The 90,620-nt window shown below is 50.5% G+C and carries 69 protein-coding genes, 11 pseudogenes and 1 riboswitch (1 of these 81 only partly in view); of the genes and pseudogenes, 56 read left to right on the top strand and 24 right to left on the bottom strand.

What is annotated here, in order from left to right; all coding sequences use genetic code 11:
- Together A3OW_RS0100550 and A3OW_RS0100555 are read right to left on the bottom strand one after the other, a co-directional pair.
- Nucleotides 1-1,040, bottom strand: partial view of an EAL domain-containing protein gene (locus A3OW_RS0100550; RefSeq protein ID WP_051091838.1) — the beginning only. Its footprint begins 1,495 nt before the window's first position; only the first 1,040 of its 2,535 coding nucleotides appear in the window; its start codon is at nt 1,038-1,040; its stop codon lies beyond the left edge, outside the window.
- 28 nt (nt 1,041-1,068) lie between these two features.
- Nucleotides 1,069-3,195, bottom strand: a complete 2,127-nt coding sequence (locus A3OW_RS0100555) for an HDOD domain-containing protein (protein WP_020561493.1) — start codon at nt 3,193-3,195, stop codon at nt 1,069-1,071.
- Between the two features lie 596 nt (nt 3,196-3,791).
- Here A3OW_RS0100555 and A3OW_RS0100560 point away from each other — a divergent pair.
- Nucleotides 3,792-5,696 carry a DCC1-like thiol-disulfide oxidoreductase family protein gene (locus A3OW_RS0100560; RefSeq protein ID WP_020561494.1) on the top strand — a complete coding sequence of 635 codons (1,905 nt, stop codon included), beginning with the start codon at nt 3,792-3,794 and terminating at the stop codon, nt 5,694-5,696.
- 407 nt (nt 5,697-6,103) lie between these two features.
- On the opposite strand, the gene A3OW_RS0100570 is transcribed toward A3OW_RS0100560, so the two are convergent.
- Complete coding sequence (locus A3OW_RS0100570) at nt 6,104-7,399, bottom strand: flavohemoglobin expression-modulating QEGLA motif protein (protein ID WP_020561496.1); 1,296 nt, start codon at nt 7,397-7,399, stop codon at nt 6,104-6,106.
- A 53-nt stretch (nt 7,400-7,452) separates the two neighbouring features.
- On the bottom strand, nt 7,453-8,694 hold the full coding sequence (locus tag A3OW_RS0100575; RefSeq protein ID WP_026223222.1) for an SLC13 family permease: 1,242 nt from the start codon (nt 8,692-8,694) through the stop codon (nt 7,453-7,455).
- A 198-nt stretch (nt 8,695-8,892) separates the two neighbouring features.
- Here A3OW_RS0100575 and A3OW_RS0100580 point away from each other — a divergent pair, with 198 nt between their 5' ends.
- Nucleotides 8,893-9,489 carry a YcbK family protein gene (locus A3OW_RS0100580; RefSeq protein WP_020561498.1) on the top strand — a complete coding sequence of 199 codons (597 nt, stop codon included), beginning with the start codon at nt 8,893-8,895 and terminating at the stop codon, nt 9,487-9,489.
- A gap of 52 nt (nt 9,490-9,541) precedes the next feature.
- On the opposite strand, the gene A3OW_RS0100585 is transcribed toward A3OW_RS0100580, so the two are convergent.
- Nucleotides 9,542-11,296, bottom strand: coding sequence for a L,D-transpeptidase family protein (locus tag A3OW_RS0100585; RefSeq protein ID WP_020561499.1), 1,755 nt, complete (start codon nt 11,294-11,296; stop codon nt 9,542-9,544).
- A 743-nt stretch (nt 11,297-12,039) separates the two neighbouring features.
- On the opposite strand from A3OW_RS0100585, the gene A3OW_RS0100590 reads away from it, so the two are divergent.
- Nucleotides 12,040-13,533 (top strand): MBL fold metallo-hydrolase RNA specificity domain-containing protein, encoded by a 1,494-nt coding sequence (locus A3OW_RS0100590; protein WP_232422302.1) that lies wholly within the window; start codon nt 12,040-12,042, stop codon nt 13,531-13,533.
- Nucleotides 13,534-13,614: 81 nt separating this feature from the next.
- Nucleotides 13,615-17,109 (top strand): mechanosensitive ion channel domain-containing protein, encoded by a 3,495-nt coding sequence (locus A3OW_RS0100595; protein WP_020561502.1) that lies wholly within the window; start codon nt 13,615-13,617, stop codon nt 17,107-17,109.
- A gap of 74 nt (nt 17,110-17,183) precedes the next feature.
- Here the strand turns inward: A3OW_RS0100595 and A3OW_RS0100600 are convergent, their stop codons facing one another.
- A complete protein-coding gene (locus A3OW_RS0100600) occupies nt 17,184-17,669 on the bottom strand; it encodes a flavin reductase family protein (protein ID WP_020561503.1) in 486 nt (161 codons plus the stop codon).
- Between the two features lie 455 nt (nt 17,670-18,124).
- Between A3OW_RS0100600 and A3OW_RS0100610 the strand changes: the two genes are divergently transcribed.
- The 15 genes from A3OW_RS0100610 to waaA all read left to right on the top strand — a co-directional run bounded on the left by A3OW_RS0100610 (nt 18,125) and on the right by waaA (nt 33,223).
- A complete protein-coding gene (locus A3OW_RS0100610; RefSeq protein ID WP_020561505.1) occupies nt 18,125-19,477 on the top strand; it encodes a Na(+)-translocating NADH-quinone reductase subunit A in 1,353 nt (450 codons plus the stop codon).
- Entirely contained in the window at nt 19,477-20,679 is a 1,203-nt protein-coding gene (locus A3OW_RS0100615) for an NADH:ubiquinone reductase (Na(+)-transporting) subunit B (protein ID WP_020561506.1), read from the top strand. The genes A3OW_RS0100610 and A3OW_RS0100615 overlap by 1 nt, the downstream gene beginning before the upstream one ends.
- Entirely contained in the window at nt 20,672-21,607 is a 936-nt protein-coding gene (locus A3OW_RS0100620) for a Na(+)-translocating NADH-quinone reductase subunit C (RefSeq protein ID WP_020561507.1), read from the top strand. The genes A3OW_RS0100615 and A3OW_RS0100620 overlap by 8 nt, the downstream gene beginning before the upstream one ends.
- Nucleotides 21,604-22,299: an NADH:ubiquinone reductase (Na(+)-transporting) subunit D gene (locus tag A3OW_RS0100625; RefSeq protein ID WP_020561508.1), complete on the top strand. Its 696-nt coding sequence runs from the start codon at nt 21,604-21,606 to the stop codon at nt 22,297-22,299. The genes A3OW_RS0100620 and A3OW_RS0100625 overlap by 4 nt, the downstream gene beginning before the upstream one ends.
- On the top strand, nt 22,299-22,907 hold the full coding sequence (gene nqrE, locus A3OW_RS0100630) for an NADH:ubiquinone reductase (Na(+)-transporting) subunit E (RefSeq protein WP_020561509.1): 609 nt from the start codon (nt 22,299-22,301) through the stop codon (nt 22,905-22,907). The genes A3OW_RS0100625 and nqrE overlap by 1 nt, the downstream gene beginning before the upstream one ends.
- A 10-nt stretch (nt 22,908-22,917) precedes the next feature.
- Nucleotides 22,918-24,138: an NADH:ubiquinone reductase (Na(+)-transporting) subunit F gene (gene nqrF / locus A3OW_RS0100635; RefSeq protein ID WP_020561510.1), complete on the top strand. Its 1,221-nt coding sequence runs from the start codon at nt 22,918-22,920 to the stop codon at nt 24,136-24,138.
- Nucleotides 24,139-24,322: 184 nt separating this feature from the next.
- Nucleotides 24,323-24,742 (top strand): DUF2845 domain-containing protein, encoded by a 420-nt coding sequence (locus A3OW_RS28385; protein WP_020561511.1) that lies wholly within the window; start codon nt 24,323-24,325, stop codon nt 24,740-24,742.
- A gap of 222 nt (nt 24,743-24,964) precedes the next feature.
- On the top strand, nt 24,965-25,144 hold the full coding sequence (nqrM, locus tag A3OW_RS0100650) for a (Na+)-NQR maturation NqrM (RefSeq protein WP_020561513.1): 180 nt from the start codon (nt 24,965-24,967) through the stop codon (nt 25,142-25,144).
- 86 nt (nt 25,145-25,230) lie between these two features.
- Nucleotides 25,231-25,626: a CBS domain-containing protein gene (locus A3OW_RS0100655; RefSeq protein WP_020561514.1), complete on the top strand. Its 396-nt coding sequence runs from the start codon at nt 25,231-25,233 to the stop codon at nt 25,624-25,626.
- 24 nt (nt 25,627-25,650) lie between these two features.
- On the top strand, nt 25,651-27,132 hold the full coding sequence (gene sbcB, locus A3OW_RS0100660) for an exodeoxyribonuclease I (protein WP_020561515.1): 1,482 nt from the start codon (nt 25,651-25,653) through the stop codon (nt 27,130-27,132).
- Between the two features lie 217 nt (nt 27,133-27,349).
- The gene (locus A3OW_RS26155; RefSeq protein WP_157385755.1) at nt 27,350-29,023 is read left to right on the top strand and encodes a DUF6600 domain-containing protein; all 1,674 of its coding nucleotides are present in this window, start codon (nt 27,350-27,352) and stop codon (nt 29,021-29,023) included.
- Between the two features lie 179 nt (nt 29,024-29,202).
- Nucleotides 29,203-30,510 carry an NAD(P)/FAD-dependent oxidoreductase gene (locus tag A3OW_RS0100670; protein WP_020561517.1) on the top strand — a complete coding sequence of 436 codons (1,308 nt, stop codon included), beginning with the start codon at nt 29,203-29,205 and terminating at the stop codon, nt 30,508-30,510.
- Nucleotides 30,511-30,581: 71 nt separating this feature from the next.
- Nucleotides 30,582-31,112, top strand: a complete 531-nt coding sequence (locus A3OW_RS0100675) for a YcxB family protein (protein ID WP_026223227.1) — start codon at nt 30,582-30,584, stop codon at nt 31,110-31,112.
- 56 nt (nt 31,113-31,168) lie between these two features.
- Nucleotides 31,169-31,894 carry a DNA polymerase III subunit epsilon gene (gene dnaQ / locus A3OW_RS0100680; protein ID WP_020561519.1) on the top strand — a complete coding sequence of 242 codons (726 nt, stop codon included), beginning with the start codon at nt 31,169-31,171 and terminating at the stop codon, nt 31,892-31,894.
- Nucleotides 31,895-31,960: 66 nt separating this feature from the next.
- Entirely contained in the window at nt 31,961-33,223 is a 1,263-nt protein-coding gene (waaA, locus tag A3OW_RS0100685; RefSeq protein ID WP_020561520.1) for a lipid IV(A) 3-deoxy-D-manno-octulosonic acid transferase, read from the top strand.
- A 333-nt stretch (nt 33,224-33,556) separates the two neighbouring features.
- On the opposite strand, the gene A3OW_RS0100695 is transcribed toward waaA, so the two are convergent.
- Nucleotides 33,557-33,958, bottom strand: coding sequence for a YybH family protein (locus A3OW_RS0100695; RefSeq protein ID WP_020561522.1), 402 nt, complete (start codon nt 33,956-33,958; stop codon nt 33,557-33,559).
- Here A3OW_RS0100695 and A3OW_RS0100700 point away from each other — a divergent pair.
- The 5 genes from A3OW_RS0100700 (at nt 33,914) to A3OW_RS23680 (ending at nt 39,456) form a co-directional block, all read left to right on the top strand.
- Nucleotides 33,914-34,471 (top strand): MarR family winged helix-turn-helix transcriptional regulator, encoded by a 558-nt coding sequence (locus A3OW_RS0100700; RefSeq protein ID WP_020561523.1) that lies wholly within the window; start codon nt 33,914-33,916, stop codon nt 34,469-34,471. The genes A3OW_RS0100695 and A3OW_RS0100700 overlap by 45 nt on opposite strands.
- A 251-nt stretch (nt 34,472-34,722) precedes the next feature.
- The gene (locus A3OW_RS0100705; protein ID WP_020561524.1) at nt 34,723-35,079 is read left to right on the top strand and encodes a hypothetical protein; all 357 of its coding nucleotides are present in this window, start codon (nt 34,723-34,725) and stop codon (nt 35,077-35,079) included.
- The gene (locus tag A3OW_RS0100710; RefSeq protein WP_026223229.1) at nt 35,060-37,336 is read left to right on the top strand and encodes a putative bifunctional diguanylate cyclase/phosphodiesterase; all 2,277 of its coding nucleotides are present in this window, start codon (nt 35,060-35,062) and stop codon (nt 37,334-37,336) included. Before A3OW_RS0100705 ends, A3OW_RS0100710 begins: the two co-directional genes overlap by 20 nt.
- Nucleotides 37,337-37,567: 231 nt before the next feature.
- Nucleotides 37,568-38,953 (top strand): cytochrome b6, encoded by a 1,386-nt coding sequence (locus A3OW_RS0100715; protein WP_026223230.1) that lies wholly within the window; start codon nt 37,568-37,570, stop codon nt 38,951-38,953.
- A gap of 62 nt (nt 38,954-39,015) precedes the next feature.
- On the top strand, nt 39,016-39,456 hold the full coding sequence (locus A3OW_RS23680) for a hypothetical protein (protein ID WP_020561526.1): 441 nt from the start codon (nt 39,016-39,018) through the stop codon (nt 39,454-39,456).
- A 33-nt stretch (nt 39,457-39,489) separates the two neighbouring features.
- On the opposite strand, the gene A3OW_RS0100725 is transcribed toward A3OW_RS23680, so the two are convergent.
- Genes A3OW_RS0100725 through hflD form a run of 4 tightly spaced genes read right to left on the bottom strand, consistent with a single transcriptional unit; the run spans nt 39,490 to nt 43,155 of the window.
- A complete protein-coding gene (locus tag A3OW_RS0100725) occupies nt 39,490-40,836 on the bottom strand; it encodes a GldG family protein (protein ID WP_020561527.1) in 1,347 nt (448 codons plus the stop codon).
- A complete protein-coding gene (locus A3OW_RS0100730) occupies nt 40,833-41,585 on the bottom strand; it encodes an ABC transporter permease subunit (RefSeq protein WP_026223231.1) in 753 nt (250 codons plus the stop codon). The genes A3OW_RS0100725 and A3OW_RS0100730 overlap by 4 nt, the downstream gene beginning before the upstream one ends.
- 2 nt (nt 41,586-41,587) lie before the next feature.
- Nucleotides 41,588-42,523 (bottom strand): ABC transporter ATP-binding protein, encoded by a 936-nt coding sequence (locus A3OW_RS0100735; RefSeq protein WP_020561529.1) that lies wholly within the window; start codon nt 42,521-42,523, stop codon nt 41,588-41,590.
- Complete coding sequence (hflD, locus tag A3OW_RS0100740) at nt 42,520-43,155, bottom strand: high frequency lysogenization protein HflD (protein WP_020561530.1); 636 nt, start codon at nt 43,153-43,155, stop codon at nt 42,520-42,522. Before hflD ends, A3OW_RS0100735 begins: the two co-directional genes overlap by 4 nt.
- 197 nt (nt 43,156-43,352) lie before the next feature.
- On the opposite strand from hflD, the gene A3OW_RS0100745 reads away from it, so the two are divergent.
- From A3OW_RS0100745 to A3OW_RS0100765, 5 genes are all read left to right on the top strand, one after another.
- The gene (locus A3OW_RS0100745) at nt 43,353-43,562 is read left to right on the top strand and encodes a heavy-metal-associated domain-containing protein (protein ID WP_020561531.1); all 210 of its coding nucleotides are present in this window, start codon (nt 43,353-43,355) and stop codon (nt 43,560-43,562) included.
- 29 nt (nt 43,563-43,591) lie between these two features.
- Complete coding sequence (locus A3OW_RS0100750; protein ID WP_020561532.1) at nt 43,592-45,835, top strand: heavy metal translocating P-type ATPase; 2,244 nt, start codon at nt 43,592-43,594, stop codon at nt 45,833-45,835.
- 248 nt (nt 45,836-46,083) lie between these two features.
- A protein-coding gene (locus A3OW_RS26735; RefSeq protein WP_085984322.1) for an IS630 family transposase occupies nt 46,084-47,197 on the top strand; the annotation gives its coding sequence in 2 pieces (ribosomal slippage) (nt 46,084-46,511 and nt 46,510-47,197; 1,116 coding nt in all).
- A gap of 369 nt (nt 47,198-47,566) precedes the next feature.
- On the top strand, nt 47,567-47,782 hold the full coding sequence (locus tag A3OW_RS27530; protein ID WP_157385756.1) for a hypothetical protein: 216 nt from the start codon (nt 47,567-47,569) through the stop codon (nt 47,780-47,782).
- Nucleotides 47,775-50,588, top strand: a complete 2,814-nt coding sequence (locus A3OW_RS0100765) for a bifunctional diguanylate cyclase/phosphodiesterase (RefSeq protein ID WP_020561533.1) — start codon at nt 47,775-47,777, stop codon at nt 50,586-50,588. The genes A3OW_RS27530 and A3OW_RS0100765 overlap by 8 nt, the downstream gene beginning before the upstream one ends.
- A gap of 30 nt (nt 50,589-50,618) precedes the next feature.
- Here the strand turns inward: A3OW_RS0100765 and A3OW_RS0100770 are convergent, their stop codons facing one another.
- Complete coding sequence (locus A3OW_RS0100770; protein ID WP_020561534.1) at nt 50,619-51,071, bottom strand: DUF302 domain-containing protein; 453 nt, start codon at nt 51,069-51,071, stop codon at nt 50,619-50,621.
- 36 nt (nt 51,072-51,107) lie between these two features.
- Between A3OW_RS0100770 and mobA the strand changes: the two genes are divergently transcribed.
- Nucleotides 51,108-51,719 (top strand): molybdenum cofactor guanylyltransferase MobA, encoded by a 612-nt coding sequence (mobA, locus tag A3OW_RS0100775; RefSeq protein ID WP_020561535.1) that lies wholly within the window; start codon nt 51,108-51,110, stop codon nt 51,717-51,719.
- Nucleotides 51,709-52,869, top strand: coding sequence for a pyridoxal phosphate-dependent aminotransferase (locus A3OW_RS0100780; protein ID WP_020561536.1), 1,161 nt, complete (start codon nt 51,709-51,711; stop codon nt 52,867-52,869). The genes mobA and A3OW_RS0100780 overlap by 11 nt, the downstream gene beginning before the upstream one ends.
- Before the next feature lie 22 nt (nt 52,870-52,891).
- Here the strand turns inward: A3OW_RS0100780 and A3OW_RS0100785 are convergent, their stop codons facing one another.
- Together A3OW_RS0100785 and A3OW_RS0100790 are read right to left on the bottom strand one after the other, a co-directional pair.
- Nucleotides 52,892-53,395, bottom strand: coding sequence for a DUF2380 domain-containing protein (locus A3OW_RS0100785; RefSeq protein WP_020561537.1), 504 nt, complete (start codon nt 53,393-53,395; stop codon nt 52,892-52,894).
- 155 nt (nt 53,396-53,550) lie between these two features.
- Nucleotides 53,551-54,063 (bottom strand): lipocalin family protein, encoded by a 513-nt coding sequence (locus A3OW_RS0100790; RefSeq protein WP_026223232.1) that lies wholly within the window; start codon nt 54,061-54,063, stop codon nt 53,551-53,553.
- A 318-nt stretch (nt 54,064-54,381) separates the two neighbouring features.
- Here A3OW_RS0100790 and A3OW_RS25795 point away from each other — a divergent pair, with 318 nt between their 5' ends.
- The 7 genes and pseudogenes from A3OW_RS25795 (at nt 54,382) to A3OW_RS25810 (ending at nt 62,501) form a co-directional block, all read left to right on the top strand.
- The gene (locus A3OW_RS25795; protein ID WP_083918107.1) at nt 54,382-54,798 is read left to right on the top strand and encodes a transposase; all 417 of its coding nucleotides are present in this window, start codon (nt 54,382-54,384) and stop codon (nt 54,796-54,798) included.
- A gap of 63 nt (nt 54,799-54,861) precedes the next feature.
- A pseudogene (locus tag A3OW_RS26740) lies at nt 54,862-55,053 on the top strand (transposase); the annotation flags it as partial.
- A 193-nt stretch (nt 55,054-55,246) separates the two neighbouring features.
- Nucleotides 55,247-56,152 (top strand): transposase, encoded by a 906-nt coding sequence (locus tag A3OW_RS23690; protein WP_232422303.1) that lies wholly within the window; start codon nt 55,247-55,249, stop codon nt 56,150-56,152.
- A 176-nt stretch (nt 56,153-56,328) separates the two neighbouring features.
- On the top strand, nt 56,329-57,525 hold the full coding sequence (gene lhgO / locus A3OW_RS0100810) for an L-2-hydroxyglutarate oxidase (RefSeq protein ID WP_020561541.1): 1,197 nt from the start codon (nt 56,329-56,331) through the stop codon (nt 57,523-57,525).
- 1,177 nt (nt 57,526-58,702) lie between these two features.
- Nucleotides 58,703-58,993 (top strand): annotated as a pseudogene (locus A3OW_RS28980) (IS4 family transposase).
- 5 nt (nt 58,994-58,998) lie between these two features.
- Nucleotides 58,999-59,812, top strand: a pseudogene (locus tag A3OW_RS25805) (transposase); the annotation flags it as partial.
- Nucleotides 59,813-61,152: 1,340 nt separating this feature from the next.
- Nucleotides 61,153-62,501 (top strand): annotated as a pseudogene (locus tag A3OW_RS25810) (IS5 family transposase).
- A gap of 167 nt (nt 62,502-62,668) precedes the next feature.
- Here the strand turns inward: A3OW_RS25810 and A3OW_RS26755 are convergent.
- Nucleotides 62,669-62,872, bottom strand: a complete 204-nt coding sequence (locus A3OW_RS26755; protein ID WP_083918110.1) for an IS3 family transposase — start codon at nt 62,870-62,872, stop codon at nt 62,669-62,671.
- A 95-nt stretch (nt 62,873-62,967) separates the two neighbouring features.
- On the opposite strand from A3OW_RS26755, the pseudogene A3OW_RS23710 reads away from it, so the two are divergent.
- Nucleotides 62,968-63,123, top strand: a pseudogene (locus tag A3OW_RS23710) (transposase); the annotation flags it as partial.
- Nucleotides 63,124-63,186: 63 nt separating this feature from the next.
- Here A3OW_RS23710 and A3OW_RS0100845 read toward each other — a convergent pair.
- A pseudogene (locus tag A3OW_RS0100845) lies at nt 63,187-64,336 on the bottom strand (IS3 family transposase).
- Between the two features lie 222 nt (nt 64,337-64,558).
- On the opposite strand from A3OW_RS0100845, the gene A3OW_RS28100 reads away from it, so the two are divergent.
- The 15 genes and pseudogenes from A3OW_RS28100 (at nt 64,559) to A3OW_RS28985 (ending at nt 80,990) form a co-directional block, all read left to right on the top strand.
- On the top strand, nt 64,559-65,059 hold the full coding sequence (locus A3OW_RS28100) for a hypothetical protein (protein ID WP_198291270.1): 501 nt from the start codon (nt 64,559-64,561) through the stop codon (nt 65,057-65,059).
- 58 nt (nt 65,060-65,117) lie between these two features.
- Nucleotides 65,118-66,074, top strand: coding sequence for a sigma-54 interaction domain-containing protein (locus tag A3OW_RS28105; protein ID WP_269746790.1), 957 nt, complete (start codon nt 65,118-65,120; stop codon nt 66,072-66,074).
- 28 nt (nt 66,075-66,102) lie between these two features.
- The gene (locus A3OW_RS0100860) at nt 66,103-69,489 is read left to right on the top strand and encodes a type I restriction endonuclease subunit R (RefSeq protein WP_020561549.1); all 3,387 of its coding nucleotides are present in this window, start codon (nt 66,103-66,105) and stop codon (nt 69,487-69,489) included.
- A gap of 2 nt (nt 69,490-69,491) precedes the next feature.
- Nucleotides 69,492-69,722 carry a hypothetical protein gene (locus A3OW_RS0100865; protein WP_020561550.1) on the top strand — a complete coding sequence of 77 codons (231 nt, stop codon included), beginning with the start codon at nt 69,492-69,494 and terminating at the stop codon, nt 69,720-69,722.
- A complete protein-coding gene (locus A3OW_RS0100870; RefSeq protein WP_020561551.1) occupies nt 69,719-70,105 on the top strand; it encodes a type II toxin-antitoxin system VapC family toxin in 387 nt (128 codons plus the stop codon). Before A3OW_RS0100865 ends, A3OW_RS0100870 begins: the two co-directional genes overlap by 4 nt.
- Before the next feature lie 24 nt (nt 70,106-70,129).
- A complete protein-coding gene (locus tag A3OW_RS0100875) occupies nt 70,130-71,674 on the top strand; it encodes a type I restriction-modification system subunit M (protein WP_020561552.1) in 1,545 nt (514 codons plus the stop codon).
- A gap of 279 nt (nt 71,675-71,953) precedes the next feature.
- A pseudogene (locus A3OW_RS28790) lies at nt 71,954-72,118 on the top strand (restriction endonuclease subunit S); the annotation flags it as partial.
- Between the two features lie 51 nt (nt 72,119-72,169).
- Nucleotides 72,170-72,784, top strand: coding sequence for a restriction endonuclease subunit S (locus tag A3OW_RS23725; protein ID WP_269746791.1), 615 nt, complete (start codon nt 72,170-72,172; stop codon nt 72,782-72,784).
- Nucleotides 72,785-72,895: 111 nt separating this feature from the next.
- Nucleotides 72,896-73,144 (top strand): hypothetical protein, encoded by a 249-nt coding sequence (locus A3OW_RS0100885; protein WP_020561555.1) that lies wholly within the window; start codon nt 72,896-72,898, stop codon nt 73,142-73,144.
- The gene (locus A3OW_RS0100890; RefSeq protein ID WP_157385757.1) at nt 73,095-73,550 is read left to right on the top strand and encodes a type II toxin-antitoxin system VapC family toxin; all 456 of its coding nucleotides are present in this window, start codon (nt 73,095-73,097) and stop codon (nt 73,548-73,550) included. The genes A3OW_RS0100885 and A3OW_RS0100890 overlap by 50 nt, the downstream gene beginning before the upstream one ends.
- A 136-nt stretch (nt 73,551-73,686) precedes the next feature.
- Complete coding sequence (locus A3OW_RS0100900; RefSeq protein ID WP_020561558.1) at nt 73,687-73,866, top strand: hypothetical protein; 180 nt, start codon at nt 73,687-73,689, stop codon at nt 73,864-73,866.
- A gap of 186 nt (nt 73,867-74,052) precedes the next feature.
- A complete protein-coding gene (locus tag A3OW_RS0100905) occupies nt 74,053-75,669 on the top strand; it encodes an AAA family ATPase (RefSeq protein WP_020561559.1) in 1,617 nt (538 codons plus the stop codon).
- Complete coding sequence (locus tag A3OW_RS0100910; protein ID WP_020561560.1) at nt 75,669-76,598, top strand: hypothetical protein; 930 nt, start codon at nt 75,669-75,671, stop codon at nt 76,596-76,598. The genes A3OW_RS0100905 and A3OW_RS0100910 overlap by 1 nt, the downstream gene beginning before the upstream one ends.
- Nucleotides 76,591-79,125, top strand: a complete 2,535-nt coding sequence (locus A3OW_RS0100915; protein ID WP_020561561.1) for a UvrD-helicase domain-containing protein — start codon at nt 76,591-76,593, stop codon at nt 79,123-79,125. Before A3OW_RS0100910 ends, A3OW_RS0100915 begins: the two co-directional genes overlap by 8 nt.
- Before the next feature lie 513 nt (nt 79,126-79,638).
- A pseudogene (locus tag A3OW_RS28985) lies at nt 79,639-80,990 on the top strand (IS5 family transposase).
- A gap of 70 nt (nt 80,991-81,060) precedes the next feature.
- Here the strand turns inward: A3OW_RS28985 and A3OW_RS0100930 are convergent.
- The 3 genes from A3OW_RS0100930 to A3OW_RS0100940 form a co-directional block, all read right to left on the bottom strand.
- Nucleotides 81,061-81,294 carry a MoaD/ThiS family protein gene (locus A3OW_RS0100930; protein ID WP_020561562.1) on the bottom strand — a complete coding sequence of 78 codons (234 nt, stop codon included), beginning with the start codon at nt 81,292-81,294 and terminating at the stop codon, nt 81,061-81,063.
- Nucleotides 81,295-81,518: 224 nt separating this feature from the next.
- Complete coding sequence (gene moaA, locus A3OW_RS0100935; RefSeq protein ID WP_083918274.1) at nt 81,519-82,553, bottom strand: GTP 3',8-cyclase MoaA; 1,035 nt, start codon at nt 82,551-82,553, stop codon at nt 81,519-81,521.
- Nucleotides 82,549-82,667: riboswitch (molybdenum cofactor riboswitch) on the bottom strand. It overlaps the preceding gene by 5 nt.
- Before the next feature lie 382 nt (nt 82,668-83,049).
- Complete coding sequence (locus A3OW_RS0100940; protein WP_269746757.1) at nt 83,050-83,967, bottom strand: molybdopterin dinucleotide binding domain-containing protein; 918 nt, start codon at nt 83,965-83,967, stop codon at nt 83,050-83,052.
- A 98-nt stretch (nt 83,968-84,065) separates the two neighbouring features.
- Here A3OW_RS0100940 and A3OW_RS28390 point away from each other — a divergent pair.
- Nucleotides 84,066-85,181, top strand: a pseudogene (locus A3OW_RS28390) (IS630 family transposase).
- A gap of 356 nt (nt 85,182-85,537) precedes the next feature.
- Here the strand turns inward: A3OW_RS28390 and A3OW_RS28395 are convergent.
- Nucleotides 85,538-86,491, bottom strand: a pseudogene (locus A3OW_RS28395) (molybdopterin-dependent oxidoreductase); the annotation flags it as partial.
- Between the two features lie 1,523 nt (nt 86,492-88,014).
- Between A3OW_RS28395 and A3OW_RS0100960 the strand changes: the two are divergent.
- Entirely contained in the window at nt 88,015-88,371 is a 357-nt protein-coding gene (locus tag A3OW_RS0100960) for a hypothetical protein (protein WP_026223236.1), read from the top strand.
- Here A3OW_RS0100960 and A3OW_RS0100965 read toward each other — a convergent pair.
- From A3OW_RS0100965 to A3OW_RS0100980, 4 genes and pseudogenes are all read right to left on the bottom strand, one after another.
- Nucleotides 88,303-89,118, bottom strand: a complete 816-nt coding sequence (locus A3OW_RS0100965) for an IS481 family transposase (protein WP_020561564.1) — start codon at nt 89,116-89,118, stop codon at nt 88,303-88,305. The genes A3OW_RS0100960 and A3OW_RS0100965 overlap by 69 nt on opposite strands.
- A 180-nt stretch (nt 89,119-89,298) precedes the next feature.
- Entirely contained in the window at nt 89,299-89,736 is a 438-nt protein-coding gene (locus A3OW_RS23745) for a hypothetical protein (RefSeq protein WP_157385758.1), read from the bottom strand.
- Nucleotides 89,720-89,944, bottom strand: a complete 225-nt coding sequence (locus tag A3OW_RS27535; RefSeq protein ID WP_157385759.1) for a hypothetical protein — start codon at nt 89,942-89,944, stop codon at nt 89,720-89,722. The genes A3OW_RS23745 and A3OW_RS27535 overlap by 17 nt, the downstream gene beginning before the upstream one ends.
- A gap of 310 nt (nt 89,945-90,254) precedes the next feature.
- Nucleotides 90,255-90,620, bottom strand: a pseudogene (locus A3OW_RS0100980) (alpha/beta hydrolase family esterase); the annotation flags it as partial.

Consider the following 90,620-nt stretch of genomic DNA (forward strand, 5'->3'; position numbering starts at 1 on the left):
CTGAAAATTCTGGGGTTTTTGCCGATCACTTCGCCGTAGGAATATCCGGTGGTTTCGGTGACTTTCCGGTTGGCGTATTCAATGGTTCCGGTCTTGTCGGTGATGAAGATAAAATTCGGGCTGTTGTCCAGAGCCAGATGCATTTTGCACAGGTCGTTTTGAGCCAGCTTCCGGTCATTGATGTTTCGGATGATGCCGAAAATTTTCGGCAGTTCGTTGGCGCCGGCCTTTTCCTGCCTGAGAAAAGTAAAGGCATCCGGAGCAATGGCGATCGCGGTGATTTCAACGTATTTCGGCTCGCCGTCGATTTTGCTGCAAAGTCTAAGCTCGATGGGGGTGTTGAGTTTGATATTCGGGCTGCAAACATTAAATACCGATTCCGCTTTTTGCCAGTCGTCCTTGAATACCAGGGAAGAATAATGTGTTCCCGACATTTCCTCGGGACCGTAGCCTAAAATCTTGTGAATCGCTTCGTTTAGGAAGGTAAATATTCCGTTTTGATCAATCAGATAAAAAATGTCCGGAGAATTTTCAACAAAAAAACGATGCATCTGCTCGGACTGGTTCAATTGCAACTGGATTTCCCTGTTTTTTTCCTCCAGCCTGATCATCTTTTGTAGATTTTCAATCGAATGCACCAGATGGCTGATCACGTAGGGCTTTTGAATGAAGTCATAGACGAAGTTGTAACGCAGGGCGCGCCGGGCGGCATTAAAGGTGGCTTCGCCGCTGAGAATGATGACCTGTGTCGCGAGATGATTCGATTCGATAAATTTGAGGACTTCATGCCCATTGAGGTCCGGCATGTTGAGGTCCAGAAGGATAATCCGGACCGGATGCTGTTTCAATAAGTTGATGGCGCCGGCTCCGCTGTCTACGGTCACAATGTCATGGCCCGCCAGTTTAAGGATCTCGCACAAACTCTCCCTGGCCGACGCTTCATCATCCACTATCAATAATTTGATCGGCGACTCCGGTTTTACGGACTCGGAGCTCGTTTGATCGGCATTTTCGGGGAGTTTGAGCGGATCTATAAACATGGAGGGTTTATCCTTTTGCATTTCTCTTTTACCAGGTTTCCTTAGGAAGAAGAATCCGAAATGTTGTACCGTGATTTAAAGAAGAATCGCACTGTATAGTTCCTCCAAGTTCATCAATCAGACTTTTACAAATCGTTAATCCCAGTCCGGAATGGCCTTTACCTTTGGTGCTGGTGAGAGGGGCGAACAAGTTCTCCTTGACCGTTTGAGGAAGTCCGGGGCCGTCATCGTGTACCAGAATTTCGATGTAATGTTTTTTTCTGAATTTTACGTGATCTTTAGTCGAAATAGTAATTGTACCGCCAGACGGCATTGCTTCTGCAGAGTTTTTAATAAGATTGGTAAGTATCTGCTTGATCTTGTAGCGGCTGCTGGGGATTTCCGGCATGGCGGGATCCAGCTTTAAAACCGTCTGGATGCCGTGAAGGGTAAAAATGCCGGCCCGAAATAGATTGATGAGGTCAAGAATGACGGTATTGACATCCACCGATCTTTTTTCTTCTGCTGGCGTTTCCATGACGTCGGGCAATCTAAGGATAAGGTTGCCCACCCGGTCAATTTCTTCCTGGATGAGGTTTATTTCGGTGGAGTGATTCCCGCCCAGTTTCTGTTTCAATAAATGCAGATAATTGTTAATGATGCTGAGGGGATTGTTGGCTTCATGGACCAGTTTTCGGGCATGCAAATGATAATTTTCCCGAATAGTGTTCAATAGCGCCTGCTGATCGAGTTCGGAACGCTCTTCCGCATGCAGCAAGGCGAGAGCCGCTTCTTTGGCAAATAAGGAAATAAAATCGAGCTTTAAATCGTCTGTCGCTTGTTCGGATTGATTCAAGCCGGTCACGATCACGCCCATCGCCTGCCCGTTCGCCCATAATGGAATCGCCAACAGGCGGTCGGTACCGAGCCATCGGCCGATCTGACGATCGGCAAAGTCAGCGGGATTGACATTATTTGCCTCGACGGCGTGCAGAATTTGTCGGTTCGACAGGGCTTTTACCAGTAAACTCCGACTCTGCTTGATGTTTATCGTAATTGAAGAATTCTTCGCAGTCTGCTCGCCCGGGCCCAACGTGCTCACCAGGCTCTCGGTCTCCTGCCGGAATAAGAAAACGGCTGTATTTCTGAACCCGAAGAGCACATTCATATCCCGCTGAATGAGGGCAACCGGGTGAGTGTGGGGGAGGGCATGGTCGAAATCCTGCTTCAAGGCCGAGGTCAGCGCCAGTTTTCTTATATACTCTGCCGTATTCTTGCGGACTTTATTCCGCTGAGCTTGTGAAGTCAGAGACCGGATTCGGGAGCCTTCGGGATGGGCAATCGAGATTTCAAGGCTGAGCGCCAATTGTTCAGTGACGGATTTTGCTTCTTTCAGCATTTCTTCCGTGAGCGGCTGATTAAGGCCGAACCATCGATCCGCCAAAGCAAAGACTTGAACTTCGTTTTCGGCAGCCATAATGCACAGTTGACTGGCCAGATTGATAATTTTTACCAGAGGTGTGCCCTCCGCTATCGCTTCGAGAGGATGCGATTGATAGAGCACCGCGTCCGAGAGAGCCGCCTGTATTTTCCAGGATTCAATCAGATGACCTCCGATTTCCTGGTGCGTGACGCCGAACAATGTCTTTTCCGGAGCGCTGTGCTGGCCGTCGAAATGTTTGGCTAAAAAATCGGGGTATTCCTTGGGGAAGCATTTCAACAAAACAATCTGGCCGAGTCGGTGAATCAAACCGGCCAGATAGGCTTCGTCGGGAAACTCATAGGCGGTCAGTTTCGCAATATGGCTGGCAAGATGGGCGCAAGTCAGGGACCGATACCAAATCATGTCCAGATAATTACAATGATTCGGCGGAATTTGGGAAAAGAATTGCTGGACGGTCCGGGTCACGGCGATGGTTCTGACCGTGTTGAGACCGAGGACGGTGACGACGCGGTTAAGATCGGTAATTTCTCCCCATTGCCGATAAAACGGAGAATTGGCCGTAATTAATACTTTTGAGCTAAGGCTGGCGTCCTGTCCGATAATTCTAGTGAGATCTTTAAAATTGACTTCGTTACAGTGCGTGGCGCGAATCAAATCCAACAATACCTGAGGCACTACCGGCAGCGAACCGATATCTATCCTGGATAAAATTTGTAAAACGGAATTTTCCATTGTCGTTCGTAAACGGTATCCGATTGCAACAGATAGTGTTGGAAGTATAGTGGATATAAAACTTATAAATCAAATAATTAATTAATTTATCAAAAATTGTGAAACGGATTCTCGACGATTGCATCCGAGGTTTGCTCTGCCTTGCAGAAGGCAGGCAAATGAAGGTAATTGGTTCAGAAAGAGTAAAATTCATCGGGAATAATTGCATGATTCGCTCTTCGCTGAAAAGTGTATTTACCGACTTTCGCCCTTCGGACTAATTCAGTATTTTAGTGTAGACGAATTTTTGATTTTATAAGATGCTTATTTAAGCATTTCGTAAGAATTCACGCCATTAAAAAAGAATCCCGGTTTTGAGTAAAGCCGGGAGTGAGTCGATGGCCGGCCGATTTAGAAAGATTCGGCAAGATCAGGGAAGAATTTGCAAGATGACCTATGAGCTGCCATTACCATACAAATTGTAATACAATTGGCGGAAAACATTGCAGCTCACTGTCCGCCGCGGGCGTTCTCCCGGCTCAATGATTCCCCGGTTCAAAGCTTCTACCCCCGGTAGACCGGTTGTCCATTTATCTTAAAATTATTTGCACAGTTCGATGATTCAATCCCTTAGCGCCTATCTAGTCAATAATCTTAATAAGAAAGTCCCGGTTACCGGTATCGGCTTATTCCGTATTTTTTACGGACTGGTCACTCTGCAGGAAATTGTATTTCTATTTTATTTTAATCATTTAATCTTCGATCCCATCCCTTACATCGATGTGGAGTTTCCTTCAATACCCTTTTTTTTAGGGCTGTGGGGGCTGGTTGCGGTCATGGTCGTTGTCGGCTACCGTTATCAATTCGCCGCCTTCAGTAATTATCTGTTTTGGATCATCTTTGTAAATTTCACGCCCATGCAGCGGGATTTCGACGGCGGTTTTGACATGTTCATGACCGGCGCCGGATTTTTTCTGCTGTTCATGCCCGCTGACCGGGCTTTCTCGATCGATAAACTTCGGTATCGGCTGAGCACTCCTTTCATTCATTACAACAGTTACAGTCAGCCTGCGGTCTCGGTCCTGGCCTATACCGTACCTGTTGCAATCTGCCTCGGTTTTCTTTATTTCGACTCGGCCATCCACAAACTCTTTGCCGAGCACTGGCGTAACGGACTGGGGCCCTGGCTGCCTTCCACGCAGCCTTACTATGTATCGGCTATCGATATGTCGCCGTGGCTGAACATCGAGTGGCTGCAAAAAACGGTAGGTTACACTATCCTTGTCTTCCAGTTTACTTTCCTGTTTTTCTTCAACCACCGCAAACTGCGCTTAATTTATTTATTCATCGGCATGGGCCTGCATCTGGGCATTACCCTGTCCTTGAATATTTATCCGTTCGGGCTCGGAATGCTGTCGTTTTATACTCTGCTGATCCCGTTCAAATGCTGGCGCGCCGCAGGAAGAGCGCTCACCGCCAGGAAACCCGCGCTGACCGTGTTCTATGACCGTTTGTGCCCTTTGTGTAACCGGACCGTTCTGATCCTCAATCATTTCGACGTCTTTCACTGCATAGACTTTAAATCCGCGCAGGATCATGCGGCAGAGTATCCGGCCTTGGCGGCCCTCGGCCAGGACGAACTGTTGACCGATCTGTATGCGCTGGACGATAAGAATCGGATGTATAGCGGACTGGACACTTACATTCAGGTTTTCTTCAAAATGCGCTATTTGTTCTTGCTGGGCGCGATTATGAAATTACCGGGCATCTACCCATTGGCCGGAAAACGCTACCGGTTGATCGCAGATTCCCGGCAACGAGTGGTTTGCACCTCCGATTGCCTGGTTTCCGAAAAACTGGAAGACAATACTCTTTATCACCGGCTTTTCGAGCAAGCGGCCGGAGAAAAACCGAAAGCCTTCTCCCGGAAGCTGGCCAAGATTCTGGTTGGCGTTCTGATACTACAGCTCAACAGCTCCATCCATTACGGAATTGTTTACCGGCTCAAGGTCGACACCTATCAGAATCCTCTGGCGGCTGCGGTGACCAAAGGCAGCAATGCGCTGATCTCGGTTTCGCAATTGTTTTTGGGCATTGCGCCGCACGCGCTGTACCTGCACGATCATTTTGCCGGGTATGACCGGATTGTGGCGATTACTTATATCGACTCGGCCGGAAAGGAGCAGTGGCTTCCGTTCGTAAACGAGCAGGGCCGGCTGCTGGCCCCGAATTGGGGGAGAGTGCATTCGATGTGGGCCAATATTGCAGTGACGCCTACGATAAATGATACGCGGCTCAAGAAATTCATTATGAAAGTCACCGCTTTCTGGGGGCATAAAATCGGATTGAATCTTGATAATACATTGTTTTATATCAAATTAAAAAAAATTGATGCGCCAACTCACTGGGTTTACGATCAATTGCACAGAAATTTTTCTTCCGAATGGACGAATGTCGGCAGCGCCAAATGGAACGACGGGGTGATTTCGGTTCAATTGCCCGGCAATATCAATTCCCTGTAACGGAGCGCTGCGTTAAAACTTATTTTTTATTGCATCGCTTATTCAGGCATGGTATAAATTGCCCGTGCTTTTTTGGGCGCAAATATAACAATAATTTAAACCCCCCTTTGGAGGATATTATTATGAAAAAAGTTTTAGCACTTTTGGCTGTGTCATTAATGGTTGTTGGCCTGACTGGTTGCCTGGACAGTCCAGACGATTCAAAACAAAGAGTTGTTAGCTCAGCCGAAATGATGAAATAACATCCGGTTACTGCGTAACCCCCAAAAAACCCAGCAATTTTTGCTGGGTTTTTTGTTTGCGAAACCGCCTGACCGGCTGCGGAACCCGGAATGAGCGTTCTTTTTCATTGCGCCGGGGGGGGGGGCAAAATGATCTTCTACTGCGTGTGCGCGGGCCTGTTTTAATCACAGAACATTCGCATAGTCCTGTTCCAATTGCTTGAAATTCATCGACGACATGAAGCGGCTAAAACTCATCCAGGCCGAAAGCCCCATCAAGTCCTTGAATTGAGGCGGTAAAAAACGCGGCGGTACGACGGTGCCTTCTTCAACCAGCTCCGCCAGCACCTTCATGTCTTCCAGCATGGTTTTGCCGCAGAACAGCAAGGGAATGCGATCGGGTTTACCCTTGCTGACAGCAAGGCGTATGAAATTGTAAGTCAGCACAAATCCCTTGATGTAAGTCAAGTCTTTGGTAAACGGCAGGCCGTCGGGACTGCTGCCTCTGAACACCCGGCTGGTGAGCGTGTAACTTTCCTCCCGATCCAGTCCTTTATCCAGAAAAAACCGGAAAATTTCCAGAAAATTGGCGCCTTCTTCGGCGAGCGTGATGGCTCTGACCCGATCGATCAATTTCATCAGACGATTGGGCGTGGAGCTTAGGGTCAATATTTCCATCAGTACGGCCAGACCTTCCTGAGTGACTGCGGCGGAAGGCGGGCCTTTACCCAGAAAAGAACAATAAGGCTGCGCCAGACCGTTGAGGGTCGTGCCCAGATGCACCCAGACTTCATGAACTTCAAGCACGCGCAGATCGCGCATGTTAAAGTAAGCGTCCGCCCGCAGTTTTACGTAATCGGTGCCGGCCGCCGCATCGGCCAGAATGCCGTCGCTGATCATCGCCCGGAGGCCGTCGCCGGGGAAAAGAGCCTGAATTTTTTCATTGAGCAGAACGACCGCTTCCTTGGCCGGAATGGTTTTGGGCTCTTCGTTGAGGAAGTCCAGTTTCAGGAGTTGCAAAAGCGTGTCTTCCATCATGCTGCCCAGCATGGCGATCGGGGGGTCGCCGACGTGGAAGACGTCCTGGGAACAGCCGTAGAGTTCTTGCGAAATATTGGAAAAAGTGGCCGTGCCTCGAGCTTGCAGCATGTCCACGACGTCCTGGTATTCCCTGCATATCCTGCGCATGATGACGCTGAGCGGATTCAGTTGGCCGAGAGTGCGCACGAGGTCGCGTTCAATCCGGTAGAATTCGAGTTTTTTTTCTTCAGGATCGAATCCCAACGGGCGATTTTTATAATAATCCGGCGTGACTTCGGGGAGCATTTTGCAATTTTTGTTGAAAAAGGCTTGTTTAATGCTCTCGTCCCATTTGATGGCATCGAGAATGCGGATGGGTTGCTGTGCCTTGACGATCCGGTCGGAAAGCGCTTTGACCTGAGTCAGGTAGGTTGAAGGAGGCTTAACGTTTTTTTCGGGCATGGAAAAATATCTTGTTTATGATCGATAAGGTTCGGAAAAACGGCCTGTAAAAATCAACGGATCCCATAACGGAACCAGATTCCGTAAATCAACAAATTAAGCAAGCCCAGCGGAATTCCGAGACGGGCGAATTCGAAAAAGCCGAGGCTAGCCTTATGTTTTTCGGCGTGCTGAACAATGATTACATTGCTCGCTGCGCCCAGAATCAGAAAATTGCCGGCGATCGTGCTGCCAGCGGCCAGCGCCATGGAGATTTCGGCGTGCGCGTGCGGAAGCAAGGGCAAATACAATGCGACCAGCGGCACGTTGGAAATCAATTGGCTGAGTGCCGCGCTGAGCAGCAAGACGGCGGGAAGCGACGACACGTCGACGTGCAGGTCGGCGACCCAATCTTGCAATACCCCTGTCTGCCAGACGCTGGCCGTGAGCACGAACATCGAAGCAAAAAATACCAGGGTCGGCCAGTCCAGGCTCTTTAACAATTGTATCCGATTGGAATTGTATAATAACGGAGGCAACGCCGAGAGAACAGCAATATGGCTCAGTTCCATCCGGATCGAACTGCCCAGCTCCGGCAAGACAAGGTTCGCGGTAATCGACCCGATCAGAAGAATTAACGAAAGACGGGCCGCTTTGGCCAATTTTTTATCGATCAATTCGACCGGACCATGACAAAGAGGCGTTTCTTTGGTGAATTGCTTCCGGTAGACCCTGCGTAAAATGAGATAGGTAAGACCGAGGTTGAATAAGGACGGTAGGGCGAGTGAAGTGAAAAAGGCCGAAAACGGAGACGCAAACCCTGCGTGCCGGACAATCAGCAGATTTTGCGGGTTGCCGATGGGCGTCATGACGCTGCCGATGGTAATCGCATAAGCGAGCGTCAGCAATAAAAGAGAATTGTTGATTTTGTGCTCTCGGGCCAGTCTCAATACCAACGGAGTGCCGATAATGGCGAGAGTGTCGTTCATCAATAGAGCCGAGCCAAAGGCCGAACCGAACAAGACGGCAAGAATCAACTGGGATACGGATTGAATCCGGCTAAACAAACGGTAGGAGATAAAATAGAGATATCCGCTCGCTACCAGGGTCTGGCCGACGATGAACATTCCTGCCAGAAACACCATGACGTCTAGATCGATGGCTTTAAGGGCGTCGTGAACGCTGATGTCTCCGGTCAGCAGGACGATGAGCGCTCCGGCCGTCATCGAGTGCCAGATCCGGACCGTAACGCGGCCGATTTTTCTTACCGCAATTAACACAAATACGGCTATCATTACTGTCAAGGGTACATTCATTTCCATTCACCTATGGGGATTGAATTCCACAAATTGCATTGAACGCTATCGGCGATTTCGGACGGATTTTAAAAGTTCAGAAATTTAAGACTCTTCCGGAATGTTTTAATTGAAGGCTTTACGCGGTCTTTATTTAGAGGAAAGGCGGTTCCGATAAAGAAACTGCACCGATCTGCATTAAATAAACGCAGCCAGAGAATGAATATGAATAAACATAAATTATTGAGTTTCTCCGACGAGAAGGGGGAGATCGTCCTCTCCAAGAGAAAATTCTTGAAAAATATTGTCTACGGTTCCTTGCTGGCTATCGGCGGTTCTACGGTCGCCGAGGCAAGAATAGGGCATTTCCCGTCGCATAAGACACTTTCTTTCGAACATATCCATACCGGCGACCGGTTAAGGCTCACTTATTTTGAACAGGGCCGGTATTTGAGAGACGCTCTGGCGGAGATCAATTATCTGCTCCGTGATTTTCGGACCGGCTCGGTTCATCCGATCGATACGGACCTGCTGGATCAATTATACGATCTGAAATTGCTGCTGGGGATCCGGCGGCCTTTTCACATCGTTTCGGGCTATCGCTCTCCCTCCACCAATGCCAAGCTGCGCAGAGCCAGTCGCGGCGTTTCCAAGCATAGTTTACACATGCAGGGCAGGGCCATCGATATTCGCGTGGAAAGGATGGACGTTCGCTTGATCAGAAACGCTGCGATTCACATGGCGCGCGGCGGCGTCGGTTATTATCCCGGTTCCGATTTCGTTCATCTGGATACGGGCCGATTCAGGACTTGGTGAGGCGGATTTCCTGCCCACTCAATTGCCCGGTTCCCTTCCGGGTCGTCTCGATTTATTTGATGATTTGAGGCGGCACCGTGTTTTTACTGATAAACAGCGATTGGTCGGACAGATCCTGAGGTTTTTTAAGAACTTCGAGCAGGATTTCATCGTGTCCGTAAATATCCGGATAAAATGTCAGACTGTCGTTCTCGTCAATAAAGGACGTTGTATAAAAGAACAGCACCGGGATGGGGTGTTTCAAAATGACTCTTTGAGTTTTGGCGGTTTTCATTGTCATATGTACGTTTTCCTGGCTCCATCCCGCCTGGTCTTTTAAGGCAAAACCGGCCAAGGCTTCCGGATTTTCGACCCGTACGCAGCCATGGCTGAAATCCCGCCGGGATTTGCTGAACAAGGCATTGGCGGGCGTATCGTGCAAATAGACGTCTTCCTTGTTCGGAAACATGAACTTTACCCGGCCCAAGGCATTCTTGCGCCCCGGACGCTGGCGGATCTTGAGCACTCCCTGCTTCAAAAGAGCGATGGCATCGGGAGTAAACGCGACGGCCCTGGCATCGCTCGTGAAGCCTGTGACCATTTCCATGTTCTCCTTTTCAAGATACTGGGGATTGGCACTCAACTTGGGCAGGATTTCATCCTTGACAATGCTGTAGGGCACGTTCCAGTAGGGCATGAAATCGATGAAACGCATCTCCGCCATCAACACCGGAGTTTGATTTTTCAAAGCCTTGCCGACGACCACTTTCATATTGAGAATGCCGGGATGGGGCTTGCCGATGTCGTCAAAAGCCCACAACTGGAAAGCCGGAATATTGACGATAATGTAAGTTCCGGCGTTTATTTCCGGCAGCCAGCGCAGCCGTTCCATCGCCAATTCGATTTGAGTGATCCTCTGTTTGAAAGGAATGTTGATGGCGGCGGCGGTGCTTTTGCCGATGACGCCGTCGGGGTTCAGGCCATGGCGTTTCTGGAATTTCATCACGCCGTCGCGAATCGGGTTGGCGTATATATCGGCGTTTTTGGGATCGGGTTGATCCTTGTTGTCGAACAGATCGCCGACGGAGACCAGAAAGTTCTTCAGACTCTGCATTTGAGGATGCCGGTCGCCGGGACGAAGCGATTTGGCAATCAATAACTGGAAGGGAACATATTGAGCATCCAATTGTCTGTACAACGCCAGCGACTGCTTCAGCTTCTGGTACTGCAAAAGTTTGGGTTCCACTGTATCCGGTAACTTGGCAAGCGTACCCTGGGCCAGCGCGGCTTTAATCAATACTGGCAGATCGGCCAGTTTTTTTTCCCTCGGTTTCAAATTGAAGTGGATTCCCTGCGGATTGACCCGGCCATAATGCAGATCGTGCAGAAAGCGCAATAACGACAGGCTCAACGCCGTATCGTACAATGCCAATTTTTTCAAGTTTTCGGGCGGCAATGCAAGCGTTGCGGGCAGAGTCCTCTGCAATAATTCGGCATCGTAATCGGCCGGATTCAAGCCGTGCAGCGAAGCGTTTGCCAGCAGATTGAGCGCTTCGGCAAGATTCTTTTTGGAATCGTCGCGCCCCAGCCAGAGCAGCCGGTAGTTTTCCATTTTATATAAGGCATCGAGGTCATCGAAACGATTGGCGAAAGAGGGCTGCAAAAGATCGGGATGCTGTTTTGCCGAAATGATCGCGAAAATCTCTTTGGCTACTCCGGTTTTCTGTTCGGTCATTTCTTCGGCTCCCGCCGGAGTCACCACCAGACTGGTTAAAATGAGCGACATCAGCGTGGAAAAATAAATGCCGTGCCGGATTTTTAGATTCATTTTATTCTGCGCACAAGGTCTTATGGCGGTAAGCATGGCAATTCCCACAATGAATGGATGGAACAAAAACCTCAAGGCGGCCGGAAAAAGCAGGGAAGGGCATCCAGGGAGCGGAAGTAATGAGGCTTTTACTCCGAACGGCTTATTTAACTTCAAATTCATTATCGGAAGCTTAATTGCATAAGTAAGGAGCTTTCGTGGATTCTATTTTTTCCTGAACGGAAAAGACTCGGATGGAAGGGCGTTGGCGGAGAGAAGGTCTGTAGCGGCGGCATTTAAGTATCTGTTAATTACTTTAATGGATGATGTCATAATACTACCATTATCGCCGTCTTTATAAAGAGATAAATTGCGGGTGAAACCATTCCTGTCCGTTCAGCCAAAGAAAGCGGCGATCGATGCGGAGGATGTCACATCATGTAGGGGGGGGTACTCGAACTTGACGAGTGTCCGCACAGTAGATCTTGCCTTCTTGTCTTTTATCCCCGGAACTGATCGGAACGGCGAGGGAATGCCGAACAGCCGTGCTTGCATTGAGGTCATGGATGGAGAGCGCGGATACTTCAATGACCGATTTCGGTTGGTTGGCAAGGCAAAATCTAAAAAAAGACTTTGCCGGAGAGAAATAGTTCGCCTGTTTATTCTAAATTATAAGGATGTTTTTCGGGTACCGGCTCGACCAAGGCGTCGGCGCAGAGCGATAAATTCGACAAGCGGTATTGATCGCGCTTGCAGAGGGCGGAGTGACCGGACTCTTTCCGCTGCTATTGCCCGGAGTCCTCCGCGGCAGGGAAAAACAGAACAATGAGCGCGTCCAACACAACCTCGACAATGCCATGACTCATCTTACTTTTTTAGGCGCCACCGGACAAGTGACCGGTTCCTGTTATCTTCTGGATACGGGAGCTTTTCGCCTCCTGCTGGACTGCGGGCAATTTCAGGGCTCGAAAGAAACCGAAAAACAAAATTTTGCCGATTTCGGCTTCAACCCGGCCGATATCGACGCCGTCATCCTGTCCCACGCTCATCTCGATCATTGCGGGCGCCTTCCCAAGCTGGTCAAGGAGGGCTTTAAGGGGCCGGTCTATTTGACGCAGGCCAGTTTCGCGCTGGTGGAATTGATGCTCAGGGATGCGGCCAACCTGCAATTGCGGGATACCGAATGGGAAAACAAACGCAGGGAAAGAGCCGGTAAAAAATTGCTTGAGCCTCTTTTTACGCTCGACGACGTGGAAAAACTGATGGTTCTGCGATCGCCTCTGGCCTACGACGAGGAAACCGAAATACTGCCGGGAATCGGTTTGTCCTTTCACGAAGCCGGACACATCCTGGGTTCGGCGATTGTTCGGTTGCGCATCAACAAAGACGGCCGGACCAGGACCTTGGTATTTTCCGGCGATTTGGGCAATCCCGAATCTCCTTTGCTGCGCGATCCGGCGGTATTGACCGAGGCCGACGTGCTATTGCTGGAGTCTACGTACGGCGACAGGGATCATAAACCTCTGAGCAATACTCTGGACGAGTTGCGCGATACGCTCCGGGAAGCCGACCGCAGCGGAGGAAACGTCATTATCCCGGCGTTCGCCGTGGGGCGGACGCAGGATCTCATTTACTGGCTGGGCAAAATCAAGCGCCAGGGCGGGCTGCCGCAGCAGCAAATCTACCTGGACAGCCCGATGGCGATCAGCGCCAGTAAAATCTATGCCGAGCACGTGCATCTGTTCAACATCGACGATCCGGAATTTACCCGAATCGCCTCGACCGGCTGGGAGGCGTGGCTGCCGGGTTTGATTTTTTCCGAAACTCCCGAAGAGTCCATGGCAATCAACCGCATCGCCGGCGGAGTCATTATCATTGCCGGCAGCGGCATGTGTACCGGAGGGCGTATTCGCCACCATCTCAAATACAATTTATGGCGGCGCAATGCCCATATCATTTTTTCGGGATATCAGGCCGAAGGCACCCTGGGCAGAATCATCGTCGACGGCAAACGGACGTATGTCAAAATTCTGGGCGCCGAGATCAATATGGCGGCCCAGGTTCATACGCTGGGGGCCTTAAGCGCTCATGCCGATCAGAGCCAATTGTTGAAGTGGGCGAACCACTTCAAGTCGTCAAGGCCCCGAGTCTATCTGATTCATGGAGAAAAGTCGGCCGCTCTGTCGTTACAGACCTGCTTTCGCCGAATGGGCTGGAATGTCGACGTTCCGAAAGAAGGCGATCGGATAACACTCTAATTTATTTAAGATTTTGTGGCTGTTTGCAACTTCAGTCATTCTTTTCAAGATTCCATTTCCTCGTATTTAACGCTTCAGTGAATGAAAGCCTTTGTTTTTACTCCCATGCAGACACGAAACTTTTTATTTTTTCCTCTGATTTTTTTACTGATGCATTCGATTGCCTTGCCGGCCGTATCGGCCGACCGCGAGCACAAGCTAAAAAACGGCGCCGTGCTCGACACCAGCAAGGAATCGTTAACGTCGAAAATCGAAGCGATAAAGACCCGGCAAGGGCTGGACGAAGCGCAAAAAACCAAACTGCTGGCCGTTTATCAAACGGCGGAAGACAATTTGAGCAATGTCGACAAATTGAATGCCCAGACGACCGAGTATACCGGAGCCATCAAGGCGGCTCCCGAGCAAACCCGAAAGCTTCTGAAAGAAATCGAGATCGGCCAGCAAAAGCAGCCCAAACAGAAATTCGAGGATTTAAATCGCATACCGACCGAAGAACTCGAACAGCGCCTTGTTCTGGAAAAAGGAAAAATCAGTAATCTGGACGAACAAACGCAAATGAAGGAAGCCGACCTGGTGTTGCAAAACAGTCGGCCCCGATTGATCCGCGAAGAAATCGTCGCGGCCCAGCAGGATATCGACGAAGCTCAAAAAAAGCTCGATTTCATCGATGCCGGTCCGGAATCGAAACTGGAGATGGAAGCCAATCAGTTTCAGTTGAAAACGCTCATCGATTCGCGCACCGCCGAACTGAAAATGCTCGAAGCCGAGGCCGCAAGCAATCCAGCCAGAATCGAACTGCTCAAGGTTGAGTTGCGCTTGCTGGAAGTGCGAAAGAACGAGTTGGCTCCGCTGGTGGCCGCGATAGAGAATCTATTGGCCGACCGCAGGCAACAGGAAGCGAAGGAAATCCAGGATGCCCTGAGCCAGGCGGAAAAAGAACTGTCGGGCAAACATCCGGTCATTCAGAATATTACCCGCGAAAATATCCAATACAGCCGGGATTTGCAGGCAATTACCGGTAAAATCGAGAAATACGCCGAACAGAAGAACAAGTTCGACGCGGAAGCCGCTGAAATTGAAAGCGACTTCAAAAGTGCGGAAAAAAAGATCAGTCTGGCCGGACTGAGCCCCGCTCTCGGCAGAATTCTACGCGAACAGCGGCGCAATCTGGTCAGCCAGGATAATTTTGCGCTCCAAACCGAAAACATCCAGGAAGAAACGGCCGCCACCAGTCTTGAGCAACTGGCCGTCGAAGAAAGGCTCAAGGAGTTTACCGATGTCGATACCCGATTAAAACAGTTGATGCGGAGCCGGGTCGATGATGCCATGCCTTTGGATCAAAGGATGATGATCCAGGCCGAATTGAGGGTGTTGCTCAGCAGCCAGAAAGAGGTGCTGAATAAGTTATCCATTGCCTATACCACGTATTTGAGAACGTTGGGCGACGTCGATTTTGCGCGCCGGCAATTATTGAATCAGACCGGAAAGTTTTCCGTTTTTCTTGACGAGCGCCTGTTGTGGGTGCCCAGTTCGGAACCCATCAATGCCGCTTATCCGATCGATCTTTATCACTCGCTGCAATGGCTGTTGTCGCCGGGCAATTGGAAGCTGTTGATACGCGACGCGGTCCGTATCGGCATCGATAATTTATTTTTGAGTCTGCTTGCGGTGGCCGGCTTGGTGTTGCTGCGTTCAGGCAGAAATTGGGCCAAGCAGCAGTTGATTGCGATTTCCGGTAAAGTCGAAAAAATTTATACCGATAATTTTTATTACACCTGGAAGGCTTTGGCGTGCACGCTGGTGCTGGTTTCGCCGTTGCCCTTTTTCATTTATTTGCTGGGCTGGTTCTTAAGCGTCGATTGGTCTGCGGCCGATTTCAGCAGAGCCGTCGGAGAAGGCTTGCAAAGTGCGGCGATTCCGATGTTTATATTGCGGTTCTTTTATCGGTTGTTCGCGCCGTCGGGCATCGCCAATCATCATTTTCAATGGCAAAAAAACAATACCCAGTTGCTGCGGAGGCAACTGGCCTGGCTGCGTTTCATCGCCGTGCCCGGGATTTTCGTCATTTACAGTACCGGCGCCTCGAAAAATTCCGTGTATGGCGACAGTCTGGGGCGTCTGGCTCTGATTGTAATCATGAGTGCGATGGCTTTCTTTTTTAGCCGCCTGCTCAAGCCCGACAACGGACTTCTGCAAACCCACATCAAATCGTATCCGGAGGGCTGGGTTAATCGGACCCGGTATGTCTGGTATCCGGCCACTGTCCTGATTCCCCTGATCGTGATCGGTTTCGCCACGGCGGGTTATTATCTAAGCGCACTGGAATTGCAGCAGAAAATCATCATCACGTTAAGATGGTGCTTTTTGTTGATCATGGTTTATGAGCTGGTCATTCGCTGGTTGACCCTGGTCAACCGGCAACTGGCCTTGAAAAATGCGCGGCAGAAAAGAAAAGCCGCCACCCAGGCGGCTGCAACGCAGGCCGACAAAGCATCGGCGGTAGGCGCCGAAGACCCTGTCGTTTGTGTTGAGGAACAGCTTATCGACATCCCCAGGATCAATGCGCAAACCATCAAATTACTGAATGTTTTTACCGCATTCAGTGTGATTGCCGGTTTTTGGCTCATCTGGAAAAACATTCTGCCGGCGTTTTCGTTTCTGGAACGGATCGAGCTTTGGCGGCATCTGGTCAAGATCGACAATCAGGAACTCCATCAGCCGATTACGCTGGCCAATTTGATGCTGGCCGGCTTGTATGTGTTCGTTACCGTGGTCTCGGTCCGAAATTTTTCCGGAGTGATGGAAATATTGGTTTTCAGGCGCTGGTCGATAGAAGCCGGAGAGCGCTATGCGGTCAATCAACTGGCCAAATATTTCCTGATCGCGGTCGGTTTTGTCAGCGTGGCCAACGAGTTGGGAGGGAGCTGGTCGGAAGTGCAATGGCTGGTGGCCGCGCTCGGCGTCGGTCTGGGCTTCGGTTTGCAGGAAATATTCGCCAACCTCGTATCCGGCATCATCCTGTTGTTCGAACGACCGATCCGGATCGGAGACACCGTCACCATCGGCGACGTCACCGGCAAGGTGAGCCGGATTCAGATGCGCGCCACCACGCTGATCGACTGGGACCAGAAAGAGCTGATCGTGCCCAACAAAACTTTCATTACCAACCAACTGGTCAACTGGTCTTTAAGCGACGCCATTACCCGGATCGTCATTCCGGTAGGCATCGCTTACGATTCGGACGTCGAGTTTGCTCATAAGATCATGATGGACACCGTCAAAACCACGCCCAAGGTGCTTGCCGAGCCGGCTCCCAGCGTGGTGCTGATCGGTTTCGGCGAAAATTCGCTGCAGTTCTCGATTCGTGTGTTTGTCAATGAGCTGGCGGACCGGCTGCCGGTGACGCATGATCTGCATGTCCGGCTGGAGAAGGCCTTGAGGGAGAATCACATATCAATTCCTTTTCCGCATCGCGATGTGTATGTACACCAGGTCGGAGCGGCGGAGGATGCGTTCGCGCCTGCCGTTAAAATGGAGAAAAGCCGGGAGGCGGGCTCCAAACGCATCGCCTTCTGAGAACGAGGCGGCTTGACCGGCATCACCCAGAGTCATGCCGCGATGGCCCAATTACCAAGAGGCGGTTCGGGCGGCTAGTCGGTCAGCAGTTTTCGGTACCCGCTCCGATAATACAACAGCGGATCGCCGGAGCGGCGTAGAGTGCTCTGGACTTCTCCGATAATGATGAAATGAGTGCCTGCGTGAATTTTATTCACTACTGTGCAGGTCAACGACATGATGCTGTCGTCGAGGACGGGCACGCCCGGGCTTTCAAGGTGCCAGGCAGTGTTTGCAAACCGTTGCTGTTGACTGCTTCCGCCCGCGAATTGGTTGGAAATTTCTTGTTGATCCGAATTTAACACATTCACTGCAAAATGGCCGCTTTCCTGAATGCCGTCGCCCGTGTCGGCGGATTCGTTGATGCAGACCAGGATCAGCGGCGGATTGATCGAAACGCTGGAAAACGCCGTGACCGTCATGCCTTGAACTCCATATTTTTCAGATTGGGCGGTTACGACGGCGACGCCGCTCGCCCAGTGTTGCAGGGCCTGTTTAAATTCATCTCCGCTTACAGCCATTAAGTTCTCCTGTATTGATCCGGCTTGCAATGCGCCGTCGGTTTTGCCGGAAATAAGACGACAGCCAGATGGATTCTTTATGATACAACAATTAAATCGAGATTGATTCGGCATTGTGCCCGAGCCGTACGGCGATCCGGCCGCCGGCGCTCCGGAAGAAACCGGGCGGACGGCTCGCCCGGAGGTCGGCGTTATCCGGACGGGGGAAAGCGGCAAAAGGCCGGCCGAGCCGGTAACGGCGCAGTTCCTGCGGATATAAAGTGACCTGCGGCCGGAAACCGAAACGCAACGGTTTATTGCTTGTTTCGCCGCCAATTTCAGGCCTGTTTCAGTTGAGAAATTGACGGTTTTATGATGTAATGAACCGGTTTTACCAACGCGTCTCTCGCTTGGAATGGTCTTTCCGATGGAGAGGATGGTTTCGCTGCAATTTGCTTGGAGAGTAGGCTTCAACTATGCAATTTACAATTAAAAAAGGTTTGGATCTGCCTATAACCGGAGGACCCAAACAGGTTATAGAGAATGGTAATCCGGTAAAAACCGTTGCCGTTCTGGGAACGGATTATGTAGGCATGAAGCCTACGATGATGGTCGCTGAAGGTGATGCGGTCAAACTGGGGCAAATACTCTTCACCGACAAGAAAAATCCGGGTGTCAATTTCACCTCGCCCGGCGCGGGAATGGTGGTGGCCATCCACCGCGGCGCCAAACGGGCTTTACAGTCCGTCGTCATCGAACTGAAAGGCGACGATCAGCAAACGTTCACCCAGTACAAAGAATCCGAGTTGGGCAATCTGACGGCGGAGCAGGTGCGACAGAATTTATTGGAGTCGGGACTGTGGACCTTGTTGCGCACCCGTCCTTACGGCAAGATTCCCGCTATTGACGGCAAGCCGAGTTCGATTTTCGTCACGGCGATCGATACCGCTCCGCTGGCGGCCGATCCTTCCGTTATTGTCAAGGCCAGAGCCAACGATTTTGTCAACGGCCTGACGGTTATCGCCAAATTGACCGAAGGCAAAACCTATGTCTGCAAGGCGGCCGGCGCGGATATCCCCGTCGGCGGCGCGACGGTCGCCGTTGCCGAATTTTCCGGCCCTCATCCTGTCGGGTTGCCGAGTACCCATATTCATTTCATCGATCCCGTCAGCGCGGACAAGTTTGTCTGGTATCTCAACTATCAGGCCGTGATGGCGATAGGCGCCCTGTTCACCACAGGCAAACTGAATATGGAAAGAGTGGTGTCATTGGCCGGACCGACCGTAAAAAATCCCAGATTGATCCGCACCCGCGTCGGGGCCAATACGGACGACCTGGTCAAGGGCGAACTTGAAGACGTGGAAAACCGCGTCATTTCGGGTTCGGTGCTGTACGGCCATCATGCGGCCGACTGGGCGGCCTATCTGGGCGCTTACAGTACTCAGATTTCGGTTTTGCAGGAAGGACGCGCGCGCGAATTGTTCGGCTGGATCGTGCTGGGCAAGGACAAATATTCCGCGCTCGATGTATATATCTCCAGCCGTCAGGATCGTAAATCCGGGCGTAAATTCCCGTTGACTACCAATAGAAACGGCAGTAACCGGGCGATCGTTCCGGTCGGCATCTTTGAAACCGTAATGCCGCTGGACATTCTGCCGACGCCGCTGGTTAAATCGATGATCGTAGGCGATACCGATCAGGCGCAACTCCTGGGTTGCCTGGAACTGGACGAAGAAGATGTCTCCCTGCTGACCTTTGTGGATCCAGGCAAGCATGATTTCGGCCCGGTATTGAGAGCGAATTTAAATAAAATTGAGAAGGAAGGATAATGTCGGCAAGAGATTTTTTAGATAAATTGGAGCCGCATTTTACAAGAGGCGGCAAGTTTGAAAAGTATTACGGTCTCTACGAGATGGTCGATACTTTTATCTATACTCCCTCTACTGTAACGCGCGGCGCAACCCATGTTCGTGACGGCAACGACCTGAAGCGGACCATGACCTTTGTGGTCATCGCAACCTTTTTCTGCATCCTGATGGCGCTGTACAACACGGGTTATCAGGCGAACCTGGCGATCAACGCCATGGGGCTGGAAAAGGCTAGCGGCTGGCGCAGCATTCCGATGGCCTTGTTCGGCTACAACGCGATGAATCCTTTTTCCAACCTGGTTCATGGCGCGCTGTACTTCTTTCCGATCTATATCGTCACGTTGGCGGTGGGCGGCGTTTGGGAAGTCTTGTTCGCCACGGTGCGTGGCCATGAAGTCAACGAAGGCTTCCTGGTTTCGTCGATGCTGTACGCTCTGATATTGCCGCCCAACATGCCTTTGTGGCAGGTGGCCCTGGGCATTTCTTTCGGCATCGTCATCGGTAAGGAAGTCTTCGGCGGCACCGGTAAAAACTTTTTAAATCCCGCTTTGACCGGCCGGGCATTCCTGTATTTCGCTTACCCCGCTTCGATATCCGGCGATGCGGTCTGGGTTGCGGTCGACGGCTATACCGCGGCGACGCCGCTGGGTCTGGCCGCGAACGGCGGTATGGACGCAGTGCATGCGGCAGGCTATACCTGGATGCAATCGTTCTTCGGTTTCGAACCGGGCTGTCTCGGCGAAACTTCGACGCTGGCGATCCTGATCGGCGCGGTTTTTCTGCTGTGGACGCGCGTTGCCTCCTACCGGATCATGGCCGGCGTATTTTTGGGTATGGTTGCAACAACCTTGTTGTTCAACATCATCGGCAGCGACACCAACCCGATGTTCGCCTTTCCCTGGTACTGGCATTTGACCGCCGGCGGCTTCGCATTCGGCATGGTCTATATGGCCACCGATCCTGTAACCGCTGCGATGACCGATGCCGGCCGCTGGATTTTCGGGGTCCTGGTCGGCGCGATGACCGTTTTGATACGTGTAGTCAATCCGGCCTTTCCGGAAGGCATCATGCTGGCGATTCTGTTTGCGAACATGTTTGCGCCGACGATCGATTATTTCGTAATTCAGGCCAATATCAGAAGAAGGATCAAACGTCATGCCTAATCCACAAAAGCAATGCAAACATCTGGAACAGGTTTGCAACAAGCTGAATGAATACGAGTCCTATCGTAAATTCATCGTCTATAAAGACAAAGTCCTGGCGATGGGCAACGATAGTCTGGAAAAGACGATCGCGATCGCGCTGTCGTTGTGTTTTATCTGCGCGATTTTGGTGTCGTTCTCGGCGGTTGCCCTGAAGCCGATGCAGATCTACAACAAAGATCTGGACATGAAGAAAAATATTCTCGATGTGGCCGGCCTGCTCGAAGAAGGTATGGATATCGACAAGGCGTTTGCGGACAAGATCGAAGCGAAAGTCGTTGATCTGGAAACCGGCGATTACGTTGAAAATATCGACGCCAATGCCTACGATCAACGTAAAGCCGCCAAGGATCCTGCGCAAAGCGTTGCGATTCCGAAGGAAAAGGACATTGCCCATATCCGGGTCAAGGCGAAATTGGCCAAAGTCTTTCTGGTCAAGGAAGGCGGCACGCTGAAATCGATCATTCTGCCGGTCAGCGGTTACGGCTTATGGTCCACTTTGTATGGTTTTCTTTCGCTGGATCCGGACGGTCAAACCGTGCAAAGCATCAACTTCTACGATCAAGCCGAAACTCCGGGCCTCGGCGGTGAAGTCGTGAATCCGAACTGGCGCGCTTTATGGAAAGGTAAAAAGGTCTATGCAATGACCGATCAGCCGTCCCTGGAAAAAGGGCTGATTGCCGAGGCCGACGTCGGCGAGCCGGCGTTGAGCTTGGTCAAAGGCACCGTCGATCCCGGCAAGCCGGGCTCCGAATATCAGGTCGACGGCCTGGCCGGAGCGACACTGACCAGTACCGGCGTGACCAATCTGATCAGATATTGGATGAGCAAGGAAGGATTTGCCAAGTATCTGAGCAAAATTAGAGTGAATCAAGGGGTTAAATCATGAGTGCAATATTGGATAAAGCAGGACTAAATACCGAAACCAAAAAGGTTTTGACTAGCCCGCTGGTCGAAAACAATCCGATCACTTTACAGGTTCTGGGAATTTGTTCGGCGCTGGCGGTCACCTCGAAAATGTCGACCTCGCTGATCATGGCGCTGGCGCTGACTCTGGTGACCGCGTTCTCGAGCGCCGCGATCAGCGCCATCCGCAATCATATCCCGAGCAGCATCCGCATCATCGTGCAGATGACGATCATTGCGTCGCTCGTGATCGTGGTCGATCAGATCCTGAAAGCGTTCGCTTTCGAAGTCAGCAAACAGTTGTCGGTTTTCGTCGGTCTGATCATCACCAACTGTATCGTGATGGGCCGCGCGGAAGGCTACGCGATGAAGAATCCGCCGCTGGAGAGTTTCTGGGACGGTATCGGCAACGGTTTGGGTTACAGTCTGATTCTGGTGACCGTGGCGTTTTTCCGCGAAATTCTGGGTTCCGGCAAACTGCTGGGCTACGAAATTTTGAAGCTGAGCAAAGACGGCGGCTGGTACGATCCGAACGGCCTGATGCTGCTGCCGCCCAGCGCGTTTTTCATCATCGGCCTGATCATCTGGGGCGTGCGCCAATGGAAGCCGAACCAGCGGGAAACGGTCGATTACAAAATTATGTCGATAGCTCACGGCGAAGGAGGGCACCACTAATGGAAGCGTATATCAGTTTGTTCGTCAAATCGGTTTTCATCGAAAACCTGGCACTGTCCTTCTTTCTGGGCATGTGCACTTTCATTGCGGTATCGAAAAAGATTTCGACCGCAATGGGGCTCGGCATTGCGGTGATGATTGTGCAGGCGATTACCGTTCCCGCCAATAATATCGTCTATCATGCGGTATTGAAGGAAAACGCGCTGGCCGCTATCGGCATCCAGGGCGTCGACTTGAGCTTTCTGGCCTTATTGAGTTGTATCGGCATGATTGCGGCTCTGGTGCAGATTCTGGAAATGATTCTGGATAAATTTTTCCCCGCTCTTTACCATGCGCTCGGCGTGTTTTTGCCGTTGATCACGGTCAACTGCGCAATTCTCGGCGGCAGTCTGTTCATGATCGAGCGCGACTACAATCTCGGCGAAAGCGTCACCTACGGAGTCGGCAGCGGCCTCGGTTGGGCTCTGGCTATCACCGTCATGGCCGGCGTGCGTGAAAAACTTAAATACAGTGATATTCCCGCCGGTCTGCAAGGCCTGGGCATCACTTTTATTACTGCGGGTCTGATGTCTCTCGGCTTCATGGCTTTCTCCGGAATCCAACTGTAAGGGTACTCGAATGCTGGATATTTTATTAGGGATTGTCATCTTTACGGCGCTGGTGATTGCGCTCGTATTCGTGATCATCGGCGCGAAAAAGAAACTCGTGGCCGAAGGCGACGTTGAGATCCTGATCAATGATGAAAAGAAAATTCATGTGCCGGTCGGCGCCAAGCTGCTGACCGCACTGGCCGACAACGGATTGTTCGTCTCCTCGGCCTGCGGCGGCGGCGGCACCTGCGGCCAGTGCAAGGTCAAGGTGAAATCCGGCGGCGGTGAAATCCTGCCGACCGAATTGACCCACATCACCAAGCGCGAGGCGGCTTGCGGCGAACGTCTTTCCTGCCAGGTCAGCGTCAAGCACGACATGGACATCGAAGTCGAAGACTCGGTTTTCGGCGTCAAAAAATGGGAATGCACGGTCAGGTCGAATCATAACGTGGCGACCTTCATCAAGGAACTGGTGCTCGAACTGCCGCCCGGCGAGTCGATCGACTACCGTGCCGGCGGTTACATTCAGATCGAATGCCCGCCGCACGTGGTCAACTACAAGGAGTTCAACATCGAAGAACGTTTCCATGAAGATTGGGACAAATACAATCTGTGGCGCTACGTTTCGGATGTCAAGGAGCCGGTTCTGCGCGCTTATTCGATGGCCAGCTATCCCGAAGAAAAGGAGATCATGCTGAACGTGCGTATCGCCACGCCGCCGCCGCGAGCCGACGAAAGCGTGCCGCCGGGCAAGATGTCTTCGTATATCTTCAGCTTGAAACCGGGCGACAAATGTATTATTTCGGGCCCTTACGGTGAATTCTTCGCGAAGGAGACCGATGCCGAAATGGTCTTCGTCGGCGGCGGTGCCGGGATGGCGCCGATGCGTTCGCACATTTTCGATCAATTGCGCCGGTTGAAATCCAAACGCAAGATGACCTTCTGGTACGGCGCGCGGAGCAAACGCGAAATGTTCTATGTCGAAGATTTCGACATGCTGGCGAAAGAAAATCCGAACTTCACCTGGCACGTGGCATTGTCCGATCCCCTGCCGGAAGACAACTGGACCGGCTATACCGGCTTCATTCATAACGTGCTGTATGAAAACTATCTGAAAAATCATCCGGCACCGGAAGACTGCGAGTTTTACATGTGCGGTCCGCCGATGATGAACGCCGCAGTGATCAACATGCTGCTGGAAAATGGCGTCGAGCCGGAAAACATCATGCTGGACGATTTCGGCGGTTAAAAGGAACAATTCTCCCTGTGAAAAGAACTTCTCTCAGGGAGAACGGCTTCTATCATACAGCTTAAACTTTTACCGATTGCCAAGATCTTATATCGAAAATAAGGTTTTGTCGCCCCTTTCAATGCGGACAGCAATATTGAAAACATCATGCGATGAGCCCATCAATTGTCAACGGAGTCATGGCATGGTCAATAAATATCCAATGCTGGGAATATTGCTCATATTCTTGGCTTGTTCCGGGATCTCGTTCGGCAGTTCGGGATCGCTCGGCAACAGCTATTCCTTCGGTTATACCAATCCTCCGTACGGTGTAACCAGTTCGCCTTCCGGCAGCACGATGCGTTGCGGGCGTAAACTGGTTTCCATAGGCGATTATAAAAACGACGTCTATGCGGTTTGCGGAGAGCCGGAATCCATCGACACCCGTACCAAATTGGTCGGCAGCACCTTCCATTTTCCGCGTCGAACGATCGACATCCACGACTATGAAGAAGTACAAGTGGAAGAATGGGTGTACAATTTCGGCACCAAACGATTCCGCAAGTACCTTCGTTTTGAAAACGGGCGGCTGGTCGAAATCAGAAATCTGGAAAGAAGTCCCTGATGCTTTTGAATTTTTGTGTTGGAATCAAGAAAACACAGCAATTTTGTTTTGATATTATTAAACTAATGCGGCGGTGGTCTGTCTTCAGATGGACACGGTAAAATGAATTCGAATAATGATTTCGGCGATCGAGGATGCTTGTCTGGTGAAAGAAAGGGCTTTATTGCGGTCGAATCGGAATCGGCAGCGTTTCAGATCGAATTGAAATGGTGAGGTGATACAATGACTTATTTTTTGGTGACTTTTGCAATTATGCTGGTGGTGGTCGTTTTCATGGCGATCGGGGTTATGTTTGGCCGGCGTGCAATCAAAGGCTCGTGCGGCGGATTGAATTCGGGCGCGTGCGTTTGCGTGGAGAAATGCGAAAAACGGAAAAAAATGGAAGCCAAAGGGACTGTTTAGATCGGCATTGGAAAATACCTTGAATTGACTAGGGGCATTGTTCGTTCGATAATTGGGCCTGTTGAGAATAAATAAAGGGGAAATTTATGCTGACAAAAATTACCGTAGGGGATTATATGACCCGAAGACTGGTGACTCTGACCAAGGACACCAACGTCTTCGATGCCATCAAAAAATTAATGGACCATAAAATCACCTGTGCCCCGGTCGTCGACGACCGAGGCCAACTGCAAGGCATGTTTTCGGAAACGGACGGCATGAATGTGTTCCTGGAAAGCGTTTACAATCAGGGAATGAGCGGAAAAGTGGGTGATTACATGACCGTCGACATCATCACGGTGACGCCCGAGACGAGCATTGTCGATCTGGCGAAAAAATTCCAGGAGTCTTCGGTTAGAAGTTTTCCGGTATTCGAAGACACCGAACTGGTCGGCATCATCAGTAGAACCGATCTGCTCAAAGCCTTGGCCAAACTTAATTAAGCGTTAATCGTATCCGAGTGGTCGATGGCCGAAAAGGAGTTGTACTGGCACGACTACGAAACGTTCGGCACGGATCCGCAGCGCGATCGGCCTGCGCAATTTGCGGGCGTGCGCACCGATGAAAATCTGCAACAAATTGACGATCCTCTGGTGGTTTACCTCAAACCCTCGGAAGACACGCTTCCTCATCCCGATGCTTGCCTGATCACCGGCATCCTTCCGCAACTGGCCGAAGCCAAAGGCCTCTGCGAAGCGGAGTTTATCCGTCTCATCCATCAACAAATCGCCCAGGCCAATACCTGTACGCTGGGTTACAACACGCTGCGCTTTGATGACGAACTGACTCGCAATTGCCTTTATCGAAATTTTTATGATCCCTATGCCCGAGAATGGCAAAACGGTAATTCCCGCTGGGATTTGATCGATGTAGTCCGGGCCGCCAGGGCGCTGCGCCCCGACGGCATTGAGTGGCCCACTAATGAACAGGGCGTTCCCAGTTTCCGCCTCGACCAATTGACGGTCGCCAACGGCATTGCCCATCAGTCCGCGCACGACGCGCTCTCCGACGTGTATGCGACCATTGCTTTTGCCAAACTGTTGAGCCAGGCTCAGCCCAGGCTCTTCCGGTTCCTCTGGCAAAACCGCCTCAAGAACGCAGCGCTCGGCTTGTTGAAACCGGGCCGTTTCGAACCGCTGGTTCATGTCTCCGGCAGATACCCGGCCGCGAAATCCTGCCTGGCTCTGGTAGTGCCTCTTTGTTCTCATCCGGTAAACGGCAACGGCATTCTCGTCTACGATTTGTCGGTCGATCCCGAACCCCTGCTGGAACTGTCTCCGGAAGAAATACGCCGGCGGCTTTTTACGGCAAGCCAGGATTTGCCGGAAGGCATTGCCCGAATCCCGTTGAAAACGGTACACGTTAATAAATGCCCTGTGCTGGCGCCGCTTTCGGTCATTCGGCCCGCCGATGCGGAGCGCCTTGAGCTGGATTTGGGCACGTGTTTCGTTCATCTCGACAAAATAAAATCGGCTACGGGATTGTCCGAAAAACTAACGGTCGTATTTACCGGGAAAAGCGATTTTCCGTTAGACTCCGATCCCGATCTGTCGATCTACAGCGGCGGATTTTTTTGCGATGCCGACAAGAAAACCATGGCCTTCATACGCACGTTGCCGCCCGACCGTCTGGCCAAAATGCAATTCCGGTTCACCGATTCCCGCCTGCCCGAAATGCTGTTTCGCTATCGGGCGCGCAACTACCCCGACTCTCTCACTGGCGAAGAAAGCGCCCAATGGAAAGGTTTTTGCCTGCGCCGTCTGACCGGTCGGGAACCCGGCGCGAGCATTACTTTCCGCGATTACTTCAGACGGCTGCGGGAGCTTGACAGCGAAGGGCAGGCCGATAAGGAAATGATCCGGTCTTTGAAAAGCTACGGACTGGAGAAAATGCGTTGGTTGGGCCTGGACGAAGCGGAACTTTCTTACTGCGATGAGCAGACGACCTGAGAGCTTGGCGCCGAGGCGGACAATCTTATGGGCTTTGTAAAGAGTGCCCACGTTGTCCGGAACCCGGATTCGGTTGGACAGTTCCAGGAAATCATCCATAACCGGAAGAGTCTAAAAATGAGGCCTACCAATGTTCAGACTGCATTAAGGTTTCGATTGATATGATTTCTATCCGAATAATCGCTTTAAACTTCCCGATACTTGTGAGCAGGTCTCCATGAACGCTAAATATTCTTCAGGATTGCCGGCCAGAATATTGTTACCGGTGATTCTGCTGATTTGTCTGTTACCGGTACCGCCGGCTCAGGCCTATCCTTTCCGGGACGAGGCAGCGGACGTGTTCCACGATGCGCTGGCCCCTTACGGCAATTGGGTTCACCACCGGACTTACGGAAGAGTATGGTATCCCCGGCATGTGCCGAGGGACTGGCGGCCCTATACCGACGGCTATTGGTCCTATACCGTCACTTATGGCTGGCTATGGGTATCCGACTGGGTATGGGGCTGGGCGCCTTTTCATTACGGACGCTGGGTTTGGGACGACTGGTACGGATGGATCTGGGTGCCCGGAACGCTGTGGGCTCCCGCCTGGGTATTCTGGCGGTATGGCGGCGACTATCTTTCGTGGGCGCCCATGCCGCCCGATTATCTCTGGAATCCGTACGCCACTTATTCGACTTTTTATTTCGATTACGGACGCTACGTGCATTGGGATGCCTGGGTGTTTGTTCGTGAACGGGATTTTCCGCGCCGTCATAAACCCCATCGCCTGATCGCGCCGGACCGCAATCCGGAATTGCTCAATTCGACTCAGCCGACCGGTAACCTGACGGTGGTCAACGACCGGATCATCAACCAGGGCATCCCTGTGCATCGTATTGAACGGGCCATCGGAAGCCGGATCAAACCGGAAGCCCCCAAAGTCATGACGGATTCCGAATGGAAAAAGGAAGACCGCCGCGGCAGAGCGAGCCGGAGTCCGGTCATTTACCGGCCGATCGACGTCAAACCCACTCCCGACGTCGTCCGGCAGCAGGAACAACAGGCCAGACAACTCTCCGAGCGGCTTGCTACTTATCCTCCGGGACCAACCGAGCGCAGTGGGCCGGAACGCGAGGCCTCGCCCCGGGTGCCCGGCCGTTTGAGCGGCAGGCCCGTTCCGTTGGATTATGCCGAGCCTCAAGAGCCGGCAACAGTTCCGCCCGTAATACCGCAGCCGGCGGTGCCGCTCTGGACTGTTCCCGAACCAGAGGGTAATTTACCTTTGAGACCAGGACGCAGCATAAATCAACCACAGGAAAGAGCGACCGATCGGGACCTTGAGCTGGAACGTCAGCAACAGGAACTGGAAAGGCAGCAGCGGGCCGAAGAAGAGCGCCTGCAACGGGAAGCCGCAAGCCGGCAGGAAGAAGAGCGCCGCCGGCAATTCGATCTGGAGCGGCAACGGCAGGATGAACAGGAACGTCTGCGGAGGGAATCCATCCGCCGGCAAACGGAAACTTCCACACGCCAGCAACAGGAACTGGAACGGCAACAGCAGGAAGAGCAAAGGCGCATGGAAGAAGCCGTCCGTCGTCAGGAACAACTCGATCGTCAACAGCAAAGCGAATTACAGCGGCAGATGGAGCAAGAGCGGGCCAGAGATGCCGCCCGTCAGAGGGAAGAGATCAATCGTCAGCAGGAACAGTTATACCGCCAACCGCCGATGGATTCGCAACAGCCGGAAAAGGCGCCGGATGCGGAAAGATTGCGCCCCCAAAGGGAGATGATCGAGCAGCCGATCATGGAGCAACCGTCCATGCCGCAGTCGACCGATGGGCAAATGCCGCCGGAACAGGGCGGAAGAATCCGAAGCGGCCGAAGTTTGAGCCGGGGCCAGCGATCCAGATAAAGGCCGGATCGCTTCGGTTCGTTCGACACCGCCATTTAACCGGTCTTCGAGATCTTCTTTATCGTCAGGCCGGTTGCAAAACCGCTCTGACTCGAACCCGGCAACAAAAACCACGGTGCGAGAGCCGATTCGCTATAATGTGATACTATTTGAAAAAATATCTGTTATAGAGGATGACTATGGCTGAGGCGAAAAGCGAGAAACACAAGATAGTAATCGTCGGAGGCGGAGCGTCGGGATTGGAGCTGGCGACCAAATTGGGGCGGACCCTGGGGAAAAAAGGAAAGGCCGAAATCGTATTGCTCGACGCGACTTCGACTCACATATGGAAACCTTTGCTGCATGAAGTGGCTGCGGGAACCCTCGACGAATCGGAACAGGTCGAATATCTGTCCCAGGCTTACCGAAACAATTTCCGCTTCAGGCTGGGCAGAATGGAAGGATTGAACCGGAGCAAAAAGGAGATTTACGTCAGCCCGACTTACAACGACAGCGGGGAAGAACTGATTCCCAAGGCCACCCTCAACTACGATACGCTGGTCATGGCGGTCGGCAGCGTCAGCAATACCTTCAATATCAAAGGCGTGGCCGAGCATTGCATGTTTCTGGACACCACCACTCAGGCTTTCCGGTTTCAGAAGCAACTGGTCGAAACCTACATCAAAAATTATGCGGGCAAGGACAGTGCCAGCGGCAAGCCTCTGTCCATCGTCATTATCGGCGCCGGCGCGACGGGGGTGGAGTTGTCCGCCCAGTTGCACGAAGTATCCAATCTATTGGCCGTCTATGGGCTTCAGGAATCGAACAAAGTCAAACTGACCATCATCGAGGCGGCCACGCAACTGTTGCCGGCGTTGCCTCCCCGGCTGGCGAATGCCACGCAACAGCAGCTCGTCAAGCTGGGCATCGATCTCAAACTGGGCCGGCGAGTCACGGAAGTCACCAAGGACTCGGTGACGACTCACGACGGCGAAGTCATACCCGCCGATCTGAAAGTCTGGGCCGCGGGCATCAAGGCGCCGGACTGGATGAAGCAACTGGACGGACTGGAAACCAATCACATCAATCAGTTGGTCGTCGATGAAACGCTGAAAACCGCCGACGACGACATCTTTGCGATGGGCGATTGCGCGGCTTGCGTCTGGCAGGGGCATAAAGGCAATGTTCCGCCCAGGGCCCAGGCTGCGCATCAGCAGGCGTCCACTTTATACAAATCCCTGATCCATCGGCTGAAAGGCAAACCGCCGGTAAAATACGTCTATCGCGATTACGGCTCGCTGGTGTCTTTGGGGCAATACACGACGGTCGGCAATCTGATGGGCAATCTGATGGGAACGATCACGATCGGCGGATTTATCGCCAGGGTCGTGTATCTGTCCTTGTATAAGATGCATCAGGTGGCGGTTCACGGCTATTTCCGCACGGCGATGCTGACTCTGTCCAACGTGTTCCGACGCAGCGCCCACGCCACCATTAAATTACACTAAAACAGCACACGGCAAGGGAACGCATCCCGATCCTCCCGTCTTGCCTATTGAATCTCAACCAGAAAACCGACATGCTAGAAATTGAATACGAGTTCCTTGAAGAAGATTTGGTAAATTTTAACGAAGCGCAGTTCCTGAAGTCGAAGGACATACAGGACAACATCCGGAGAAACCGGTGGATCCTGCCGGCCATCATGCTGCTCATCGGCGCTTTTTATCTGTATTATTACGGCGACAAAACGTCGACCGCCTATATTGTCGCAATCGCCGTGCTTTGGGCCTGGCTGTCTCCGAAAATCATCCTGTACGATCTGCGCCGTCAAGTGCTGGGCAAATACACGCAGCTCGAAAAAAAGAATATGTTCGGAATGTACACGTTGACGATCGATCCGGCCAATCCGACTTTTTTATTGGAAAAATCGCCCAGCGGCAAAAATAAAATGCTCTGGTCCGAGCTGGTTCGGGTCGAGTACGGCAAACGCTACGTCTACATCTTCATCACGCTGGATATGGCGCTGGTGATACCGGTCGACCGGGTTAAAAAAGGCGATCTCGAAAAATTCGCCGAACAGGCGGAAAAAATGATCGAGCGCTACGCATAAGTTCTGTCGGATTATCAAGATAGCTCCAAGATTCAAATTTCAGGAAGTTTTAGTCAGTGCAACAGCGAACCGTCAAGCAACGCCTGGTCGTTCTGGATACCGAAACCACCGGTCTGAATCCTCAGGAAGGCCACCGAATCATCGAAATCGGCTGCGTGGAACTGGTCAACCGCCGGCTGACCGGCAACCGGTTCCATGTCTATATCAACCCCGATCGTTTGATCGACGACGGCGCGATAGAAGTCCACGGCATCACCAACCAGTTTCTGGAAGACAAGCCCAGGTTTCAGGACGTGGCCGAAGATTTGATCGAGTTCATTCGCGACTCGGAACTCGTCATTCACAACGCGCCGTTCGACGTCGGTTTTATCAACCACGAATTTTCCCTGCTTCCGGAACCGAAAGGCACCGTGGCCGAATATTGCGACGTTTTCGATACTCTGACCTACGCCAGGCAGAAGCATCCGGGCCAGAGAAACAGTCTGGACGCGTTGTGCAAACGCTACGGCGTCGACAACAGCCACCGGGAATTGCACGGCGCTTTACTGGACGCCGAAATTCTGGCCGACGTTTATCTCTTGATGACCGGCGGCCAGTTTTCCCTGCTGGACGAAGACCTGGGCACCGCCGCCGGCGAGAAAACGGCCGAAGCCTTGGTGCGCCTGCCGTCCGACCGGCCTCTCACGAAAATCATCCGCTGCAGCGAGGAAGAATCCGAAGCGCACCGGCAGCGGCTGGCGGCCATTGAGAAAGCGAGCGGCGTCTGTCTCTGGAATCAATAGCAAGCCGGCCGTTTTAACCTGGATCGCCTCCATCTTCATTCCTCAGTCAATGATTGCGAAGTCTTCATGAGAACGCTGTATTCGGCCTTCTTTTATCTGCTGATCCCTTTCATTTTGCTGCGTTTGCTGTGGCGCAGCCTTAAGGCCCCGGCTTATCGCCGAAGATGGCCCGAACGTTTCGGATTTTACGGCGGAAACCCAGCCGATCAGGGCGTTCTCTGGTTTCACGCCGTTTCGGTCGGCGAGGCCGAAGCTTTGTTTCCGTTGTTGAGACGGCTGCAACAACGGCGGCCGGAAGCACCGATACTGGTTACGACGACGACCCCCACCGGATCCGCCCGGGTGCAAGCTATGATGAAGGATACCGTCGCGCACGTCTATCTGCCTTATGACGTTCCCTTTGTCCTCCGGCGTTTCATGCGCCGTTTTAAACCGAAACTGGCGGTGATCATGGAAACCGAGATCTGGCCGAACTTGTTTGCCTCCTGCGGAGAACACAAGGTTCCCTTATACATCATCAATGCCCGGCTGTCGGAAAAATCGGCGCTCGGCTACCGGAAAATTCCCGCCTTGATCCGGCCCGCATTGGCCGAAGTCAGACTGATCGCCGCCCAAACCGGTGAGGATGCCCGCCGTTTTCTCGACATAGGCGCCGCCGAAGAATCCGTCAAAACCCTGGGCAACATGAAGTTCGACGTCGACATTCCCGAAGAGACTCTGGTGGCGGGTTTTAAACTGAAGGAGCATTGGTTCAAAGGCCGCTTTGTCTGGCTCCTCGCCAGTACGCACAAGGACGAAGAAACGGTGTTTTTTCCGATCTACAAAAAACTGAAACAGCGGATTCCCGAATTGTTGATGGTCATCGTGCCGAGGCATCCGGAGCGGTTTCCGGAAGTCGGAAAACTGTGCGAACAAAATCGGCTGCATGCAGTCACCCGGACTTCGAGAATGGCGTGCAGCGCCGCCACCGACGTGTATCTCGCCGATACGATGGGAGAGCTCAAAATGTTCTATGCCTCCGCCGATATCGCCTTCGTCGGGGGCAGCATGGTGCCGGTAGGCGGCCACAACATCCTGGAGGCGGCGGCGGTCGGCGTGCCGGTGATGTTCGGACCCTACATGGCCAATTTCCGGGAAATTGCCGGCAAAGTTCTGGAGCGCGGGGCCGCCGTTCAATGCCTGAATGAAGAAGAGATTGCCAAAGCCGTCCTGAAACTTTACACCCATCCCGAAGAACGTGACGCGCTGGTCGCCAAAAGCAGACACTTCCTCAACGACAACCGGGGCGCCATCGATCGGATCTGCGATGAGCTTTACCGGAGCATTTGAAGAAACCGCAACACTTTTTAATGCCGTTTTTAGGCTTGCTCCAATTCATTGCCGGCCTCGCAGCCGTCTTAACCGGAAGCCGTAAGCTAAACTATTTTCAGTTTGTCTGCCCGGATTACCGGGGTAGGGGCGAATTCATTCTCCCTTTTATTACTTCTAGACCAGAAGCAAACGTACGGCCGGAGTGGCCGGCCTAGCCTTGCCGGCACCAATCCGACTCGAAGAACCTGTTTCAACCTCCCTCGGTGGCGTTTGAAACGAACGCCCGGAGCCGGGCTTTGCCAAGCAGATCATCGAAGTCAATGCGGTTGGCATGGCGCAGAGTCCGGATGATCAATCGCATGAGTTGCAGGAATTTGCTTCAAAGCCGGGCGGCACCGTATAGCAGGCATACGCTTCCGTGACTTTGCCGGATTCGTCCAGCCGAAACGTTTCGGCGACCCTGCCTGCGTGCCCTTGATAATATATCGTAAGACAGTTGACGCCCGTCAACACGTCGTGCAGCTCGAAATGCAAATCGGGAACAAGCGCCAGGCCTTTTCTCCAGTAGGCGCGTATTTCCTCTTTTCCGCAGAGAATCCCGCTCGGCTCTTCGGCGATGGAGATAATGCAGGGAGAGAAAAGCGTAATGTCGTCTGCGTAGTGGCTCAATACCTCGTCCAGGTCGTGCCGGTTCCAGGCAGCAATCCAGTGCCGGGCAAACTCGACAGCAAAATCTCGATAAATGATCGCCATGACTGCTCCAATAAGGTCAATGTTATTGACGTATCCATTTTGAAAGTTTTACGCCATAATGTCAATATGATTGACCTAATTGATCTTTCATCGGAAAGAGAGCAGGAACTCAACGATGCATTGGAGGCTCTGCATTTTGCATTCCGCGCCGTAGTTGCCAGACCGGATGCCATGCTGGCGGAGCACGGGCTTTGCCGTGTCCATCACCGCATTCTGTATTTTGTCGGCCGGAATCCCGGACTCGGCGTCAATGACCTTCTGGCAATTTTGAATGTCAGCAAACAATCGTTAAATGCTCCTTTACGGCAATTGCTGAAACAAGGGTTGATTGAATCGGCGCCGGATACCAAGGATCGGCGCATTAAACGCTTACGCCTTACTGGAGACGGGGCGCGGATGGAAGATCTTTTGTCGGGGGATCAGCGAGAACGCTTTGCGCGCGTATTTCGCCAAGTGGGTAACGAAAAGGAGGCTGCCTGGCGGGAGGTCATGCGCTTGCTGGCGGACGATTAAAAATCGAAGGAGAAACCCGAAAGCCCGGTCCACGTGGTTTTACCGGGAAAAACAGCTCAAGAATTGCATCGTTATTTACGGAATGATTAAGTTAGAATAACCCGGATAATCGATTAAAAACGGAAGGGACACTGGAGTGCCGTATTTACTCGGAGTCAGCCGGCATAAAATTGGCTATGCTTGTCGGGAAAGCCTGAACGGCTCATCCTTTCATTGAAAAATAATAATAATTCAGTAGGGCTCTTGTTGACATGACCACCAGCGAAAAAAAATTTCATATTTCTGCCCGGATCAGTGAATACGCCATACCGCCGTTAAAAGACATGCTGGTCTTGGGCAAAGACGCGCCGATCGGATGCATAGCGATGCGCAGGGCCATAGAACTGCTGATCAAAACGCCTTTTGAACATATCGAGCTCGAGGACGAAATCATTTCGGACGTCCTGGTGCGCCAGAGTATATTGCGGCGCGTTTCCAGAGAAAGGCTGGTCGATTTTGTCATCACTCAATTGAAACCTCTGATGGGCTCGGATGAAGTCCTGCAGGCGGAAGTCGACATCAACGTTTTTTTGTCCGCGGGGATTGCTAGTGAAGCCATTGACCGTTAAAGACTGTCTTTGTGCCGGCGTCTCGCGCGTGCTGGAAGAAGATCGACCGCGCCCCGGAGAAGCCAGAACTTTCTTCGCGGTATTCCGGGAATCGACAGACAACGGGATTTTCTGCGGTCTGGCGACCGAACGCGATATCGTTCAACATCCCGACTGGATTTTCGCAGATCTTGTCGAACATAGGGAGTCGATGTCCATTGCGCCGAGCATTGACGTGCACAATGCCTTAAAAATCATGGATCAACTGGGGCTGGACGCCGTTCCCGTACTCGATGAGCAACACTACATCGGCGTGGTGACTCGCCAGAGCATGCTGGAAAAATTGCTGAAACGGGAACAGCTTTTATTGCAGGAAACCCGAAGGCTAAAAGATCAACTGGCCAGTGAACATGAACTGATCGTAGGCTGGGCGAAAAAACTGGAAGAATTGCATGACGCTTCACGCAATCTGCTGAGTGTGCTGGCGCATACTTCAGTCCAGAAAGACGTGCTGCAATCCGGCATAGAAGCGCTGGCCAAGCTGCTCGAAGCGCGTTACGGCGCCATCGGCATACTCGCTGAATCGGGTCAGCTCAAGCATTTTATCCATACCGGCCTCAGTGAAAGGCAGGTGCAGGACATCGGCCGTTTTCCGGAAGGGAAAGGCTTGCTGGGCGTCGTGATACAGGACAACGTGTCCTTGAGAATCGAAAATATTTCGAAAGACCCGCGCAGCGTCGGTTTTCCTCCCAACCATCCGCCCATGAAATCATTCCTTGCGGTGCCCATTTCCCATAACGGCAAAGTGTACGGGCGCATCTATTTATGCGACAAGAAAGGAGGCGAATCCTTCAGTCACGGCGACGAAGAGCTGGCTTTAAGTTTTTCGAATTCCCTGTCGCTGGTATTGGATAATGCCCATGAAATGGCGGAAGTCAAACGGGCTAGAAAACGCCTGCATTACATGGCTCATTTCGACTTTCTGACCGGACTTCCGAACAGAGCCTTGCTCAATGATCGAATCGAACAGGCGGTTGCTCATGCGCAACGGAGCGGAGACATGGTCGGCATCCTGTTTATTGACATGGACAATTTCAAACTGGTCAACGACAGTATCGGCCACGCGCTCGGCGATATTCTTCTGAAAAAAGTTGCGCACCGGATATCGCATTCGATACGCGAGGAAGATACCGTCGCTCGCCTGGGCGGTGATGAGTTTGTCGTGATGCTGCCCGCCATTTCCGAAACTCAGGACGCCGCCAAGGTGGCCAGTAAAATTCTGGAGTCGCTGAAACAGCCTTTGGAAATTCAGCAGCATCGAGTATTTGTCAGCGTCAGCATCGGAATCAGCATTTATCCCAACACCTCCAGAAACATCGAAGCTCTGTTGGCGGATGCCGATAGCGCCATGTATCACGCCAAAAAATTGGGGAAAAGCAATTATCAATTCCACACTCAGGACCTGACTCTGTCTGCGCAGAGTTATATAAAGCTTGAAAAACATTTGCGGCAAGCATTGGAAAAAAACGAGTTTACGCTCCACTATCAGCCCCAAATAGATATTAAAACAGGACTGATTATCGGCGTGGAAGCGTTGCTCCGCTGGTTCAACCCCGAGTTGGGTGAAGTGTCTCCGAACGATTTTATTCCGATAGCGGAAGAAACCGGCTTTATTGTGCCGATCGGTGTCTGGGTGTTGAATACGGCTTGCGCGCAAGTGAGATACTGGCAGCAAAGCGGCTATTCGCTGCGGCTGGCGGTCAATCTGTCGAGCCGCCAGTTCTGCCAGACGCATTATCAACACTATCACCGGCCTCCGTTACTGGACGCCGTATTGAATGCTTTGGAAGAAACCGGTTTACCGCCCGGTCTGCTTGAATTGGAGATTACGGAAGGAACGCTGATGCAGCACGTCGATACCGCTCTGGAGATTCTGAATTCCTTGAAAAGCAGAGGCGTGCGTTTGTCCCTGGATGATTTTGGCACCGGCTATTCGTCGCTCAGCTATCTTAAGCGTTTTCCTATCGATGCCCTGAAAATCGATAAATCGTTCGTTCGCGACATTACCGTCGACTCCAGCGATAAGGCGATTGTTTCCGCAATTACTTTAATGGCGCAGCAACTTAAACTCGAAGTGGTCGCAGAAGGCGTGGAGAGCCGGGAACAATTGGAGTTTTTACGCGAGCTGCGCTGTGACTACGTTCAAGGATATTATTTCAGCAAGCCGCTGCCGGCGGAAGAAGTTGCCGTTTTGTTGCGGAAAGGATGCGCGCCATAATAGCCCTCGGGTTGTATATTTTTCTGCCTGTCCTATCGGTTTTCGGCGACGAGAACCGCCTTTTGCATTAACCGATCCGTAAAAATAAGCCGGCCGGCCAAACCTTGCCAGACGGACGGCGGTGTTTGGAAATTCCCGATGAAAGCCGTTCAAGAGGACTGAACTAAAAAAAACAAGGCTTATCTATCAAATAATAGTCCGTCAAATATCTGACCGATAGGAGGCAAGGCAATGAAAGAGCCTTTACTTGGTATGTTGATGGCAGGGATGGCATTTTTCGGTTTGAGCGCAACGGCCGCGGCGAAAGAGCTTCCTTCCAGTTACCTCCCGGTGGTGATTAAGGAAGAATTCGGCACGACCCTCGACCGCATGAAGGCAAAGAAGCCCGAATTGATGCAGAAGCAGAAGGCATTGCTCGAAGAACGCTACGATATGAGCAATCGGGCGGCGCAGGACGTTGCCATGGCACGGGGAAAACCGATCCAGCAAGGCGTTCGGGTCAAGCTGCCGGACGGAATGACCTGGGAAAAACTTTCCGGGATGACGGACGAAGAGATCAAGACTCAGGATCTCTGGCCCAAAGGTTTTTTCCCTTTGCCGCATCCGAAGCACTTCGAAGGCGGCATGATCTTTCCGGAATTTCACATCAAGGAAATCAAGAAACAGGAAGGCCGCGACCTGACGCGTTTCGACATTGACTTCGACCTTCCCGATCACTTGCTGCCGGAGTTTCCGCCGCCCATTTTTCTGACGACCCGTCCGGATCTCGGCGACGTTTCGCAGGGAAAGCTCGTGACCATCATGAATTATTACGAGCTGTTCAACGGCATTTTGAATCCCAAGCAACTGGAAGGGCTTCGGCTCCTGCTGACGGCATTTCCACAGCAGCAGTTCAATCTGACCGAAGACCGGCGCAGCGAGGCACCGAGCCGGGGCGTGTCGTGCTTCGATTGCCACGTCAACGGCCACACCAACGCCGCCACCCATCTGGTCGGCGACATCCGGCCGCAGGAGTTCCGGCATCGCCTCGATACGCCGAGCCTTCGGGGCGTACATATCCAGCGCTTGTTCGGCTCGCAGCGCGCCCTCAGAAGCATCGAGGATTTCACCGAATTCGAACAGCGCGCGGCCTATTTCGACGGCGATCCGGTGATTGCGACGAAAAAAGGCGTCAACGTTCTGGAGCGGGGCAGCCAGGTGCATTTCATGGCCGAGTTCCAGGAACTGATGGACTTTCCGCCGGCTCCCAAGCTCAACGTTCTGGGCAGGCTCGATCCCGCCAAAGCCACCGAGGCCGAGTTGCGCGGACAGGACGTCTTCTTCGGCAAGGGCCAGTGTTCGGTCTGTCACGCTCCGCCGTACTATACCGATAATCTGATGCACAATCTGCGCACCGAGCGCTTCTATAAGCCGCGCCTGATCAACGGCCGGTTTGCCGCCGCCGACGGCCCGATCAAAACCTTTCCGTTGCGCGGGATTAAAGATTCACCGCCCTATCTGCACGACGGGCGTCTCCTGACGCTGGAAGACACGGTCGAATTTTTCAATCTGGTCCTGGGCACCCGTCTCAGCAAGCAAGAGAAAGAAGATCTGGTGGCCTTCATGTACCGGCTTTGATTCGGGATCGTCCTTGTTTCGGCTTATATTCAGATCATCATAGAATTTTCCGGAGGTGAATAATGGAAACAGCAGACAGAGTCCGTGCGAATACTCAGGAAAGAATTAACCGCCGAATTGACCGCGAAATAGAGGAATGCGTGCGGGAATACGCTCAAAAAAGTCCCGAGGAGATTGCCCTTCGCATCGGTGAACTCGACCGTGAATGGGACATAGAACGCGTACTCGAAACCAACGCTTCGGCGCTTGCGTTTACCGGCCTTGTGCTGGGCGTGACTCGGAACAAGCGATGGCTGTGGCTGCCGAGCATCGTTTTGCCGTTTCTATTTCAACACGCGGTTCAGGGTTGGTGTCCTCCGGTTCCGCTGCTGCGCCGGCTGGGCGTGCGCACCCGCCAGGAGATCGACCGGGAGAAATACGCTCTGAAAGTCTTGCGCGGCGATTTCAGCCAGCCCGAATCGTTGCCGCGTCCGGAGGCGGCGTTACAGTCGGTCAGGGCTTGAAAGCCGGTGTAGCGAAGAGCCTGGGGTCCGGCCTTACCGCCTTTTCCGGCGGCGCCAGATGAAAAATCCGGTAAAAGCCAGCGATAAAGGCAAAACGATCAAAAAACCGAAACCGATCACGGCCACCGAAGTTTGAGTCAGGTACAGGGTTTTATCGGAAGCGACTTTGGCCGGAATGTCGATGAAGCGGTCGTCATGAACCAGCCAGTTGATCATTCTAAGGCCCAGATCCAGATTGCCGACGTTGCCGAGATAGGCATTGGCCAGAAAGTCGCCGTCGCCGACGACTACGACGCGCTGCTCCGTTTCGGCATGCAACTGACGGGTCAGGGCGAAAGCGAAGGGAATGGGCCCCGGCTTTTCCTGGCGATCGGGTTCGAAACTGATTTTTCCGGTCAAAGGCCCTGTTTCGGTCCATGACTTCGGGCCGGTGCCGAGCAAGGGCACCGCGAGGAATTCGGTTTCTTCCCCGCTCTCGAAACCGGCCGCGGCCGGAAACAGACTGAGCAGTTGCAGGCCGCGGGTCAGCGGATGCTCCGCGTATTCCGAGGCGACGAGGAAGGCCGGATCGTTGATTTTATACAGATTGGCGGCCGCATCGACCAGGGTTCCCGGAAGCTGCTTCAGCCCCAGATCGTGCAGCAGGAATTCCAGCCGGAAATTGTCCGGATCGGACAATATCAGCAGGTTGCCACCGCGCTGCAGATAATGTTTGACGATATCCATTTCGCCGGGCAGGAACGGTATGGACGGCGCGGACAGAACCAGCAGCGACGAGTTGTCGGGAATGGCCGGAATCGCCGCCAGATTGAGCGTTTGCGCGCTGATTTTACGCCGGCTCAACCCTTTGCCGAACTGGCCGTAATCGAAGTTGGCCTGACCGTCGGGAGATCGTTCGCCGTGACCGCTCAGAAAAGTAACCCACCGGTCTTCGGCCTTGGCCAGTTGCAACAACGCGTTGGTCAGTGAAGACTCGTCGATGAAGCTCAATTTTTCCGTGCGTCCCTGATATTCGACCAGCACAAGGCCTTCCTTGCCGATGTTCAATTCGCGGGTTTGCTCGGGCTGGGTGTCGGGATCGATGAAACTCAGAGTGACGTCCTTTTTGTGCCGGCTGTAGCGTCCTACCAACTGGGCCATTTGCAGACGAAGGGGCAGTCCTTTCTGAAGATAGGCCGTGACATGGACCGAACCGGGCAGGGCGGCCAGCAGTTTTTGCGAAGCGGGCGACAGCGTATTGCTTGCGTTTCGGGTCACGTCGGTCTGCCAGGGATAAAGGGTGCTTAACCAGGCGGTTCCGCCCAAAAGGCACAGTATCGCCAGCGTGACGAGATAATTCTTTAAGCGAAGCCGTTGATGCAGATGCCGGGTGATTCTCATTTTTGCAATCGGTCGTTGTCGAGCCGGCGGATGCTCAGGACGAGAAAGGCCAGAATGAACAGCAGGAAATAACCGATATCGACCGAACTGATCAGACCGCTTTGAATGTTCTGGAAATGCCTGAGAATCGACAAGTATTCGAACAGACCTCCGGTTTGATCCTTCATGCCCGCCGACCAGTCCAGGATCCAGAGCATCAGGAGGAGGCCGAATCCGGCCAGGGCAGCCACCGTCGGATGGCTGGCGATGCCGGACATGAACAGGCCGGCCGCGGTGAAGGCAAGGACCAGCAGCGACAAGGCGAGTACATTGGCGAAAAACTTGCCGAAATCGAGTTCCCCCCCGATCAGCAGCGACAACGGCATCGCCGCGGTCAGGGCGACGAGGATGAGCTGCAGACCGAGGCAGCCGAGATACTTGCCGAGTACGATGTCGGCATTGTCGACCGGAGCGCTCAAGAGCAACGTCAGCGTTTTGTTGCGCCGTTCTTCACAAATCAGGCGCATCGTCAGCAAAGGCGTCGTCAGCAGCAAGACGATGCCGGCATTGCCGAACAGCGGAGTCACGATGACGTCGGTCAGGCCCGGCGCATTCTCCAGGTCGGCCAGTTGCGGCTGAAGCCGGTTGAAAGTTTCGACCTGAGTTAAAAACAAATAGGCCAGCACGGCCTGCAAAATGGCCAGCACCGACCAGGCGAAAGGAGACAGGAACTGCGTTTTAAACTCTCGGGCGGCGATGGCCAGGATCATTTTCATGAGGCGTGTTCAGGCGGTTCTTGAGTCAGGGCGATAAAAACGTCTTCCATCGATTTTTTTACCGGCTTGAGTTCTTCCAGCCCGAAGCCGCCGGTGACGAGGTATTCGGCGATCTCTTTGGCCGGATCGGTCTTCGCGCCGTGATGGACTCTGATCGTATGGCCGTCGAGCCGCTCGATCGAGAGCACGCCCGGAATCTTCAGCAGAGCGTCGTGATCGGGCGGCGTACGGGTGGCGATTTCGAGGCTGGCCGTGCCCATGTGGCGATTGAGTTCGCCGATGGTTTCGTGCAGAATCAGGCGCCCCTGATGAATGATCTGCACGTGCGTGCACGATTCCTGCACTTCCGTGAGAATGTGGGTCGATAGGATGATGCCGCGTTCCTGTCCCAATTCCCGAATCAGGGCGCGAATTTCCCGGATCTGCAGGGGATCGAGGCCGACCGTCGGCTCGTCCAGCACGATGAGCTCGGGATTGTGCACAATGGCCTGGGCGATGCCCACCCTTTGCTGGTAGCCTTTCGACAATTGGCCGATCAGGCGGCGCGAAACCTCGGTCAGGCCGCAGCGCTCCTGCGTTTCGGCCAGGCGTTGCCGAATCCGGTTGTTGGCCACGCCGTGGAGTTCGGCGCAATAGCCCAGGAACTCCTGCACGGTCAGGTCCTTATACAGCGGTGGCGTGTCGGGCATATAGCCCAGGCTTCGTTTGGCGAGCCTGGGCTGGTCCAGAAGATCGATCCCGCTGATCCGGATCAATCCCGAACTGGGAGCAAGATTTCCGCACAGCATCTGCATCGTGGTGGTCTTGCCGGCGCCGTTGGGCCCGAGAAAGCCGAGCACTTCGCCTTTGTTCAGCGTGAAATTGACGTCGTTGACGGCGCAGTGGCCGTCGTAATAGCGGTAAAGATGTTCGGCTTCGATTAAAGGCGTCATGGCGATGGCTCGACCCGTGCCAGCAGGCTTTTTAATTCGTTCTGGATCTTTTTGCGGTAGAACAGAAATTTCCAGCGGGAGCCGCCGCATTGTCTCCACAGGATCACCGAGCGGATGCCGGCCAGCAGAATGGAGCGGATTTTATTGACCACGTCGGGCCGGGTCAAATAGTGCTGCTCGCCGTTCACCATGATCCTGGGCTGCAGGGTGCTGATGGTGCTGTGGTAGGTATCGGCCAGACTGGCCAGGACGTTTTCGTGCATCGGCCCGAAATGTTCACTTTGCGCCTGGGCTTTGACGACCCCGGTCCGGATCGTTTTCAGCAGATCCTGGCGTTTTGCAAGCTGTTGCTCCAGGTAAACCAGAGTCGCGGAATAACGCGCCTGCTCCGGGTTGGCGATTTTGTATCCGGTCATCTGCCGATTGAGCTGCTCCAGCCCCAGCCGGACTCCCGCGAGTCCGCCGTATACGTCGGTAACGCTGTCGGAATCTATTTTCAAAATACTGGCAATGCTGGCTTCCATCGCGTCCGTATCGGCCTTGCCGGTCGTTGCCAGTTGCTGGACCAGTGCGGCCGCCTGCGCGATTCCCGCCAGCGCGATAGTTTGGTTGGTAATGGTGTTGAGCTGCATAACCTCGAAGGCTGAATGTCGATGACTTGTCGGATTGTCTGAATTACGTACGAAGCGGGTAATCCCTTGATCCGGGTACTGACATGATCGGAAAGGAAAGGGAGCTTTATTCTTATCCGCCAATTTATAACATGATTCTCGCCGGTCAGTCGAGTATGATATAAGGAGTTATTGCAAAACGTATTAAGGAGGACATGATGACTGAATCTGTAGAATTGACGGTGACCGGAATGAAATGCGGCGGCTGCGAAACCAACGTCAAAGCAAAACTGAATTCGATCGACGGCGTATTGTCGGTGGAGGCGTCCAGCAAAGAAAAGAAAGTCAGCGTCGAATTCGAAGAGAGCAAAACCGATCTTGAGGCCATCAAGACCGCGATCGCCGAGGCCGGCTTTACCGTCGAATAAAGTGTCGTCATTCGGATGCAGGAGATGCCATGAGTAGAGAAGAGTCTTCCGAAGAAGTCCGCTTGTCCGTATTGGGAATGAGCTGTGCCGGCTGCGTCAGCGCGGTCGAAGGGGCTTTGAGTTCGGTGCCCGGCGTGACCTCGGTCAGCGTCAATTTTGCCGACCACTCCGCCCAGGTCAAAGGCCATGCCGATCCCGATCAATTGGTCCGGGCGGTCAAGGACGCCGGGTACGATGCGGCGCTGGTGGTGGGGCTCGAGGACCCGGCGGAGGAAGAAGAGAGAGAACTTCAGCGTTACCGGGAGCTGATGAAAAAGGCGGCGGTGGCCGGCGGCTTCGGCGCTTTGCTGATGATCATGGAATACGCAGGGGGGATGCCGGACATCGGTTCCGGTGCCGGACAATGGTTCTGGCCGGAAGTCGCCGTCATCACCCTGGGCATTCTGGTGTATTCGGGCTGGCATTTTTATACCGGCGCGGTGAAGGCACTCTCTCTGGGTCAGGCCAACATGGACACGCTGATCGCTTTGGGTACGGGATCGGCCTGGCTTTATTCCTGCATCGTCATCGATTATTCCGGCGTGCTGCCGTCTCTGGCCAAACATGCTTATTTCGAAGCGGCCGTGGTCATTCTGGCTTTTATCAACCTGGGCTCCGGCCTGGAAACGCGGGCCCGGGGCAAGACTTCCAGCGCCATTCGCCGTCTGATCGGTCTGCAGCCGCGCATGGCGCGGGTCATTCGCGACGGCTTCGAAACGGACATTCCGATTGAACAGGTCGGTTTGGGCGAGACCTTGAGAGTCAGGCCGGGAGAAAAGATCCCGGTGGACGGCGTCTTGCTGGAAGGCCATTCCACGGTGGACGAATCGATGCTGACCGGCGAACCGATCCCGGTGGAAAAAAGCGAAGGCGCCGAAGTGGTGGCCGGCACGATGAATCAAAGCGGCAGCTTTTTGTTCAAAGCCACCCGGATAGGGCGCGATACCGCTCTTGCGCAGATCATCCAGAGCGTACGTCAGGCACAGAGCAGCAAACCCGAAATTGCGCGCCTGGCCGACAAGATTTCGGGCATCTTCGTTCCGGTCGTGGTCGTGATTTCCATACTGACCTTTCTGGTCTGGTATGCCTTCGGGCCGGTCCCTTCGCTCGGTTATGCTTTCGTCACCTCGATGACCGTGCTGGTGATCGCCTGTCCGTGCGCATTGGGCCTTGCGACCCCGATTTCGGTCATGGTGGGTGTGGGCAGAGCGGCGCAGTCGGGCATTCTGATCCGCAAAGGCGAGGCTCTGCAGACGGCCGGCAAGCTGACCTGTCTGGTTCTCGACAAAACCGGAACGGTGACCGAAGGCAAGCCGACCGTGGCCACGGTCGAGGTGGCCGACGGTCATGCCGAAGCGGACGTGTTGCGCTGGGCGGCCAGTATCGAATCCGGTTCGGAGCATCCGTTGGCGGCGGCCATTCTGTCCGCCGCGAAGGAAAAACGGATCCCGCTCGAAAAGGTAGCGAAATTTAAAGCGGTCGCAGGCCACGGCGTGACCGGGCAGATCGGCGGCCAGGACGTCGTTTTCGGCAATAAAGCGTTGATGGAACAACATGGAATCGATATTTCCCGTTATGACGGCCGGCTTGAACAACTGTCTTCGTTGGGCCAGACGCCGATGCTGCTGGCGGTCAAGGGCCGATTGGCCGGTATCGTCGCGGTTTCCGATCCTATCAAGAAGGATTCCGCCGCGGCTGTGGAGCGGTTGCAGAGACTGGGCATCCGGCTGTTGATGGTGACCGGCGACAATGAAACGACGGCCAGGGCCGTCGCGGAGCAGGCAGGCATTGCCGAAGTCAGGGCGCAGGTTTTACCGAAGGACAAGGCGGCGGTGGTCAAGGAATTGCAGCGGCAAGGCGAAATCGTCGGCATGGTGGGCGACGGCATCAACGATGCGCCGGCCCTGGCGCAGGCGGACGTCGGCATGGCCATCGGCACCGGCACGGACGTCGCCATCGAAAGCGCCGACGTGGTCATTATCCAAGGGTCTTTGCTGAAGGTCCCCGAAGTGGTCGGGTTATCCAAAGCCACCGTCGCTAATATCCGGCAGAATCTGTTCGGCGCCTTTTTTTACAATACCGTCAGCATTCCGGTGGCGGCAGGTTTGCTCTATCCCGTGTTCGGCATCCTGTTGAATCCGATGATCGCCGGAGCGGCCATGGCTTTATCGTCGGTTACGGTGGTCACCAACGCCAATCGTTTACGCTGGCTGAAATTCGGCGGCGAATCGTGAGAAACAGGATAAAGCTGGCGGCGATCGCTGTTTGATCCCGGCGAAAGGCCGAAAAAACCGGCGCGCTGTAGCGCGCCGGCGGCTGCCTTGCTATGGAAGGCCGTGTCCGGCACCGAACGGACGTCGAATGATGGCGACCGCTTGCGCTGTAAAGCAACCTAGTAGTCAGTCAATTTAAATCAAAAGGATATATTGGGCTTGTAAGTCACTCTATAGTGGCATTGATGGTTACTGATTGAGGTCAAGCAATGCCAGCTCTTAAATACAAAGTCAATCTGACTGAAGACGAAAAGCGTGGCTTGGAAGCCATGATCAACAAAGGAAAAGCCGCGGCACGCCATCTGACACGCGCGCGAATTTTATTAAAAGCGGCAGCGGGTATTCAGGATAAAGACATTATCCAAGCTTTGGGTGTCTCGGAATCAATGGTGTTGACGACGCGCCAACGGTGTGTGGAAGAAGGCCCGGAAGCCGCCCTGAAAGAACGCCCCCGTCCAGGACGTGCCCCAAAACTGACGGAGAAGCAGGCCGCCCATATTATCGCCTTGGCTTGTAGTGAGGCGCCGACAGGGCATGATCACTGGACCTTGCGGTTGTTGGCGGACAAAGTGGTGGAATTAGCGTATGCCGACCGTTGCAGCTATGAAACCATCCGTCAGCTTTTAAAAAAACACTCTCAAACCCTGGCAGAAGCAAGAGTGGTGCATTCCCGAGGTGAGTGCTGAATTTGTCGCGGCGATGGAAGACGTGCTGGACCTTTATGAAGAACCCTACGATCCGTTGCGCCCGGTTGTGTGTTTCGACGAAAGTCCGAAGCAACTCATTGCGGAAGTCCGCCAACCTCTCCCGCCTGAGCCCGGTCAACCGGCCCGCTATGACACCGGCTATGAACGGAAAGGCGTCTGCGATTTGATGATGATCTGCGAACCTAAACGCGGTTTTCGGCAGGTGGACATCACCGCGCGGCGGACCAAAATCGAATTCGCGCACAGCATGAAGCATATCGCTGAACTTTATCCGGACGCGGCGGTGATCCGGGTGGTGCTGGACAATCTGAATACCCATAAAATGGCGTCTTTGTATGAAGCCTTTCCAGCAGAGCAAGCCCGTGAATTGGCGCGACGGCTGGAGTTCCACTACACGCCCAAGCATGGCAGTTGGCTAAACATCGCTGAGATCGAACTGGCCGTCTTGTCGAACATGTGTTTATCACAGCGGATACCGGACACAGAGAGCCTCCGGCGTGAGGTCGAAGCCAATATCCTACCGCGCAACACCAAGGCGACGCCCGTCAATTGGCGATTTACGACGCAACAGGCACGACGTAAACTGGCTCGCCTGTATCCTTGTGTTTCTTCGTGACTGACTACTAGCATGGTCGCTAACTTTGGGGGTGGAAAATTTTTAACACGGATTACAGGCTCGGAAGCTGCGCCGGGTGAGTCAAAATTTCTTTCGGTCCGTATAGCGAAACCTGTGACGTGGCCGTTACTGATCCGACAATCCCGTTATCGCAGGGCATTGATTTCGACCGCTCCAGTCCGTTGTAGATCTCCGCGCACGGAGGCTCCTCTTACGGGGATTTTTCCTTCAAATTCAATTATGCTGTACCATTAGAAAATAACAGGGAAATTCGCTCCACGATACCGGGCGGCAGAGCGTCGGGACGGTTTAAGACACAACCTGCGGCTCAACCGAATTACGAAATCAACGGCGGCGAGATTAAGTTCTATGGATCTTGAGCTAGACTATCATCCTTTAGCTTTCGATCATTTTTTGGCCGGCCGGACGCACGTTCAACCTTTAATGTTTTCAGCGCAATACAATGGCGGAAAACTCACGCTGACCGGTGAACCGGTGAATACGATTATCGATGGAACATCGTTCAGGACTGGAATTGGTATGGCTTGCAATTATCGTTCAGGTTTTAGGAAGCTGAATGAATAACGAACGTTTTTTCAGTCTTCGCTGGAAACTGGTGCTGATGTTCGGCACCGTGTTTCTGGTATTGCACAGCATTTTCTCGTATGTTTCTTATCTGGACGCGATCGATAATTTTTCTATGGACAGAAAAAACATCGAAAACAACCATATCAATATCGTCAAGACTTTAACGGAAGATTCGTTTCTAGTGCTGGAGCAATTTGCCGAATTGCTGCCGTTGATGGGCGAGCTTCCGAACGAGCCCAAAAAGATCAAGCATCATGTTTTCGCCAATCTGGATGAAAACTGGTCCCGCTGGCAATTGAGCTGGGACATGGAGAGCATCGCCTTCTTCGATGACAAGGGGAAAAGAATCAAGTTCTGGGGCGGTTCGCAGAGCTCCTCGACGGCGGCGGTGAAGCGGGTATTGCGCGACGAGATGCCGGCCCATCGGTTGTTCTGTCAGGAAGGCTGTTTTCTTCAGGTGATCGTGCCGGTGATGGGAGAGCTGGAATCCATAGGCGCCTTCAGCGTCATTCGCTCGTTTGCCGACGTAATCATCAAATACAAGAGCGAAACCAATTCGGACATCGGTTTGCTGGTGGCCGACGGGAACCACGATGCGGCAAAAACCGGCCGCTCCGATTGGCCTTTCACGTTGTCGGGTTTGACTTTGTACGAAAAAAACATGCCCTTGTACCAGTATATTTCGAATAAACTCGCGTTAACGGAATTATTGGCGCACAGTAAAACCGTCAATTTCAACGGCTCCGTTTTTGAAGTAAGAATCACTCCCGTTCAGCATAAAACCGAGAGCAGTCCTCCTTATTTTCTGCTGATCGACGACATTACCGCCGAGGTAAAAAAATTAAACGAGGATTTGAGACAGGTCTGGCTGTATGGCGTCATCAGTTTGACGGCCTCTCTGATTTTGCTGACCCTGGTCGTGCACATCGCCTTGCGCCGGGTGGGCAGGCTGGCTACGGCTTTACCCTTGTTGTCGCAGAATCAGTACGACCGTTTCAGAGAACAGATCGTCAGCAACGACAGTTACATCTCGGGATACGACGAACTTGACCGCTTGAATCAGACCGCTCTGGCCTTGACCGATCATCTGGAATATCTGGAAAAGGAGGTCCGCAGCAACACCTTGCAACTGCTCGAAAAAAGCCAGGAACTGGCCAATGAAAGAGACTTCAGCAGGCAGTTGATTGAAGCGGCTCCGATCATTATCATGACGCAAAAACTGAACGGCATGATTTTGACGATCAATCAGGCCGGAATTCATCATTTTGAGACGGACGGCAAGGCCATCATCGGCAAGGTGTTCGATCTGTATTTGCCGGAATCGGACTGGGAACATTTAAAAAAGTTGAATCAGTTAAGAACCGGCAAATTTTCCGACCAGGTTCTGATCGACGGGTTGCTCGTGACCGACAGCGGCAAGCAGCGGAATATTTCCTGGCTGCACAAACTGTTCAAACGGGGCAATGTCCAGGAAGAACCGGTCATATTGACCCTGGGCGTCGACAACAGCGAACGCAAACTGTACGAGCAGGCGATTCTCAGCACGTCCACCCGGGATTATCTGACCGGCCTGAGCAATCGCAAAAAATTTCAGGAGGATCTGGCGGCACTGCTGGCATCGGCGCAACGCTACGGATACAAGTCCGCCTTGTTTTGTCTGGACCTGGACCGGTTCAAATCGGTCAATACTCTCAGCGGTCATGAGGCGGGGGATAAATTATTGACGCTTGTCGCCAATAAGCTGAAGGACATCATGCGTTCCACCGATCTCTTAAGCCGTCTGGAAGGGGACGAGTTTGCCCTGGCCTTTCCTTATGCGGACGTCAGGGAAGCAAGACGGATCGCCGAGAAAATCGGACAGGAATTGATCCGCCTGGGTGAAGAGTTTGCCGGAAAAGATTTCCAGCTCAGCGCCTGTATCGGCATTGCCGTTTATCCGGATCACGGACTCACCGTCAAGGAATTGTTTATCAATGCCGATTTTGCCCTGTCTCAAGCTAGAACCTCGGGCAACGGAAGATGTCACGTTTTTTCGCCCGATTTCGATTATCAGATCAAGCTGAACCGGATGCTGTATTGGCGGCAGACCCTGGAAAACGCCATCGCCCACGACCGGTTCGTGCTCTTGTTTCAGCCCATCGTATATCTCGAAACGAACGCGATCAGCCACTACGAATGCCTGATTCGTCTGCAACTGGACGACGGCCGAACGGTGATGCCCGAGGAATTTATCCTGTACGCCGAAGAACTCGGACTGATCGGCAAAATCGATCGTCTGGTGCTGAAAAAAGCGGTTCAGAAGCTGGTCGAGTTAAAAAGGAGCGGCAAGGATTATAAATTGACGGTCAATCTGTCCGGGCGATTGCTGAACGAGGCCTCTCTGTTCGACGACATTACGCGCTTACTGGATGTGCCCGAAGTCGCGCCGGAAAAAATCATCTTCGAGATTTCCGAAACCGATGTGGTGTCCAATTTTGCCGCCGCCGAGGCGTTGATCATGCAGATCAAGGCCTTGGGCTGTGTTCTCGCGCTCGACGATTTCGGGGTCGGTTTTTCTTCGTTTTATTATTTGAAACACTTTCCGGTCGATTACGTGAAAATCGACGGTTCGTTCATCCGGAAAATCAACAAGACGGAAGATGATAAACTATTCGTCAAAGCCTTGTCCGGGGTCGCCCATGCATTCGGCAAAAAAACGGTGGCCAAATTCGTCGAAAACAGCCAGATTCTGGAAGTGCTGAAGGAGCTCAAGATCGACTATGCGCAAGGGGATTGCATGGGCAAGCCCGAGCCTTATATTTGAAGGAATAGGTCGGGGGCGAGTTTTTCCAGGTCAATTTTCGGCGGCAAAATCGATCATCTGTTTGAGTGTTTGATTCATCTGTTCCGAAAAACGGTTCAGTTCCTCGTTGTCCGTGTCGGTCGGCAGCAAATGCGTCCGTACGACGGTTTTATCCCCTTTTCGGTACATGACTACATTGCACGGCATGTGCCGGATGGCTTCGGGTGATAGGGTCAGGATCGTTCGGGCATGGGTCAGATTACAGAACTGAATCGTGTCGTAGTCCGGGAAGTCTTTGGCGCCTCGTTCGCGGATGACTTTGCCGACCCGGCTGTGTCCGGTGACGCGGAAATTGTTTTCGCTGATGGCTATTTCCAGTTCGGCCAAGACATCGTCGTAGGGTTTTTGAGTGGCCACCTGATAATATGGGATAAATTCACCGGGTTGGGTGGCGCACCCGGAAACGATCATTAGAAACGAGCAGATTGCGATGATGTTGACCATGTCGATGTTTACCGATTACGAACTACCAAGAGTACCATGACGACGGATCAAACTGAAGCGACGGGAGTCATTCTGGCGGGCGGCCGCGCCCGGCGCATGGATCATCGGGACAAGGGGCTGATCCTTTACCGGGGCCGTCCGATGGTTTCGTATGCCGTGGAGGCTTTGTCCGGGGTCGCCCGGCAGACGCTCATCAACGCCAATCGCAATCTTGATCATTACCGTCAATTCGGCCTGCCCGTCGTTACCGATGCGACCGACAGCTTTGACGGACCTCTGGCCGGCATTTTAGCCGCGATGAGGCAGGCCGATTCCGACGTGCTGCTGGTCGTGCCCTGCGACTCGCCGTTGATTCTGCCCGGCCATCTGCGCCGATTGATGGCGGCGCTGGTGGAGAATCGTGCCGAGGCCGCCGTGGCTTGCGATGGAGAACGATGGCATCCGGTTTTTCTGGCGCTCAGGACCTCTCTGGCCGGCAGTTTGCAGCGCTATCTGGACAACGGCCAACGGAAGATCGGCGGCTGGCTGGAGCAATTGCATACGGTTCCGGTGGATTTCAGCAAGACGCCCGAGCTGTTCGTGAACGTCAATACGCCGGCCGAACTAACCGAGCTGGAGAGCAGGGCGGGAAACGGTCATGCGCAGTAGCCGCCGCATGACCGCCGTGCAGGCGCCGATCATACCGGTCGTCGGCGAATGGACGCGCAATACGCCCGGCGCGCTTTCGCTGGGGCAAGGCATGGTGTCGTATCCTCCGCCGCCGGCCGCGCTTCAGGCCGTTCGGGAATTTGGCGAAAAACCGGAGCATTTTCTGTACGGACCTGCGAGCGGCTCACCGTTTCTGCTCGAAATGATCGGGAACAAGTTGCAGACGGACAACGGCATCGATACCGCCGGAGGCTACCGGGTGATGGTGACCGCGGGCTCCAACATGGCGTTTCTCAGCAGCATTCTGGCCATTGCCGATCCCGGCGATGAAATCATCTTGCCGCTGCCTTACTATTTCAATCACGAGATGGCCATACGGATGGCGAACTGCGAGCCGGTTTTTGTGCCGACCGGCGGCGACTATCAACTGGATCTCGACGCCTTGGCAACCGCGATAAACGAAAAAACCCGGGCCGTGGTCACCGTTTCCCCGAACAATCCCAGCGGCGCGGTCTATCCCGAAGCCGCTTTGAGAGCGGTCAATGCGCTTTGCCGCGAACACGGCATTTACCATGTCAGCGACGAAGCCTACGAATATTTTACTTATGACGGTGCGGCGCATTTTTCTCCGGGATCGATTCCGGGAGCCGAGGCTTCTACCATTTCGTTGTATTCCCTGTCCAAAGCCTATGGCTTTGCCGGGTGGCGTATCGGTTACGCGGTCTATCCCGAACACCTGCATTCGGCTTTTCTCAAGATACAGGACACCAATCTGATCTGTGCGCCCGGGATTGCGCAGCATGCGGCGGCGGGCGCCTTGTCCGCGGGCTCTGCGTACTGCAAACGGCAGCTTCGGCCATTGGCCGAGGTGCGCAGCCATGTCATCGGACGTCTGGAACCGCATGCCGACCTTTGCGATTTTACCGTCACCCAGGGCGCCTTTTATTTTCTTTTGCAACTTCACACCGAAAAAAACGATCTGGCGGTCGTGGAGTCGTTAATCCGCGATTTTAAAATCGCCACGATTCCAGGATCCGCCTTCGGCCTTAAGGACGGCTGCTACCTGAGGCTGTCTTACGGAATGCTGAATCCGGCCCTGGTCGATGAAGCGATGGATCGGTTAATTAGGGGAATCCGCCGGCTGGTTTGACCTGAAGCCGAAAAAAGTCGATTTATCGATGTTGACGGTCTTGCGGCTGGCGCCGGTTCAGAGTTTGATCGAGGCGGGCGGCCAGGCTTTCCACGCCTTTCAAGATCAATTGTTTTTCTCCTCCCTTGACTTCGGCAACGTAATTGCCGACCCATTCGGCCTTATCGGTCTCGATGAGATGGGCCATCAGATAGAAAAACAGAAAGCTGGGTTTATGCAGGCGGCCTACGATCACATAATCCGTGTGATAAGCCCTGCCGAGCCGGGCGGCGATGTCGGGATGATCGAACAGATAGCCGACTCCCGCATTGGCTTTTTGTTGATCGGATCGGGCGACGGCAATGATTTCGTAACCCAATCTTTTCAGTTCCTGTTCCAGCAGCGGCTTAATGCTCGCCGTTCTGGCGATTTCGGCCGGTATCGCCGGGGCCAGAGTCGTATCTTTCAACTCGAACTCCAAGACGGCGATGCGGATTTTTTGAGGCGGCTCGGCCAGAACCGGGCTGGCGAGCAGGGCAATCATCATTGTGTATGACCGGAGTTTCACGGGAATCTTCATTTCGAACGAGCCTTAAAGAATCTCTATCAATTATAATAACTTAAGAGAAGTGCAAACCGGATTGCGAACCTCGGCAAAAACCGCTGGCAGCTCGTTGAGCTTTCTGACGCGAGCCCAATCTGTCAGGACTGGTGTTTGACAAAAATCAGCTTGTCGGTTTCAAAACCCTGGCTTTTTGCCTGCGCTATCAATCGGTCGAGGATTTCCTTGGGTATTTGCCTGGTTCTCGACAGGATCCATAGATACGATTTGTTGGGGCCGGTCACCATGGCGTAGGAGTACCGGTTTTTATCCAGCGCGATAATATTGTAACTGCTGTAAAAAGGGCCTAAAAAAGACACCTTCAGCCGCCCTTTGTTCGGTTCCTGAATGAAATAACCCTTGCCTTCGGCCTTTTCCGGAGTGCCGTCTTCCAGGTCCAGGCCCTGGTTGAGAATATCGATGCCGCCGTCCTTTCTTAACGTATAAGTGGCAGAAATGTTTTCCAGCCCTCTTTCAAACCGGTTGTCCAGTCGGGCTATCTCATACCATGTGCCGGTATAGCGAGTCACGTCGAAGCCGTTCACCGCTTCGATGCCTTTGGGAATTTTTGTGCAGCTTACCATTAGAAGAGTAACGAGAATTAATATATTCATGGCGCGATCAAAATACGAAGGATTAAACTCAATTAGAAACGTCCGTTCCTAACTGGAGGAAACGGCGTATCAAGACTTAAAGAGAATTATAGAAATATTTTTGATATTCTTGATCATGAATGATAAATAACTGTCGATAGGAACGTCTGCTGGATAGAGAACAACCGTGTTTCTTGATAAGTATTTAGAGGCTGTTTGGAAACTCCGCATTTCGAATTTGCTTTTCTATAGGAATTTTACTTTTGGTTGACCTGATGATGCATAAAAAAACGGAAGAAACGTTATCTAAGTAATCTGAGCGATGGCGCGTGAGGCTATTTGAAGCCGCATCTGTCGGTATCGGCAGTGGGGAGACCTCGCGAGGTCAGCCTGCGGCAGGTAATCAACGCCATTCTGTACAGCCTGAAGACCGGTTGCCAGTGGCGGCAACTGCCCCGTGAATTTCCGGCATGGACGACCGTGTATACTATTTCAGACGTTGGGCGTCTGATGGAGCCTGGGCACGGTTGCATCATCTACTGCACGTTAGGCTGCGGCAAGAAAGCGGGGCGTCATAAACACTCCACGGCGGATTGTCTGGACAGCCAAAGCGTCAAGTGCACTGTCGTTCCTGGGGGACGTGGTTTCGATGCGGAGAAGCTGATCAATGGTCGCAAACGTCATCTCCTGCTGGAAATCCTGGGCTGGCTCATATCCGTGAGCAAGAACGTGAAGAAGAATGTTACGAGCAATTGATGCTCTCTGGGCAAGCGAATCCGCCTTCAGGCAGTTTATGAATCAGCCCCTTTGAGGACTAACCTCCTGCGCCGGCGGGCGCTGATCGAAACCGTCTTCGACGAATTGAAAAACTTGTGCCAGATCGAACACACCCGCCACCGCTCCGTTGCCAACTTCGTCGTTAATCGGATGGCCGGCATCGTCGCTTATTGTCTGTGCGATCATAAACCCACGCTTTCATTGACCCGAGTCAATCTACTGCCTCAACCATAAGGACTTATCCCGAACTCAGGTTATAATACACTAAAAACACTAGTTTTAATCACACCCATGCCAGATCGCCTCATCACCTATCCGTTTCAGGTAAACTATCCCTCTCTGCAACTTTTGAATCAAGGCAAGCTTGGGAACTGTAAGAAAACTGGCGAATGAAGTGGAGCGCGGGCTTGCGGAGGCACTTCCGGGATTGGGCAAGACGGTGGTAGGGAAATTGGCGCTGGCGGTGGGCGCGATGATCGAAGGCCAGACGCCGAACACCGTGGAACTGGCCAATCTGCTGCCCTTGGAGACCGAGCGGCAGGACATGCGCGAACAATGGCTGAGGCGCTTGCTGAAGAATCCCTTGCTGTGCGCCATGACGGTGATGGAACCGTTCGCACGGGAGGCGCTGGCTAAGGCAGCGTGGAACGGCCAGACCGTGCTGCTGGCGATGGATCAGACCGACCTGGGCGACCGGATGGCGTTGCTGGTGGTGGCCCTGCGGGTCGGCGACCGGGCGTTGCCCTTGGCTTGGCGGGCGGAGGCGGGGCCGGCCAACATCGGCTTCGAGGGTCAGCAAAGGTTGCTGGAGCAGGTGCGGGCCTGGCTGCCTGCGGGGGTGAAGGTGCTGCTCTCGGCAGACCGGTTCTACCCCTCGGCCGCGCTGTTCGGCTGGATCCAGACCCATGGTTGGGGCTACCGGCTGCGGCTGCAAGGCAACGTGCTGGCGGACACCGGGCAGGGCGACGAGACCACTACCGGTCAGTTGGCACAAGGCGTGGCGGAACGTTATCTGTCTGGGGTGAGGCTGTTCACCCAGGAGCGCATGACGAATCTGGGCATCCTCCACGAAGCCGGGCATCCAGAGCCTTGGATCATTGCGATGGACTGCCCTCCGTCGCGGGCGTCGGTGCTGGACTATGCCGCGCGCTGGGCCATCGAGCCGATGTTCTCCGACTTCAAGGGCCTGGGTTTCGACCTGGAGAGCTCACAGCTTGGGCATGCGGACCGCCTGGAGCGGCTGGTCCTGGTCATGACATTGGCGATGTACTGGTGCGTCCGTGTCGGCCAGGACGACGCCTTGACGTGTCCGACGCCGCTCGAAAAAAAATAGGGAAGCAAAACGATCCCGACCATTGGAGCTTCAGGAAACTCCGCCGCAGCCTGGTCTCCTGGTTTATCCGCGGCCTGCAAAACGACATCCCTTTGCCCGCCTTTTGTGGAACGGGATAAAGTGATAGGTGATGAGATTCTTTCCCTTCAATATCCACAACTTTCTAGCATAGGTCTATGAGCATACATAAATCTTTCCTAATAATAGGCGGTGGTTTGGTCGGTTTAGCAACCGCATATCGACTTCTGGAGCGCTTCCCGTTAGCACGCATCACCTTGCTTGAGAAAGAGGCAACCGTCGGAGCACACCAAAGTACGCACAACAGCGGTGTATTGCATGCAGGACTTTACTATGCTCCCGGTTCGGCCAAAGCAAAATTTGCTGTATCAGGTATCCAACAAATGACCAAATTTTGCCAAACAGAAGGTATCCCTCATGAAATCTGTGGCAAACTGGTTGTGGCCGTGTCCCCAGAAGAAGTGCCAAGACTGGACGAATTACTCCGTCGCGGAACAGCTAACGGGCTAAAAGGGTTACGAAAAATCGAGGGCAATGATATTCGAAAAATAGAACCACATGTCAATGGCCTCGCTGCCGTGCATGTACCCGAAGAAGGTATTGTCGATTATAGGCAGGTCTGTGATCGATTGGCTCTCCGTATTCAAGAAAGAGGTGGAAACATTATCACAAGAGCCAAAGTAAAATGCCTTGAGCTTAGAGCTAATACGTGGCTTGCCACGACCACGATCGGAGAATACGATGCAAATTTTCTGATCAATTGCGCCGGATTGCAGTGCGACCTCGTGGCTAAGCTGGCAGGCGAAAATCGAGATATACGAATTGTTCCGTTTCGCGGTGAGTATTATTACCTCAAACCGGCAGCCCAGCATCTGGTTAAAAACCTGGTTTATCCTGTACCCAATCCACAATTCCCATTCCTTGGTGTCCATTTCACCCGGATGATTCAAGGAGGCATCGAAGCCGGTCCGAACGCTGTCCTCGCCTTTGCTCGCGAGGGATATCAATTATCAAAATTTGATACGCGTGACATGTTGGATATCCTGCTTTTCCCAGGACTGTGGCGTTTTCTTCGTAAATACCCTGCTATGGCATGTACAGAACTTATCCAGTCATTCAGCAAAACGCATTTTTGCATTTTATTACAAAGGCTTATACCTGAAATTCGCACCACTGACCTTTCACCAGGCAGCGCAGGTGTCCGCGCGCAAGCCATGAAGCCATCGGGCGATTTAGTTGATGACTTTCACCTAGTAATTCGCCAGAACGCTTTGCATGTCCTTAACGCTCCAAGTCCGGCCGCAACAGCTTCTTTAGCAATAGGCGAGCATATTGTTAATCAATTGCCAATTTAATGTAGTTACGAGAATTCGATTTGGAAAACGATAACAGTCGGATTATAGATCCAGTCCATTCCACTGGCGGAAAAGTTTCGACTGCATAAGAAATACAACCGATCCAAACTAAATCGGACAAAATATTCCACGAAAGGCGCTGATTTAGTAAGTTTTAGAATGGAAAACACTTATATAGGTCTCAAGTAGCTAATAAAGCTAAATACTGAGCTATAATTTTAAAATGACTTATCATAGGGAATAAGTGCCAGCTATATCAAAATTAATGGTGGTCATTATGAACCTAAATTAGTTGGCAGAAAAATACACGATGAGATCATGTATTTTATATGAATAATGGCGATCAATGCATCCCCTTATACGCAACTAGCTGATAGTGGTATAATTTACACAATGAACAGAGGCCCTCAATGGGCTGGGAACGGAAGAATTATCAAAGATCGATCTAGGCGATCAACGTTTGAATGCACACTCCATCAAGCTGCCAAAATGGTCGTCAAGCACAAGGATAAGGCCTTTATCGTATGAAGCCCAACGAGGACTGTATGTTCTCCGACTTATGTCGTGACGTCGGAGCGCTTGTCCTTAGGAGTTCTGGATGCTTGGATGTGGGTGCGCGAAGCAAAAGATGAATAAGGGGAACGTCCCGGCATTTTGGAGAGTTTACGCTGAATCGAAGGTTATGAACGGATAGAGCCGAACGGGTGGCCGAGTTGCCCGAGACGAAGCTGGTGTATGTTGCTGATCGGGAGACCCATATCTTGGCCTTGATGCAGCGGGCACATGCGCTGACAATCCGGCAGACTGGCTGCTTCGAGCCAAGCATAACCGCAAATTGAGCGGTGATACGGACAAGCTGTGGGATAAAGTCGCCCAAACCGATGCGCTCGGTGAGCTGGGGTTTTACTTACCGCCGCGCGCCGGGCATAAGGGGAGAATGAAGTCACGGCAATTTTGGCCAGAGAAATCAATCCACTTGCGAGTGAAAAGTCCTTGGAATGGTGGCTGTTGACGAATCGAACCGCGGCTACGCTGTCCGAAGCCGCGGAGCTGGTGGACTGGTATCGTTGCCACTGGGAAATCGAAATGTTTTTTTAACATTCTCAAAATCGGTTGCCAAGTAGAGGACTTGCTATTATCGACCCTCTCTCGCATCGGATTGGCATTGGCCTTATTCATGATCATTGCATGGCGAATCGGTTGCTTGATGCGATTGGGGCGGGGATGTCCGGAGAGGGACTGCGAAGTCGTGTCTGATCGAGAAGAATGGCAAGCCGCTTAGTTAGTTGCCCGTAAGCCCTTACCGCCTAAGCCACCCCAACTGAATGAAGCCATTCGACTGATTGCCGGCTTTGGCGGGTTCTTGGGGTGTAAAGGGGACGGTGAGCCAAGTGCTAAATCGCTTTGGCAAGGATTGCAACGTGTTATGGACTTCATCATGGGAATACGCGCAGTTCGAGAGGCTTAGACTTTGCGCTGGAGATCGAGTATTTTCTGGAACGGCTGCTGCCCCGTGTGAAACCCTTGGTGCCGGCAGAGCAAGCGGTGCTGATGCTTAAAGATTCGGGTTTTGACAGCGCCAAGCTGTTGTTTGCGGTAGCCGAGGAGAAAGACCGCTGGGCCGAGATGGGGCGGCGCTTCGAGTATCCGGTCAAATGGGACCCGCGCCGTCAGAAGAAAGAGGACTGGGGGACGTGCACCGAAGCGCTGGGCGTTTTTGTGGACAAACCGTTCCGGCAAGCGCGAAGCGTTATTCTCGCTCGTCGTCGAACGGGCTTTCCGAAAATACACCCGGCACTTTCGCCTGGTTACCCGTCTGATCGAGCGCACGATCAACCAACACGGACAACTGTTGCTGCTGCCGGACATCGAACTGAAAGACTGGTGGACCAGCCTGATGGATGCGGAAGCCAAGGTGATCGGATTCTACTGCGATCACGGCAAGCAAGAACAATTCCATTCCGAGTTCAAGACCGACTTGGACCTGGAACGCCTGCCTTCGGGCAAATTCGACACCAACGATGCCATCCTGCATCTGGGCATGTTGGCGTACAACTGCCTGCGTCTGTTGGGACAGCTGGGCTTGCTCGGCGAGTTGGCGCCGATTCGCCACCCTGCCAAGCGTCGGCGCCTCCGCACGGTATTGCAAGAGCTCATGTATCGCAGCGTACATGTGGTACATAAGGCTCGGCAGTGGTGGCTGGACTTGGGCAAAGACTCGCCGGTGGGCCAGGTCTTTGCCTTTTTAAAGCAACGCTTAGTGGTACAAACGGCGGTGGCGTTCGGATCGTCGGCGCCCGGTCAAAACCGTTGGTTTGACTGTGCTCTCACAGAAGGACAAGGAGTGGTTTGCCAAAGCCCCTCTCAGTATGGAAAATGGGCTAAAGAGAGGGCGGCTGAACACGGTTTCAAGGTAAACCATAAGCCATTTGGCGCGCAAAATTAAGTGCCGGCTTCAAAATGCGCTCAAAATGCAGGGGGAAAAGCTCGCGCAGGTTGGAACACGGATTCAGGGATTAGTTAATGACTTATAAAATTATTGTGAAGAAGTTCATCAAACAAAAGTTGAGTTAGTATTCCTATCTGTTTTTGTGACTGGATCGGCAAAAAATCGGTAGCTATTCCTCGTAAAGGGTTAAAGCATTGGGTTATACATAAATCCGAATACATCAATAAAACTAATGATATTAGAAAAAATATCATGTTATTGATTTTTATCGTTTTTTCTGGGTTGTGTATAAGTCTATGGGCATACGTTTATATATAAGTCGTAAAATATCAATAAAATCAATGTGGTGTTCGCCTGCAACAGTATTGATTTATAAAATTTTTTCGGACTTATGTATAAAGATATGAGCTATGGGTTAAAAGCCATTTCTAATAGTGAAGAGTAAGTAATTGGTTGCCTCGTTGAATAGTTACAAATGTTGTTGGTTTAAAAACCCTCGGCTAACTTTCTTCAAGTCCGATAATTTACAATTGCGCTTATGCAAGTGCTGTTGACTTACAAATAAATACCTAATTCCGATATGGACAACCGGAATCCGTTGTTACGAATGGCAAGCTCAAGTTCTGCTTTTGCTCTGAATATCAGTAATTCCCACCGCCATGACGACTTATTTCAATTGCTGTGGCCAGATATTTGTAATCCATGTCAGCATTAGCTATCTTGAGTTTGCTGTGTTCCTGATAATCAATAATTTTCTCAATAAATAATCGCCCATTTTTGTTGAAGTTGCGGGATGTGCCTGTCCAGGAGCGTCGTAAACCCGTCCATGAGAACTTGACTGCACCATCTGGCCACCATGGATTCTGGAAATGCACATTTTGAATGGTGCAAAATCTGCCCTGTTGCCGATATCCTCGCTAAACATCCCCACACCTTTTATTTCTTAGACGTTTCTTCAATCAGCCGAGAATAAGTGGTTGCATAAACAGTATTTCAAATTTCTGTCACCTAACACGTTTTAAATTATAATGTGTGTCAATTAATTTTTTCTTAAGTAGTCGTCCCTGATTAATTCATAAGAAATTGATTAATATCATATAAATGGATATTTATGAGGTCAAAAATTGCAAGAAAATGTTAAAAATGGGTTTTATTTTCTTGCAAATTTTCACCGAAAAATGAAGCCCAAACGTCCTCAGGAAGTTGTGCAAAATGACCTTTTCAAAACTCGCCTGGACGAGTTTTTGAACCCGAAACATGAACTTTATCGATTGGCCAGCAAAATAGACTGGGCTCGGCTGGACGAAGAATTCGGCCCGTTTTTTGAAGCAGAACAAGGCGCCCCGGCGTTGTCGACCCGTTTGATCGCCGGATTGCATTATCTGAAACATGCGGAAGGTTTATCGGATGAAGCGGTCGTTAAACGCTGGGTTGAAAACGGTTATTGGCAGTACTTTTGTGGCGAAACCTTTTTTCAGCATGAGGTTCCCTGTCATCCGACCTCGCTGACGAAATGGCGGCAACGGATCGGTGAAGCCGGCTGTGAGTGGCTGTTGTTATTGACGATCGAGGCGGGCGTCGCTACCCGGACCGTGAAGAAACGAGATTTTCAATCGGTCACCGTCGATACTACCGTTCAGGAAAAAAGCGGTTGGCTTTCCGACGGACGGCAAGTTGTACGAAAAATGCCGTCGGGAGCTGGTCAAGCTGGCTGGACAACACGGGCTGCCCCTGCGACAGAACTACAATAAAAAAGGCACCGCTGCTGTTAGTGCAATCGCATCGTTATCATCATGCCAAGCAAATGAAGCGTAAGCAAAAAGCCCTGAAGCAACTGAAAACCCTGGTCGGTCGTGTTTATCGGGATATCCTGCGGCAACTGCCGCAACAGGAGCTGGCCGCGCAAAGGGGGCTTCAGGACGCCCTGGCCAAAACCCAGCGGATACTGAATCAGAAACGCACCGACAAAAACAAACTCTACAGCTTTCATGCACCGGAAGTGGAATGCATCAGTAAAGGGAAAGCACACAAAAAATACGAGTTCGGCGTCAAAGTCGGCATCACGGTGACCAATAAAAGTAATTTCGTGCTGGGCGCCAGGAGCTTTCCCGGCAATCCTTATGACGGCGATACCTTGTACTCCTGCCTGGAACAAGCTGAAATCCTGAGCGGTACCCGAGCCAAAGAAGCTTTTGTGGATTTGGGCTATCGGGGGCGAGAAATACCCGGTGTCACCCTGTACAAGTCAAGGCAAAAACGGGGAGTCCATACCCGACGGTTGAAAACCGCGTTAAAACGGCGCAATGCCATCGAGCCGGTGATTGGACACATGAAGAACGATGGCTTGCTGAGCAGAAATTACCTGAAAGGCCAACTCGGTGATGCCATGAATGCCGTTCTCTGCGCCGCTGGACACAACATGCGTTTAATCCTCAGGCGGTTGAGGTTTTTTTGGCCGGAAATCGGGGAAGCCATCTGCCGGTTTTTACAAAATAAAACGGTTCAGGAATCTGTTTATGTTTCCTAATGAGCTGTTTTTTTCAAAAAAATGACTTTTTCAGGGACGACTAAGTAGATTTGCATAAAAAACCGGGTAAAATCAGACGGTGTGATGAGCTGGTTGTAGAGAGACAAATGAAATATGTGAATGGCTTGACCGAAGCAGAACTGTAATGGTCAACAAAAGCCGGACACCTACTCAGGCAGCGCTTCTAAAAAATCCCGTTCGAATTCGATCGGGGATTGATAGCCTAAAGTTGAGTGTGGCCGACGACCGTTGTAAAAGGCCACATAATCAATCACGCTCAGTTTGGCCGCTTCTTGTTTTTTGAACTTCTCGTAATTGAGTTGCTCATGTTTCAAACTGCGGAAAAATCGTTCGGCTGGCGGTCGAGTCAGCCGAAGGGAACCTCCCCTTCAGCTGCTCACGGATGATGTGGCTACACTATCCCGGACACACTCTTTAAAATACTCTCAAACAAGAGTGAATCCAAATGAACCCAGAAAAACCTAATAGTTATACCGCCGAATTCAGAGCCTCAGCCGTCAAGCTGGCGAATGAATCGGATAAACCCATCACTCAGGTCGCCAAGGATCTCGGTATTAACGTCAATACCTTGCACACCTGGATCAGCAAATACAGCCGCCCTAAAGAGGTGGCCCCAAAGCTTTGAACAGATATCTCCGAAATTAAGGTGGAATCCTGCTGTTGATTACGCTGCCATTTTGACCGGTGGCAACATGCCGGTATAAGCTTGATAGGGCGTTTTCCGACCCAGGCTGGAATGTGGCCTGGCTCGATTGTACCATTCCACATAGTTCATGACCGAGGTTCTTGCCTGAGCGACCGACTCGTAAGCATGGAGATAAACGCACTCGTATTTCACTGAGCGCCACACGCGTTCGACGAAGACATTATCTCGCCAAGCTCCCCGGCCGTCCATGCTCAGCTTGCAACCGTTTTCCAGCACCGTATCGACAAACACCTGGGCAGTCAATTGACTCCCCTGGTCCGTGTTGACGATCTCGGGTGTGCCGTACCGCCTGAATGCTTCCTGAAGCACATCCACCGCATGGCAGGCTTCCAGGGTAATCGCCAGTTTGGCCGCCAATACTTTGCGGCTGGCCCAGTCCACCACGGCCGTCAGGTAAGCAAAGCCTTTGGCCAGTCGAATATAAGTCGTATCCAGTGCCCACACCTGATTAGAACGATGAATCGCCATGCCACGCAACAAGTAAGGATAGATTTTATGTCCAGGTTGCTGCTTACTGGTGTTGGGCTTGCAATACAGCGCCGCCATACCCATCCGCTGCATCAGGGTTTTGACATGCTTGCGACCGACCGCGATGCCTTGCTCATGCAATTGATCGCGCAACATTCTCGCCCCCATGAACGGGTGTTTCAAATGCAGTTCATCCAGCCGCCGCATCAGGTCCAAATCACGCTCCGAGACGGATTTGGGCAAATAATAGACGCTACCCCGGCTCATATTGAGCAAGTCGGCCTGACGGCTGATTGACAGTTTCGAGTCACGGTCTATCATCGCTTTGCGCTCAGCAATCCCGCCTTGCTGAGCGCGCCTTCTACCCAAAGGGCACAAGTAAAAAATCATTCTCCAGCGTCAACTGGCCGATCTTGGCATGCAACGCCTGCAGATCGACAGCGGGCGACGCCGTTTCAGGGGATTTGCCAAAGACCTCGGCCGCCCGCTCCGTCAGTTGTCGCTTCCAGTCGGTAATCTGGTTTGGGTGAACTTCGAATTCCTGAGCCAGCTGCGCCAGGGTTTTATCACCCGCCAGCGCCGCCATGGCCACTTTGGCCTTGAAAGCCGGTGAGTGTTTTCTTCTCGTTTTGAGTGACATCTTCTGCTCCGATTTAACGTCCTTCTGGACATTCTACAGTAGCAGGTCTTCCACTTAACAGGCTGTTCAATTTTTCGGCTCCACCTCTATTAAACAAGCAGACAGGCAAGCGGTGTTCAAGTTTTATAAATAAATTTATATAAATAAAATATTTTATAGTTAGGTTGTTCTTACCCAGCTTTGAGTATATTCTTGAATTATTGAATTTATCACTACCGATCAATGGGTAAAAAAATACTCGTCTCCTGGCTGGGCATCACTGACCTGAAAGCAGCAAATCTGATGGATATCAGACCAGAAGAAGCGATTGGTCATGGTCCGATTCTGGGAGCGTTGAAGACTTTATGTTTTGATGAATTGCATTTGCTTTTTGATCAGAAACAAGCCATTGCGCAAACCTACTCCGAATGGCTTGTGGAAAAACACAACATTAAAACGGTGCTCGTCAAAGCTAAATTGCGCACCCCTATCGATTTTGGCGACATTTACCATGCATTGGATAAGCATCTGCAAACGATAGTTGAAACTAATCCAACAATTGATATCAGCTTACATCTTTCCCCAGGTACGCCGTCAATGGCTGCCGTTTCAATTCTGTTAGGCAAAAACCAAATACAACGCGCGCTTCGTTCAATCCACAAAAGAGAAAGGCGGCGAATTTGTAAGTATTCCTTTCGATATTTCCGCCGAATATATTCCGCAGTTAGTCAAGCAGGCCGATAAAAAACTCACCCAACTCTCTGCTTCGGAGGCACCGACATCGGCTGCATTTTCCGACATCATCACGCAGAATCCCGAAATGCAGCGTATCTTACGCAAAGCCGAAAAAATTGCTGTGCGTGATGTGCCGGTATTGATTCTGGGCGAATCAGGAACCGGTAAGGAACTGTTTGCCAAGGCCATCCACAATGCCAGTCTCCGCGTTGGCCGGCCATTTATACCAGTCAATTGCGGAGCGATTCCCAAGGATTTGATCGATTCCGAGTTGTTTGGTCATATCAAAGGTGCGTTTTCCGGTGCGGTCGGTAACAGGATCGGCTATTTTGAAGAGGCCGATGGAGGCACGCTGTTTCTGGATGAATTTGGTGAGCTGCCGGCCGACGCTCAGGTTCGTCTGTTGCGTGTTCTGCAATCCGGCGAAATCAGCAAAGTCGGCGACAGTAAAACCCGTAACGTCGATGTGCGTGTGATTGCTGCGACCAATCGAAACTTGTCAGAGGAAATTGCCGAGGGGCGCTTTCGTGAAGATTTGTTTTATCGGGTCGCGGTCGGTCTGATTACCTTGCCGCCATTAAGAGAAAGAAGCGGAGATATCGCCCTGTTGGCCGCTCATCTCATGGATAGGATTAACCAGGAAGCCTCTAATCAGCCTGGTTATATCAATAAAAAAATTTCTGTAAAAGCAAAAAATATTATCCTGAATCAGGTTTGGCCGGGTAACATACGAGAGCTTTACGGCACATTACTTAGAGCTTCGATCTGGTCTGAGGATGACCTGATCAGCGAGATGGATATTCAGGAAGCCATGCTGGAAAGACCTTCTGTCACCGCCTCCGGCGAACTGCCAGAATTGGGAAACGGCATTGATGTGCAAAGACTTTTAGAGGATATCAAACGAAAATATGTGCTACAGGCGCTAAAACAAGCGACCGGCAATAAGAAAAAGGCAACCGAGCTCTTAAGCTTGCCCAATTACCAGACTCTGTCAAACTGGATGGAAAAACTTAACATAGAATAGTTGGCACACTCTTCGCTTAGAAGAGAATATGAAAAAAGTCATCATGCAATCAGTCAATTTCGAATTCATCAGGCCGCACCGTCCGGAAATCGCCGATCTCGGTGGTTTTGCGGAATACCATCTATATACCGACCCTAGCAGTAGCTTGATTAAACTGCGGGCACTGGCTGAGCAAGCGGTTAAGAGTATTTACCATCTGGAGCGTTTACCTCGCTTATATCGGCCTCAGTTAATTGATTTGATTAATGATGCGTCTTTCCAAGAAGTCGCCAATAAAACGCTGATCACTAATCTGAACTACTTGCGTATCCAAGGAAACGGGCCGGCGCATGGAGAAAAGGGCGATACGCGTACTGCGGCTATCGCGCTCGGCGTTGCTCAGCAAATAGTCGCCTATCTGGCAGTCCGCTACTATGGACTCAGTAAAGAGGAAATCCCACAGTTTCAAGAGCCGGTTAACGTACAACAACAAACCGAGGTCCTAAAAAGAGACAACCAGCATTACCAAAAGCTGTTGAAAGAACAATCCGAAGCATTGGATGCTCTGCTTGCAGAGGTTGACCAGCTTAGGACAAAAGCGAGTTATCAGGAATCCAATGCGGCGGATAGACTGGCTTCGGCATCGGCCAGCCAGCAGGTTAGCGATGCGCTACAATGGAATGAAGCCCAAACTCGCAAACTGATGATCGATACTTTACTGGCTAAAGCTGGCTGGGATGTTAAAGACAGTCGCCAAGTAGCGCTTGAATGGCCGGTAGATCATCAACCGACAGTTAGTGGCAAAGGTAAAGCCGACTACGTGTTATGGGATGACAACAGCAAGCCCCTGGCTGTTATTGAAGCTAAAAAAGCCTCAGAAACTCTTAGCCAAGGTAGAGAACAAGCGCGCTATTACGCGGATGGCCTGGAAAAAATGTCCGGACAGCGCCCTGTCATTTTTTACACCAACGGTTATGAAATTGGTATTTGGGACGATGTCCAATATAACAGTGCACGAACCGTCTACGGTTTTTATGGCAAAGAAAGCCTGAAATACCTGTTCTACCAACGTCAACACCGCAACCCTGATCCCGAGCAGTTAAATCCGGATGCCACGATTGCCGGCCGCCCTTACCAAATCGAGGCCATAAAAAGCGTTGTCGCCAAGTTTCAGCAGCAACGCCGCAAAGCGCTGATCGTACAAGCCACCGGCACCGGTAAAACACGGGTGGCGATTGCCATCTGCGAACTTTTGCTGCGCAGCGGCTGGGGTAAACGCATTTTATTTTTATGCGACCGTAATGAACTGCGCAAACAGGGCGCCGACGCATTCAAAACCTTCCTGCCTTCCGAACCGCGTTGCATCATTGGACAAACACAGCAGGTAGACACGAATGCGCGGATTTATGTGTCCACCTATCCCGCGATGATGAATCGCTTCGAGCAGTTCGATATCGGTTTTTTCGACCTGATCATCGCCGACGAATCCCATCGCTCGATTTACAATAAATACAGAGACCTGTTTATTTATTTTGATGCCCTGCAATTGGGCCTGACGGCGACCCCTGTTAAATTCATCAGCCGCAATACCTATGCGTTATTTGGCTGCGAAAACCAGGACCCGACCTTCGAATTCGGTCTGGAGCAAGCCATCAATAACGTCCCGCCTTATCTGGTTCCATTCAAAGCCAAGGACTTGACCACCAATTTCCTGCGCGAAGGCATCAAATGGGCCAACTTGACCGAAGAGCAGCGCGAACAATTGCAGGAACAGGACGATAACGCCGAATCCTATGATTACGCGGGCAAAGACATCGGCAAGGCGGTCTTCAACAAGGATACCGACCGCATCATCCTGCAAAACTTGATGGAAAAAGGCATCAAAGATGACACCGGCGCATTAGTCGGTAAAAGTATCATCTTTGCCCGCTCTCAACGTCACTCCGAACTGTTGCAGGAAACCTTTAAGGAGCTCTATCCGCAACACGGCGAAGCCGTTTGTAAGGTGATCCACAACAAAGTGCCGCGCGTCGAAGCGCTGATCGACGAATTTAAAGAGCCTAGAAACAACTTCCGCATCGCCATTTCGGTGGACATGCTCGACACCGGCATCGATGTGCCGGAAGTCGTCAATCTGGTGTTTGCTAAACCAGTTAAGTCCTGGGTAAAGTTCTGGCAAATGATTGGCCGTGGCACTCGACTCTGCGAAAATCTGTTCGGACCAGGACAACATAAGACCGAGTTCCTGATTTTCGACCACTACGGCAACTTCAAATATTTTGAAGAGGAATACGAAGAAGCCGAAACCGGCGACAGCAAATCCATCTTGCATCATTTGTTCGACGCGCGTCTGCAACTGGCGCAAACGGCGGCCGCGCAAAATAATCGCGTGGCTTTCGATCTGGCGATTCAACTGTTAAAACAAGATATCAACGATTTGCCGGAAAACAGCATCCAGGTCAGAAATGCGTTGAAGCAAGTACACGAGATGCAGCAGGAAGGCGTGTTGGAAGCTTTCACGCCGGCTACTCAGCAGCAATTGCTGAAAGTTATTGCCCCTTTAATGAGTAACCGCAAAATCAGCGACAAAGATGCGATCAAACTGGATCGGCTGATCGCGGAAATGCAGGATTGCTTGCTGAAAAAAGCCAGCTGTTTTCAGGACAAACAGATGGAATTTCTCAGCCGCGTGGATCGTCTCGCGATCACCATCAAAGCGGTCCGTGCCAAAGATGAACTGATCGCCGCGATTCAAAAGCAGGCTTGGTGGCAGGATGCCGACTGCGCGAAACTGGAAAACCTGCGCCTGGAGCTGCGCGGCATCATGAAATATCAGCAAGGCGGGGTTAACGGTTCCAACGTCAAACAAATCGACGTCGTCGAGGACAAGGAACAAGTTCAATATAACGACGTGATCCTCAATCTGAAAGGCACGGAAGCCATTGCCTATCGCTTCAAGATTAAGACCATCCTGGATGATCTTTTGGATAGCAGTCTTACCTTGCAAAAAATCCGTAGTGGCGAAGCGGTCACCGATTCGGAACTGCAACAGCTGTCGTCCCTAGTGCTGACGCAAAATCCGGGGATAGACTTGAACACGCTAAAGGAGTTCTTCCCTGACAGCGCCGGACAATTGCATGTGGCCATTCGCGCCTTGATCGGTCTCGAACCCGAGAAAGTAGAAGCGCACTTTACCGACTTCCTGCATCGCCATGAACGATTGACCGCTATTCAAGTGCGCTTTTTGAACCTATTGAAAAGCTATATCGCCAACAACGGCTTTATTACCGTTGAGAAACTCTATGCTGCACCGTTTTCAACACTGCATGCCGAAGGCATCGACGGTATCTTTAAGATCGAACAGGCCGACGAATTGTTTGCATTATTACAACCGTTCATGCAAAGTCAGCCAGTAGAGCAAAATATAGGCACATAACTATGCAAGCATTGGAACTCATCACCATCATAAATGAGCAACATCAAATCCATCTACAACTGCCGGATTCCGTCAGAGCCGGCAAAGCGAAAGTGATTGTGTTGCTGGAAGATGCAGCCGAATCGCAGCCGCAGCAAAAACGGGTATTCGGCCAATTTCGCGGCAAGATAAAAATTAGCGAGGATTTCGATAACGAATTGCCGGACGACTTCTGGCTGGGCAAGGACGCATGAATCTTCTGCTGGATACGCATGTTTTCCTCTGGCTGAACGATACGCCTGAAAAGCTGTCGCCAGCGGCATTGGCTGCCTGCCAGGATGAGAACAATACTTTGTATCTGAGTTTGGCGTCCGCCTGGGAAATTCAGATTAAACAGCAACTGGGCAAACTGGAACTCAGCGAAAGCCTGCATACCCTCGTTAGTACGCAACAACAGCAAAACGGTTTGCAATTACTGCCCATCGAATTAGCGCATATCGAAGCGCTCAGCCAATTGCCATCGATGCATCGCGATCCCTTCGACCGCTTATTGATCGCGCAAAGCATAAAAGAGCAAATGCAGATTGTCAGTGCCGATCAGGTATTTACCGGCTATCCGGTCAACCTGATCTGGTAACCCTCTTATTATTAAAAAACAAGCATGATCACAGGCATTCTACGCAATCAAATAGACCAGCTTTGGGAAAAATTCTGGACCGGCGGCATTACCAATCCGTTGACCGTCATCGAACAAATCTCTTTTCTGATGTTCGCTCGCTTGCTGGACATCCAGGAAACCAATAACGAGCGCATGGCCGCTCGCTCCGGTAAGCCATTCAAACGGCTGTTTCCGGAAGATCCGGACGGACAGTTATTACGCTGGCAAAACTTTCGCAACTTGTCCGGCAAAGCCATGCTCCAGCATGTCAAAACCAAGGTGTTCCCTCATTTCGCCCATGTCACCTTAGCGGAAACCGACTTCGGCGAATACATGCGCGATGCCGATCTGGAAATCAAAAGCGAATCCCTGCTGACCACCGCAGTGGAAATGATCGAAAAACTGCCGCTGACTCAGGGCGACACCAAAGGCGATCTCTATGAATACCTGCTGTCGAAACTGACCACCGCCGGCATCAACGGCCAATTCCGGACCCCACGACACATCATCGACTTAATGGTGGCGATGGTGGATGTCAAACCCAATGAAACATTATGCGATCCCGCATGCGGTACGGCCGGCTTTCTGGTGCGTACAATGGAATACCTGAACCGCACCCATACCTCAACGGACGCTGTATATCAGGACGAAGAAGGCCATGACGTTTTTGTTGGCGATCTACTGGAGCCTTACCGCGAGCATATCAAGCACAACATGTTCTGGGGCTTCGATTTCGACACTACGATGCTGCGGGTCTCCAGCATGAACATGCTGCTGCACGGGGTCACCCACGCCAATATCCATTATCAGGACAGCCTGAGCAAGAACATCCACGAACACTGGCCACGCCAGGAGCAGAATTACTTCGATGTGGTACTAGCCAATCCGCCGTTCAAAGGCAGTCTGGATGAAACCAGCACCAACCCCGAAATTCTGCGCATCGTCAAAACCAAGAAAACAGAGCTGCTGTTCGTCGCCCATATCCTCAGAATGCTGAAACTGGGCGGACGCAGCGCAACCATCGTGCCGGACGGCGTGTTGTTTGGTTCATCCAAGGCGCATCAAGCCTTGCGCCAACATTTGCTGAACGAGAACCAACTGGAAGGCATCGTCAGCCTGCCCAGCGGCGTGTTCAAACCTTATGCCGGGGTATCGACTGCCATCGTGCTGTTCACCAAAGGCGGCAGAACCGATCAAGTGTGGTTTTACGACGTGACCGCCGATGGCTATTCCTTGGACGACAAGCGCACGCCGATTGCGGCCAATGACCTGCCGGATGTGTTGCAGCAATGGCAACAAAAAGATTCCCTCGCCCTTGAGGGAGAGGGCCATGGTGAGGGAGTAAATAAAAATAACCGCATCGCCAAATGCTTTTATGTACCGGCGGATGAGATTCGCGACAACAAATATGATTTATCGATCAATCGTTATAAGGAAGCGGTTTATCGGGAAGAAGAATTTGAATCGCCCAAGGCCATTCTAAAACGGTTAATGGCTTTAGAAGATGAGATTCAGCAAGAACTGTTGGAATTAGAAGGGATGCTTTAATGGAACATCAAAATCTTGAACTAAAAACTCTTGTCAAAGCCCATTACGGAAAGGCGTTAAAAAGGAAAATCGAGACGAATCCAGTATTTACAGTGTTTATGGTAGCTCTGGGCAATTAGGCTTTCACTCTGAAAGTCTATGTGATTATCCAACTATAGTTATTGGAAGGAAAGGTTCTGTAGGCGAAGTGATTTGGGCACCAAATGGTGGATGGATAATTGATACTGCTTATTTTTTAGAAAATTTGGAGCCTAAACGCTTAGATTAAGGTATTTATTTTATGCTCTTAAGCGGGCAAATTTGGCACAACGAACGATAACAACCTCAATCCCAGGGCTAAATAGAGATGATTTTTATGAAACAAAAATTCCTCTTCCATCATTGCCTGAACAGAAACGCATCGCCGCGATACTCGACAAAGCCGATGCCATCCGCCGCAAACGCCAGCAAGCCATCCAACTCGCCGACGACTTTCTCCGCGCCGTGTTTCTGGATATGTTTGGCGATCCAGTAACCAATACGAAAGGGTGGGATGTAAAACCTTTAAAAAATGAGATAACACATGCCAATAACGGATTGTCCAGAAGAAGAAAAGAGGCTGAAAATGTTGGAGAAATAGTTTTAAGGCTACAGGATATTCATTATGATGGCATTCGCTTTGAAAAAGACTTAAATCGAATTAAATTGGATGAAAGTGAGAAATCAAGATACAAAGTTGAAATAGGAGATATTCTTTTTATTCGAGTGAATGGCAACCCTGATTATGTTGGAAGATCGGCTGTTTTTAATGGTTTCTCCGAGCCTGTTTACCATAATGATCATTTAATTAGAATCAAGCTGAGCAGCATATATTTACCAGAATTCGTTTCATATTGCTTTAACCATAAAGGAGGAAGAAAAATTATTTCTTCTCAGGTTAAAACATCAGCGGGTCAACACACAATAAGTCAACAAGGCATTGAGAATTTAGAATTTTATAGGCCACCTCTGGTATTACAACAAAAGTTTGTTGATTTGTTAAATAATATTAAAAAACTCCCATATGACGAAATACTTGTTAATAACTTGTTCCATTCGCTCAGCCAAAAGGCCTTCGCCGGCGAGCTTTAGCGAGACACGAAAACATTGATAAAACCACAGAGGACATAGAGAAACACAGAGTTAAAAAATCAAAAACCTGCGCCCTCTGTGGTTAATAAATAACTAAACCAGGTAAACACCATGCAAGCCTACTATGAAATTGAAACCGAAATACCCCTAAACCACCAATTACATTTGAAACTACCGGACAGTATTCCCGCCGGTCATGCCAAGATTGCCGTCATTTACAATCTGCCGGATAAATCGACCGACAAGGCCGAGCAAATGGCCGCCTTTTTACGGGCGCTACCGGATGAACCGAAAGAAGCCGGATTAAGCCGTGAAGCGATCGATGATTATCTGCGCCAAGAACGGCAAAGTTGGGAATGACATGACTTCCGTTTATCTAGATAGCTGCATGATTATCGGCTTGATCGAAGGCGATGCCGAGCAGCGTAAAGCGCTCAAACGTTATCTGATGGGAAAGCAGGTATTCAGCTCAGAGTTGGTAAGAATGGAGTCACGCTTGCTGGCGATTCGCCAACATAAGTTGGAAATAGTCCAGTTATACGATGCATTTTTCTCAGGTTGCGAGTTTGTCGATTTGACGCGCATCGTGTTTGATCGGGCGACCTCATTGCGCGCTGAAAATAACTTGAAAACACCTGACGCCTTGCATTTAGCTTCAGCCCTTGCAAGCGGATGTGAAGCATTTTGCACGAACGACAAACAATTATGTAAAACCGCTTCAAATCATATACAGGTGATTGACTGGGGTATTCTGTTGAACGCTTAATGCCTTGATTCATAAAGCACCGCTCCAGTTTTATGAATACCAATGACCAAACCACGTTGATCTTCGAACAGCAAGACGAGCAACGTAATGTCATCCACGATACATTTTATCAGCATCTTTTAAATGAGGCCGGCATATGAAACTTGCCAAAAATCCCCCTTCACAAGAAAGCCAAGTGATTCAAACGGCATTGAATAAAGCCATTGCCAATGCGTTAGAGAAAAAGCGCAAGCTCGGCCAATATGCGGTGATGTGGGAAAACAACCGGGTGGTTTATAAAGGCGCCGATGCGCCGGATAGCCATCCCCCCAAATGAACGGCTCGATAACGAAAATTAGGCACCCGAATGAATGCTGAATGAGCCTAACGATCTTTAAACTATAAACAGAACAGAGTGCATAAAAGCCAAAAAATCAAAACTGTCTATACGTTTCTTGCTCTCTGTGATGGAAGAAAAAATAAATATAAAGCCTTCTTTGGCCAACGATAACAACAATAAAACATGACCATCCTCAAAACCCTGTCAATTGAAAATTTCAAAGGTATTGGCCGTCGAGTGTCATTCGACTTTAAGCCGATTACCTTGTTTTTCGGCCAGAACAGTGCCGGTAAAAGTACGGTGCTGCATGCCTTGAATTATCTGCATGATATTTTGCAATACCATCGAATCAATGCCGATAACACTTCCTTGGGACACGACGCGATCGATTTGGGCGGTTTTCAGCAGTTTGTGCATCAACATGATTTGGACAAAATCATCGTGTTCGATCTACTGCTGGATGTTCGTGCTTATGATCTGACGGAAACCGATGCCGCCGCGCATTATCAGGAAGTGCTTTATTCGCGAAATCAGGATGATGAAAGCAAACGATTATTTGATATTTCGCAGATCACCAGCAGCATTGACAGTGTTTTGCTCAAATTCCAGATTGCCTGGAGCGAGCGCTTAGCCAAGCCCTATGTTAAACGGTTTGAGATCGAGTTGAATGATGAGCGATTTATTGAAATAACGGCATCCAGCGATTGTCGGCGCAGAGAGATCACTTACGTCAACTTAACTCACCCGTTGTTTTTAAGCTTGGAAGATTTTGCCGAGGATGGTTTATTCACACTAACCGAGGCGATCATTGATGAGCCATTCCTGGATAGACAAGGCCAGAGCTTGATCGGCCTGGAAAACGCTGAGGATGCCTTACCGGACCACAAAGCGCCGTTAAATTTGGCGGATATCTGGCTGGGCGATTCTTGGGATGACGCGGATAGAAAGACAGAGTTCAAAGGCATTTTATCGACCTTGTTATTAGGACCGTTGGAAGTGGCGGCTAAGGAATTGGCCAAAATGCGTTATTTGGGCCCCATTCGGCAAATTCCGTCTAGAAACTACACCCCAAAACCCACCGAAAATCTGAATTGGTCCGACGGCTTAGCGGCCTGGGATTTGCTGTTTAAAAAGCATTTGAGCTTGCTGCAGGAAGTGAACGAATGGCTGAATGGCTGCGATGGTCAAGGTTCAAAACGTCTGGCTACCGGCTATGCAATGAAAATTGCCGAATATCGGCAACTGCCAATCGCCAGCCGTTTAGAAAGTTTATTGCAGGTGCGGGACATCAATCAGAATAAAGCAGAAATAGAGCAACTGCTCGAAGAACTGCCCATTCATAAGCATTTCATGCTGACCGATATGCGGCGTAATGTGGATGTATATCCTGGCGACGTAGGTATTGGCATTTCTCAGCTATTGCCCGTTGTAGTAGGGGCAATAGCGACGGATATACCGTTGTTATCCATCGAGCAACCTGAGCTTCACATTCACCCGGCCCTGCAAGTTGCACTGGGCGATCTGTTCATTCATACCGCAAAACAGAAAGGCAAATCATTCATCATGGAAACACACAGCGAGCATGTGATGCTACGCTTATTACGTCGTGTTCGGGAAACTGCCAGCGGTGAACTGGAAAATCCCGAGTATGCCCTTTACCCCGATGACCTCAATGTGGTCTATGTGGACTGCATAGACGGAGAAACCCGGCTCATCCGTTTGAGAGTCGATGAGGAAGGTGAATTTATCGATCGCTGGCCGAATGGATTTTTTGGAGAAAGAGCCGAGGAGTTGTTTTAATGATTCTGGCTGAATTCGCTGTAAACCCAGACGTTATTAAAGAGTGGCGCGACTTGCGGATGATCACCATGAACTTTGGCTTTGATCATGGTGCGGTTATTTCGTTATTTCCAAACAAATGGATTGCCGGTTTAAGGCAGAAAGCTGAAAACGAGTTGAAAGGGACCAAGGAATACCTGAGCGTTATCGAGAAACTGAATACTATCAAAAACGAGGTTTTGATTAAGAGCGGACGCGAATACGATCCCACTCAGGATTGGATCGACAATTCGATAAGACAGCATCAAGCGAAAAATTTTTACAAAATAATTCATGTTGACGACCTGCCAGCACATACCTGCGTCATCGGCTTCGATGATCTTGATGAGATGGTATTTAGAGATTTGCGGGCAGGCTGGGTAAAGCGCAAGGCTTCGGTTCTGGCGGACGTTTCGAGGCTGTTATTGGTGAATAGCAAGAATATTCAGCTCATCGATCCCTTTTTTTTGGCTAAAGACAACAAGTTTTTCAAAACGCTCGAAGAGATGCTGCGTGTAGCGGGTTTCTACGAGCGAGAAAATGTTTCTGTTCCAATTCATGCTTCCTATATTCACAGTAAGGTTCAAGTCGATATTCCAAGCGAAAAAATTAAGCTGGATAAGCACCTAAAACCAATGATTCCGAAAGGCAAGAGCCTAGATTTTTTTTGGTGGGATGATCTCAACACAGCCGAAATCCATCCACGATGCCTGATTACCGAAAAAGGGGGAATCGATTTTGACAGGGGTTTTGCCGAACCCAACGACCTTGATCAACAAGAAGCAGATACCAAGGTTTCGATGATGACAAAGTCCATGGTTAATTCAATCGCGTTTAAATATAACGAAGCTTCATCGTCTTACAGAGCTGTAGCCAAACACACCGTAATTGGAGAAAGACAGGATGGTTAGTAAACAAACATTATTGCAATTAGTGGACGCCCTTGTACCGGAAATCGATGTCAACGATGTGATACCTGATATCGAGGCCAAACACGATGAAATTTTGGCTATCGCTGAAGCGGCGAATGAGCTTAGAACCCTAAGTCTCTTCCAAGAAAAAGTCGATGCTGAGTTGGCGCTTAAACGAACCGTTGATCCGGCACGCGCTGTTATTAACGCTTCATCGGTTAAACTGAATTTTAATCGGAATGCCGAAATTGCGATGCTTGAAGAGTTAAAACAGCGTAGTTACGGTAAGGTAGTTACGGTTAAAACTCCGCAAGGAGAACTAAAAAAATACCGAATTGCTCAAGCTAATTATTCGATTATTAAGGCCAATAACGGTGAAACCATCATGGTGGTCAACCGTATGGCACCCGTCGCCGGAATATTGGTTTCGGCTGAGATTGATGATGAATTTGTTCTGCCTCAGACTGGTGAGGTCGTGGTTGTAGCGGTTGATTTACTTGACCGCTATGAAATTGGCGAACAGGACAATTTCAGTCGCATGCAATATTGGAATGATCAGTTAAGCACTTATTCTGACATCAATAATGACTTTACTCCCTTAGTTCTGGAAAATTTAAAACAACAAGTGGCTCGCTGGCGAAGTGAGTATGCTGAAGGCCTCTTGGGCTCAAGTAAGGAAGATGTTGCTGAAGTTTTTTCTGAAGACAGTAAGACTTCTTTAGGATCCAACTTTTATACCCGTACTACCAAGGCGCAAGAAGAACTATTACGTCGCCCAAGACGCGGACTTGTCATCGTCGAAGGTATTGCTGGTTCTGGTAAAACGTCCGTGGCTTTGGGTCGGGTCAAAGCGCTCCATGACGCAAGGATTGAAAATCCAGATGAACCCGCAGATCTATTTTTTGCTGACAAGTCGAGAATGGTTGGCTTCGTTTTGCATAAGCAGTTGGTCAATTATCTTGAACAAACGGTCATTGACCTGAATTTGGCAGGAATGCGAGTCATCGAATTTAAGGAACTGCAAAACAACTTATTAAGGCAGCGGGGCGGTGTTTTACAATTAAAAATGCCTGGCAACCCGTCAGGCACTTTCGCACGAACAAATGCTAAAGAATACGGATTCGAATCGACCATGCCCTGGCTGCATACGATAGACAGACTCATGACATTGCACTTTTTGTCTAAAGTCGATCTGAACTTGAATAAGGGCGTCAATGCTTGGTTATCTCAACGCCTATCCTCAAAGACAATCCCTATTGATTACACCAAGCTGGTTGGGATGGCGTGGGAAATCGCCAGAAAAGAATTTGCTAATTCATATAGCCATTTGCAAAAAAGAAAATCGGGTGGGTTTTATTCTGAGGGCTTGGTTAAAAGCCTGAAAGAAGTGTATATCTCGTTTTCTGGGCTAGTCAGTGAAAACGCTCGTTGGTATCACTATGACAATACTTGGCATCTAAAAGCCCCGGAAAATCAAATCCTGCTGCACATGGAGCCATTTAATGGCCGAAATTTAAGTAGAGATCAAATACAGTGGCTAAAACAATTCCGGCAAGATATTAGAACGGAATTTAGAAAAACTTTATTGCTTGATAACGCTCAATCTCACATGCCGATGCTGACCACATGGTATGCAGAAATATTGAATAATCCTGATTTCAATTTAGAGGCTGAATTTGGTAAAGGCATATTTGAGATAAGGCAACGTATAAATGAGCAAAAGCTCGCCGATTCTGATCTCAACTTATTATTAGCTGTTGCGCATTTGATGTCTAAAGGAAATCAGTATTCAGATGAAGATCAATCGCGCCTAGCATCCTATCTCTCAGAGCCGATCTTCTACTCCACTGTTTTTATCGATGAAGTTCAGGACTTCACTGAAATCCAAGTCTTTTTAATGTCTGAGCAGGCTGATCCACAGCGACGTGCAGTAACTGTGGTGGGTGACTTCAAGCAGCAACTCTACCCCTCCACTGTCATTGATCTGGGACGATGTTTTCCGAAAGCATCGTCAAATGAAAAAGAATCGGCCAAGCTCGAAGAAAACAAAAGGCAAACTAAAAATCTTGCAAATTTCTCGGCACAGTTCCGGGAGAAAATAGGGGAAATTACTGGAAAAGTGATTGCTGAACCCATTTTTCAGGGCGAAGAGCTAACCAAAACGGTTTGCGATGAAGAATCAATAACACAAAAAGTACTCGACCTGATCATTGAAACCCCCGTCAACAAATCCATTGCAGTCATTTGTCCTACTAATGATCAAGCGAAGCATTTAGAACATCACTTACGCGATGATATTCAGCAAAATTTCCGTGAAAGCCAATACTCCGAAGATCACCGCGATTTGAATAAGTCTCTGTATGTGCATTTTACTGTTGCTCGTCCTACGAAGGGGTTGGAGTTCGATGTGGTGATTGCGCCCTATTTCAACAGTTATGACTTAATTGATCACCTGCAAGCAAATTCAGCTTACGTAACGGTTTCCAGACCAAGAGAACAGTTGCACTTAATCGAAACAATCAACTGACATTTTTATACACAAAAATATAGAGCGGTATTAGTCTTGGTATAGCAGAACGGTAGAAAAACATCGTCTGGCGCAACAACCTTGCCTCGGCAAACCGTGAGCCTAAAACCTGCTATCGGCGGTTGAATCGATTTCTTCAGAAAGCCGTTATTGATCATGGCACGACTGGGCGTTTATTAGGCAATTAATTGCAAGGCAATTGGGAGCAGAATTCAGGAAGAACAGGTACGCATAAAAGTAAATATATTTACTTTTATATAAATATATTTACCTCTTAATCTGCATCATCTTTTCATTACACTATAAATGTCTTTTTTATCAATATCTTATTGATTTATTATTGTTGGCATTTTATTTGCTTTATTAAAGTTAGTCCGTTTCGGGCATAACTAGTCGTCCCTGATTAATTCATAAGAAATTGATTAATATCATATAAATGGATATTTATGAGGTCAAAAATTGCAAGAAAATGTTAAAATGGGGTTTTATTTTCTTGCAAATTTTCACCGAAAAATGAAGCCCAAACGTCCTCAGGAAGTTGTGCAAAATGACCTTTTCAAAACTCGCCTGGACGAGTTTTTGAACCCGAAACATGAACTTTATCGATTGGCCAGCAAAATAGACTGGGCTCGGCTGGACGAAGAATTCGGCCCGTTTTTTGAAGCAGAACAAGGCGCCCCGGCGTTGTCGACCCGTTTGATCGCCGGATTGCATTATCTGAAACATGCGGAAGGTTTATCGGATGAAGCGGTCGTTAAACGCTGGGTTGAAAACGGTTATTGGCAGTACTTTTGTGGCGAAACCTTTTTTCAGCATGAGGTTCCCTGTCATCCGACCTCGCTGACGAAATGGCGGCAACGGATCGGTGAAGCCGGCTGTGAGTGGCTGTTGTTATTGACGATCGAGGCGGGCGTCGCTACCCGGACCGTGAAGAAAACGAGATTTTCAATCGGTCACCGTCGATACTACCGTTCAGGAAAAAGCGGTTGGCTTTCCGACGGACGGCAAGTTGTACGAAAAATGCCGTCGGGAGCTGGTCAAGCTGGCTGGACAACACCGGGCTGCCCCTGCGACAGAACTACAATAAAAAGGCACCGCTGCTGTTAGTGCAATCGCATCGTTATCATCATGCCAAGCAAATGAAGCGTAAGCAAAAAGCCCTGAAGCAACTGAAAAACCCTGGTCGGTCGTGTTTATCGGGATATCCTGCGGCAACTGCCGCAACAGGAGCTGGCCGCGCAAAGGGGGCTTCAGGACGCCCTGGCCAAAACCCAGCGGATACTGAATCAGAAACACACCGACAAAAAACAAACTCTACAGCTTTCATGCACCGGAAGTGGAATGCATCAGTAAAGGGAAAGCACACAAAAAAATACGAGTTCGGCGTCAAAGTCGGCATCACGGTGACCAATAAAAGTAATTTCGTGCTGGGCGCCAGGAGCTTTCCCGGCAATCCTTATGACGGCGATACCTTGTACTCCTGCCTGGAACAAGCTGAAATCCTGAGCGGTACCCGAGCCAAAGAAGCTTTTGTGGATTTGGGCTATCGGGGGCGAGAAATACCCGGTGTCACCCTGTACAAGTCAAGGCAAAAACGGGGAGTCCATACCCGACGGTTGAAAACCGCGTTAAAACGGCGCAATGCCATCGAGCCGGTGATTGGACACATGAAGAACGATGGCTTGCTGAGCAGAAATTACCTGAAAGGCCAACTCGGTGATGCCATGAATGCCGTTCTCTGCGCCGCTGGACACAACATGCGTTTAATCCTCAGGCGGTTGAGGATTTTTTGGCCGGAAATCGGGGAAGCCATCTGCCGGTTTTTACAAAATAAAACGGTTCAGGAATCTGTTTATGTTTCCTAATGAGCTGTTTTTTTCAAAAAAATGACTTTTTCAGGGACGACTATTTAGGTTCATGGCTGCCTTTAAAAAATCAGCCCCCCGCAAAGGGTGGCATAACCGCGACCAAATCGTTATCAAAAAGAAGGTGATTGTCTTCAACCATTTTCTGATTTACAGCCATTCTAAACGTATAGTCTTTTAAATTCGGATAACTTGTGATTAATTTGCTTTTCAAGTCAGTCATATTGTCTGTGTCTTGAATCGTCAACATGTTCTTCCCCACCACATCGCTCAGAACACCAAAAAAAATTACATTAACCTGCATAGCTTTTCTTTCGTTTTAATGGAAACGGTTTATGTTTATCTATTTAAATTAAATTTTTAGGTATTACTCTAATATCAATCCGGCTACCAATGTGATCGTCAGGTTTCGTGTGATAAAAGAAATGAAACCAACAGTAAGCGCAAATGCCAGAAGTGATAGTGTTCTCAAGTCACCAATGGAGCCAGGCTATTCCCAAAATCAAAATCTGTTTTTAAGTTTTTCCATCATCCACCTATCTGTGCCATTGAAAGATGATTTTTTGAAAAATGAACTATTTGCTGTGTACGCTGTTCCGATTCAAATCCGTCTTTTGCTCTTTTGGTCACGGCATATCTAATTGCCGTTTTTATTTCTTGATCACTTTTTCCTGAGCGCAGCATGTCTTTTAAATTAATGGCGCCATAATCATAGAGACAGGTTTTGAATGTACCGTCGGGAGTGATCCTTAAACGGCTGCATGTTGAACAGAATGTTCTGGAATGACCGGCGATGATACCGATTTTTCCTTTAAATCCGGGGATATCAAAAATCCGTGCAGTTGAACTCATTTTAAGATGTTCAATCATTTCTGGGAAAGAATTCTGCAACGTGCTGATAATTTCTTCTGCAGTATGTATTTCGTTTGAAAAGAGCCCACCATTAAATGGCATTTGTTCAATAAAACGAACTTCGATTTTATTTTTTTTGGCCAACATCGCAAAATCAACGATCTCATTGTCATTGACGCCTTTAAGAACCACCATGTTTAGCTTAACGTTCAAATCCGTTAGCAGAATTTTTTCAATGCTATTCCATACCCGTTCAAAATCATCACGTCGGGTAATTTTATAAAAAACTTCTTGCTTTAACGAGTCAAGGCTGATGTTAATACTGCCTGATTTTATTATTTGAAACAATGGAATAGTGTCTTCTAAAAAATAGGCATTCGTTGTTAAATTAATTGTTTCCAGTTTTTCATATTGATTTATTCTGGTTAAAAAATCTGCCAGACCTTTACGCACAAATGGCTCGCCACCGGTAATGCGCACTTTGGTAATACCTAAATCCAAAAAAAGTCCAAGAAGGTGTTCCATTTCCTGAAAATTCAGAATATCTTCACGTGCTTTAAGATCAATACCTTCCTTGGGCATGCAATAAGTACAACGGAAATTGCAACGATCAGTTACAGCAAGCCGTAGATAATTTAAATAACGCCCCTGAGGATCAATCAGATGAGAATCTGTTGAATTTTTTCGTTGTGTAGCATGTAAAAAATTCATGCTCATTTAACTCCTTTCCAAGTACGGGAGGCTTTGCTGTTTCCGGCAAAACCTTAGCGGCCATGAACCCTATAATCATACTGTAGGTCTGCAGGCTCGAAGTTAATGTAAGTAGTGCGCTAAATATACAAAACGTTTTTATTGATTTTTTATTTTATTAAAGATCAAAAAATCATTAACATACGCTGTATTTCTTTTCATTGGATTCTGGCTCTTGGGGGTTTACACACACTTTTCGTGACCGTATTTCATAAGCAGCCGAAAAGGTTAATTTATTCGGCTATAGTCGGATAAATTACTGAACGAATTTCCACACACAACTTCATGCTTATGATTAAGGACAAGCAATCATTCTGCGCAAGCTCTGAAAGAGTGATACTTTTACAGACTATCGATTCGATGCTCTTCAAGGCAGGAAAAACGATTTTGAATGGTTGTGATAAGCACTATTTCAAACCCACGTTAAGTCTGATTGCCTTGTGTGTACTATAAAGGTTTAAGCCGAATAGCTTGTTCCTTCCGTTCCATCCTCCACTTTATAGACCTTGCAAGCCAACCCTCTGAGTTGGAAGTTGCCTTGTTCCTTATCACAGTATTCGTCAGAATCATGTAGGATGACCGCATCTGCCGATTTCCAGAGACTCGATAATGCAGCCTCAGGTTCTTCACTTCCTGTTGTTTCCGGGTACCACCAGCCATGAGGAACCCTGACTACGTTAGGATGTGTGTCGTTACTGAGCCACGACCTGAGTTTAATTCGCTTTCCGCTAGTTGATTCCACCCATGCCCAATCCCCATCCGATAGATCCAGTTCGTAAGCCGTATCCGGATGGATTTGCATGCGAGGATCTGGCTCACGGCTACGCAGTTCTTTCGTAGACCGGCCAAGGCCAAAACTGTGAAACCAATAGTTTTCGCGCATGCCGGTGAAAAAGGTCAATGGATGCGTCTTAGCTAACTCTGGTTTCCTCTCATGGCTCTCCGGTGGTTCAACCCAGCTAGGCAACGGATCATAGCCTAGCTCTTCGAAAATGCTTGAATAGAGCTCAACTTTCCCGCTAGGTGTGCCAAAGCCGGTTTGTTCGTATTTCTTGAAAGTTATTTCAGGTGCGGAAGCCCGAATCTGGGTTGATAATTTTTCCCATGTTAAACCCGCAGGCTTTAACCGTTCATCGTAGGCCTCTTCCATGCTTGCTGGCCAGTCCTTCTCTTGTCCCAGACGAACGCCAAGCTCACGCCATAACATCCAGTCATGCAAACATTCTTCCGGTGCTTGGACCGATTGTTGTCCGCCCTGATAGACTGGAATCCAATCCCAATAATTAAACAGGTTCGGCCTTTCCAACCAATGAGTGGCCGGCAGAATATAATCAGCGAGTTGGGCCGTGGGCGACTTAATAAGATCCATGACCACTAACAGATCTAGTAGTCAGTCAATTTAAATCAAAAGGATATATTGGGCTTGTAAGTCACTCTATAGTGGCATTGATGGTTACTGATTGAGGTCAAGCAATGCCAGCTCTTAAATACAAAGTCAATCTGACTGAAGACGAAAAGCGTGGCTTGGAAGCCATGATCAACAAAGGAAAAGCCGCGGCACGCCATCTGACACGCGCGCGAATTTTATTAAAAGCGGCAGCGGGTATTCAGGATAAAGACATTATCCAAGCTTTGGGTGTCTCGGAATCAATGGTGTTGACGACGCGCCAACGGTGTGTGGAAGAAGGCCCGGAAGCCGCCCTGAAAGAACGCCCCCGTCCAGGACGTGCCCCAAAACTGACGGAGAAGCAGGCCGCCCATATTATCGCCTTGGCTTGTAGTGAGGCGCCGACAGGGCATGATCACTGGACCTTGCGGTTGTTGGCGGACAAAGTGGTGGAATTAGCGTATGCCGACCGTTGCAGCTATGAAACCATCCGTCAGCTTTTAAAAAAACACTCTCAAACCCTGGCAGAAGCAAGAGTGGTGCATTCCCGAGGTGAGTGCTGAATTTGTCGCGGCGATGGAAGACGTGCTGGACCTTTATGAAGAACCCTACGATCCGTTACGCCCGGTTGTGTGTTTTCGACGAAAGTCCGAAGCAACTCATTGCGGAAGTCCGCCAACCTCTCCCGCCTGAGCCCGGTCAACCGGCCCGCTATGACACCGGCTATGAACGGAAAGGCGTCTGCGATTTGATGATGATCTGCGAACCTAAACGCGGTTTTCGGCAGGTGGACATCACCCGCGCGGCGGACCAAAATCGAATTCGCGCACAGCATGAAGCATATCGCTGAACTTTATCCGGACGCGGCGGTGATCCGGGTGGTGCTGGACAATCTGAATACCCATAAAATGGCGTCTTTGTATGAAGCCTTTCCAGCAGAGCAAGCCCGTGAATTGGCGCGACGGCTGGAGTTCCACTACACGCCCAAGCATGGCAGTTGGCTAAACATCGCTGAGATCGAACTGGCCGTCTTGTCGAACATGTGTTTATCACAGCGGATACCGGACACAGAGAGCCTCCGGCGTGAGGTCGAAGCCAATATCCTACCGCGCAACACCAAGGCGACGCCCGTCAATTGGCGATTTACGACGCAACAGGCACGACGTAAACTGGCTCGCCTGTATCCTTGTGTTTCTTCGTGACTGACTACTAGGTTCATCAAACCTTCGTAAATATGAGTAGTGTTGGGGTAACTGTTTAAGGTGTTATTGCACTGCGATATAAGTGCCCTCATGCGATAAGGCTTACCTGTTTTCATCGCCTCCCACATGCTTGCAGGGTGGGCCATCGCACCTCCGGACACCTGGTTTGAGTATTTTTTGCCCCAAACCTTTTCCATTGCTGGACCGGTCTTTTCGAGTGTTTCCCAGCTCAAGAGCTTAAAGCGGTCTACGCCGAGTTGTTTCTTGCGTTGTTCAGGCGATAGCCTCTCATTGAGTTCGAATTCATCATCCGATGAAATTTCCGGATGGTACCCCATCAACAATTCGCCTCCCGGTACATCGAGATTACCGGTGATGGACCTTAATATGGTTAAGGCTCTTAATGTTTGGGTGCTATTTGCATGGTGATCCGGTACTGCCCCCCAGGGGATCACAGCCGGACCAGTTGTGGCATACATGCGGGCAGACTCGCGAATTTTATCCGCTGGCGCCGTGGTAATTTCTGATGCCCACTCGGGAGTGTATTTCTTCACTCTTTCAGCAAGTTGCTCAAAACCAACTGTCCACTTTTCTACAAATTCTTTATCATAGAGTTCTTCTTCGATTATCACATTGATCCAAGCTAGTAAATAGGCGCTGTCCGTAGCAGGCTTAACCTGCAGAAAAATGTCCGCTTGATCACTGTAGCTATTACGGCGTGGATCTGTGACAATCAGTTTTGCACCTCTATCCAGGGCACCCTTAATCCACAGGTATTCAGCCACCCATCTTTGCGGACCCGGAGCGTGCCCTAAAAGCACGATGCATTTGGTGTTCTCAAAGTCTGGAAACTGCCAAAAGCCATAAGTCGCTTTACTGGGCACTGTGGAATTTGCTAAACACACGTATCCCGTCCAAGTCCAGTTCGGACTCCCTAGTAGGTTCATAAATCTTCGTGAGGCTGCTCCGGCGTTAGAGCTCCAGCCATAGGTACTGCCGATTGTTTCCGGCCCGTCTTCGGCTATCAACTGCTTCATCTTATCGGCAATCTCATCTAAAGCTTGCTTTGTGCTAATTTGTTCCCACTGACCCGAACCACGCTCACCGACTCTTTTTAGCGCATGCCTTAATCGGTCTGGATGGGTAATATACTTATTTGCGTTGGCACCCTTGACGCAGATCGAATTCGGCGTGAGAGGGTGATCCGGATTTTTTTTGATCGATATCACCTTACCGTCTTCAACGGTGACAAGAAGTCCGCAATTGATATCGCAAGTACTGCAGATGGCCCATTTCGTTTCTTTACTCATTTTTAGTCTCTCAAAATTATTTTTACTGATTAACAATCATCTTCAGTCAGACTTAGTTATCTCGCTAATTCGCAGTGGCGACATAACGGATGAATCAACATTAATCTAGGCATGTTGGTTTGTAAAATACTGATTACCTATAATTAAATAGGCTAAAACTATATATTAGTTGAGGATTTAACAGTTTTTAATCCATAAGAAATGCCTATGTTTTCATAGATAATTAGTATTTTACAAACTCACCTGGTTTATTATATGTTTTATTAAGACACATCAATAAAAGGCTTGCGCTCATTAGTTTACCTTTCTAAAGCCAAAAAAATAAATCCGTGTCACTTTAATAACTTTATGACAAACCTATAGTAAAAATTATATTTATAAAAAATTTTATCCGATTGAAAGTGCAGGCTTTTCTCAACTTCTTACTCTAAGATAAAATAATTCACGACGAGACAGATATTTGTATCTGAGGTAGTACATAATGAATAATGTGAAAAAACTCTTTTTAGCGCTTGGGCTGTTATTTTTATTGATTCAGCTCATAACATTTATATTGGTTGGAATTAAAGGCATCTGGTCTGGCTATTGATTTTTAAACAAATAAACCAAGCCGAAATCGAACACGAAAAGTATTTCAGGCATTTCAAACGTATCAAGTCACATAAGAAAGCTTGTAAATAATAGTAGCTAATGGTCCTAACTCGATACAATCCTATAAAAGGAGAAACAGAATTTGGAAAATATATTTAAAAAACAGTATTATCGCTTAACAGAAGCAATTCGCCCGATATTATTATTCGTGTCCAAATACAGATACCAATTCGCACTAATTTTGGGTTTTCTTATTGCCTTTATTCCTTCAATAATATTCCTTTTCTACAGCGTCTTCGGTTTAAAGGAATAGCTTGTTAAGCGCTTAACAACAAGTCGGCATGTATATAAAGTTTTAGAATTTATCCAGATAGCCAAAGAAGGTAATACGAGCTGACCGTATAGTTTTTACAAAACATCATAAAGAAAGGCAGCGACTGGTGAGAACGAGAGCGAGCCCAAACGATTATGCTGTTTACCGAAGGGCATGCGATGTTCGAAGTGGCGAATAACAAGGTGTGCTGGCGGAGACGAGCCGATAACGACGGAGCAAATGGTTCAAACCGGTTTCGCCAGCTTCCCCGATCAACCGCGTAGCGGCGCGCTGAGCAAGCTGAGTGATGAACACTGTGCCCAGTTAATGAAATGATCGACGCCGAACCGTTAACCAGTCGGGCCTTGGTTAACCATATGAAAACCGATTATGGTGTTGGCATCAGTGCCGGCATCTTGCGTAACGAATTGAAACGGATGTGGCATGTGTGGAAATGGCGCGCTACATAAAAAAAGCGCGATCCCGAGCACCTCGCGCAAGTCCAACGCGACATAGAGACTTTCATTGCTCAAACAAGCCGGCGCGATCAAACTGACACAGGTCGACGAAGCCGGCTTTGCCCCGAACTGCCCGGTCTAGAACCAAAGCGGCGCAATCCATGCCGTCACGGCAAAACGGGGCAGCGGCTGAATGTGATCGGCGCCTTGCTGTCGTCAGGCAAGTTGGTCATGGCGAAGTTGTGGCAAAGTGTCAATGGGTTATGGTTCTTTGCGTTTTTGATGCCATGCTGGAAAGGATCAACAAACCTCCTTACCGGATTGAGCTGCTTTGGCACAAGATGAAATACGAGTGGCTCCAATTTAAGCTGTATACGCCGGAGGAATTGGAAGAAGTCATCGATGAAATTGGCGAAGGATTCGGTGATTTATATAAGCTGCAAGAAATCTCAGGGTTGTTTACAGAGAGGTTGATTGAAATAAGCGATGAGTATTTCATAAGGGGTAGCATTATTTAAACTCTTATGAGGCTTCCCGGTATTGTAGAAGTTAATGAAACGAATCAATTGAAGGCGACGGTCAGCGCTGTCCTTAAAGCAAGTCTGATTGTGCCACATCTCCATTAAGGTGCGAATGACCCGTTCAGCTTTACCGTTAGTTTGAGGCCGATTGACGCGGGTAAACTTCTGGCCGATGCCGTGTTGCAGGCAGGTTTGCACAAAGGCATGCTGGCCCGTGCCTTTGTACTCCTTGCCATTGTCGGAGTATGCGTAATCGATTTGATATGGACACTGGGCCATGACGGTTTCCGTGAGAAAGTGGGCGGCGCTGTCATGGGTTTTATCCGGCAGGATCTCGGCATAGAGCTCCCTGGAGAAGCCATCAATGGCTACAAACAAGTACTCGCGCGGTGCGCTGGCGGATTGTCCTTTCAGTAAGGGGAGCCGCTTGGTATCAAAGTGGACCAGCTCGCCAGGATAGGATTTATTGTAGCGTTTGGCTTCCTGTTTCAAACGATCCTGGATCGCTTGTTCGACCTTGGCGAGGCGTTTGAGGCCGTACTGCAGTGTCTTGAAGCGCTGGTTGATACTGTTACGCGGGGCAAACTCCTGCTGCCTAGCCTGCTTCAGGACTTTATAAATCGTTAGCCGACAGACTCGAAAGCGCTCAGCCAGCTGAGCCACTTTCCAGAGCTTGGTTTGATAAAGCTGCCAGATTTCCTGGCGGTCCAGTAAGGTCAATCGGGTGCGTTTATGAATGTTCATCTACAGTATTGTCCAAAATACCTCTGTACACGATAAAAATGTTATTCACAGGCTTATGTTCAGGTTTTAAGAGCTATTATTCCCGGATTCTGTCCGTCAACAACGATCATTTCAGGGGGACACAAAAACAATACCCACAACCTGAGTCTGTCCTCAATTTTTTGGAATCCCTGTAACAGGCTATCTCTTGGTCAGATAATCCATGACATAGTGGAACAAACTCTGCTCCAGTCGCTCATGTTTTTTCGTTTTCAAGGGTTTGACCGACTGATGTTTCCACTCCGCCGTCTTATGCGCCCAGCAAAAGGCAAGCGCCAACAGTGCCATCTTCTTGATCTGAAAATAGCGGGTCAGTCGCGTCTCCTCCAGATGAAAGCCACACCCTTTCAGGCATTGGAACAGATGCTCGACTTCCCAGCGCTGACCATAGACTTCCAGCGGTTGCGAGAAACGGTGGTTGCCCGCCAGAATCAACCGTTCACCTCTGTCCAGGTTAATGCCGCTGAGCCATATCCACTGTTGGCCGATGCAGCGCCTTTTTCTTAGCGCGCGGCTTGTGCCCGCTTTCAGGTCGATGAACGCCGAGCGGACAGGGCGCTTATCACCCACATGTTCCATCAGCAACAGGTTTTCCTTCATTCGAATTAGATAAAAATGTCTTGTTCGTTGAGACATTGCCCTGCCACCCGTGACCGCCAATAAACTCGCGGTCGCCCAGCACGCCCAAAATCCCCCGGCGGCCAAACTGAGCGATAAATCGTTGCAATAAGGCGATGCGCTTGCGCTGGCTGGAGTTACCCTGTTTGTTCAGAACCAGGTAAGGCATAGGAATCGCTGTGCCTTTGTAGACGAAACCTGCATCAGAATGTTGAGGTTCTTTTCGCCTCACTTCCAGTTCGTGCGGTCAAACGTCAGATAGTACGACTTCTCCTGAAAATCAAACGGCTGCATGATCAGATGTAATCAACTGAATCAATAAAAACAGCAAATCCAGCACCAGTAATAATTTTTTACCGTCTTTCATAACCTCACGCTCCTCTGATTTTAATGAAGACCGATGTAAAAAATTATTATTCGTCTGCTCATTACTAAAAGCATCAATCGAAGAAAAAACGATGGGTGTGAAGGGATTGGTTTCACCTGTCGGTTTTCACGGCTTTGAAAAACTCGATCATCGCTTTATTCCTACCCGGCCATTCGGGATGCGGGCCGCTGCCTTCGCAATACCAGGTTTGCACGCCGTCTTTACAGCCGCTGTAAGCCACGCACCCTTCTACGCCTTGGACGGGAATGGTATTGGGTAAAGGTTGGCCGATTTTCAGATCTTTGGCTTTTTGTTCAAGTTCGTGCCGATAATAGCTTTCCCAGCGCATGGGCTTGCCGGATAAGGATTTGCGGTCCTCCAGGTTGTACTTTTTGGTGGCGCATTTATTGCAGTTCGCCCACCATTCGATCGCCTCTTTTCCATAATTCGGGAACAGCTTGTCACGGCGGCTGTGCAT

Source organism: Methylosarcina fibrata AML-C10 (genome assembly GCF_000372865.1).
Lineage (GTDB): Bacteria > Pseudomonadota > Gammaproteobacteria > Methylococcales > Methylomonadaceae > Methylosarcina > Methylosarcina fibrata.

Coding starts and splice junctions, on each gene's coding strand:
- A3OW_RS0100555 (WP_020561493.1), bottom strand. CDS start 3,195: ATGGAAAATTCCGTTTTACAAATTTTATCCAGGATAGATATCGGTTCG.
- A3OW_RS0100560 (WP_020561494.1), top strand. CDS start 3,792: ATGATTCAATCCCTTAGCGCCTATCTAGTCAATAATCTTAATAAGAAA.
- A3OW_RS0100570 (WP_020561496.1), bottom strand. CDS start 7,399: ATGCCCGAAAAAAACGTTAAGCCTCCTTCAACCTACCTGACTCAGGTC.
- A3OW_RS0100575 (WP_026223222.1), bottom strand. CDS start 8,694: ATGAATGTACCCTTGACAGTAATGATAGCCGTATTTGTGTTAATTGCG.
- A3OW_RS0100580 (WP_020561498.1), top strand. CDS start 8,893: ATGAATATGAATAAACATAAATTATTGAGTTTCTCCGACGAGAAGGGG.
- A3OW_RS0100585 (WP_020561499.1), bottom strand. CDS start 11,296: ATGAATCTAAAAATCCGGCACGGCATTTATTTTTCCACGCTGATGTCG.
- A3OW_RS0100595 (WP_020561502.1), top strand. CDS start 13,615: ATGAAAGCCTTTGTTTTTACTCCCATGCAGACACGAAACTTTTTATTT.
- A3OW_RS0100600 (WP_020561503.1), bottom strand. CDS start 17,669: ATGGCTGTAAGCGGAGATGAATTTAAACAGGCCCTGCAACACTGGGCG.
- A3OW_RS0100610 (WP_020561505.1), top strand. CDS start 18,125: ATGCAATTTACAATTAAAAAAGGTTTGGATCTGCCTATAACCGGAGGA.
- A3OW_RS0100615 (WP_020561506.1), top strand. CDS start 19,477: ATGTCGGCAAGAGATTTTTTAGATAAATTGGAGCCGCATTTTACAAGA.
- A3OW_RS0100620 (WP_020561507.1), top strand. CDS start 20,672: ATGCCTAATCCACAAAAGCAATGCAAACATCTGGAACAGGTTTGCAAC.
- A3OW_RS0100625 (WP_020561508.1), top strand. CDS start 21,604: ATGAGTGCAATATTGGATAAAGCAGGACTAAATACCGAAACCAAAAAG.
- nqrE (WP_020561509.1), top strand. CDS start 22,299: ATGGAAGCGTATATCAGTTTGTTCGTCAAATCGGTTTTCATCGAAAAC.
- nqrF (WP_020561510.1), top strand. CDS start 22,918: ATGCTGGATATTTTATTAGGGATTGTCATCTTTACGGCGCTGGTGATT.
- A3OW_RS28385 (WP_020561511.1), top strand. CDS start 24,323: ATGGTCAATAAATATCCAATGCTGGGAATATTGCTCATATTCTTGGCT.
- nqrM (WP_020561513.1), top strand. CDS start 24,965: ATGACTTATTTTTTGGTGACTTTTGCAATTATGCTGGTGGTGGTCGTT.
- A3OW_RS0100655 (WP_020561514.1), top strand. CDS start 25,231: ATGCTGACAAAAATTACCGTAGGGGATTATATGACCCGAAGACTGGTG.
- sbcB (WP_020561515.1), top strand. CDS start 25,651: ATGGCCGAAAAGGAGTTGTACTGGCACGACTACGAAACGTTCGGCACG.
- A3OW_RS26155 (WP_157385755.1), top strand. CDS start 27,350: ATGAACGCTAAATATTCTTCAGGATTGCCGGCCAGAATATTGTTACCG.
- A3OW_RS0100670 (WP_020561517.1), top strand. CDS start 29,203: ATGGCTGAGGCGAAAAGCGAGAAACACAAGATAGTAATCGTCGGAGGC.
- A3OW_RS0100675 (WP_026223227.1), top strand. CDS start 30,582: ATGCTAGAAATTGAATACGAGTTCCTTGAAGAAGATTTGGTAAATTTT.
- waaA (WP_020561520.1), top strand. CDS start 31,961: ATGAGAACGCTGTATTCGGCCTTCTTTTATCTGCTGATCCCTTTCATT.
- A3OW_RS0100695 (WP_020561522.1), bottom strand. CDS start 33,958: ATGGCGATCATTTATCGAGATTTTGCTGTCGAGTTTGCCCGGCACTGG.
- A3OW_RS0100705 (WP_020561524.1), top strand. CDS start 34,723: ATGACCACCAGCGAAAAAAAATTTCATATTTCTGCCCGGATCAGTGAA.
- A3OW_RS0100715 (WP_026223230.1), top strand. CDS start 37,568: ATGAAAGAGCCTTTACTTGGTATGTTGATGGCAGGGATGGCATTTTTC.
- A3OW_RS23680 (WP_020561526.1), top strand. CDS start 39,016: ATGGAAACAGCAGACAGAGTCCGTGCGAATACTCAGGAAAGAATTAAC.
- A3OW_RS0100725 (WP_020561527.1), bottom strand. CDS start 40,836: ATGAGAATCACCCGGCATCTGCATCAACGGCTTCGCTTAAAGAATTAT.
- A3OW_RS0100730 (WP_026223231.1), bottom strand. CDS start 41,585: ATGATCCTGGCCATCGCCGCCCGAGAGTTTAAAACGCAGTTCCTGTCT.
- A3OW_RS0100735 (WP_020561529.1), bottom strand. CDS start 42,523: ATGACGCCTTTAATCGAAGCCGAACATCTTTACCGCTATTACGACGGC.
- hflD (WP_020561530.1), bottom strand. CDS start 43,155: ATGCAGCTCAACACCATTACCAACCAAACTATCGCGCTGGCGGGAATC.
- A3OW_RS0100745 (WP_020561531.1), top strand. CDS start 43,353: ATGACTGAATCTGTAGAATTGACGGTGACCGGAATGAAATGCGGCGGC.
- A3OW_RS0100750 (WP_020561532.1), top strand. CDS start 43,592: ATGAGTAGAGAAGAGTCTTCCGAAGAAGTCCGCTTGTCCGTATTGGGA.
- A3OW_RS27530 (WP_157385756.1), top strand. CDS start 47,567: ATGGATCTTGAGCTAGACTATCATCCTTTAGCTTTCGATCATTTTTTG.
- A3OW_RS0100765 (WP_020561533.1), top strand. CDS start 47,775: ATGAATAACGAACGTTTTTTCAGTCTTCGCTGGAAACTGGTGCTGATG.
- A3OW_RS0100770 (WP_020561534.1), bottom strand. CDS start 51,071: ATGGTCAACATCATCGCAATCTGCTCGTTTCTAATGATCGTTTCCGGG.
- mobA (WP_020561535.1), top strand. CDS start 51,108: ATGACGACGGATCAAACTGAAGCGACGGGAGTCATTCTGGCGGGCGGC.
- A3OW_RS0100780 (WP_020561536.1), top strand. CDS start 51,709: ATGCGCAGTAGCCGCCGCATGACCGCCGTGCAGGCGCCGATCATACCG.
- A3OW_RS0100785 (WP_020561537.1), bottom strand. CDS start 53,395: ATGATGATTGCCCTGCTCGCCAGCCCGGTTCTGGCCGAGCCGCCTCAA.
- A3OW_RS0100790 (WP_026223232.1), bottom strand. CDS start 54,063: ATGAATATATTAATTCTCGTTACTCTTCTAATGGTAAGCTGCACAAAA.
- lhgO (WP_020561541.1), top strand. CDS start 56,329: ATGAGCATACATAAATCTTTCCTAATAATAGGCGGTGGTTTGGTCGGT.
- A3OW_RS28100 (WP_198291270.1), top strand. CDS start 64,559: ATGGGTAAAAAAATACTCGTCTCCTGGCTGGGCATCACTGACCTGAAA.
- A3OW_RS0100860 (WP_020561549.1), top strand. CDS start 66,103: ATGAAAAAAGTCATCATGCAATCAGTCAATTTCGAATTCATCAGGCCG.
- A3OW_RS0100865 (WP_020561550.1), top strand. CDS start 69,492: ATGCAAGCATTGGAACTCATCACCATCATAAATGAGCAACATCAAATC.
- A3OW_RS0100870 (WP_020561551.1), top strand. CDS start 69,719: ATGAATCTTCTGCTGGATACGCATGTTTTCCTCTGGCTGAACGATACG.
- A3OW_RS0100875 (WP_020561552.1), top strand. CDS start 70,130: ATGATCACAGGCATTCTACGCAATCAAATAGACCAGCTTTGGGAAAAA.
- A3OW_RS23725 (WP_269746791.1), top strand. CDS start 72,170: ATGTTTGGCGATCCAGTAACCAATACGAAAGGGTGGGATGTAAAACCT.
- A3OW_RS0100885 (WP_020561555.1), top strand. CDS start 72,896: ATGCAAGCCTACTATGAAATTGAAACCGAAATACCCCTAAACCACCAA.
- A3OW_RS0100900 (WP_020561558.1), top strand. CDS start 73,687: ATGAAACTTGCCAAAAATCCCCCTTCACAAGAAAGCCAAGTGATTCAA.
- A3OW_RS0100905 (WP_020561559.1), top strand. CDS start 74,053: ATGACCATCCTCAAAACCCTGTCAATTGAAAATTTCAAAGGTATTGGC.
- A3OW_RS0100910 (WP_020561560.1), top strand. CDS start 75,669: ATGATTCTGGCTGAATTCGCTGTAAACCCAGACGTTATTAAAGAGTGG.
- A3OW_RS0100915 (WP_020561561.1), top strand. CDS start 76,591: ATGGTTAGTAAACAAACATTATTGCAATTAGTGGACGCCCTTGTACCG.
- A3OW_RS0100930 (WP_020561562.1), bottom strand. CDS start 81,294: ATGCAGGTTAATGTAATTTTTTTTGGTGTTCTGAGCGATGTGGTGGGG.
- moaA (WP_083918274.1), bottom strand. CDS start 82,553: ATGAATTTTTTACATGCTACACAACGAAAAAATTCAACAGATTCTCAT.
- A3OW_RS0100960 (WP_026223236.1), top strand. CDS start 88,015: ATGCCGTCACGGCAAAACGGGGCAGCGGCTGAATGTGATCGGCGCCTT.
- A3OW_RS0100965 (WP_020561564.1), bottom strand. CDS start 89,118: ATGAACATTCATAAACGCACCCGATTGACCTTACTGGACCGCCAGGAA.
- A3OW_RS23745 (WP_157385758.1), bottom strand. CDS start 89,736: ATGGAACATGTGGGTGATAAGCGCCCTGTCCGCTCGGCGTTCATCGAC.
- A3OW_RS27535 (WP_157385759.1), bottom strand. CDS start 89,944: ATGCCTTACCTGGTTCTGAACAAACAGGGTAACTCCAGCCAGCGCAAG.